The 113,094-nt window shown below is 62.2% G+C and carries 105 protein-coding genes, 1 tRNA gene and 4 pseudogenes (1 of these 110 only partly in view); 49 read left to right on the forward strand and 61 right to left on the reverse strand.

Annotated features, from left to right (window positions below):
• The first annotated feature begins 285 nt into the window (after nt 1–285).
• Nucleotides 286–2,241, forward strand: coding sequence for a M23 family metallopeptidase (locus ACSQ3I_RS07645; RefSeq protein WP_435997595.1), 1,956 nt, complete (start codon nt 286–288; stop codon nt 2,239–2,241).
• Nucleotides 2,242–2,323: 82 nt separating this feature from the next.
• Here the strand turns inward: ACSQ3I_RS07645 and clpB are convergent, their stop codons facing one another.
• From clpB to ACSQ3I_RS07675, 6 genes are all read right to left on the reverse strand, one after another.
• A complete protein-coding gene (clpB, locus tag ACSQ3I_RS07650; RefSeq protein ID WP_435997597.1) occupies nt 2,324–4,924 on the reverse strand; it encodes an ATP-dependent chaperone ClpB in 2,601 nt (866 codons plus the stop codon).
• Nucleotides 4,925–5,161: 237 nt separating this feature from the next.
• The gene (locus ACSQ3I_RS07655) at nt 5,162–5,929 is read right to left on the reverse strand and encodes a DUF4167 domain-containing protein (RefSeq protein ID WP_435997598.1); all 768 of its coding nucleotides are present in this window, start codon (nt 5,927–5,929) and stop codon (nt 5,162–5,164) included.
• 322 nt (nt 5,930–6,251) lie between these two features.
• The gene (gene prmC / locus ACSQ3I_RS07660; RefSeq protein ID WP_435997600.1) at nt 6,252–7,130 is read right to left on the reverse strand and encodes a peptide chain release factor N(5)-glutamine methyltransferase; all 879 of its coding nucleotides are present in this window, start codon (nt 7,128–7,130) and stop codon (nt 6,252–6,254) included.
• Nucleotides 7,127–8,209, reverse strand: a complete 1,083-nt coding sequence (gene prfA, locus ACSQ3I_RS07665) for a peptide chain release factor 1 (protein ID WP_435997602.1) — start codon at nt 8,207–8,209, stop codon at nt 7,127–7,129. The genes prmC and prfA overlap by 4 nt, the downstream gene beginning before the upstream one ends.
• A 31-nt stretch (nt 8,210–8,240) precedes the next feature.
• Entirely contained in the window at nt 8,241–10,508 is a 2,268-nt protein-coding gene (gene ptsP, locus ACSQ3I_RS07670; protein ID WP_435997604.1) for a phosphoenolpyruvate--protein phosphotransferase, read from the reverse strand.
• Nucleotides 10,509–10,595: 87 nt separating this feature from the next.
• A complete protein-coding gene (locus ACSQ3I_RS07675; RefSeq protein WP_435997606.1) occupies nt 10,596–11,870 on the reverse strand; it encodes an aspartate kinase in 1,275 nt (424 codons plus the stop codon).
• Between the two features lie 194 nt (nt 11,871–12,064).
• On the opposite strand from ACSQ3I_RS07675, the gene ACSQ3I_RS07680 reads away from it, so the two are divergent.
• A complete protein-coding gene (locus tag ACSQ3I_RS07680) occupies nt 12,065–12,559 on the forward strand; it encodes a hypothetical protein (RefSeq protein WP_435997608.1) in 495 nt (164 codons plus the stop codon).
• 266 nt (nt 12,560–12,825) lie between these two features.
• On the opposite strand, the gene ACSQ3I_RS07685 is transcribed toward ACSQ3I_RS07680, so the two are convergent.
• Complete coding sequence (locus ACSQ3I_RS07685; protein WP_435997610.1) at nt 12,826–13,611, reverse strand: SH3 domain-containing protein; 786 nt, start codon at nt 13,609–13,611, stop codon at nt 12,826–12,828.
• A gap of 223 nt (nt 13,612–13,834) precedes the next feature.
• Here ACSQ3I_RS07685 and ubiG point away from each other — a divergent pair, with 223 nt between their 5' ends.
• Nucleotides 13,835–14,578 carry a bifunctional 2-polyprenyl-6-hydroxyphenol methylase/3-demethylubiquinol 3-O-methyltransferase UbiG gene (gene ubiG / locus ACSQ3I_RS07690; protein WP_435997612.1) on the forward strand — a complete coding sequence of 248 codons (744 nt, stop codon included), beginning with the start codon at nt 13,835–13,837 and terminating at the stop codon, nt 14,576–14,578.
• 16 nt (nt 14,579–14,594) lie between these two features.
• Here the strand turns inward: ubiG and ACSQ3I_RS07695 are convergent, their stop codons facing one another.
• Genes ACSQ3I_RS07695 through ACSQ3I_RS07715 form a run of 5 tightly spaced genes read right to left on the reverse strand, consistent with a single transcriptional unit; the run spans nt 14,595 to nt 17,553 of the window.
• A complete protein-coding gene (locus ACSQ3I_RS07695) occupies nt 14,595–15,164 on the reverse strand; it encodes a DUF3291 domain-containing protein (RefSeq protein ID WP_435997614.1) in 570 nt (189 codons plus the stop codon).
• Nucleotides 15,165–15,169: 5 nt separating this feature from the next.
• Nucleotides 15,170–15,598, reverse strand: a complete 429-nt coding sequence (locus tag ACSQ3I_RS07700; RefSeq protein ID WP_435997615.1) for a DUF1178 family protein — start codon at nt 15,596–15,598, stop codon at nt 15,170–15,172.
• Nucleotides 15,595–16,449 (reverse strand): carbon-nitrogen hydrolase family protein, encoded by an 855-nt coding sequence (locus tag ACSQ3I_RS07705; RefSeq protein WP_435997617.1) that lies wholly within the window; start codon nt 16,447–16,449, stop codon nt 15,595–15,597. The genes ACSQ3I_RS07700 and ACSQ3I_RS07705 overlap by 4 nt, the downstream gene beginning before the upstream one ends.
• Before the next feature lie 4 nt (nt 16,450–16,453).
• Entirely contained in the window at nt 16,454–16,714 is a 261-nt protein-coding gene (grxC, locus tag ACSQ3I_RS07710; RefSeq protein ID WP_435997619.1) for a glutaredoxin 3, read from the reverse strand.
• A 47-nt stretch (nt 16,715–16,761) separates the two neighbouring features.
• Nucleotides 16,762–17,553 carry a ComF family protein gene (locus ACSQ3I_RS07715; protein ID WP_435997621.1) on the reverse strand — a complete coding sequence of 264 codons (792 nt, stop codon included), beginning with the start codon at nt 17,551–17,553 and terminating at the stop codon, nt 16,762–16,764.
• A 48-nt stretch (nt 17,554–17,601) separates the two neighbouring features.
• Between ACSQ3I_RS07715 and ACSQ3I_RS07720 the strand changes: the two genes are divergently transcribed.
• Entirely contained in the window at nt 17,602–18,483 is an 882-nt protein-coding gene (locus ACSQ3I_RS07720; protein WP_435997623.1) for a methyltransferase domain-containing protein, read from the forward strand.
• 33 nt (nt 18,484–18,516) lie between these two features.
• Here the strand turns inward: ACSQ3I_RS07720 and ACSQ3I_RS07725 are convergent, their stop codons facing one another.
• From ACSQ3I_RS07725 to ACSQ3I_RS07750, 6 genes and pseudogenes are all read right to left on the reverse strand, one after another.
• Nucleotides 18,517–18,687, reverse strand: a complete 171-nt coding sequence (locus ACSQ3I_RS07725) for a Flp family type IVb pilin (protein ID WP_435997625.1) — start codon at nt 18,685–18,687, stop codon at nt 18,517–18,519.
• 109 nt (nt 18,688–18,796) lie between these two features.
• A complete protein-coding gene (locus ACSQ3I_RS07730; protein ID WP_435997626.1) occupies nt 18,797–19,117 on the reverse strand; it encodes a hypothetical protein in 321 nt (106 codons plus the stop codon).
• Nucleotides 19,118–19,214: 97 nt separating this feature from the next.
• On the reverse strand, nt 19,215–19,628 hold the full coding sequence (gene mutT, locus ACSQ3I_RS07735) for an 8-oxo-dGTP diphosphatase MutT (RefSeq protein WP_435998313.1): 414 nt from the start codon (nt 19,626–19,628) through the stop codon (nt 19,215–19,217).
• 11 nt (nt 19,629–19,639) lie between these two features.
• Nucleotides 19,640–20,451 (reverse strand): annotated as a pseudogene (locus ACSQ3I_RS07740) (GNAT family N-acetyltransferase).
• Nucleotides 20,432–21,673 (reverse strand): bifunctional glutamate N-acetyltransferase/amino-acid acetyltransferase ArgJ, encoded by a 1,242-nt coding sequence (argJ, locus tag ACSQ3I_RS07745; RefSeq protein ID WP_435997628.1) that lies wholly within the window; start codon nt 21,671–21,673, stop codon nt 20,432–20,434. The pseudogene ACSQ3I_RS07740 and the gene argJ overlap by 20 nt, the downstream one beginning before the upstream one ends.
• Before the next feature lie 52 nt (nt 21,674–21,725).
• Complete coding sequence (locus ACSQ3I_RS07750; RefSeq protein WP_435997630.1) at nt 21,726–22,565, reverse strand: peptidylprolyl isomerase; 840 nt, start codon at nt 22,563–22,565, stop codon at nt 21,726–21,728.
• A gap of 243 nt (nt 22,566–22,808) precedes the next feature.
• Between ACSQ3I_RS07750 and secA the strand changes: the two genes are divergently transcribed.
• From secA to ACSQ3I_RS07765, 3 genes are all read left to right on the forward strand, one after another.
• The gene (secA, locus tag ACSQ3I_RS07755) at nt 22,809–25,535 is read left to right on the forward strand and encodes a preprotein translocase subunit SecA (RefSeq protein ID WP_435997632.1); all 2,727 of its coding nucleotides are present in this window, start codon (nt 22,809–22,811) and stop codon (nt 25,533–25,535) included.
• Between the two features lie 175 nt (nt 25,536–25,710).
• Complete coding sequence (locus ACSQ3I_RS07760; protein WP_435997634.1) at nt 25,711–27,123, forward strand: lipopolysaccharide biosynthesis protein; 1,413 nt, start codon at nt 25,711–25,713, stop codon at nt 27,121–27,123.
• 53 nt (nt 27,124–27,176) lie between these two features.
• Nucleotides 27,177–28,400 carry a GNAT family N-acetyltransferase gene (locus tag ACSQ3I_RS07765; protein WP_435998315.1) on the forward strand — a complete coding sequence of 408 codons (1,224 nt, stop codon included), beginning with the start codon at nt 27,177–27,179 and terminating at the stop codon, nt 28,398–28,400.
• Nucleotides 28,401–28,421: 21 nt separating this feature from the next.
• On the opposite strand, the gene ACSQ3I_RS07770 is transcribed toward ACSQ3I_RS07765, so the two are convergent.
• Complete coding sequence (locus tag ACSQ3I_RS07770; protein WP_435997636.1) at nt 28,422–30,056, reverse strand: AMP-binding protein; 1,635 nt, start codon at nt 30,054–30,056, stop codon at nt 28,422–28,424.
• 268 nt (nt 30,057–30,324) lie between these two features.
• Nucleotides 30,325–30,409: transfer RNA gene (locus ACSQ3I_RS07775), tRNA-Leu, on the reverse strand.
• Nucleotides 30,410–30,662: 253 nt separating this feature from the next.
• On the opposite strand from ACSQ3I_RS07775, the gene ACSQ3I_RS07780 reads away from it, so the two are divergent.
• Nucleotides 30,663–31,178, forward strand: coding sequence for a disulfide bond formation protein B (locus ACSQ3I_RS07780; RefSeq protein ID WP_435997638.1), 516 nt, complete (start codon nt 30,663–30,665; stop codon nt 31,176–31,178).
• A gap of 6 nt (nt 31,179–31,184) precedes the next feature.
• On the opposite strand, the gene ACSQ3I_RS07785 is transcribed toward ACSQ3I_RS07780, so the two are convergent.
• Nucleotides 31,185–31,742 (reverse strand): HNH endonuclease, encoded by a 558-nt coding sequence (locus tag ACSQ3I_RS07785; protein ID WP_435997640.1) that lies wholly within the window; start codon nt 31,740–31,742, stop codon nt 31,185–31,187.
• A 103-nt stretch (nt 31,743–31,845) separates the two neighbouring features.
• Nucleotides 31,846–32,487 carry a DNA-3-methyladenine glycosylase family protein gene (locus tag ACSQ3I_RS07790; RefSeq protein ID WP_435997642.1) on the reverse strand — a complete coding sequence of 214 codons (642 nt, stop codon included), beginning with the start codon at nt 32,485–32,487 and terminating at the stop codon, nt 31,846–31,848.
• A gap of 55 nt (nt 32,488–32,542) precedes the next feature.
• Here ACSQ3I_RS07790 and gluQRS point away from each other — a divergent pair.
• Nucleotides 32,543–33,424 (forward strand): annotated as a pseudogene (gene gluQRS, locus ACSQ3I_RS07795) (tRNA glutamyl-Q(34) synthetase GluQRS); the annotation flags it as partial.
• On the opposite strand, the gene ACSQ3I_RS07800 reads toward gluQRS, so the two are convergent.
• The gene (locus ACSQ3I_RS07800) at nt 33,392–34,312 is read right to left on the reverse strand and encodes a YihY/virulence factor BrkB family protein (RefSeq protein ID WP_435997643.1); all 921 of its coding nucleotides are present in this window, start codon (nt 34,310–34,312) and stop codon (nt 33,392–33,394) included. The pseudogene gluQRS and the gene ACSQ3I_RS07800 sit on opposite strands and share 33 nt — an antisense overlap.
• 82 nt (nt 34,313–34,394) lie before the next feature.
• On the opposite strand from ACSQ3I_RS07800, the gene ACSQ3I_RS07805 reads away from it, so the two are divergent.
• From ACSQ3I_RS07805 to ACSQ3I_RS07835, 7 genes are all read left to right on the forward strand, one after another.
• Complete coding sequence (locus ACSQ3I_RS07805) at nt 34,395–35,228, forward strand: SDR family oxidoreductase (RefSeq protein WP_435997645.1); 834 nt, start codon at nt 34,395–34,397, stop codon at nt 35,226–35,228.
• Nucleotides 35,229–35,259: 31 nt separating this feature from the next.
• Nucleotides 35,260–35,457, forward strand: a complete 198-nt coding sequence (locus ACSQ3I_RS07810) for a twin transmembrane helix small protein (RefSeq protein WP_435997647.1) — start codon at nt 35,260–35,262, stop codon at nt 35,455–35,457.
• Nucleotides 35,458–35,594: 137 nt separating this feature from the next.
• Nucleotides 35,595–36,173 (forward strand): cob(I)yrinic acid a,c-diamide adenosyltransferase, encoded by a 579-nt coding sequence (locus ACSQ3I_RS07815; protein ID WP_435997652.1) that lies wholly within the window; start codon nt 35,595–35,597, stop codon nt 36,171–36,173.
• Between the two features lie 130 nt (nt 36,174–36,303).
• Entirely contained in the window at nt 36,304–37,092 is a 789-nt protein-coding gene (locus tag ACSQ3I_RS07820; RefSeq protein WP_435997653.1) for a rhomboid family intramembrane serine protease, read from the forward strand.
• A gap of 152 nt (nt 37,093–37,244) precedes the next feature.
• A complete protein-coding gene (locus ACSQ3I_RS07825) occupies nt 37,245–37,994 on the forward strand; it encodes an electron transfer flavoprotein subunit beta/FixA family protein (protein WP_435997655.1) in 750 nt (249 codons plus the stop codon).
• Between the two features lie 27 nt (nt 37,995–38,021).
• Nucleotides 38,022–38,951: an electron transfer flavoprotein subunit alpha/FixB family protein gene (locus ACSQ3I_RS07830; RefSeq protein ID WP_435997657.1), complete on the forward strand. Its 930-nt coding sequence runs from the start codon at nt 38,022–38,024 to the stop codon at nt 38,949–38,951.
• Nucleotides 38,952–39,103: 152 nt separating this feature from the next.
• Complete coding sequence (locus ACSQ3I_RS07835) at nt 39,104–39,976, forward strand: 3-hydroxybutyryl-CoA dehydrogenase (RefSeq protein WP_435997658.1); 873 nt, start codon at nt 39,104–39,106, stop codon at nt 39,974–39,976.
• Nucleotides 39,977–40,182: 206 nt separating this feature from the next.
• Here ACSQ3I_RS07835 and ACSQ3I_RS07840 read toward each other — a convergent pair whose 3' ends face one another.
• Entirely contained in the window at nt 40,183–40,800 is a 618-nt protein-coding gene (locus tag ACSQ3I_RS07840; RefSeq protein ID WP_435997660.1) for a glutathione S-transferase, read from the reverse strand.
• Between the two features lie 29 nt (nt 40,801–40,829).
• A complete protein-coding gene (gene tlpA / locus ACSQ3I_RS07845; RefSeq protein ID WP_435997661.1) occupies nt 40,830–41,492 on the reverse strand; it encodes a thiol:disulfide interchange protein TlpA in 663 nt (220 codons plus the stop codon).
• Nucleotides 41,493–41,516: 24 nt separating this feature from the next.
• Here tlpA and argH point away from each other — a divergent pair, with 24 nt between their 5' ends.
• The 4 genes from argH (at nt 41,517) to ACSQ3I_RS07865 (ending at nt 47,285) form a co-directional block, all read left to right on the forward strand.
• Nucleotides 41,517–42,920 carry an argininosuccinate lyase gene (gene argH, locus ACSQ3I_RS07850; RefSeq protein ID WP_435997663.1) on the forward strand — a complete coding sequence of 468 codons (1,404 nt, stop codon included), beginning with the start codon at nt 41,517–41,519 and terminating at the stop codon, nt 42,918–42,920.
• 78 nt (nt 42,921–42,998) lie between these two features.
• Nucleotides 42,999–43,190: an LPS translocon maturation chaperone LptM gene (gene lptM, locus ACSQ3I_RS07855; protein WP_435997665.1), complete on the forward strand. Its 192-nt coding sequence runs from the start codon at nt 42,999–43,001 to the stop codon at nt 43,188–43,190.
• A 12-nt stretch (nt 43,191–43,202) separates the two neighbouring features.
• Entirely contained in the window at nt 43,203–44,471 is a 1,269-nt protein-coding gene (gene lysA / locus ACSQ3I_RS07860) for a diaminopimelate decarboxylase (protein ID WP_435997667.1), read from the forward strand.
• 159 nt (nt 44,472–44,630) lie between these two features.
• Nucleotides 44,631–47,285: a TIGR02302 family protein gene (locus tag ACSQ3I_RS07865; RefSeq protein WP_435997669.1), complete on the forward strand. Its 2,655-nt coding sequence runs from the start codon at nt 44,631–44,633 to the stop codon at nt 47,283–47,285.
• 157 nt (nt 47,286–47,442) lie between these two features.
• Here ACSQ3I_RS07865 and ACSQ3I_RS07870 read toward each other — a convergent pair whose 3' ends face one another.
• Nucleotides 47,443–47,820 (reverse strand): hypothetical protein, encoded by a 378-nt coding sequence (locus tag ACSQ3I_RS07870; protein ID WP_435997670.1) that lies wholly within the window; start codon nt 47,818–47,820, stop codon nt 47,443–47,445.
• A 185-nt stretch (nt 47,821–48,005) separates the two neighbouring features.
• Between ACSQ3I_RS07870 and ACSQ3I_RS07875 the strand changes: the two genes are divergently transcribed.
• The gene (locus ACSQ3I_RS07875; RefSeq protein ID WP_435997672.1) at nt 48,006–48,410 is read left to right on the forward strand and encodes a hypothetical protein; all 405 of its coding nucleotides are present in this window, start codon (nt 48,006–48,008) and stop codon (nt 48,408–48,410) included.
• Between the two features lie 61 nt (nt 48,411–48,471).
• Here ACSQ3I_RS07875 and ACSQ3I_RS07880 read toward each other — a convergent pair whose 3' ends face one another.
• From ACSQ3I_RS07880 to ACSQ3I_RS07905, 6 genes are all read right to left on the reverse strand, one after another.
• Entirely contained in the window at nt 48,472–48,861 is a 390-nt protein-coding gene (locus ACSQ3I_RS07880; RefSeq protein ID WP_435997674.1) for a hypothetical protein, read from the reverse strand.
• A 180-nt stretch (nt 48,862–49,041) separates the two neighbouring features.
• The gene (locus tag ACSQ3I_RS07885) at nt 49,042–50,034 is read right to left on the reverse strand and encodes an amidoligase family protein (protein WP_435997676.1); all 993 of its coding nucleotides are present in this window, start codon (nt 50,032–50,034) and stop codon (nt 49,042–49,044) included.
• Between the two features lie 18 nt (nt 50,035–50,052).
• Nucleotides 50,053–50,481: a hypothetical protein gene (locus ACSQ3I_RS07890; RefSeq protein ID WP_435997677.1), complete on the reverse strand. Its 429-nt coding sequence runs from the start codon at nt 50,479–50,481 to the stop codon at nt 50,053–50,055.
• Between the two features lie 442 nt (nt 50,482–50,923).
• Nucleotides 50,924–51,283: a response regulator gene (locus tag ACSQ3I_RS07895; protein WP_109459323.1), complete on the reverse strand. Its 360-nt coding sequence runs from the start codon at nt 51,281–51,283 to the stop codon at nt 50,924–50,926.
• 127 nt (nt 51,284–51,410) lie between these two features.
• Entirely contained in the window at nt 51,411–51,953 is a 543-nt protein-coding gene (hpt, locus tag ACSQ3I_RS07900; RefSeq protein ID WP_109459324.1) for a hypoxanthine phosphoribosyltransferase, read from the reverse strand.
• 46 nt (nt 51,954–51,999) lie between these two features.
• Nucleotides 52,000–52,686, reverse strand: coding sequence for a hypothetical protein (locus ACSQ3I_RS07905; RefSeq protein ID WP_435997680.1), 687 nt, complete (start codon nt 52,684–52,686; stop codon nt 52,000–52,002).
• 212 nt (nt 52,687–52,898) lie between these two features.
• On the opposite strand from ACSQ3I_RS07905, the gene ftsE reads away from it, so the two are divergent.
• The 4 genes from ftsE (at nt 52,899) to ACSQ3I_RS07925 (ending at nt 56,225) form a co-directional block, all read left to right on the forward strand.
• The gene (gene ftsE / locus ACSQ3I_RS07910; RefSeq protein ID WP_165823460.1) at nt 52,899–53,558 is read left to right on the forward strand and encodes a cell division ATP-binding protein FtsE; all 660 of its coding nucleotides are present in this window, start codon (nt 52,899–52,901) and stop codon (nt 53,556–53,558) included.
• Nucleotides 53,551–54,579 (forward strand): cell division protein FtsX, encoded by a 1,029-nt coding sequence (locus ACSQ3I_RS07915; RefSeq protein WP_435997683.1) that lies wholly within the window; start codon nt 53,551–53,553, stop codon nt 54,577–54,579. Before ftsE ends, ACSQ3I_RS07915 begins: the two co-directional genes overlap by 8 nt.
• Before the next feature lie 65 nt (nt 54,580–54,644).
• Complete coding sequence (locus ACSQ3I_RS07920) at nt 54,645–55,367, forward strand: YdcF family protein (RefSeq protein WP_435998317.1); 723 nt, start codon at nt 54,645–54,647, stop codon at nt 55,365–55,367.
• Between the two features lie 69 nt (nt 55,368–55,436).
• Entirely contained in the window at nt 55,437–56,225 is a 789-nt protein-coding gene (locus ACSQ3I_RS07925; protein ID WP_435997685.1) for a lysophospholipid acyltransferase family protein, read from the forward strand.
• On the opposite strand, the gene ACSQ3I_RS07930 is transcribed toward ACSQ3I_RS07925, so the two are convergent.
• Complete coding sequence (locus ACSQ3I_RS07930; RefSeq protein ID WP_435997687.1) at nt 56,210–56,746, reverse strand: gamma-glutamylcyclotransferase; 537 nt, start codon at nt 56,744–56,746, stop codon at nt 56,210–56,212. The genes ACSQ3I_RS07925 and ACSQ3I_RS07930 overlap by 16 nt on opposite strands.
• Nucleotides 56,747–56,901: 155 nt before the next feature.
• Between ACSQ3I_RS07930 and ACSQ3I_RS07935 the strand changes: the two genes are divergently transcribed.
• On the forward strand, nt 56,902–57,918 hold the full coding sequence (locus ACSQ3I_RS07935; RefSeq protein WP_435997689.1) for a DUF2125 domain-containing protein: 1,017 nt from the start codon (nt 56,902–56,904) through the stop codon (nt 57,916–57,918).
• 9 nt (nt 57,919–57,927) lie between these two features.
• On the opposite strand, the gene ACSQ3I_RS07940 is transcribed toward ACSQ3I_RS07935, so the two are convergent.
• The 3 genes and pseudogenes from ACSQ3I_RS07940 to ACSQ3I_RS07950 all read right to left on the reverse strand — a co-directional run bounded on the left by ACSQ3I_RS07940 (nt 57,928) and on the right by ACSQ3I_RS07950 (nt 60,855).
• A complete protein-coding gene (locus ACSQ3I_RS07940; RefSeq protein WP_435997691.1) occupies nt 57,928–58,857 on the reverse strand; it encodes a prephenate/arogenate dehydrogenase family protein in 930 nt (309 codons plus the stop codon).
• The gene (gene hisC, locus ACSQ3I_RS07945; RefSeq protein WP_435997693.1) at nt 58,854–59,963 is read right to left on the reverse strand and encodes a histidinol-phosphate transaminase; all 1,110 of its coding nucleotides are present in this window, start codon (nt 59,961–59,963) and stop codon (nt 58,854–58,856) included. Before hisC ends, ACSQ3I_RS07940 begins: the two co-directional genes overlap by 4 nt.
• A gap of 101 nt (nt 59,964–60,064) precedes the next feature.
• Nucleotides 60,065–60,855, reverse strand: a pseudogene (locus tag ACSQ3I_RS07950) (class I SAM-dependent methyltransferase).
• A gap of 148 nt (nt 60,856–61,003) precedes the next feature.
• Here ACSQ3I_RS07950 and gloB point away from each other — a divergent pair.
• Both gloB and ACSQ3I_RS07960 read left to right on the forward strand, forming a co-directional pair.
• Nucleotides 61,004–61,774, forward strand: a complete 771-nt coding sequence (gene gloB, locus ACSQ3I_RS07955) for a hydroxyacylglutathione hydrolase (RefSeq protein ID WP_435997695.1) — start codon at nt 61,004–61,006, stop codon at nt 61,772–61,774.
• The gene (locus ACSQ3I_RS07960) at nt 61,774–62,199 is read left to right on the forward strand and encodes a cupin domain-containing protein (protein WP_435997697.1); all 426 of its coding nucleotides are present in this window, start codon (nt 61,774–61,776) and stop codon (nt 62,197–62,199) included. Before gloB ends, ACSQ3I_RS07960 begins: the two co-directional genes overlap by 1 nt.
• Before the next feature lie 19 nt (nt 62,200–62,218).
• Here the strand turns inward: ACSQ3I_RS07960 and ACSQ3I_RS07965 are convergent, their stop codons facing one another.
• Nucleotides 62,219–62,998, reverse strand: coding sequence for a DUF3108 domain-containing protein (locus ACSQ3I_RS07965; protein WP_435997699.1), 780 nt, complete (start codon nt 62,996–62,998; stop codon nt 62,219–62,221).
• 237 nt (nt 62,999–63,235) lie between these two features.
• Here ACSQ3I_RS07965 and rpmB point away from each other — a divergent pair, with 237 nt between their 5' ends.
• Nucleotides 63,236–63,535: a 50S ribosomal protein L28 gene (gene rpmB / locus ACSQ3I_RS07970; RefSeq protein WP_109459337.1), complete on the forward strand. Its 300-nt coding sequence runs from the start codon at nt 63,236–63,238 to the stop codon at nt 63,533–63,535.
• A gap of 118 nt (nt 63,536–63,653) precedes the next feature.
• On the forward strand, nt 63,654–64,289 hold the full coding sequence (locus tag ACSQ3I_RS07975; protein ID WP_435997701.1) for a queuosine precursor transporter: 636 nt from the start codon (nt 63,654–63,656) through the stop codon (nt 64,287–64,289).
• 10 nt (nt 64,290–64,299) lie between these two features.
• Here the strand turns inward: ACSQ3I_RS07975 and ACSQ3I_RS07980 are convergent, their stop codons facing one another.
• The 4 genes from ACSQ3I_RS07980 to ACSQ3I_RS07995 all read right to left on the reverse strand — a co-directional run bounded on the left by ACSQ3I_RS07980 (nt 64,300) and on the right by ACSQ3I_RS07995 (nt 68,943).
• Entirely contained in the window at nt 64,300–65,295 is a 996-nt protein-coding gene (locus tag ACSQ3I_RS07980) for an esterase-like activity of phytase family protein (RefSeq protein WP_435997703.1), read from the reverse strand.
• Between the two features lie 9 nt (nt 65,296–65,304).
• A complete protein-coding gene (gene cobT / locus ACSQ3I_RS07985) occupies nt 65,305–67,206 on the reverse strand; it encodes a cobaltochelatase subunit CobT (RefSeq protein ID WP_435997704.1) in 1,902 nt (633 codons plus the stop codon).
• Nucleotides 67,207–67,225: 19 nt separating this feature from the next.
• Nucleotides 67,226–68,212: a cobaltochelatase subunit CobS gene (gene cobS, locus ACSQ3I_RS07990; protein WP_109459340.1), complete on the reverse strand. Its 987-nt coding sequence runs from the start codon at nt 68,210–68,212 to the stop codon at nt 67,226–67,228.
• 104 nt (nt 68,213–68,316) lie between these two features.
• Nucleotides 68,317–68,943: a J domain-containing protein gene (locus tag ACSQ3I_RS07995; protein WP_435997706.1), complete on the reverse strand. Its 627-nt coding sequence runs from the start codon at nt 68,941–68,943 to the stop codon at nt 68,317–68,319.
• A 112-nt stretch (nt 68,944–69,055) separates the two neighbouring features.
• On the opposite strand from ACSQ3I_RS07995, the gene ACSQ3I_RS08000 reads away from it, so the two are divergent.
• On the forward strand, nt 69,056–69,337 hold the full coding sequence (locus ACSQ3I_RS08000; RefSeq protein WP_435997708.1) for a BolA family protein: 282 nt from the start codon (nt 69,056–69,058) through the stop codon (nt 69,335–69,337).
• An 88-nt stretch (nt 69,338–69,425) separates the two neighbouring features.
• On the opposite strand, the gene ACSQ3I_RS08005 is transcribed toward ACSQ3I_RS08000, so the two are convergent.
• Genes ACSQ3I_RS08005 through ACSQ3I_RS08015 form a run of 3 tightly spaced genes read right to left on the reverse strand, consistent with a single transcriptional unit; the run spans nt 69,426 to nt 72,449 of the window.
• The gene (locus ACSQ3I_RS08005) at nt 69,426–70,733 is read right to left on the reverse strand and encodes an HlyC/CorC family transporter (protein WP_435997710.1); all 1,308 of its coding nucleotides are present in this window, start codon (nt 70,731–70,733) and stop codon (nt 69,426–69,428) included.
• Entirely contained in the window at nt 70,730–71,863 is a 1,134-nt protein-coding gene (aroB, locus tag ACSQ3I_RS08010) for a 3-dehydroquinate synthase (RefSeq protein ID WP_435997712.1), read from the reverse strand. The genes ACSQ3I_RS08005 and aroB overlap by 4 nt, the downstream gene beginning before the upstream one ends.
• Complete coding sequence (locus tag ACSQ3I_RS08015; RefSeq protein ID WP_435997714.1) at nt 71,853–72,449, reverse strand: shikimate kinase; 597 nt, start codon at nt 72,447–72,449, stop codon at nt 71,853–71,855. Before ACSQ3I_RS08015 ends, aroB begins: the two co-directional genes overlap by 11 nt.
• Before the next feature lie 147 nt (nt 72,450–72,596).
• Here ACSQ3I_RS08015 and ACSQ3I_RS08020 point away from each other — a divergent pair, with 147 nt between their 5' ends.
• The 5 genes from ACSQ3I_RS08020 (at nt 72,597) to ACSQ3I_RS08040 (ending at nt 76,403) form a co-directional block, all read left to right on the forward strand.
• Nucleotides 72,597–72,770: a hypothetical protein gene (locus ACSQ3I_RS08020; RefSeq protein ID WP_435997715.1), complete on the forward strand. Its 174-nt coding sequence runs from the start codon at nt 72,597–72,599 to the stop codon at nt 72,768–72,770.
• Nucleotides 72,770–73,726, forward strand: coding sequence for a site-specific tyrosine recombinase XerD (gene xerD, locus ACSQ3I_RS08025; protein ID WP_435997717.1), 957 nt, complete (start codon nt 72,770–72,772; stop codon nt 73,724–73,726). The genes ACSQ3I_RS08020 and xerD overlap by 1 nt, the downstream gene beginning before the upstream one ends.
• A gap of 62 nt (nt 73,727–73,788) precedes the next feature.
• Nucleotides 73,789–74,742: an acetyl-CoA carboxylase carboxyltransferase subunit alpha gene (locus ACSQ3I_RS08030; RefSeq protein WP_435997719.1), complete on the forward strand. Its 954-nt coding sequence runs from the start codon at nt 73,789–73,791 to the stop codon at nt 74,740–74,742.
• A 183-nt stretch (nt 74,743–74,925) separates the two neighbouring features.
• Nucleotides 74,926–76,173 carry a L,D-transpeptidase family protein gene (locus ACSQ3I_RS08035; protein WP_435997721.1) on the forward strand — a complete coding sequence of 416 codons (1,248 nt, stop codon included), beginning with the start codon at nt 74,926–74,928 and terminating at the stop codon, nt 76,171–76,173.
• The gene (locus tag ACSQ3I_RS08040; protein WP_435997723.1) at nt 76,170–76,403 is read left to right on the forward strand and encodes a sulfurtransferase TusA family protein; all 234 of its coding nucleotides are present in this window, start codon (nt 76,170–76,172) and stop codon (nt 76,401–76,403) included. Before ACSQ3I_RS08035 ends, ACSQ3I_RS08040 begins: the two co-directional genes overlap by 4 nt.
• A gap of 22 nt (nt 76,404–76,425) precedes the next feature.
• Here the strand turns inward: ACSQ3I_RS08040 and ACSQ3I_RS08045 are convergent, their stop codons facing one another.
• Nucleotides 76,426–77,595, reverse strand: a complete 1,170-nt coding sequence (locus ACSQ3I_RS08045) for a CobW family GTP-binding protein (RefSeq protein ID WP_435997725.1) — start codon at nt 77,593–77,595, stop codon at nt 76,426–76,428.
• 16 nt (nt 77,596–77,611) lie between these two features.
• Nucleotides 77,612–78,640 carry a D-alanyl-D-alanine carboxypeptidase family protein gene (locus ACSQ3I_RS08050; RefSeq protein WP_435998319.1) on the reverse strand — a complete coding sequence of 343 codons (1,029 nt, stop codon included), beginning with the start codon at nt 78,638–78,640 and terminating at the stop codon, nt 77,612–77,614.
• Nucleotides 78,641–78,861: 221 nt separating this feature from the next.
• Between ACSQ3I_RS08050 and ACSQ3I_RS08055 the strand changes: the two genes are divergently transcribed.
• Complete coding sequence (locus ACSQ3I_RS08055; protein ID WP_435997726.1) at nt 78,862–80,025, forward strand: M20 aminoacylase family protein; 1,164 nt, start codon at nt 78,862–78,864, stop codon at nt 80,023–80,025.
• Between the two features lie 96 nt (nt 80,026–80,121).
• On the opposite strand, the gene ACSQ3I_RS08060 is transcribed toward ACSQ3I_RS08055, so the two are convergent.
• The 10 genes from ACSQ3I_RS08060 to ACSQ3I_RS08105 form a co-directional block, all read right to left on the reverse strand.
• Entirely contained in the window at nt 80,122–80,325 is a 204-nt protein-coding gene (locus ACSQ3I_RS08060) for a hypothetical protein (protein ID WP_435997728.1), read from the reverse strand.
• Nucleotides 80,326–80,796: 471 nt separating this feature from the next.
• A complete protein-coding gene (locus tag ACSQ3I_RS08065; RefSeq protein WP_435997730.1) occupies nt 80,797–81,000 on the reverse strand; it encodes a hypothetical protein in 204 nt (67 codons plus the stop codon).
• Between the two features lie 200 nt (nt 81,001–81,200).
• The gene (locus ACSQ3I_RS08070; protein WP_435997732.1) at nt 81,201–82,919 is read right to left on the reverse strand and encodes an ABC transporter substrate-binding protein; all 1,719 of its coding nucleotides are present in this window, start codon (nt 82,917–82,919) and stop codon (nt 81,201–81,203) included.
• Between the two features lie 86 nt (nt 82,920–83,005).
• Nucleotides 83,006–83,287: a DUF2160 domain-containing protein gene (locus ACSQ3I_RS08075; RefSeq protein ID WP_435997733.1), complete on the reverse strand. Its 282-nt coding sequence runs from the start codon at nt 83,285–83,287 to the stop codon at nt 83,006–83,008.
• A 15-nt stretch (nt 83,288–83,302) separates the two neighbouring features.
• Nucleotides 83,303–84,121 (reverse strand): carbohydrate ABC transporter permease, encoded by an 819-nt coding sequence (locus ACSQ3I_RS08080; protein WP_435997735.1) that lies wholly within the window; start codon nt 84,119–84,121, stop codon nt 83,303–83,305.
• 15 nt (nt 84,122–84,136) lie between these two features.
• Nucleotides 84,137–85,003, reverse strand: a complete 867-nt coding sequence (locus ACSQ3I_RS08085) for a carbohydrate ABC transporter permease (protein ID WP_435997737.1) — start codon at nt 85,001–85,003, stop codon at nt 84,137–84,139.
• Nucleotides 85,004–85,007: 4 nt separating this feature from the next.
• Nucleotides 85,008–86,078, reverse strand: a complete 1,071-nt coding sequence (locus tag ACSQ3I_RS08090; RefSeq protein WP_435997738.1) for an ABC transporter ATP-binding protein — start codon at nt 86,076–86,078, stop codon at nt 85,008–85,010.
• A 10-nt stretch (nt 86,079–86,088) separates the two neighbouring features.
• On the reverse strand, nt 86,089–87,171 hold the full coding sequence (locus tag ACSQ3I_RS08095; protein ID WP_435997739.1) for an ABC transporter ATP-binding protein: 1,083 nt from the start codon (nt 87,169–87,171) through the stop codon (nt 86,089–86,091).
• 52 nt (nt 87,172–87,223) lie between these two features.
• Nucleotides 87,224–88,744 (reverse strand): glycerol-3-phosphate dehydrogenase, encoded by a 1,521-nt coding sequence (gene glpD, locus ACSQ3I_RS08100; protein WP_435997741.1) that lies wholly within the window; start codon nt 88,742–88,744, stop codon nt 87,224–87,226.
• A gap of 113 nt (nt 88,745–88,857) precedes the next feature.
• On the reverse strand, nt 88,858–89,637 hold the full coding sequence (locus ACSQ3I_RS08105; RefSeq protein WP_435997743.1) for a DeoR/GlpR family DNA-binding transcription regulator: 780 nt from the start codon (nt 89,635–89,637) through the stop codon (nt 88,858–88,860).
• Nucleotides 89,638–89,764: 127 nt separating this feature from the next.
• Here ACSQ3I_RS08105 and ACSQ3I_RS08110 point away from each other — a divergent pair, with 127 nt between their 5' ends.
• The 6 genes from ACSQ3I_RS08110 (at nt 89,765) to fdhF (ending at nt 96,877) form a co-directional block, all read left to right on the forward strand.
• A complete protein-coding gene (locus ACSQ3I_RS08110; protein WP_435997745.1) occupies nt 89,765–90,535 on the forward strand; it encodes an SDR family NAD(P)-dependent oxidoreductase in 771 nt (256 codons plus the stop codon).
• Nucleotides 90,536–90,618: 83 nt separating this feature from the next.
• A complete protein-coding gene (locus tag ACSQ3I_RS08115) occupies nt 90,619–91,512 on the forward strand; it encodes a LysR family transcriptional regulator (RefSeq protein ID WP_435997747.1) in 894 nt (297 codons plus the stop codon).
• Between the two features lie 187 nt (nt 91,513–91,699).
• Entirely contained in the window at nt 91,700–92,179 is a 480-nt protein-coding gene (locus ACSQ3I_RS08120) for a formate dehydrogenase subunit gamma (RefSeq protein ID WP_435997749.1), read from the forward strand.
• Complete coding sequence (locus ACSQ3I_RS08125) at nt 92,176–93,732, forward strand: formate dehydrogenase beta subunit (RefSeq protein WP_435997751.1); 1,557 nt, start codon at nt 92,176–92,178, stop codon at nt 93,730–93,732. The genes ACSQ3I_RS08120 and ACSQ3I_RS08125 overlap by 4 nt, the downstream gene beginning before the upstream one ends.
• A complete protein-coding gene (locus tag ACSQ3I_RS08130) occupies nt 93,729–93,944 on the forward strand; it encodes a DUF4287 domain-containing protein (RefSeq protein WP_435997753.1) in 216 nt (71 codons plus the stop codon). Before ACSQ3I_RS08125 ends, ACSQ3I_RS08130 begins: the two co-directional genes overlap by 4 nt.
• Nucleotides 93,945–93,997: 53 nt before the next feature.
• Nucleotides 93,998–96,877 carry a formate dehydrogenase subunit alpha gene (gene fdhF / locus ACSQ3I_RS08135; RefSeq protein WP_435997755.1) on the forward strand — a complete coding sequence of 960 codons (2,880 nt, stop codon included), beginning with the start codon at nt 93,998–94,000 and terminating at the stop codon, nt 96,875–96,877.
• Between the two features lie 70 nt (nt 96,878–96,947).
• Here the strand turns inward: fdhF and ACSQ3I_RS08140 are convergent.
• A pseudogene (locus tag ACSQ3I_RS08140) lies at nt 96,948–97,097 on the reverse strand (endonuclease domain-containing protein); the annotation flags it as partial.
• A gap of 33 nt (nt 97,098–97,130) precedes the next feature.
• Here ACSQ3I_RS08140 and fdhD point away from each other — a divergent pair.
• The gene (fdhD, locus tag ACSQ3I_RS08145; protein WP_435997757.1) at nt 97,131–97,958 is read left to right on the forward strand and encodes a formate dehydrogenase accessory sulfurtransferase FdhD; all 828 of its coding nucleotides are present in this window, start codon (nt 97,131–97,133) and stop codon (nt 97,956–97,958) included.
• The gene (locus tag ACSQ3I_RS08150; protein ID WP_435997759.1) at nt 97,948–98,202 is read left to right on the forward strand and encodes a formate dehydrogenase subunit delta; all 255 of its coding nucleotides are present in this window, start codon (nt 97,948–97,950) and stop codon (nt 98,200–98,202) included. The genes fdhD and ACSQ3I_RS08150 overlap by 11 nt, the downstream gene beginning before the upstream one ends.
• A gap of 118 nt (nt 98,203–98,320) precedes the next feature.
• Here ACSQ3I_RS08150 and ACSQ3I_RS08155 read toward each other — a convergent pair whose 3' ends face one another.
• From ACSQ3I_RS08155 to ACSQ3I_RS08165, 3 genes are all read right to left on the reverse strand, one after another.
• The gene (locus tag ACSQ3I_RS08155) at nt 98,321–104,047 is read right to left on the reverse strand and encodes a translocation/assembly module TamB domain-containing protein (protein ID WP_435997761.1); all 5,727 of its coding nucleotides are present in this window, start codon (nt 104,045–104,047) and stop codon (nt 98,321–98,323) included.
• A 48-nt stretch (nt 104,048–104,095) separates the two neighbouring features.
• Complete coding sequence (locus ACSQ3I_RS08160) at nt 104,096–106,021, reverse strand: autotransporter assembly complex protein TamA (RefSeq protein WP_435997763.1); 1,926 nt, start codon at nt 106,019–106,021, stop codon at nt 104,096–104,098.
• A gap of 192 nt (nt 106,022–106,213) precedes the next feature.
• A complete protein-coding gene (locus ACSQ3I_RS08165) occupies nt 106,214–106,480 on the reverse strand; it encodes a YMGG-like glycine zipper-containing protein (RefSeq protein WP_435997765.1) in 267 nt (88 codons plus the stop codon).
• A 308-nt stretch (nt 106,481–106,788) separates the two neighbouring features.
• Between ACSQ3I_RS08165 and ACSQ3I_RS08170 the strand changes: the two genes are divergently transcribed.
• From ACSQ3I_RS08170 to hemA, 4 genes are all read left to right on the forward strand, one after another.
• Nucleotides 106,789–107,277: a (2Fe-2S)-binding protein gene (locus ACSQ3I_RS08170; protein WP_109459365.1), complete on the forward strand. Its 489-nt coding sequence runs from the start codon at nt 106,789–106,791 to the stop codon at nt 107,275–107,277.
• Nucleotides 107,278–107,364: 87 nt separating this feature from the next.
• Complete coding sequence (locus tag ACSQ3I_RS08175; protein ID WP_435997768.1) at nt 107,365–109,710, forward strand: xanthine dehydrogenase family protein molybdopterin-binding subunit; 2,346 nt, start codon at nt 107,365–107,367, stop codon at nt 109,708–109,710.
• Nucleotides 109,711–109,722: 12 nt separating this feature from the next.
• Nucleotides 109,723–110,520, forward strand: coding sequence for an FAD binding domain-containing protein (locus ACSQ3I_RS08180; RefSeq protein WP_435997770.1), 798 nt, complete (start codon nt 109,723–109,725; stop codon nt 110,518–110,520).
• Between the two features lie 230 nt (nt 110,521–110,750).
• Nucleotides 110,751–111,965, forward strand: coding sequence for a 5-aminolevulinate synthase (gene hemA / locus ACSQ3I_RS08185; RefSeq protein WP_435997772.1), 1,215 nt, complete (start codon nt 110,751–110,753; stop codon nt 111,963–111,965).
• 87 nt (nt 111,966–112,052) lie between these two features.
• Here hemA and dxr read toward each other — a convergent pair whose 3' ends face one another.
• Nucleotides 112,053–113,094, reverse strand: the 3' portion of a protein-coding gene (gene dxr, locus ACSQ3I_RS08190; protein ID WP_435997774.1) for a 1-deoxy-D-xylulose-5-phosphate reductoisomerase. The gene runs 140 nt beyond the window's last position; only the last 1,042 of its 1,182 coding nucleotides appear in the window; its start codon lies off the right edge, out of view — the gene reads right to left on this strand; the stop codon is at nt 112,053–112,055.

Consider the following 113,094-nt stretch of genomic DNA (forward strand, 5'->3'; position numbering starts at 1 on the left):
GGGCGGGCGCCCCTCTTACCGACATTCCCTTTTTCCGTACCGCAGTCACCCAAAAGGCCAGATCCGGACAAGCATCACATGCACAATGGGGATAAACGGGGATCGCCCTGACAAATTCACAATTCGCTGTTCTACGCAGAAGTCTTGCGCGGCCTTTGGTGATTTGGCCTGCGATCACGCATCGTGACGGGCAGTCGGAGGATTTGACTCGCCCGTTGGAAATATGCACTTCTGGCCGTAACAAAGATACGAACGTGGAATAACGGGGAAAGACACAGGGTCGGCATGGTATCGGACAAGAATATGCTCCGCTCCCTGGGCAACGAGCCGCCAATTCTGGCGGACGGCCGCCGTGTGCCCGATCGGCGCGAGATTTCCCTGCGCTGGCTTTCCGGCACCTTTCTGACAGGCATTACATCCAGCATCCTGATGGGCGTTGCGCTGTTTGCCGCTCTTGACGGCCGCCAGCAACTGGCGATCCCGGCGGAAGCCTTTGCGACCACCGATATCGACAGCGCGGCGGGCACGGCTGAAAACAACGTCAAGCGCGGCAGCCGGCTGTTTGCCACGGCGATCGCCGCCAAGCCCGTCGACCGCCAGATCATGGATGTCTCCACCGTTGTCCACGAGGGTGAAAAAGAAGTCGTGCGCCGGCGTCCTTTCGCGCATGTGAAAATGGCACTGGCTGCCAGCCACATCACCAGCGAGGATTATCCGGCCTTCGACCCGCTGACGATCTTTTCCACCGACGACAAGATACCCGTCGTCGCAGCCCGCGCCGGCGTCATCTACGGATCGGACGTGGAATCCGAAGTCAGCCTGAAGACCATTGCCTTCCCGACCCGCAGCTCACCTTTCACCTACGCGCCTTCGATGTCGCTGGAAGAGGTGGAGGAAAATGTCCGGTCGAACGGTTCGGTCCTGACGGACGGCAATTCGCAGCTTGCGGCCCTCTATTATGTCGACCCCCGGCGTTTTGCCGCCGACGAGAACGATGTCGACCTGACCGAGGGCCTGGCATCCGCCCGTATTCTCGAAGAGAACATGTCGGTTGCAGCACCGCAGTCGATCACGCCGGAAACGCCGGAATTTGCCGACGACATCATTCCGGTCAGCCGCGAGACCAAGATCGCCCAGGCGATGGCCGATTCCGGTTATTCCAAAGCCGAAGCGGAAGATGTGCAGTCCTACGCCGAGCCGCTGCTTGAGGAACCGAAACTTCTGGAAGGCGATGTCCTGCGCATCGGCATCATCCAGAAAGGCGAAAAGGCCAAGATTGTTCGCGCCAGCGTCTATCGCCGCGGCCACCATGTCCTGACCGTTGCCCTCAACGACAAGGGCAGCTTCGTGCGCGGCACCGAACCGCCGATGCTGGATGCGATTGCCACCGCCTTCGATGGCCGGCCGGCGCAGACTGTCGCCAACCGCGACCTGCCGCGTGTTTATGACGGCATCTATCGCGCCGCGCTATCTTACGGCATGAACCAGGACATGACGGCGCTTGTCATCAAGCTGCTCGCCAGCAATGTCGACTTCCAGGCACAGCTGAAGCCGACGGATTCGCTCGAGGCGTTCTTCTCGGTCGCCGATGAAAGCGGACAGGCGACTGCCGATTCCGAACTTCTCTATGTCAACGCCCAATTCGGCGACACGCAGACACGCTTCTACCGTTTCCAGAACCCCGAAGACATGTCGATCGATTACTTCGACGAAAACGGCAAGAGCATCCGCCAATTCCTACTGCGCAACCCGGTGCCGAACGGCGTGTTCAAATCGGGTTTCGGCATGCGCCGGCATCCGATCCTCGGTTATTCGCGCATGCATACCGGCACGGACTGGGCGGCACCGCGCGGCACGCCGATCATCGCCGCCGGCAACGGCGTGGTGGAAAAGGCCGGCTGGGATTCCGGCGGCTACGGCAACCAGACCCTGATCCGGCATGCCAACGGTTATGTTTCTTCCTATAATCACCAGAGCGCCATCGCCAAAAGCGTCCGGGAAGGCGCCAAGGTAACCCAGGGCCAGGTGATCGGCTGGGTGGGTACGACAGGGCTTTCGACCGGCCCGCATCTTCACTACGAACTGATCGTCAACGGCACCAAGGTCGATCCGTTGCGCGTGCGATTGCCCGGCGGCAAATCGCTGGACGGGGAAACGCTGGCGAAATTCGAAGTCGAGCGCAAACGCATCGATACGCTGCTCGGAACCGAAGACAAGGCCAAGCAGGTCGCCAGCCGTTGATCGGACAAACCAGTTGCAAGGCACAACACAAAAATGGCGGCCCGAGAGCCGCCATTCGTTTTTCGTCGCCGGAATTTGTGCCTCAGGCGGCCTTGCTCACGGCCGGCCGGACTGAAAACAGCAGACGGTCGGAGCCAGAGGTGATGTGAACCCGCACACCATCCGGGATTTCCCCGCCAAGAATCTTCTCGGCCAGCGGATCCTGGACGTATTTCTGGATCACCCGCTTCAGCGGACGGGCGCCGTAGACCGGATCGTAGCCCTTGTCGGCGAGCCAGACACGCGCATCCTCATCCAGATCGAGCGTGATCTTGCGCTCGACCAGCAGTTCGGCGAGACGCTTGAGCTGGATTTCGACGATCGCACCCATTTCCTTGCGGCGCAGCCGATGGAACAGGATGATCTCATCGACGCGGTTGAGGAATTCCGGACGGAAGGCGGCCTTCACCACGTTCATCACCGGCTCGCGCACAGCCTCGCTATCCTCGTCCTCGCCGAGATTGGTAAGGTATTCGGCACCGAGGTTCGATGTCATGATGATCATCGTGTTCTTGAAGTCGACCGTGCGACCCTGCCCATCGGTCAGGCGGCCGTCGTCGAGCACCTGCAGCAGCACGTTGAAGACATCCGGATGCGCCTTCTCGATCTCGTCGAACAGCACGACCTGGTAGGGCCGGCGGCGAACGGCTTCCGTCAAGGCACCACCTTCATCATAGCCGACATAACCCGGAGGCGCGCCGATCAGGCGGGATACGGAGTGTTTCTCCATGTATTCCGACATGTCCATACGCACCAGCGCCGTCTCGTCGTCGAAGAGGAAGCGGGCAAGCGCCTTGGTCAGCTCGGTCTTGCCGACGCCGGTCGGGCCGAGGAAGATGAACGAGCCGATCGGCCGGTTCGGATCCTGCAGTCCGGCGCGCGCGCGGCGCACCGCGCGCGACACGGCCTGGACCGCATCGCCCTGACCGACGACGGACTTTGCCAGTTCGTCTTCCATGCGCAACAGCTTTTCGCGTTCGCCCTCGAGCATCTTGTCGACGGGAATGCCGGTCCAGCGCGAGACGATATGGGCGATGTTGTCGGGGGTGACAACCTCCTGCACCATGCCGCCGGTACTGCTATCCTGCTCCTCGGCAGCGGCAAGCTGCTTTTCGAGACCGGGAATGATGCCGTAGGCAAGCTCACCGGCGCGCTGGAACTCACCCTTGCGCTGGGCAATGGCAAGATCGTTGCGCGCTTCGTCGAGACGGCCCTTCAATTCGGCCGCCAGACCGAGCTTCTGCTTTTCCGACTGCCAGCGAGCGGTCAGGGCATCGGCCTGCTCTTCCAGCGAGGCAAGGTCGGTTTCCAATCGGCCGAGACGGTCGACGGATGCCTGGTCGGACTCCTTCTTCAGTGCTTCGCGCTCGATCTTGAGCTGGATGATACGGCGATCGAGTTCGTCGAGTTCTTCCGGCTTGGAATCGACCTGCATGCGCAGGCGGGCCGCCGCTTCGTCCATCAGGTCGATGGCCTTGTCAGGCAGGAAACGGTCGGTGATGTAGCGGTTCGACAAGGTCGCAGCGGCAACCAGGGACGAATCGGCGATCCGCACTTTGTGATGCTGCTCGTATTTTTCCTTGAGGCCGCGGAGAATCGAGATCGTATCCTCGACGGTCGGCTCGTCGACGACCACCGGCTGGAAACGACGAGCGAGTGCCGGATCCTTTTCCACATGCTTGCGATATTCGTCGAGTGTAGTGGCGCCGACGCAATGGAGTTCACCGCGGGCAAGCGCCGGCTTCAGCAGGTTCGAAGCGTCCATGGCGCCATCGGCCTTGCCGGCACCGACCAGCGTGTGCATCTCGTCGATGAACAGGATGATTTCGCCGTTTTCCGCCTGCACTTCGTTGAGAACGGCCTTCAGGCGCTCTTCGAATTCACCGCGGAATTTCGCGCCGGCAATCAAGGCACCCATATCGAGCGCCATCAGCTTCTTGTCCTTCAGCGATTCCGGAACGTCACCGTTGACGATGCGCAGCGCCAGGCCTTCGGCGATCGCCGTCTTGCCAACGCCGGGTTCGCCGATCAGCACCGGGTTGTTCTTGGTGCGGCGGGAAAGAACCTGGATGGTACGACGGATTTCGTCGTCACGGCCGATAACCGGATCGAGCCGGCCTTCGCGGGCTTCGGCCGTGAGGTCGCGGGCATACTTCTTCAGCGCGTCAAAACCCTGTTCGGCATTGGCGCTGTCGGCGGTGCGGCCCTTGCGGATGTCGTTGATCACCTGGTTGAGCGAAGCAGCCGTGACGCCGGCCTTCTTCAGGCTGGCCGACGTCGAAGCGGATGATTCGATTGCCAGCGCCAGAAGCAGCCGCTCGACGGTGACAAAACTGTCGCCGGCCTTTTTGGCCGCATCTTCCGCCGTGGTGAATACCTTGGCGAGCGGCGGCGACAGATAGACGGAACCGTTGCCACCGGAAACTTTCGGCAGCTTGGAAAGGGCGGCATCGTTGGCAAGCCGGGCTTCCTTGGCATTGCCGCCGGCACGTTCGATCAGCGAGGACGCCATGCCCTGGTCGTCATCGAGCAAAACCTTCAGCACATGTTCGGGCGTGAACTGCTGATGGCCTTCGGCAAGCGCATGGGTCTGGGCGGACTGCAGGAAACCGCGCACCCGCTCGGAGTATTTTTCAATGTTCATTCTCTACCTCCATAAGATCGCTCCGCCCGAAAAGGCACGAAGCGACGTGACAGGATAGGTCCCCGTTATGGCGAACCTTCTTGGCGAACCGGTTTGGCCGGCTTGCCTTCAGGGGAGATATGGTCGCGCAAATCGGCAATTTAAAGAGGCCGTTGCAGCAAAAAACCCCGGACGGGCCGGGGTTTTGATTTTGGTCAATTGTAGGCGATGCAGGCTGCCGCACGGTGCGGCACGCCGTCATTCGGAAGCGGCTGCTTCGAGGGCCGGCGCTTCGGAAGCAGCCTCGCCTTCGGCGCCCTCTTCCGCGCCACGGCGCGGCTGACGGCGGGGGCGGGTGGCTGCACCGGTGCGGCGACGCGGGGTCTTTTCACGCGGTGCGGCGGCCTCGGCGGCGGTTTCCGCTTCGATGGCGACTTCCACGGGCGTGCCTTCGATCACCGGCTGCGGACCTGAGCCGCTGATGACCGGCTGCTCTGCAACAGAGGCGACCGGGGCCGGCTGCGCTGCGGGCGGCTGGCGCTCCTGCTGGCGGCGGGGCTGGCGATGCTGCTGCGGCGCGGGCGACTGCTGAACCACGACCGGCTGGCTGGCGGCTTCCTGCTGCACCGGCGCGGGAGCAGCGGCGACCTCGTCCATATCGCCGGCATTGACATCCATGTCGTCGCCATCGCGATCATTGTAATCGCTGCGGTCGTCGCGCTGGAAACGTTCCTGCATCTGCGACTGCGCGGCAGCGATGATCCGGTTGTAGTGTTCGGCGTGCTGCAGATAGTTTTCCGCCATGACGCGGTCGCCGGCGCTCTGCGCGTCACGCGCCAGGGCCGAATATTTTTCGGCGATATGCTGAGCAGTACCGCGGATCTTCACGTCAGGGCCGGAGCTGTCATACGTCCTGGTCAGCGGGTTGGAACCCTTGCGGTTGAAATTGTTGTTGTTACCGCCGCCACCATTGTTGTTGTTATTGCCACGCCCTCGACCGCGCTTGTTCTGCTGTCCTGGCCTCATCGATCGCTCACCTGAATTTCGCTTGTGTGATGGTAAAATGGCATCAGTGCCGGATCCCGCATGGATCAAAGCCATATATGCCGATGGCAGACGACGACCTAGCATCGTTCTGCGCTGGTGAAGTCAAATTAACTGATTCACGCATCAGAAAATCGTCAACCCTCGAACTCTTTTCAAGGAGATAACTTGAGGCCGATCCGCCTGGAACGAATCCACGTTCTTCCCGGCCACCCGATGCGTGAGGGCAAACTAGCCCGCTTCCCGAGGAAATCCAAGCCCTTTCTCTTTGCTCCGCCAAATTTAGCTGTGCTCCTGCAGCATTTTATTTCGTATTGTTGCAAGCAAACACAAGGACACGATCATTATGTCCGTAATCCTGTGCCGATTCGGCAAGCAGGAAACCCTTTTGCGTAAAAAGAGCCGTCACGGCCTGTTTCTGGTCGAAACCGATTTCGACCCCCACAAAACCATCCGGGACGAGGAAGGATCCGGCATCCGCGGCGATGGCACGATAGGCATCCAGCCCATCCTCACCGCCATCCAATGCAGCCAAGGGATCGAAATCCCTGACCTCAGGATCAAGCTCGGTTATGACGCTACTGGCGATATAGGGCGGATTTGAGACGATAACGTCGAATTTTCCGTCGATTTCGGCAAACCAGTCGCTTCTGACTGTCCGGTAGCGCTCTGCCACTCCGTTGAGATGGGCGTTTGCCGCTGCCGTTGCAAGGGCGTCTTCCGAGATATCACTGCCGAGACACACGGCCTGCGGACATTCCTTCAGCAAAGCGAGCCCGATCGCTCCCGTTCCCACGCCAAGGTCGAGGACACGCGCCGCACCCTTTTCCGCGACAATCCGCCGCAGTCGAACAAGCAATTTTTCGACGAGAATCTCGGTGTCGGGGCGCGGTTCCAGCGTTTCGCGGGACAGCCGGAGATCGAGCCCGAAAAACTCCCGATGCCCGAGGATCCGGTGCACCGGTTCCCGCTTCAACCGCCGTTCGATCGCAGCTTCGACAACCTGCCGCTCGGCCTCGCTCAGCAGCCGGTCGCCGCCGATAAAAACCTCGGTGCTCGACAGACCAAGCAGACCACCGAGAAGAAGCCGCGCCTCGATCGCCGCATCCGGCAGGCCCGCCGCGGCAAACCGTGTTTTCGCCGTCGCGACCCATTCTCCCAGTGTCGCGCCTTGCACCGTCACAATTGCTGCTCGCCCAGTTGCGCCAGTTGTCCGGCCTGATAATCGGCCAGCAGCGCATCCACCACCTCCTCGATCTCGCCCATCATCATGCGGTCGAGCTTGTAGAGGGTCAGGTTGATGCGGTGGTCGGTCACGCGGCCCTGCGGGAAATTGTAGGTGCGGATACGCTCCGAGCGATCACCGGAACCGACCTGGCTCTTGCGCTCGGCCGAACGCTCGCTGTCGCTGCGCTGCCGTTCCGCATCGTAGAGCCGGGCGCGCAAGACCTGCATCGCCTTGGCGCGGTTCTGGTGCTGGCTCTTTTCGGAACTCGTGACCACGAGGCCGGTCGGCAAGTGCGTGATTCGCACCGCCGAATCGGTGGTGTTGACGTGCTGGCCACCGGCGCCGGAGGAGCGCATCGTATCGATGCGGATGTCTTCCGGCCGAATTTCGATATCGATCTCTTCGGCCTCAGGTAGGACGGCAACGGTCGCCGCAGAGGTGTGAATCCGCCCGCTTGCTTCCGTTTCCGGAACCCGCTGGACCCGGTGCACGCCCGATTCGAATTTCAGCCGCGAGAAAACGCCCCTGCCGCTGATCGTCGCGATGATTTCCTTGAAACCGCCAGCATCGCCTTCGCTGGCAGACAGCACTTCCACCTTCCAGCTGTGGGTGGCGGCAAAACGCTCGTACATGCGAAAGAGATCGCCGGCAAACAAGGCCGCTTCTGATCCGCCGGTCCCTGCCCGGATTTCCAGGATGGCGCTCTTTTCGTCGGCGGCATCCTTCGGCAGAAGCAGGATCTGCATATCCTTGCCCAGCGCTTCCAGCCGCTCCTTGACGTCGGGCAGCTCCATTTCGGCGAGATCGCGCATCTCCCGGTCCACCGATTTGTCGGCAAGCATCGCCTCGAGGTCCGCAGCTTCCGCCTGCGCCTTCTGGTATTCGCGAATCTTGCCGACCACCGGCTGCAGCTCGGAATATTCCGAAGCGAGCTTCACATAGACGTCGGCAGGAGGTCCCGCTGACATACGCGCCTCGATCTCGCCGAACCGGCGCTCCAGTTCGCGCATCTTTTCAACAGGAAGCTGAGCCAATCTTCACTCCGGATTTTGTTCTTGTCGTCTTTTACAACGGAATATTGTGCGTTTCGGCGAACTGCGCCAGGATTTCCCGGATCGGAGCCCCCGGCTTGCGCTCGTCGAGCGCGGCATTCAGCACGTCGGCAAGCGCCCCCACATCGAGCCCCAGCAGCATTGCCTTCACCGGCCCGATGGCCGTTGGCGACATCGACACGGAACGGAAGCCGATCCCCAGAAGCGCCATCGCCGATAACGGTTTGCCGGCCATCTCGCCGCACAGGGTCACCGGCGTCTCGTTGCGTTCCGCCGCCCGTACGATGTCGCGCAGGATACGCAGGAAGGGTCGACCGAGCACGTCGAAACGATCGGATACGCGCGCATTGCCGCGATCCACCGCCATCGAGAACTGGAAGAGGTCGTTGGAACCGACGGAGACGAAATCGACCTCGTCCATCAATTCGTCGAGTTGCCAGAGCAGCGCCGGCACTTCCAGCATGGCGCCGAACTGCAGTTTACGCGGCAGCTGGTAACCGAATTTCGACAGATGCTGCACTTCCTTCTGGAACAGTTCGCGCACCGCCCGGATCTCCGAGACCTCGGTGACCATCGGGATCATCATTTTCAGCTCGGCACCGCTCGACGCCCGCAGCAGGGCACGAAGCTGGGTGCGTAGCAGGCCCGGCCGGTCGAGTGCGAGCCGGATCGCCCGCCAGCCCAGCGCCGGGTTTTCTTCTTCATGTGCCCGAAAATAGGAGAGCACCTTGTCGCCGCCGATATCCAGCGTGCGGAAGGTCACCGGCCGGCCGGCGGCCTGTTTCAGGACGTTGCGATAGAAATCTTCCTGCTCCTCCGCCTTCGGCATATTGGAGGCAATCATGAACTGCAGTTCGGTGCGGAACAGGCCGATACCGGTTGCGCCTGATTCGAACAGCTGCGGCAGATCGACCAGCAGGCCGGCATTCATCTGAAGATTGATGAGCTTGCCGTCGCGGGTCATCGGCTCGACATCGCGCAAGGCGCGGAACTGTTCCTGCCGGCGGGCGCGCAGCCGCACCTTCTCTTCGTACGCCTTTTGCAGATCGGCGGGCGGGCGCAGATGGGCCGTCCCCTCGTCGCCATCGATGATCAGTGCATCGCCGTTTTCGGCCAGCGCCACGATGCCGGCGGCTTGGCCGACGACCGGAATGCCCATGGCGCGGGCAACGATAACGACATGGCTGGTGACCGCGCCTTCTTCCAGCACGAGGCCGCGCAGGTTCTGCCGCGGATAATCGAGCAGTTCGGCAGCGCCCATGGCGCGCGCAAGAATGATGGCATCCTGCGGAAAACCATTGCCCATCGTTCCCGGGCCAAAACCGGTCAGCTGCCGCAGTAGCCGGTTGGCGAGGTCTTCGAGATCGTGCATCCGTTCCCGCAGATAGGGATCGGTCAGCCGCATCATCCGCGCCTTGGTGTCGCTCTGCACCTTCTCGACCGCCGCTTCCGCCGTCAGGCCGTTGCGGATCGCCTCTTCCAGCTTGCGCACCCAGCCGCGGTCATGCGCGAACATGCGGTAGGTTTCCAGAACCTCGCGGTGCTCGCCTTCCATCGACACTTCACGACGCGACAGCATGTCGTCGATCGAAATGCGCAGCGAGCCGAGCGCATCGGCAAGCCGGTTGATTTCTTTCTCGGTATCGTCGTTCAGCAGGTTGGTGACAACGATGCGCGGCTCGTGCAGCACGACGTAGCCGAGCCCGATGCCTTCGCTGTAGCTGTCGCCCTCGATCGTCACCGGCCGGGTGAGGTCGAGCTCCAGCCCCGGGCGGGTGATCTTCTTCAATTCGCCGGTTGCAATCATTTCCGCCAGCAGCATGGCGGTGGTTTCCATCGCCTCTGCTTCTTCCTCCCGGTAGTTCCGTTGCGCCTTGTTCTGGACGACGAGAACGCCAAGAGTGCGGCCGGCGCGCAAAATCGGCACGCCGAGGAAGGAATGATAAATTTCTTCGCCGGTTTCAGGCAGGTAGCGGAAGGCGGGGTGCGCCTGGGCGTCGGAAAGATTGAGCGGCTGGGCGCTGGCGGCGATGGTGCCGACGAGGCCCTGCCCCATCTTCAGCTGCGCCAGGTGGACGGCATCCTTGTTGAGGCCTTCGGTGGCGTAGAGTTCGAGAACGCCGTCGGCGCGCAACACATAGACGGAGCACACTTCCGCAACCATGTTCTGCGCAATATGGCGAACAATCTGGTCCAGACGCTCCTGAGGCCCAAGCGGTTCCGCCATCAGCTCGCGCAACCGCTTGAGGAGGACGCGTGGACCTGCGGACAGGTCTCTCATCGCGTGCATGCTCCCGAAAACAATGCTTCCAACCCGCCCATGGCAACCGGGTGCAAAAACACCCCGGATGTCAAAACAGGCTTACGATCAACTCTTATCGAGACCGTAGCAGGAATGCAAAGTCCGAACAGCAAGTTCGGCATAGGCGCCGTCGATAAGGATGGAAATCTTGATTTCCGACGTCGTGATCGCCTTGATGTTGATGCCTTTTTCAGCAAGTGCGCGGAAAGCGGTCGCCGCAACGCCGGCGTGCGAACGCATGCCGATGCCGATGACCGAAACCTTCACCAGGCCTGATTCGCTCTGGATGACGTCGTAACCGATCTTCTCCTTGTTTTCGGAGAGAACCTTGCTTGCCTTTTCCAGGTCGCCCGAAGGCACCGTGAACGTCATGTCCGTGCGCGAACCGTCTTCGGAAATGTTCTGCACGATCATGTCGACGTTGATATGGCTTTCGGCCAGCGGGCCGAAGATCGCGGCGGAAACGCCCGGCCGGTCGGCAAGGCGCCGCAGCGAAATCTGGGCCTCATCCTTGGCATAGGCGATGCCGGTGACAACTTCCTGTTCCACGATCTCTTCCTCGTCACAAATCAGCGTACCGGGCGGATTGTCGAAATCACCCATGCCCGGCGCATCGGGGTCTACGAAACTGGAGCGCACGAAGGTGCGGACCTTGAACACCATGGCAAGCTCGACGGAGCGGACCTGCAGCACCTTGGCGCCGAGCGACGCCATTTCGAGCATTTCCTCGAAGGCGATCTTCTTCATGCGGCGCGCCTTCGGCTCGATGCGCGGATCGGTGGTGTAGACGCCGTCGACGTCGGTATAGATGTCGCAACGATCCGCCTTGACGGCGGCGGCAATCGCCACGGCCGAGGTGTCGGAGCCGCCGCGGCCGAGCGTGGCGATGCGGTTGTCCGGGCCTAGCCCCTGGAAGCCGGCAATAACGGCAACCTGGCCTTCACCCATGCGGCGAATGATGTCTTCGCCCTCGATTTCAAGGATGCGCGCGGCGCCATGGGCGTTGTCGGTGCGGATCGGAATCTGCCAGCCCTGCCAGGAGCGGGCGTTGATGCCGATCGACTGCAGCGCGATCGCCAGCAGGCCCGACGTCACCTGCTCGCCGGAAGCGACGATGGCGTCGTATTCGCGCGCATCGTAGAAGGGGGCGTTGCCGCCCGACACCTTCGGCATGTTCTGGACCCAGGCAACCAGTTCGTTGGTCTTGCCTGACATGGCGGAAACCACCACGGCCACCTCGTGGCCAGCATCGACTTCACGTTTCACATGGCGGGCAACGTTGTGAATACGGTCAAGATCCGCGACGGACGTGCCGCCGAATTTCATCACGATGCGTGCCATTCGATCATTCCAGATGCGTGACGGCGCTCGCTGGCGCCCGGCCGAAGAAACCGCCCGGTCCCCCTGAGCGGCATAATGCGGCGTCTCTTAGCGAAAAGCCGGCAGGCGTGCAATGGGCAAGCCGGGCAAAGCGGTACTCCCGGAAACCAAACGGGGGCGATCCGTGTTATGATGGACAAAACGGAGGACGCAAGATGCCTGTCAGTCAGTTCAGGACGAAGGATCGCCCGGCCCAGAGTTTCGATTACGCCGATTTTTTCAAACGGTATGCAAAGGTTTTCGAGCAGTCGCTGGCCGATCGGGCGCACATCCCGACGCTGCGTTCGTTCTTCGCCGAGCACTTCCTCGGCCTCTCCTTCCACGGCACGGTGGAGGCCGGCACCAACGACGACAATTTCGGGCGGATGCTTGATGAGGGATATGCCTTCTACAAGGCGATCGGCACGACGGCGATGCGTGTCGAAAGGGTGACCGTCCAGCCCCTGCACCATGACCACGACCGGATCGAGGTCTTTTACACCGCAGAGTACCGGCGTCCCGGCGGAGAGCAATTGTCCATCCCCTTTTCGGTCGTCTACCTGACGCAGCGCCGCACGGACGGCGCCAAGATTTTTGCATTCATCGCCGGCGACGAGATGGAACTCTATCGCCAGCACGGGCTGGTCGATGAGGATGGCAAACCGAAATAGGAAAGGGCGAGGATCGTTATCCCCGCCCTTCACGCTCGTTCGCAATTTCCGAAGCGAGGCTGGTTAGAGCGTTTCCGCCTTTCTCGGAAACGCGAAAACGCTCTATCCTTTTGTTTCTACGCAATTGCGGACGCAAAACCGCTCCGCACTTTTGCTGGAATTACTCTAAAGCGTGTCGCGATCTTTCAGATTCGCTCTCACGCTTTAGCTCCTTATTTTCGCATGCCGTTTTCGCAAAACCGCTGCACACTTTTGCGCGACACGCTTTAGTTGCAGCCGTCCTGTCCGGGCACGCAATTTCCTTCGATCCTCACCCGCGGCCGGGCTTCACGGCCGCCCATCGCTTCACCGACATTGCCGTCGTCAGCATTTCGAACGCGGTCGGGGTTGCGGAAATTGTTGTTATTGTTGGTCCGGTCACCATTGTCGATGCGCACGTCGCCATTGTCGTCGTTGCGATTTCTGTCGCGATCGCGGTTCCTGTCCCGATCCCTGTTGCGATCGCGATCATTGCGCTCGTTGCCGAACTCGTCGTTGTTGCGCCGGTCCCAGCGGTTGTTGTCACGCCAGCCGCCGTCGTTGTTATCCCAGTCGTTGTCGCGACGACGGTCCCGCCGGGTTTCATTCTCCCAGGGCCGTGTGATCGACGGCCGCTCGTCACGCCAACGGTCGCGCTCGCGATAAAAATCGCGACGGCGGTAGTTGCGGTCCCAATAGGTATCGATGTCGAAGGTGATCGTCGGAATACCGAGCGGACGATAATATTCCGGTTCGACATAGACGCGGTTCTGGCGATAGACGGCCTGGACATAACGGCCGGCGACCCAGCCGCGGACGCGACCATACGAGACATCGCACCACGGCGCTTCCTCAAGGCAGCCGTAGATCGTCACCGGCGCACCGGCCGGGATGACGATGACGGCCGGATACCGCGTGCTCGGGCCGGAACGCATATTGACGTTGGAGGTGGCAAAACCGTCCGCCGCCGCCGCGAGCGCCGGCAAGGCCAGAAGGGCGCAGGCAGCAAGAACGCTTTTTACAAGATATTTCACCGATATTTCTCCCGCTCGACAGCCACGCAACCCGGGAGATTCCGGGGCCTGGGCGTCGCCACTGTTGCCGTTAGCAAATAATGCAGGGTTTGGCTTTTTTAAGATCGCCAACCATTTTCGCATTATCTGGCCGAGCCGGAAAAACGCACAGCGACAACAGCAGACCTTGACTTACGGGAGGGATCGTCCGACTTCACTTCCATCACGCTTCAAGGAGCCGAAGATGACGGACGCTGCACGCACCACGATCGACCAGACGGAAGTCGACCGCTTTTCCGCCATGGCGGCGGAATGGTGGAGCCCCACCGGCAAATTTAAGCCGCTTCACAAGTTCAACCCCGTTCGCCTGGCCTATATCCGTGACCGGGTGGCCGAGAATTTCGGCCGCGACCCGAGAAGCGCAAAGCCGCTCGAAGGCTTGCGGGTGCTGGATATCGGCTGCGGCGGCGGCCTGCTGTCGGAGCCGATCGCCCGCATGGGCGCCTCCGTCGTCGGTGCCGACCCCTCGGAAAAGAACATCGGCATCGCGTCCGCGCATGCAGCGCAGACCGGCGTGGCCGTCGATTACCGCGCCGTCACCGCCGAAGATCTTGCCAATGCCGGAGAGACGTTCGATATCGTGCTGAACATGGAAGTGGTCGAGCATGTCGCCGATGTCGACCTGTTCATGTCGACCTGCGCGCAGATGGTCCGTCCCGGCGGCCTGATGTTCGTCGCCACCATCAACCGCACCATGAAGGCGGCGGCACTCGCCATCTTCGCCGCCGAAAACATCTTGCGCTGGTTGCCCCGCGGCACGCACCAGTATGAGAAGCTGGTTCGGCCGGAAGAGCTGGAAAAGCCGCTTGCCGCATCCGGCATGGAGATCATCCATCGCACCGGCGTGTTCTTCAATCCGCTGCAGAACCAGTGGAACCTGTCGCCCGACATGGATGTGAACTACATGCTGCTGGCAAAGCGCGGCTGATCGCCGACACGCCGCCTCACACCGGCATGGTTTTGACGCTCGCCAGCAGGTCCGCTTGCCCGGCGCCGTTTTTCTCGACGAGAGTGCGGACCACGGCCCGGTCGACAAGATAGGCAGCACCGGCCGGATCATAGGCCTGCTTGAAATGAAACGCCGCGGGCTTCGGCCCGTGATCGTGCAGGTGCTCCAGACGCGCCACCCCATCCGCCCAGTCCGGCAGACGACCGTCTTCCACCCACCAGAGCACCAATGGCGGCCATTGCTGCTTGACGTTCCAGTGGCGGGCGTGTTTCAGCGCGTCGGCGTGAACGCCGCTATAAGAGAACGCCATCAGCGCTTCGATGTCGCGCCACAAGGAAAGGGAGGACGGGCCGGTTTCAAAACCGCTGCCCTCGATAAAACGGGGAAAAACCTGCTGGCCCCAGGACGCCGGACCCGGCTCACCGTCATAACCCGACCGGCCGACAAAACCATCAGCACGCTCCGCCGCGGTAAAATTTACCGCCTCGCGCAGGCGAAAGCCCTCGACTTCGCGGGAGTCGTAAGGGGCAACATGCAGGCCGAAATTGTAGATGGCCAACCGCATCCGGGTCAGTTGACGTCTTCCGGCAAGACCGGCAGCGGCGCGATCTCGATGCCTTCCTCGATCAGCGCCAGAGCCTCCTCCGGGGCCGCCTGACCGATGATGCCGCGCGCATCCGCCTCGCCATAATGGATCTTGCGCGCCTCTTCGGGAAAACGCGTTCCGACATCCTCGGTGTTCGCCTTGATGGTCGCGACCGCCTCACGCATTTTGGTCATCGCCTCCTGATGCATGGCGTCCATCACCAGCGTCCGCGTCGCTTCCTTCTGCCGCGCCGTGCTGACCGACGGCGCCATCAAGAGTTTCGAGATGGACGTCGACTGGCAGACGGGACAGGTCAGGAAGCCGCTTTGCTTCTGCCGGTCGAAGTCTTCGCTCTTCGAAAACCAGCCTTCGAACTCATGGGCGGAATCACAGGTGAGGGAATAGCGGATCAAGCGGCGACGCCCCCCGCCACCGCCTCCACCTTGTCGAGGGAGAACTCGCGGTCATTCTTGAGGTTCGGGATCTTCTGATGCGCCGCCTGCACGGCCGCGACATCGATGTCGGCGAGGATCACCGCCTCGCCGGTGCCGCCTGCGGATGCGAGGATACGGCCCCAGGGATCGATGATCATCGAATGACCGAAGGTTTCGCGACCATCCTCGTGAACGCCGGCTTGCGCGGCAGCGATGATGAAGACGCCGTTTTCGATGGCACGGGCGCGCAGCAGGATTTCCCAATGCGCCTCGCCGGTCTGGCGCGTGAAAGCGGCCGGAACCGAGATCACCTGCGCGCCATTGACCGCCTGGGTGCGGAAGAGGCTCGGGAACCGGACATCGTAGCAGATGGTGAAGCCGAGCTCTGCAAAGGGCAGCGATGCGACGCGCGTCTGCGACCCCGGACGATAGACGGCGCTCTCGCGCCAGCTCTCGCCATTGTCGAGATCGACGTCGAACATGTGGATCTTGTCGTAGGTGCAGATGACGGCGCCATCCGGCCCGAACAGGAAACCGCGATTGGCGATCTTGCCGTCATCGAGGGCAATCGCCGTCGAACCGATATGCAGATGAACCTTCAACTCGCCGGCCAATTCGGATGCCTGGCGGACGATCAGGTCGTTCGCCTCGTCCTTCAGCACGGCGCGCAGTCCGGCACGATCCTTCTGGATGGCGCCGGTCATTTCGGGCGTCTGGATGTAGACGGCGCCATGCCCGGCGGCCTCGCGCACCAGCCGCGCCATGTCGGCGGCGTTCTTTTCCGGATCGACGCCGGAGCACATCTGTATCGCGGCAGCCTTGAAGGTCATCGTCTTATCCCTGTTGCGCCAGCATCGGATCGAGCTTTCCGGCCCGGTCGAGCGCGTGGATATCGTCGCAGCCGCCGACATGCTCCCCATTGATGAAGATCTGCGGGAAGGTCGACCGGCCAGCCTTGTCGATCATCTCCTGGCGCAGGTCCGGAGCGTAGGTGGCATCGTGTTCGACAAAATCCACACCCTTGGACTGAAGCAGGCTTTTCGCCCGGGCGCAATAGCCGCAAAACTGGCGGGTATAAATGATCACTGAAGCCATGCTTGTCTCCGTCTCGCCGTCTTTCGGAACCGGCTTTTACTCCCTTGTCATATAGGACCGGACAAGGCCCTTGCAAAGGTCAAAACCGTGACATCGGCGGCACCGGCCTTCTTCAAGACCTTAGTCGCGGCAGAGACGGTCGCACCCGTCGTATAGACGTCATCAATCAGAACGATGCGCCGTCCGAAGATATCGGATTGCTTGCCCTCGGCGATGCGGAAGGCACTGCGAACGTTTTCCTCGCGAGCCTTCTGCCCCAGCCCGACCTGCTGGCTGGTGCGCTTCACCCGCAAAAGCGTCGCCGGCAGAAGGGGGCGGTCGGCAAGCCGGGCGAGATGACGGGAAAGCTCGGCCGCTTGGTTGAACTTGCGCGACATCATGCGGAAGCGGTGCAGCGGCACCGGCACGATTGCATCGGCCTTTTCGACGAAGCCGTCGCCGGCCCGAAACATCCACCCGGCCATCATCCGGGCGAGATCGGTGCGGTCGCGATATTTCAGGCCGTGCACGAGGTCGCGGGCGATACCTTCATGCAGCGCGACGGAGCGCAGCCGATCGAAGACCGGCGGATTGGCGATCGCCTCGGCACTGAGGATGCCGCTGCCGAGATCGTGCGAGAAAGGCAGGCCCAGCACATCGCAATAGGGCCGCTCGATAAAACGTATCCGCGACCAGCAACCGCCACACAGGCCGCGGTGGTCGCCCGCCACCGCGCCGCAGGCCGAGCAGCTGGGCGGATAGAACACATCGGCGACGGCGCCGAGCGCCCGCAGGAAAATTGCCCCTCCGATCACATCTCTCCCTTTCGGCAATCGGCAGGTTGACAATAGAGCCTTCATGGCGCCTTTGCGACAACAAAACACCTTTCGATCTCGACGGGGCGAAGCATGGATATCTTGTTCGATCAGCAGCTGGTTGCCGCCAACCGCCGCCGGGCCTTGCGGAATTTCGATCCGAAGGCGACCTTCCTTCTCGACATCGCCGCAGAAGAAATCGCCGCACGGCTTTCCGTCGTCGAGCGGCGGTTCGAGGCGGGCGTCGAACTGTTCGGGGCAACCGGTGAAACCGGCCGCGCCGCGCTTGCCACCGGCCGGGTGGATACGGTCAGCCGCATCGAACTCCCCTCGGCCTATGTCGACGACGGACGCACGGTCGTCGAAGCATCGCTGGAGACGCTGCCGCTCGCGCCGGAGAGCACCAATCTGGTCGTCTCGCCGCTGAGCCTGCACCTGACCAACGACACGCCGGGCGTCTTCGTGCAGATCCGCCGGGCGCTGAAGCCGGACGGCCTGTTTCTCGCCGCCATTCCCGGCAGCGGCACGCTGCAGGAGCTGCGCGACGTGCTGCTTTCGACCGAGGCCGAAGGAACGGGCGGCGCCAGCCCGCGCGTCATCCCGTTTGCCGATGTCCGCGATGTCGGCGGCCTGCTGCAGCGGGCAGGTTTTGCCCTGCCGGTCGTCGATGCCGAAAACTACACCGTGCGCTACGACTCGCTGTTTCCGCTGATGCGCGACCTGCACGCCATGGGCATGGCCAATCCGCTCACCGGCCGCAGCCGCAAACCGCTTGGCCGGAATTTCTTCCTGCGGGCGGCCGAACTCTACGCCGAACGCTATTCCGACCCGGATGGGCGTATCCGCGCCACCTTCTCGGTCATCTACGTTTCGGGCTGGGCGCCGCACGACAGCCAGCAGAAGCCTTTGAAGCCGGGTTCGGCCAAGGCACGGCTGGCGGATGCGCTCAAAGTTCAGGAAATCAAGCTGGATTGAGAGAGGCCGCGCAAGCTGCGCGGCGGCGACAGCTTACTTGTCGATGGTGTTGGACAGCATCAGATAGATGTCCTTGAAGCCGTTAGCAAAGCCACCGACGGAGACCAGCAGGGCGATCGAGACGAGCGCGGCAATGAGGCCGTATTCGATCGGCGTCGTGCCCTTTCGGTCTCGAAGCAGCTTGAAAACCCTGCGCAGGAACATCGTCCACTCCCGGAAGCTAAGATGCACGGACCGGAAGATGCCGGATCCGTGCAAGGAATCGATTCATTGGTTCCCGTCCCCGGACGCGCCAGCGCCGGAGGCCGGCTTGTCAACATCCGCTGTCGGAACCATAGCCCTCGACGATGCAGACGGAGCCTGGCGTCTCCTGCAGCACGCTGCGGCGAACGGTATAACGCTTGCCCGTTTCCGACCGCTGGATCGAACCGGTGGTGATGTTGTCGTAGTTGTCAGGCATGCTCGCCAGACGGCGCTGGCTGCCATATTTCGACATCATCGGGGTCAGGATAAGCGTCAGCGCAATCACCGCCGTGCCAAACAGCAGCGCGATGTTCAATGCCCCACTTTTCTGGGATTTAGGCGATTGCCGTTCCTTTGCCTGGACGGTCTTCCAGAAATCCTCGTCGATCATGTCAAGCCTCTTGGCGCAATCTTCATGCTTGATTGAAGATGATAAATGCCAGAGCCTGTTTAACGATCTGTTAAATACAGCACTAAGAGAAGGAGAATTAAAGCAAATCCTGAAGAATGGGGATCAGCGGCTCATCAGCGGGCGGCATCGGGTAGTCGCGAAGCGCGTTCGGACGCACCCATTTGACCACCTGGCCTTCCAGTCCCTGCGGAATGCCTTCGTACCGGCGGCAGACGAAAAGCGGCATCAGCAGGTGGAACGTCTTGTAGGTATGGCTGGCGAAGGTCAGCGGCGCAAGGCAGGCGACCTTGGTCGTGACACCCAGTTCCTCGCGCAATTCGCGGATCAGCGCTTCCTCCGGTGTTTCCCCCGGCTCGACCTTTCCGCCCGGAAATTCCCAGAGCCCGGCCAACGACTTTCCTTCCGGCCGCTGTGCCAGAAGAATACGATTGTCGGCATCGACCAGTGCGCAGGCCACGACCAGAACCAGCTTCTTTCCCGCCTCGCTCACGCCCGCCTCACTCACGATTGCCCGTCCCTGCTCCAGTAGTGATAACGATAGACTTCCGCAAAACCCAGCTTGCCGTAGAGGCCCAGAGCCGCTTCGTTGGTCGTCACCACCTGCATCCATGCGGAGCGGGCGCCGCGCATGCGCGCCCAGCGCAAGGCCGAGGACAGGATTTCGATACCGAGGCCACGGCGGCGCTCGGAGGGAGCGACCGCAAGCATCATCACGCCGGCAAGATCGTTGTCCTGCACGCAGAGCACCGAGGCGACCGCCCCCTTGCCCGGGTCCTCGATGACGAACAGGCCGGACGGCGGCTTGATAGCGCTCAAAATTTCGGCCAACGCCGGCTTGCGAATGGGATCGGCCTCTTCCACCTTCAGGCTGGCATCGACGAAATAACCGATGTCGTGGCTCGGCAGGTGGTCCATGGTGTCGGGCAGTTCGATCGTCGCCAGGTCGGCACTCAGCACACTGACGCTTTCGAAACGCTGCCATCCCTCATTCGCCAGCAGCCCGATCAGCGCCGGCGGCGCCAGCGGCGTTTCCCGCACGACGAGCGGCCGGCCATAGGCCTCGAAACGCTTGCGGGCCTTTTCCAGCCGAATGTCCGCATCGCGGAAATCACCCGGATCGAGCGGCACGACACAATTGAGCCGCAACGAAGGGTGACCCGCCGTCAGGCGCACCTGCCAGCTGCCGTCATACTGCACCGCCGCCGCCGGCCATGCACGAAAACCCACCGCTTCCAGCCGGCGCACCGCCGGCAGGTCTACAGTGTTGGACGATTCTGCGTTCATCAATCCCTGTCAGCTCCGGTAGTCGCCATTGATGACGACATATTCCTTGGTCAGGTCGCAGGTCCAGACGGTCGCCGTGCCGTCGCCGAGGCCAATGTCGACCCTGACGTCTATATCCTCCTGCTTCATGGCCGCCGAGGTCGCCGCTTCCGAATAGGCCGGATCGCGTTCGCCATCGACGGCGACACGAATGCCGCCGAACCAGATCGCCAGCCGGTCGCGGTCGGCCATTTCGCCGGACTTGCCGACAGCCATGACCACGCGGCCCCAGTTGGCATCTTCGCCGGCAACTGCCGTCTTGACCAGCGGCGAATTGGCGATCGACAGCGCGATACGCTTGGCGGCCGCGTCGTTCTCCGCGCCGGTCACGGTGACGGCCACCATCTTGCGAGCGCCTTCGCCATCACGGACAACCTGCAGGGCAAGATCCTTGAGCAGATCGTTGAGGGCTGCACGGAAGCTTGCAAGGCGGACATCGTCGGCCGTTTCCACCCGTGCCTGCCCATCGGCTGCCGCTGCACCCGTAGCAAACAGAAGCAGCGTGTCGGAGGTCGAGGTGTCGCTGTCGACTGTCACCGAGTTGAAGGTCGGGCCGACACCCTCCGACAGCAGCGCCTGAAGCGCGGCCGGCGCGATGTCGGCGTCGGTGGCAACAAAGGACAGCATCGTCGCCATGTCAGGCGCGATCATGCCGGCACCCTTGGCGATGCCGTTGATGGTGACGGCCACGCCGCCGATCTCGGCCGTGCGGGTGGCGACCTTCGGATAGGTATCCGTGGTCATGATCGCCTTCGACGCCTCGAACCAGAAATCGCCTGCGGCATCCTTGGCCATGGCATCGAGCACGCCGGAAAATTTCGTGGCATCGAGCGGTTCGCCAATGACGCCGGTCGAGGCGAGATAGACCTCGTTTTCGCCGCAGCCGACAGCGGCGGCAGCCGACTGCGCCGTCAGCGCCGTGGCCTCGCGGCCCTTCTTGCCGGTAAAGGCATTGGCATTGCCCGAATTGACGACGACGGCGCGTGCCGTGCCGTGCGACAGATTGGCGCGGCAGAAATCCACCGGCGCCGACGGGCATTTCGAGCGGGTGAAGACACCGGCAACCGAGGCCGGCTTGTCGAACACCATCAACAGGACGTCCGTCCGGTTCTTGTATTTGATCCCGGCGGAGGCAGTTGCCATGCGCACGCCGCGCAAGGCCGGAACGGTGGCGAAGGATTTTGGGGCGAGCGGGGAAACGGAACCGGACATCTGACAGACCCTGGAGAAGGAAAGAGCCCGTCTGGCAGACGGGCTCCGGGGATTATTGCTTGTTGGCTTCTTCGTAGCCCTTGCGCAGGGCTTCGTCGGAGATCTCGACCTTGGATTCGGTCTTCGCCTTGTTGAGGAGTTCAAGATACTTGTCGCGGATGACGATGTTGCGAACCTGGTCCTGCACCTGCTCGAACGGCGGCGGCGGGGCGATGCGCTTGTCTTCGACCTTGATGATGTGGAAGCCGAACTGGCTCTTCACCGGGGTCTTGGTGTAGGCACCCTTTTCCAGCGCGAAGGCAGCGTCTTCGAATTCCTTGACCATGCGGCCCTTGGCGAAATAACCGAGGTCGCCACCGTCGGACTTGTTGGAATCCGTGGACTTTTCCTTGGCCAGCTCGATGAAATCCTTGCCGGCGTCGAGGTCGGCGATGATCGCCTTGGCCTCTTCCTCGGTCTTCACCAGGATGTGGCGGGCATGCACTTCTTCTTCCTGCGGCAGGGCTGCGACTTCCTTGTCGTAGCGGGCCTTGACCTCTTCCGGCTTCAGCGCATCGACGACATGCTTGCGGAAATAGGCACTGTGCAGCTCGCGCTCGGAAAGGTACTGCATGCGGGTCTTGAAGTCGTCGGTCTTGTCCAGGCCCTCGGCGGAAGCGCCCTTGGCGAGAAGCTTGACGTCGATGATGCTGGAGAGAGCCGCGATCTTCTTCTGCTCGTCCGGCAGCTGTGCCAGCTGCGGGTCGAGACCGGCAATGGCGATGTCGAGTTCGGACTGGTGGATCGGCAGATCGCCGACCTTGGCCACCACGGCGTCCTCGGCCAGCGCGGGCATCTGAAGGCCGACAAGCGTCGCGAACGCCATCGCAGCCAGTTTATTGTAGCTCAGCATGAATTAACCTTTCGGAATGAAACCGGCTCTCAGCTCTTCGCAATTCCGGTCAAAAACGTCCTCAACACCAGAATGTGGCCATTCTGTATCGGCTTGTCCCGTTGACATCAATCGACCCCCCTCTTATCTGTCACGCAACCTCGCGTCCAGAAAAGTTTCCGGCCGTATTGCGCCTATCTGCCGAAATTCGGCATTTGATCCAGGTCCGATCGCCCGGGACATCATTCAGAAAGGGCCATCGTTATGGTCAGTTTTGGCGGCCTAGCCCGCAAGCTCTTCGGCTCCTCGAACGAGCGCCGTGTGAAGTCGTATCGGCCTCAGGTCCAGGCGATCAATGCGCTGGAAGAGAGCATGAAGGCGCTCTCCGACGAGCAGCTCGCCGGCAAGACCGCGGAGTTCCGCAAGCAGCTGGACGCGGGCAAGAGCCTGGACGATCTTCTGGTGCCGGCCTTCGCCGTGGTTCGCGAGGCCTCCCGCCGCGTCCTCGGCCTGCGTCCCTTCGACGTGCAGCTGATCGGCGGCATGATCCTCAACGACAACGCCATCTCCGAAATGAAGACCGGTGAAGGCAAGACGCTGGTGGCGACCCTGCCGGTCTATCTCAACGCGCTCGCCTCGCGCGGCGTGCACGTCGTGACGGTGAACGATTACCTCGCCAGCCGCGACGCCGCCACCATGGGCCGGCTCTACGGCTTCCTCGGCATGAGCACGGGCGTCATCGTCCACGGCCTGTCCGACGAGGAGCGCCGCGCGGCTTACGCCTGCGACATCACCTACGCCACCAACAACGAACTCGGCTTCGATTACCTGCGCGACAACATGAAGTATGAGCGCGGCCAGATGGTGCAGCGCGGCCATGCCTTCGCCATCGTCGACGAAGTGGACTCGATCCTGGTCGACGAAGCACGCACGCCGCTGATCATCTCCGGTCCGCTCGACGACCGCTCCGACCTCTACAACACCATCGACGCCTTCGTGCCGCTTCTCTCGTCCGAAGACTACGAGATCGACGAGAAGCAGCGTTCGGCCAATTTCTCCGAAGTCGGCACAGAAAAGCTTGAAAACCTGTTGCGCGACGCCGGCCTGCTCAAGGGCAACGCGCTCTACGACGTCGAAAACGTTGCGATCGTCCACCACATCAACAACGCGCTGAAAGCCCACAAGCTGTTCCAGCGTGACAAGGACTACATCGTCCGCAACAACGAAGTGGTGATCATCGACGAATTCACCGGCCGCATGATGCCGGGCCGCCGTTATTCGGAAGGCCAGCACCAGGCACTCGAAGCCAAGGAAAAGGTGCAGATCCAGCCGGAAAACCAGACGCTGGCTTCCGTCACCTTCCAGAACTACTTCCGCATGTACGACAAGCTCGCCGGCATGACCGGCACGGCATCGACGGAAGCGGAAGAATTCGCCAACATCTACCGGCTCGACGTCGTCGAAGTGCCGACCAACCTGCCGATCAAGCGTATCGACGAAGACGACGAGGTCTACCGGACCGGCGAAGAGAAGTTCAAGGCGATCATCACCGAGATCAAGGAAGCCCATTTGCGCGGCCAGCCGGTTCTGGTCGGCACGACCTCGATCGAAAAATCCGAACTGCTCGCCGAATTGCTGAAAAAGACCGGATTCAACAACTTCCAGGTCCTCAACGCCCGCTACCATGAGCAGGAAGCCTACATCGTCAGCCAGGCCGGCGTTCCCGGCGCGGTGACGATCGCCACCAACATGGCCGGCCGTGGTACCGACATCCAGCTCGGCGGCAACGTCGACATGCGCCTGGAGCGCGAGCTGGAAGGTGTCGAGGCAGGTCCGGAACGCGATGCCCGTGAGCAGGCGATCCGTGCCGAAGTGCAGGAACTGAAGCAGAAGGCGCTCGCCGCAGGCGGTCTCTACGTCATCGCCACGGAACGCCACGAAAGCCGCCGTATCGACAACCAGCTGCGCGGTCGTTCCGGCCGCCAGGGCGACCCGGGCCGCTCGAAGTTCTACCTGTCGCTGCAGGACGACCTGATGCGCATCTTCGGCTCCGAGCGCATGGACAGCATGCTGACCAAGCTCGGCCTGAAGGAAGGCGAGGCGATCGTCCATCCCTGGATCAACAAGGCCCTGGAACGCGCGCAGAAGAAGGTCGAAGCCCGCAACTTCGACATCCGCAAGAACCTGCTCAAGTACGACGACGTGCTCAACGACCAGCGCAAGGTGATCTTCGAGCAGCGCATCGAGCTGATGGACGCCGAAAGCGTGACCGAAACCGTCGCCGACATGCGCAACGAGACGATCGAAGCCATGGTTGCCCGCCACATTCCCGAGCGGGCCTATGCCGAACAGTGGGACGGCGAAGGCCTGCAGAACGCCGTGCTGCAGACGCTCAACCTCAACCTGCCCATCCAGGATTGGCTGAAGGAAGAGGGCATCGGCGAAGAAGACGTGCTCGAACGCATCACCGCCGCCGTGGACGCTGCGACCGCCGACAAGGCCGAACGGTTCGGCCCTGAGATCATGACCTACGTCGAACGCTCGATCGTGTTGCAGACGCTGGACCACCTCTGGCGCGAGCACATCGTCAATCTCGATCACCTGCGTTCGGTCGTCGGTTTCCGCGGCTATGCCCAGCGCGACCCGCTGCAGGAATACAAGTCGGAAGCCTTCGAACTCTTCCAGGCCCTGCTCAACAACCTCCGCCAGATGGTCACGACGCAGCTGATGCGCGCCGAACTGGTGCGTGAGGCGGCCGACGCGCCGCCGCCGAGCCTGCCCGCCATGGAAGGCCATCACCTCGACGCCACCACCGGCGAGGACGATTTCGCCGGCCAGGCCGTTCTCGGAGCAGCCGAAATCATCGTGCCGCCGGAACAGCGCGATCCGCAGGATCCGCGCACCTGGGGCAAGATCGGCCGTAACGAGACCTGCCCCTGCGGCTCCGGCAAGAAGTACAAGCACTGCCACGGCGCCTTCGAAGCCGTCTGACGACCGGCCTCACCGCCCTTCACACACATTGCGATGCCGCCTTCGGGCGGCATTTTTGTTTGCCGCGGTGCCACCCGTCAGCCGGATCGAACCCCCGGCCTTGAACCGTTTCTTAATGCTGATCTGACAAGACTCCAGCCGTTGTTTTGCGTCATCAAGGTTCTGCGTGTTGAATATGGCGTTCATCGAAACTGCCGAACGACTGCTGCCATCCGGCCTGCGCGCCGTGGTGACGCCGTTGCTGCGCAAGGTTTCGGCCGCCATCAGCGGTGACGGGGAAAAGGCCGCGGCACAGCGCATGGCGCTTACCGCCTTCGTTATCCGCGTCGTCAGCGCCGCCATCGCCTTCGTTTCCCAGATCATCCAGGCCCGCATCATGGGCGAATTCCAGTACGGCATCTTCGTGTTCGTCTGGGTGATGGTCGTGCTGTTCGGCAATCTCTCCTGCCTCGGCTTCCACTCGACGGTAATCCGCTTCCTGCCGCAATACCGGGCCGTGGGCGCGCTGGACGAGATCCGCGGGCTGACGGTGACCGTGCGCATCTTCGCCATGCTCTCGGCAAGCGCGCTGGCCGTCGTCGGCTATATCGGCATCACGCTGTTCAGCGCCTCGATCGAAACCTATTACGCCGTGCCGCTGTTCCTCGGCCTGTTCACCCTGCCGATGATCGCCCTCGGCGATGTCCTTGACGGCACGGCCCGCGCCAACAGCTGGGCGGTGACGGCGCTGAGCCCGACCTACATCATCCGCCCGACCCTGATCCTCGTCTTCATGCTGCTCGCGGTGCAAGCGGGCGCGGCCCATACAGCCGAGACGGCGATGCTGGCGGCATTGGCGGCCACCTACGTCACGACACTTGGCCAGTTCCTCACCGTCACCTGGCGTCTCGGCAAGCGCTATATCCGCGGCACCATGAAGATCGATTTCTTCGCCTGGCTGCGTTTTGCCGTACCGATCTTCCTGATTGAAGGTTTCGGCTTTCTTCTGACCAATTCCGACGTGATCGTCGTCGGCCTCTATCTCGACCCGGAACACGTCGCCATCTATTTTGCCGCGACGAAGACCATGGCCCTGGTGCAGTTCGTCTATTTCTCGGTGAAGGCGGCCGCCGCACCGCGCTTCTCGGCGATGATCGCCGAAAAGGACATGCGTGCGCTGGCAGGTTTTGCCGGAGAGACGGTTCGCTGGACCTTCTGGCCGTCATTGGCCGTCGGTCTCGCGGTGCTTGCCGTCGGCGAGCCGCTGCTATCACTGTTCGGCCCCGCGTTCACCGCCGGTTACGTGCTGATGGCCATCCTGTTCGCCGGCATTCTCTGCAAGGCGATGATCGGCCCCGGCGAAGTGCTGCTGACGATGGCCGGCCGGCAGAAGCTTTGTGTCGTGCTCTATGCCGGCGCGCTGACGGCAAACATCCTGCTGAACATCACCCTCATTCCGCTCTTCGGCCTGGTCGGGGCGGCATCCGCCGCCGCCGGCGCGATGATGGTCGAGGCGCTTTTGCTGCACATTGCCGTGCGGCGTTCGCTTGGCATCGTCCTCTTCGCCTTTGCCGATCCCCTTGCCCTCTTCAAGACAAAGGTCGCGTGATCGTGGCACAACCTCCTGTCTACAACGAAAGCATGAACAGCAGCGCCAACCGCATGGTCGGCGAGCTCGCGACCTCGCGGCTGGACCGGCCGGTCGCCGACGTGCATCTTCCGGTCGGACGCCCCGGGCGCGAGCTGAGCCTATACCCGGCGAGCATGGGTTATGACCTGCAGCAGGAAATCGACTTCCTGGCCAACCGCGCCATGGAGCCCAACGTTTTCTTCAACGGACGTTTCCTGGCGCCGGCGATGCCCCGTCTCGACGACCGGCAGGTGCGCCTGGCACTCATCCGCGACGAGGATGCCGGCCGCAGCCGCCTGCGGTTGGCAATGCCGTTTTCCGTTGAAAAACCGGGATTTTCGGTCGGCCCCTCGATCATTCGCGTCTGGTCCAACCCTTTCGGCCCGCTCGGCACACCGCTGGTGGACGCCGAAGACGCGGCCGAAAGCATCGACAACCTCTTCGATGTGCTCGGCAGAAAATCCGCCGGCCTGCCGTCGATCCTGGTGATGCCGGACCTGCGCCTGAACGGCAATTTTGCCCAGCTCGCCAAGGCGATTGCCATCAGCCGCAACCTGCCGATCTCGACCATCGGCGCGTTCCGCAGGCCGATGCTGGAAAGCCTGCAGGATGGCGAGACCTATCTGAAACAGTCCATCTCCAAGCAACACCTGCGCGACATTCGCCGGCAATGGCGCGCGCTTTCCGCCCATGGAACGCTGACCTACAACGTCGCACGCCAGCCGGGCGAGATCCGTCACCGGATGGAAGAATTCCTGGCACTGGAGGCCAGCGGCTGGAAAGGCGCCAAGCGAACCGCCATGGTCGTCGATCGCTACCGCGCCGCCTTTGCCCGCGAAGCGATCACCAACCTCGCCGACAACGACGCGGTGCGCATCCACACACTCGACTTCAACGGCGAGGCGATCGCCTCCATGGTGGTGTTCATTACCGCCGGCGAGGCCTATACGTGGAAGACCGCTTTCAACGAGAGCTTCGCCAAATTTTCTCCCGGCAAGCTGCTGGTCGCCGAGCTGACGGAATGGCACCTGGACGATGCCAACATCGTCCGCACCGATTCCTGCGCCGTGCCCGATCACCCGATCATGAGCCGCTTCTGGGAAGAACGCGAGGACATGGGCACGCTGGTCGTCGGCCTGCAGCAGAATGGCGACCGCGACGTTCGTCAGGTCTCGGCGCAATTGCACCTCTATCGCAACACCCGCAACATGGCCCGCCTGCTGCGCGAAAAGATCCTGTCGCTCGCGGGACGTTGATCGCCTGCTATCGATCTCGCTTCAGGCCGCTTCGGCGGCGGCCTTGTCGCGCAGGAGCCGACGGATCACCTTGCCGGTGGTCGTCAGCGGCAGGGCATCGATGAACTCCACCTCGCGCGGATATTCGTGCATGGACAGCCGTGTCTTCACCCAGTCGCGGATCTCGCCCGCCAGCGCCTCGCTTGGCGAAAAACCCGGCACCAGCACGATGTAGGCCTTGACGATCTCGGTTCGCAGCGGATCGGGCTTGCCGATGACGGCCGCAAGCTGCACCGCCGGGTGGCCCACCAGGCAATCCTCGATTTCACCCGGTCCGATACGATATCCCGAAGACGTAATGACGTCGTCGTCGCGACCGAAGAAAGCAACATAGCCGTTTTCATCCTGCCGCCCCTGGTCGCCGGTCAGCATCCAGTCACCGGCAAACTTGGCCTCGGTGGCTTCGTCGTTCTGCCAGTATCCGAGAAACATCGAAGGCGATGTTTTGTGAATGGCGATCTGGCCGATTGATCCTGGCGGCAGGGGTGCGCCCGCTGCGTCGAGGATGGCGACACGATGCCCCGGCACCGCGCGGCCGATCGAACCGGCCTTGGTAATGCCGAGGTTTTCGGCCGAGGACAGGACGAAATTACACTCCGTCTGGCCATAGAATTCGTTGACGGTCAGCCCCAGCGTCCTCTTCGCCCACTCGTAGGTTTCGCAGCCGAGCGACTCGCCGGCGGAACCGATGGTGCGCAGGTCCAGCGCATATTTTTCCAGCGGCCGCTCTACTGCCGCCAGCAGCCTGAGCGCCGTCGGCGGAATGAAGGCGTTGCGCACCTTCATCTCGGCCATGATGCGAAACGCCATGTCCGGATCGAATTTTTGCGCCGGCGACGAGACGACGGGAACACCGAGCATCAATGCCGGCAGCAGCGCATTAAGAAGACCGCCGGCCCAAGCCCAGTCGGACGGCGTCCAGACCTTGTCGCCCGGCTGCGGCAGGAAATGATGCGCCATCTGCATGCCGGGGATGTGGCTGGCAAGCACCCGGTGGCCATGCAGCGCCCCCTTTGGCGGCCCCGTCGTGCCCGAGGTGAAGATCATCAGCGCAGGCTCGTCCGGGCCGCCCGCCGTCACCTCCGCCAGGGGCGGATGCTGGGCCACCAGATCGTGGAAGGAGAAGACGCCCGCTTCTTCTCCATCGATCAGGATGACGTGACGCAGCTCCGGCAACCGGTCGCGGATGTCCTTGAGGCGCGAAAAACCGAAGGCATTGGTGACGATGGCCGCCGCACCGGCGATCCGCAGGCGATGCTCCAGCGCCTCGACGCCGAAAAGCAGCGCCAGCGGCAGGGCAATCGCCCCGAGCTTGTAGATACCGACATGCGAGACGACGGTCTCGAAACTCTGCGGCAACAGCAGCGCCACCCGATCCCCCTTGCCGAGGCCAAGCGCCTGGAGCGCAGCAGCGAAGGAGGACGACTGCGCCGACAATTCGCCATAGGTCATCGAACGATGCCGGCCATCGGGGCTGAAATGTTCGAGGCAAACCTGCTGCGGCGCCCGCGCCGCCCAATCGTCGCTGACGGCAACGCCCATGTTGAAATTTGGCGGAATATCCCAGGAAAAATCGCGGTAAAGCGCCTCGTAGGTGTCGCGGGATGGCAGTTTCATGTCAAAAATCCGGTTTTGCTGCGCTGCAGCTAACATCGCGGACGCCAAAAAGACAATCGAAACCTTTTCGCATTGCAAACGGCGACAAGACCGGACGGCCTTTCCGTTGCATGCGAGGACATTTCAGGAGATGGCGCGCCGAAACCGAAAGACGGCAAACCCGAGCGATGGGTTTGAGGGCGGCAGCGCCAAAAATAGATGGTGCGCCGAAGCGGAGCGAAGGCGAACCAGCGCGATGGGTTGGAAGGCGGCATCGCGCAAGAAAAGATGGTGCGGGTGGTCGGGGTCGAACCGACACTCCTTTCGGAACCGGATTTTGAGTCCGGCGCGTCTACCAATTCCACCACACCCGCGTGTGAGGTCCTACAGTGCGGCGACTATACGAATGAAGGCCTGTCGGTCAACCGACATTTTGAAAATTTTCATGAAGGCAGCCGATCACCCTGCGCCTCACGAAAAGTTTTTCATCAGCAGATGTCCGGCATGGCGGGCAGCCATTTACAGCAGCAGGCGGCAGGCCTAAAAGCGCCGTGATCCCCTGCAAGACAGGGATGATCCTTCTTCAAAAGCGCTGCGGCCATGGCCTCCTCGACTGGAACCACCGACATGAATTCGACCACCGGCAATCGCACCCAGACCATCGCATCCGGGCTTCTGGCGCTAGGAATGGCCGCAACGGTGGTGACGGCGCTTGGCTTCGAACATATCGGCGGCTTTATACCCTGCATGCTCTGCCTGCTGGAGCGCGAACCCTATTATTACGGCATCCCGGTTGCCGCCGCGGCGTTTCTTTCTTCGCTGCTCGGCGCACCGGCCTGGCTAACCCGACTGCTGCTGGCCGTTGCCGGCATCATCATGATCGTCGGTGCGGGGATGGGCGTCTATCATTCCGGCGTCGAGTGGCATTTCTGGGAGGGGCCGACGACCTGCTCCACCACCGTCAATGCTGTGACCACCAACGCAGGCGATCTTCTCGGCGACCTGAACCGTGTCAAAGGACCATCCTGCACCGATGCCGCCGGCCGTTTCCTGGGTCTGTCCTTCGCCGGCTGGAACGTCATCGCCAGCGTCATTCTTGCGGCAATCGCCTTTGTCGGCCTGCGGGCGAAGAAAACGGCCTGACGTCGGTTACGGCTGCAGTTCGGTATCCCAGTAGAGATAGTCCATCCAGCTTTCATGCAGGTAGTTCGGCGGGAAAAGCCGGCCGTTGTTGTGCAGGTCCTGCACCGTCGGCTGGTAGGGTTTCTGCGCCGGGAACATGCCCGCCTGCTTGGTCAGCTTGCTGCCCTTGCGCAGGTTGCACGGCGCGCAGGCGGCCACGACGTTTTCCCACGTCGTCTCGCCGCCATGGGCGCGCGGGATGACGTGATCGAAAGTCAGATCGTCGGGCGAGCCGCAATACTGGCATTCGAAACGGTCGCGAAGGAAGACGTTGAAGCGTGTAAAGGCGGGGAAACGCGACGGCTGGACATAGTTCTTCAGGCAAACAACACTCGGCAGTCTCATCGAAAAACTGGGCGAGGACACCGAATGTTCGTACTCGGCAATGATGTTTACTCTATCAAGAAACACTGCCTTGATCGCGTCCTGCCAGGACCACAACGACAAGGGGTAATAACTCAGTGGCCGGTAGTCAGCGTTCAGAACGAGCGCCGGCAGGGCCTGGGGTGAGACTGCAATCGTCAAGGGGCTCTCCTGAGCGATTCGGCATCTGCTTTCTGTATATTAGGCGCGTTGTTACAGCATTGTGAAGCCCTCTTAAGACAATAGCTTGACTGTTCATTGTGATTCACAAAAGCGGCAGTGCATCGCGTCGCATCCGCGCCGCGTAATAGGCCCAGAACAGCCTCGCCGCGACCGACCGCCACGGCGCCCAGAGAGCCGTCAGACCCGCAAGTTCACGGGCGGACGGGCGCTTTTCCAGCCCGAAGGCATGGGCCACCGCCGCCTGCAGCGCCACGTCGCCGCCTGGAAAAATGTCGGGGTGGCCACCGCAGAACATCAGGTAGACCTCCGCCGTCCAAGGCCCGACACCCTTGATGCCGGTCAGCAGCGCAAATGCCTGTTTCGCCTCGAGCGTCGATGCCGCTTCGAGATCGAGAGTGCCGGCGTGCACGGCGGCGGCAATACGGCCCAGCGTATCCGCCTTGGCGCGCGACAACCCAAAACTGTCTGGGCCTTTGCAGGCTTCGAGATAGGCGGAAGCCGTCGCCGTCCCCCCGACCGCCTCGATGCGGCGCCAGATCGCCGCGGCACTGGCCTTCGACACCATTTGCGAGACGATGATTTGCGCCAGCCCGGCAAATCCCGGCCGGTCGAGCCGCAAGGGAACCGGACCCGAGACGTCGATCACCGCCGACAACCGCGGATCGATCGACCGCAGGGCTTCGAGACCGGCGGCGATATCGTCGAGGCTTTGGATCGTCTGCATTCTTCTCCATCCCCCGACCCTTGGCCGGCGCCGAATTTTCGTGGCAGAAGAAAGCATGATCGACAGTTCGCGTCAAAAACCCGTCTTCCGTTTCGCCCCGAGCCCGAACGGCCTCCTGCATCTCGGCCACGCCCTTTCCGCCTTCATCAACCAGGACATGGCGCAGGCAACCGCAGGGCGGCTGCTGTTGCGGATCGAGGATATCGACCTCAGTCGCTGCACGCCGGCCCTCGAAGCCGCGATCCTGCACGATCTCGACTGGCTCGGCATCGCTTACGAGCAACCGGTACGGCGCCAATCCGAACATTTCGAGGACTATCGCAAGGCGCTCGACGGATTGATCGCGAGAGGCCTTGTCTATCCGTCCTTCATGACTCGCGGCGAGGTGAAAAACCACGTCGCCGCCTTCGAAGCTGCCGAAGGCCGGCCCTGGCCGCGCGATCCGGACGGCTCGCCGCATTACCCGCCGGCCGACAAGGACCTTCCGGCAGAGGAGCGGCAAAAACGGCTCGTCTCCGGCATGAAGCACGCGTGGCGCCTGGACATGGCCACAGCGGTCGCCTGCCTCGACGCACCACTATGCTGGGAAGAAACCGGCGATGGCGACAGGGGAACGATGCTCGCCGATCCCGCCGCCTGGGGCGATGTCGTGCTCTCCCGCTCCGACGCGCCGTCGAGCTATCATCTCTCCGTCACCCTCGATGATGCGCTGCAGGGCGTGACGCATGTGGTGCGCGGCCTCGACCTTTTCCACGCGACATCGGTGCACCGGCTGCTGCAGCAACTGCTTGGCCTGCCCGCACCCGTCTACCACCACCACCGGCTCATCTCTGGACCGGACGGACGAAAGCTGTCGAAGAGTTTTGGCGATACCGGCCTTGCCGCCTTGCGGGAGGCAGGTGCCTCACCCGCCGACATCCGCCGTCTCGTCGGGCTTGGACACCGCCGGTTTTTCCCGTTCCTCGGCAAAAAGCCGGCGCGAAATGCGCTCCAGCACCCGGTATTTCATCAGCGCCGCGTTGACCTCGGCGCCGAGAATGAAGATCACCCCCACCATGTAGAGAAACACGATGACGATCATCACCGAGGCTAGACCGGCATAGGTCGCGGTGTAGTTGGCGAAGGTGGCGATGTAATAGGCGAAGACAAAGGCTCCCGCCGACCAGGCAAGCAGGGTCAGCAGGATGCCCGGAATAACGTCGAGAATACCGCGACGGCCGGCCGGCAGCCAGAGGTGCGAAAAGAACAGCCCGGCGATCAGCACGATGATGGTGCCGTAGACGCTCCAGCTCGACACGGTCTCCAGCACCTCTGTCATCCACGGCAGGCGGCGCTCGGTGAAACGCAGCGCCACCGGGATAGCGACCAGCGTGATGCTGATCGCCGTAAAGATCATCACCGCGATGACGACGTAGCCGAGGCTCGCCAGCCGCGTGACGTACCAGCGGCGCGTCTCGGCCTGGCGATAGGCGCGATTGAGCGAAATGCGCAGCGCCTCGACACCGTTGGAGGCGAAGTAGGCGGCCGCCAGCACGGAGATCGTCAGAAGGCCGCCGCGCGGGATGGTCAGCACCTGCTGCACCTGGTCCGACAGAGGTTTGGCGATTGCCTCCGGCCAGGTGTCGAAGATCAGGTGCACGGCGGTATCCGAAAACTGGTCGGCGCCGAGGAAGGTTGCCAAGGCCGTCCCGAAGATCAGGAAGGGAAACACCGCAAGCAGGATCGACAGCGCCACATGGCTTGCCATCGCCCAGCCGTCATCCTCGCTGAAATGATAGAAGGCGTCGAAGCATACCTTGTACGCCACTCGCAGGAACTTCGGCATCCACCCTCCAGGCTTCGGCATTCGCATTGTCAGTCTGGCGGGAATATGGGAAACCGACTGCGCTTTGTACAGGAATCATTCCATGACGGACCGCCCCGCGATCATCATCACCGGCTGCTCCACCGGCATCGGCGCCCATTGCGCCCGCGCGCTGAAGGCAGATGGCTGGCGGGTGTTCGCCACGGTGCGCCGCGAGGAAGACCGGGCGGGGCTGGAAGCGGACGGCATCGAAGCGCTGATCATGGACTACACCCGGGCCGAAACGATCACGGCGCTGGTCACCACCGTCGCAGAACGGACCGGCGGCCGGATCGACGCGCTGTTCAACAACGGCGCCTATGGCCAGCCGGGCGCCGTCGAGGATCTCTCCACCGACATCCTGCGCGCCCAGTTCGAGACCAACGTCTTCGGCTGGCATGAACTGACCCGCCAGGTCATCCCTTACATGCGCAGGCAGGGGCATGGCCGCATCGTGCAATGCTCGTCGATCCTCGGCCTCGTGCCCTACCGGTTTCGCGGCGCCTATACCGCCTCGAAGTTCGCACTCGAAGGCCTGTCGGTGACGCTGCGCATGGAACTGCAGGGCAGCGGCATCCATGTCAGCCTGATCGAACCCGGCCCGATCACCTCGCGATTCACCGCGACGGCACTGAAACACATCGAGGCCAACATCGATCTCGAAAACTCCGCCCACGCCGTCGAATACAAACGCCAGCTGGCGCGACTTAATGGCACAGGGCCGGTCAATCGCCATAAACTCGGCCCGGAAGCGGTGTATGACGTGCTCAAACACGCCTTGACCGCCAAGCGCCCCCGCCCGCATTATCCGGTGACGACGCCGGCCAAGCAGGGCGTTCTGCTCAAGCGTTTCCTTCCCGCCGATCTGTTCTACCGACTCATGCGCTGGCTCGATTGAAGCGCGCTGAAAGAAAGGTTATTTTGGACCGATGTCCAGTTTTACGATGATCCTTGCCGTGGCCGTCATGGGCCTTGTCGCGCTCGTTCTGATTCGCGGCCTGTTCAACATGATGAAGGGCGGCAGCCCCAACCTCTCCAACAAGCTGATGCAGATGCGCATCGTGCTGCAGGCAGTCGCGATCGCGCTGATCATGCTGACGCTGTGGCTGACGGGCGGCGGCCGCTGATACTACAGCCTAGATCATTTCCGCTTTTCTCCGAAACGCGAAAACGCTCTATCTCTTTGTTCCTACGCAATTCCGGACGCAAAACCGCGACGCACTTTTGCTGGAATTGCTCTAATGCGCGCTAAGGGGGCTCTCGCATGGTCAAGCTGAACAAGATCTACACCAAGACCGGCGACGACGGCACCACCGGCCTTGTTTCCGGTCCGCGCCGCCGCAAGGACGATCTGCGCATCGAAGCCTACGGCACGGTGGACGAGACCAATTCATGGCTCGGCATGGCCCGGCTGCACACGGCCGGCGACGGTGAATTCGACGCCATGCTGGAGCGTATCCAGAACGATCTCTTCGATCTCGGCGCCGATCTGGCCACACCCGATACCGGCAAGCCGCTCGACTACGAGCCCCTGCGTATCGTCGAGGCGCAGGTGGAGCGGCTGGAGGCGGAGATCGACCGCCTCAACACCGACCTGCAGCCGCTGAAATCCTTCATCCTGCCCGGCGGCTCGCCCGCAGCCGCCGCCCTGCACATGGCGCGCACCGTGTCGCGACGCGCCGAAAGGATCATGGTCGCCCTGTCGCGCAGCGAGGGTGAAACAGTCAGCACTGCTGCACTGAAATATATTAATCGCCTCTCCGATTTTCTGTTCGTCGCGGGCCGTCATCATAACGACAAGGGCCAGACGGATATGCTTTGGGTTCCGGGAAAAAACCGCTAAGCTGCGACAGCAGGTCGCAGAAGCATAGCAGCGGTTTTGCTGAAAGGACCTGAGTAATCCAGCATCTAGGGCCTGCAGGCGAATCCGGGGGATTGCTGCGGGCCTCGGAAAAATCTTTAGGGGGACCGGGGTGTTCATACCGCTGCACGACAAGAATTCCCTGAAATACATCAAGCTGCAATATGTGACGATCTCGCTGATAGCGGCCAATTGCCTGATCTGGCTGTTCACCGGCTTTCTTGCGCCGGAATCGGTCAACGACGCGGCGACCATCGGCCTCGGCTACATCCCGGCCGTCGCCTTCAACTATGCCTACCTGCCGCCGGAAATGGCGCTTGTGCCGCACAACACCACCTATCTCACCTACGCCTTCCTGCATCTCGATTTCTGGCATCTTGCCGGCAACATGCTGTTCCTCTGGGTCTTCGGCGACAATGTCGAGGATGCCATGGGGCATGTCCGCTTCCTCGTCTTCTACCTCGCCTGCGCCGTTGCCGGCGCCCTCTTCCACGGTCTCATCGGCCCATCGTCCCAGGCGCCGCTGGTCGGCGCCTCCGGCGCGATCTCCGGCGTCGTTGCCGCCTACATGATGCTGCATCCCAAGGTGCGGGTCTGGGTGCTGGTGCTGTTCCGCTTCCCGCTGCCGCTGCCGGCCTTCATCCCGCTGCTCTTCTGGGTCGGCCAGCAATTCTTCATGCTGCTGACGGATACGGACGGCAGGGTCTCCTGGGGCGCGCATGTCGGCGGCATCATTGCCGGTGCCATCCTCGTGCTGTTCATGCGCCGCAAGGACGTTCCCCTCTTCGACACCAGCATTGTCACGCCCAAGGCCGTGCGCCATGCAGAGGTACCGGCGGACCCGGGCGCCGTCGCAACGGCCGGCGACACCAAGACGCCGCCGCATTGGGGCCGCGGCTAGACCAGCAGCCATTTCGAAACTGCGGAAAATCCGCCCATATGCGACACACAACCGTTGTGTTTGGGGGAAAAACGCGTATCCATGTCGCCAACTGACAATCAGATGACTGTCTGAAAGCGCATTTTCTGCGGAGTTGTTGAAGGAAGGACCAGATGAAGATCTTAGTGCCCGTCAAGCGCGTTGTCGATTACAACGTCAAGATCCGCGTCAAGGCGGATGGTTCCGGCGTCGAGCTTGCGAACGTGAAGATGTCGATGAACCCGTTCGACGAAATCTCGGTCGAAGAAGCCCTGCGACTGAAAGAAGCCGGCAAGGCTTCGGAAGTCGTCGTCGTGTCGATCGGCCCGGCCAAGGCCGAAGAAACCCTGCGCACCGCGCTCGCCATGGGCGCCGACCGCGCCGTGCTGGTCGAGACCGACGATCTGGTCGAGCCGCTCGCCGTTGCCAAGATCCTCAAGGGCGTTACCGAAGCCGAGCAGCCCGGCCTCGTCATCGTCGGCAAGCAGGCGATCGACGACGATTCGAACCAGACCGGCCAGATGCTGTCTGCCCTGCTCGGCTGGGCCCAGGGCACCTTCGCCTCGAAGATCGAACTCGGTTCCGACAAGGCTTCCGTTACCCGCGAAGTCGATGGCGGCCTGCAGACGATCGAGATCAAGCTGCCGGCGGTGGTCACCACCGACCTGCGCCTCAACGAGCCGCGCTACGCCTCGCTGCCGAACATCATGAAGGCCAAGAAGAAGCCGCTCGACAAGAAGACCCCGGCCGATGTCGGCGTCGACACCACGCCGCGCCTGAAGGTGCTGAAGACCGAGGAGCCGTCGGGCCGCAAGGCTGGCGTCAAGGTCAAGTCTGTCGCCGAACTGGTCGACAAGCTGAAGAACGAAGCCGGCGTGCTTTGAGCGGAAAGATCCAGGGAGTTTATTGATATGGCCATTCTTCTTCTCGCCGAACACGACAATGCCCACCTTTCCGACCAGACCGCCAAGGCGCTGACGGCCGCCAGCCAGATCGGCTCGGACGTGCACGTGCTGGTCGCCGGTTCGGGTGCCGCCGCTGCTGCAGATGCAGCCGCCAAGCTTGCCGGCGTTTCCAAGGTCCTGGTTGCCGACGACGCCGCCCTCGGCCACAACCTTGCCGAACCGCTGGCGGCGCTGATTGTCTCGCTGGCCGGCAACTATGACACGATCATCGCGGCCGCCACCTCGGTTGCCAAGAACGTCCTGCCGCGCGTCGCAGCATTGCTCGACGTCATGCAGGTGTCGGAAATCACCGAAGTCGTTTCGGCCGACACGTTCAAGCGGCCGATCTATGCCGGCAACGCCATCCAGACGGTGCAGGCAACCGATGCAAAGAAGGTGATCACGGTACGCACCGCCTCCTTCGCCGCAGCCGGCCAGGGTGGCGCTGCTGCGATCGAAACGGTTGCGGCGGCTGCCGATCCGGGCCTTTCCAGCCATGTCGGCGATGCGCTGTCGTCGTCGGACCGTCCGGAACTGACCTCCGCCAAGATCATCATCTCGGGCGGCCGTGCCCTCGGCTCCTCGGAAAAGTTCCAGGAGGTCATTCTTCCAGTTGCCGACAAGCTCGGTGCAGCCGTCGGCGCCTCGCGCGCTGCCGTCGATGCCGGTTATGCCCCGAACGACTGGCAGGTCGGCCAGACCGGCAAGGTCGTCGCACCGCAGCTCTACATCGCCTGCGGCATTTCCGGCGCCATCCAGCACCTCGCCGGCATGAAGGACTCGAAGGTCATCGTCGCCATCAACAAGGACGAGGAGGCCCCGATCTTCCAGGTGGCCGACTACGGCCTCGTCGGCGATCTCTTCGAGGTTCTGCCGGAACTGCAGAAGGCACTCTGAGGCGATCAAAGCCAGTTTTTTTGCGATTGCGAATAAAAACTGGAAAAATTTTTATCGCCGGACTATCAATTTTGCCGGGCTGGCTTAACAGCCCGGCAATTTTTTTTCGGCGATAAAGCGTGCCGACTGCTTCGGACGACAAGGGAAGGCATATGATCAAGAATATCGGAATTATCGGCGCGGGTCAGATGGGCTGCGGTATTGCCCATGTCTCGGCTGCTGCCGGATACAAGGTCCATATTTACGACGTCGCCCAGGATCGCATCGAAGCCGGCCTCGCCACCATCAACGGCAACCTGGCCCGCCAGGTCACCCACGGCAAGATGACCGACGAGGAGCGCAGGAAGGCGCTGGCGCTGATCGGCGGTTCGAGCGACCTCAACGATCTCGCTCCGATGGACCTCGTCATCGAGGCCGCCACCGAGGACGAAACTGTCAAGCGCAAGATCTACGCCCAGGTTTGCCCGGTCCTGAAGCCGGAGGCGATCCTCGCTACCAATACCTCGTCGCTGTCGATCACCCGCCTCGCTTCGGCCACCGACCGTCCGGAACGCTTCATGGGCATCCACTTCATGAACCCGGTGCCGGTTATGAAGCTGGTGGAACTGGTGCGCGGCATCGCCACCGACGAGCCGACCTTCACTGCCGCCAAGGCCTATGTCAGCGCGCTCGAAAAGACGATCACCGTCGCCGAAGATTTCCCGGCCTTCATCGTCAACCGCATCCTGCTACCGATGATCAACGAGGCGATCTATACGCTTTATGAAGGTGTCGGCACCGTCGAGGCGATCGACACCGCCATGCGGCTCGGCGCCAACCATCCGATGGGCCCGCTGCAGCTTGCCGACTTCATCGGCCTCGACACCTGTCTCTCTATCATGCAGGTGCTGCACGACGGCCTGGCGGACAGCAAGTATCGCCCCTGCCCGCTCTTGGTAAAATACGTCGAAGCCGGCTGGCTCGGCCGCAAGTCCGGCCGCGGTTTCTACGACTATCGCGGCGAAAAGCCGGTCCCGACGCGCTGATCCACCGGAACGGCAATGGCTGGGATCTTTTCTCCCCGCTGGCCGGGCTTTCGCATATGGCGGTCGCTTCTTTCCCCTTCTCCCCCGCGGGGAGAAGGTGGCCCGAAGGGTCGGATGAGGGGGCCAAACGGACAGGTTTTGCCGTGGGGCTCCCCCTCATCCCGCTGCCGCGACCTTCTCCCCGCCGGGGAGAAGGGGAAGCCATCTCACGTCAGCGGAATCATTACCGCCTTGCCATAGGCCGGCCGCTCCGTCAGCCGGTCATACCAGGCCTTGAGCGCCGGCAGGTCGGCGCGCTCGATCGGCATGCCGAACCAGCCATAGGCCAGGACGCCGAGCGGAATGTCGCCGATGCCAAAACTTTCGCCGGAAAGGTAGGGCTGCTTGGCCAGCTGTGCATCGGCGATCGCCAGCACCTGGTTGCAGGCGGCGATACCGGCCGCAATCTTCTCCATGTCCCGCTGCGCCTCGGGCGTGCGCACCATACCCCAGAACACATCGACGAACGGCCTGACGACGGTTCCGAGCGTCCAGTCCATCCATTTTTCCGCCTGCGCCCGCGCCACGGGATCTTCGATCAGCAGTGTGCCGGCGCCATAACGTGCAGCAAGATAACGCACGATCGTGTTCGATTCCCACAGCACCGTCTCGCCATCCTCGATCACCGGCACCAGGCCGTTCGGATTGAGGGCGCGGTAGGCAGGCTCGTTGACGACGCCGAAAACGCCGCCGGCATCGATCCGCTCATAGGCAAGCCCGATCTCCTCGGCGCACCAGAGAACCTTCTTGACGTTGTTGGAATTCGTCCTGCCCCAGATCTTCATCGTCATTGCCTTTTTGAAAATTAGATCGATCAGCCCTGTACACCGCGTACCAGCGCCTTGGCATCTTCACTGTCCCAGGCAGCCGGACCGTTCATCGAACCGATCAGGCAACCCTTGTCGTCGACAAGCAAGGTCACCGGCAGGCCGAAAGCCAGGCCTTCCTTCTTCAGCGCGTTGAAAACGCCCATGCTGCTGTCACGGTAGAAACCGAGCTTGTCGACACCGGTTTCATCAAGGAAGGTTTTCGGCTTTTCATCGTCGCCGGTATCGATATTGACGGCGACGACCTCGAACTTGTCGCTGCCCAGCTCCTTCTGCAGGGTGTTCAACGCCGGCATTTCTTCCCGGCAGGGCACGCACCAGGTGGCCCAGAGATTGAGCAGCACCGTCTTGCCGCCAAAACTGTCGAGCGTCAGGTCCTGACCTTCCACACCCTTGAAAGCAACCGATTGCAGCTTGCGCGGTTCGTTGACACCGACCATCGCCGCCACCTGCCCCTTGGCCAGCGAGGAGAGTGACGCCACCTTGCCCTTGGCGGCTTCGCACTGTGCGGCGGCAGCAGATTGCGCCTCACCATTGCCAGACCCCATGCCCTTCACGTATACCGCTGCCGCACCGGCGATCAGTCCCGCAACCGCGGCGATCGCGATCAATTTGACAGAGGGAAGCCTGAGGGGGTTTTTAGCTGTCATTTCATTCTCCAGGATAGGCATCGCATGGCTGACGGCACCTCGGACACCAAATCCTCCAACCAGATGTGGGGCGGACGCTTCGCCTCCGGTCCGGACGCGATCATGGAGGAGATAAATGCCTCGATCGGTTTCGACAAGAAGCTTTTCGCCCAGGATATCCGCGGCTCAATCGCGCATGCGACAATGCTGGCGCATCAGGGCATCATCGCCGAAGAAGACAAGACAAAAATAGTTGAAGGCCTGCAGGCGATCCAAAAGGAGATCGAAAGCGGCAACTTCGAATTCTCCCGCCGCCTCGAAGACATCCACATGAATGTCGAGGCCAGGCTCGCCGCCCTCATCGGCCCCTCCGCCGGCCGCCTGCACACCGCCCGTTCGCGCAACGACCAGGTGGCGCTCGATTTCCGCCTCTGGGTCAAGGAAGAGCTCGAGAAGACCGAAAAGGCCCTCACCGGCCTGATCGCCGCCTTCCTCGATCGCGCCGAAGAACATGCCGACACCGTCATGCCCGGCTTCACCCACCTGCAGACCGCCCAGCCGGTGACCTTCGGGCACCATTGCATGGCCTATGTCGAAATGTTCGGCCGCGACCGCCAGCGCGTGCGCCACGCCATCGAACATCTCGACGAAAGCCCGATCGGCGCCGCAGCGTTGGCCGGCACCGGCTTCCCGATCGACCGGCACATGACCGCAAAGGCGCTCGGTTTCCGCGAGCCGACCCGCAATTCGATCGACACGGTCTCCGATCGCGATTTCGCGCTGGAATTCCTGGCGATCGCGGCAATCGCCGCCACGCATCTGTCCCGGCTCGCCGAAGAAATCGTCATCTGGTCGACACCGCAATTCGGCTTCATTCGCCTGTCGGACGCCTTCTCCACCGGCTCCTCGATCATGCCGCAGAAGAAGAACCCCGACGCCGCCGAGCTGGTGCGCGCCAAGACCGGCCGCATCAACGGCTCGCTGATCGCGCTCCTGACCGTGATGAAGGGCCTGCCGCTCGCCTATTCCAAGGACATGCAGGAAGACAAGGAGCAGGTCTTCGACGCCGCCGAGAGCCTTGAACTCGCCATCGCGGCGATGACCGGCATGGTGCGCGACATGACCATCCGCACCGACCGCATGAAGGCGGCAGCAGGCTCCGGTTATTCCACCGCCACCGACCTCGCCGATTGGCTGGTGCGCGAGGCAGGCCTGCCCTTCCGCGACGCCCACCATGTTACCGGCCGCGCCGTGGCGCTGGCCGAAAGCAAGGGTTGCGAACTGGCCCAGCTGTCGCTGGGAGAATTGCAGGCGATCCATCCCGCCGTCACCGCTGGCATCTTCGACGTGCTGACGGTGGAGGCTTCGGTCGCCAGCCGTGTGAGCTATGGCGGCACCGCGCCGGATCAGGTTCGCCGGCAGATCGCCTGGTGGCGCCAGAAGAACTGATCCCGCTTTTGTGTCTCAACAAGGCCGGCAAACTTCGCTATGAAGGACCGGCTTTTTCAAGTTTCCGAAGAGGATTTCATGCCGATGACCTTGCGAACTCTCATCCGTGTAGCGGCGGTACTTTCCGTCGTCGGCCTGGTTGCCAGCGGATGTGGCCGTCGCGGCGATCTCGACCCGCCAAGCACGCCGGTCGACAAACAGAACCAGAGGTCGAACACCGAGGCCACCCCGGTCGCGGACAAGCCCTTCATTCTCGATCCTCTTCTCTGACAGGTCATCCCCGTGAACCACTTCGAATATCGCGACGGCATTCTTTACGCCGAGGGCGTGGCCATCCCCGACATCGCCAAGGCTGTCGGCACGCCGTTCTACTGCTATTCCACGGCAACGCTGGAACGGCACTACAAGGTGTTCTCCCAGGCCTTCGCCGATCTCGATTCGCTCGTCTGCTACGCCATGAAGGCCAATTCCAACCAGGCGGTGCTGCGCACGCTCGCCCGGCTCGGCGCCGGCATCGACGTGGTATCGGAAGGTGAATTGCGCCGGGCGCTCGCCGCTGGCGTGCCGGCCAGCCGCATCATGTTCTCCGGCGTCGGCAAGACGCCGCGGGAGATGGATGCCGCGCTTGAAGCCGGCATCTACTGCTTCAACGTCGAATCCGAACCGGAGCTGGAAATCCTCAACCAGCGCGCCCTCAAGGCCGGCAAGAAGGCGCCTGTCTCCTTCCGCATCAACCCCGATGTCGATGCCCGCACCCATGCGAAAATCTCGACCGGCAAGAAGGAAAACAAGTTCGGCATTTCCTGGGAGCGCGCCCGTGCCGTCTATGCGCACGCCGCCACCCTGCCGGGCATCCACGTCACCGGCATCGACATGCACATCGGCAGCCAGATCACCGAACTGCAGCCTTTCGAGGATGCTTTCCGGCTGCTGCGCGAGCTGGTGACGACGCTGCGGGCCGACGGCCATGTGATCGACCACGTCGATATCGGCGGCGGTCTCGGCATTCCCTACCGCGAGGACAACAGCCCGCCGCCGCTGCCGGATGCCTATGCCGACATCGTCAAGAACCAGCTTCGCGACCTCAATTGCAAGGTCATCACCGAACCGGGCCGGCTGATCGTCGGCAATGCCGGCATTCTCGTCACCGAAGTCATCTATGTGAAGGACGGCGGCCAGAAGAGTTTTGTTATCGTCGATGCGGCGATGAACGACCTGATCCGCCCGACGCTCTACGAAGCCTATCACGAGATCCGCCCGGTCAGGCTGACCGCCGCCAGCGCGCCGCGCATCAAGGCCGACGTCGTCGGTCCTGTCTGCGAGACCGGCGACTATCTGGCGCTCGACCGCGAAATGGCGCAGCCCAAGCCCGGCGACCTGATCGCCGTCGGTTCCGCCGGTGCTTACGGCGCCGTGCAGGCCGGCACCTACAACAGTCGCCTGCTCATCCCCGAGGTGCTGGTGAAGGGCAACGATTTCCATGTCGTGCGTCCGCGCACCTCCTACGAGGAGCTGATCGGCCTCGATTCCATGCCCGCCTGGCTCGGCTGAGTTCGAACACGTTCCGGCGGTCAGACACGAAAAAGTGAGGGCATTTTTGCCCTTGCCCTCGCCTTCGCCACAAACAATGTTATCCTGAAAGCGCCGTTACACCGCTTCGACCCGCGCAAATTGCGGACTTTACGAGCGCCGGATCAGGAGACAGGCCGCATGACTACACCCCGCCAGGGATTGACGGGTGCCGTTCCAGAGCATTCCGCCCTTGCGCGCCGCGTCGGCACCAAGCGCTTTCTTGCCCGCCTGGTGCTGCTTACGGAACGGGTTCTGCCGCTGACGATGCTGCCGCTCGGCATTCTGGCGCTGTTTCTCTCCTTTTCCTGGTTTGGCCTGTTCCGCTTCGTGCCGGACTGGCTGCGCTGGGTAATCCTCTTCGGTTTCGTCTTTTCGTTCCTCACCGCGCTGCTGCCGCTTGCCCGCCTGCGCTGGCCGAAACCCGTCGAGGCCGACCGCCTGCTCGAAGAACGCAACAACCTGCCGCACCAGCCCGTTTCGGTGCAGGCCGACCGGCTCGCCTCGGAATCGCCCTTCGCCCGCGCGCTGTGGCAGGAACACCAGACGCGCATGGCCGCCCGCATCGCCGATCTCGATGCCGGCCTGCCGCAGCCGGATATCGCCAGCCATGACCGCTTTGCGCTGCGCATCGTTCCGGCGCTGCTGCTCGTCACCAGCTTCGCCTATTCGTTTTCCAACGGCTCCGGCACGCTCGAAGACGCCGTGACCCAGCACACGACACCCGCCATGCGGCCGGACATGCGCATCGACGCCTGGATCACACCGCCCTCCTATACCGGCCGCGCACCGCTCTACCTGACCGGCAACGATGCGGCGGCGACAAAACTCGACGTGCCGCAATTCTCCGACCTGACCGTGCGCATCACCGGCGGCGACGGTACCGAGAAGGTGTTGTTCAAGGGCGAAAACGCCGCCCCTGTCGAATTGACGCTGCAGGACGGCGACAAGAAGAAGACTGAGGAGCCTGCCGCCGACAAGGCAGCTGAGACCCCTGTCGATACCACCGCCGCCCGCAATCACCTGATGAAGCTTGCTGAAAGCGGCACGCTGGATGTCGGCGGTCGCAACTGGCAGTTCAACGTCATTCCCGACAAGGGGCCTGAGATCGCCTTCGACGGCATGCCGCGCCGCAGCATCAACGGCGCGCTGGAGATCGGCTTCAAGGCCAAGGACGATTACGGCATCCAGTCGGCCCATGCCGAAATCGAACCCGTCGATCAACCCGATGCCGGTGCGCTGCCGCTCTATCCGCTGCCGGAATACAAACTCGATCTGCCGCGGCGCGATTCCCGCGAGATCAAGGGCCTGACCAGCCGCAACCTGACGGAACATCCGCTTTCGGGCAAACGGGTGCGCGTCACGCTGGTCGCCACGGATGCCGCCGGCCAGACCGGCCGCAGCCCGCCGCACGAGATGGTGCTGCCGTCGCGCAATTTCAGCCAGTTGCTGGCCGCCGCCGTCGCCGAGGAGCGGCAGATCTTTTCGCTCGACGTGCGCAAGCTGCCGGAAGCGATCGCGCTCAACGAAGCGCTGACGCTGCGCGCCGACGAGACGATCCCCAACCTGACGCATTACCTGCTGATCGAATCGGCCCGCACCCGCATGCAATTGTCGCGCAACAGCGACATGCTGAAGGAAACCGCCGACTATCTCTGGGAAATCGCCCTCGGCATCGAGGACGGCAATCTGTCGCTTGCCGAACGCAAGCTGCGCGATGCGCAGCAGGCCCTGGCCGATGCGCTCGACCGCAATGCATCCGACGCCGAAATCAAGAAGCTGATGGATGAGCTGCGCAAGGCGATGGACGAATACCTCTCCGCCATGGCCGACCAGATGCGCAACAACAATTCAGCCCAGAACCAGAACGAGACGCCGCGCAACGTGCTGCGCCAGCAGGATCTGCAGGCCATGCTCGACCAGCTGGAAAATCTGGCACGCTCCGGCAATCGCGATGCTGCCAAGCAGATGCTCTCCGAGCTGCAGCGGATGATGAACAACCTGCAGGCCGGCCGCCGGCCGCAGCAGGGCCAGCAAGGCGAACAGAACAGCCAGATGCGCCAGCAGATCGACAAGCTGGGCGAAATCCTGCGCGACCAGCAGCGGCTGATGGACGACACCTTCAAGCTCGACCAGGCCTTGCGCGACCGCATGCAGCGCGGCGATCCCGATAGTGAAGGCGAGGATGGCGAATTCCTCGACCAGATGCAGCCTGACGGCCAGCAGGGCGAACAGCAGCAACAGTCGCAACAGGGCGAGAACGGCCAGCAACAGGACCTCGACCGCATGACGGCCGAACAGTTGCGCGAGGCGCTGAAGCAATTGCGCGCACAGCAGGACGGCCTCGGCAAGAAGCTGGAAGAGCTGCAGAAGGGCCTCAAGGAACTCGGCATGCAGCCCGGCGAAGGATTTGGCGAGGCTGGCCGCGAAATGAAAGGCGCCGGCCAGGCGCTCGGCGAAAGCCAGGGCGAACGCGCCGTCCAGGGCCAGGGCAAGGCGCTGGAAGCGCTGCGCAAGGGCGCCCAGGACATGATGAACCAGATGATGCAGGCCCAGCAGGGTCAGGGCCAAGGCCAGGAACAGGGCAGCGCCGAAGGCGGCCAGAACGGCCGCGATCCGCTGGGACGTCCACGCCGCGCCGAAGGCCCGGATTTCGGCGACCAGGTCAAGGTGCCTGACGAGATCGACATCCAGCGGGCACGTGAAATCCTCGAATCGATCCGCCGCCGGCTGGGCGAAAACCCCGCCGCCGAATTCGAGCGCCGTTACCTGGAACGTTTGCTGGACATCCGCTGACGCGGGTTAATTCAGTTCCAGCAAAGGAGTGTGGAGCTATTTTGCTGGAATCGCGTAGAAGCAAAAAGAGAGCGTTTCGGAGAAGAGCGGTCGTCCTGCAGCCGTTGTGACCGCCGAGCGGACCGCACTGATAAGCCAAACACCCCGGATACGGCACTTATGCCCATGCGACATAGGCAAAAGATGCCACAACCAGCAGGGCAAGAACGCTCATGACTCCGATCAGGACGGTGGATCCCGGTCGCGGAGAAATGCCCACCGGCGCACCCCAACCGACAAAAGCCGCAATGGAAAGACCCAGCCAGGCGAGAAGAAAGGTGATGGCCGCCACAACCACATCCTTGCCCGCTGGTGATGGTAATATAGCGGCAAAAACAAAGACGCCGACGATGGCCCAGACCGTCATGCCGATTATTCCTAACATGTAACGTCTTGCCGAAGCGGGCGCTGCGCGCCTGAGATTTCGCCAGAGCAGCACGGCGGGAAGGGAAAGCGCCGACAATGCCAGCAATCGGGACAGTTCCGGCAGATCCATCACCTGCGTCCGACGATACGGATTGCGCGAAACGGCGTCAAGCACCCCGCTCCTGAAACCAGGTCCGAATCTTCTTTAGGCCAAAACCTCAACAACAGTATCTCCAACAAACACTTGAAATATAAATTTGTTCATATAGCATCAATTGTGAAATGTATAGCGAAACATTACAGGGAGAAAGATGCATGTTCCGGTCATATTTATTTTCTGTATTGATTGTTTCTGCCGGACTTTATTCAACGGCACCGTTGGCTCAGGAAACCTACACCAACGAAGAGCTTGCAGCCTTCGCGCTCGAGCAAGGAAAGCCGGCTGTCGTCGCCAAGTTCCGCGGCAAGGATATTACCGTTTCAGGAACGTTCGATTCCTTTTCCGACACCGGCTACGGCAACACGGTCAGCATCTATCTCGAAGGCCAGAAGTTCAACAGCTGGAAAGCAGTCTGTACCTTTCCGCGCGACGACACGGCAGCCTATGACAAATTTGCGGCCTATACGAAGGGCTCGCCGGTTACCTTCACTGGACGGTTCCAGGAGGCCAACGATTCCTTCATGATCATCACTCTGCAACCCTGTCAGCCAGCCGGTTAACCGTAGGCTGGCCGCTTTCCTCCCCTGCCAGGAGCACGCGGCCAGCAGCACCCGCGAGGGATCAGCCGTCGCGCCAGCAGCCGAGAGCCACGTTTTTGGTGGAATTCAATAACAACGCTTCACCGGAACAACCGGCATCGTTCGTGCCGCAATAGGTACCAACCGCACCATAGATATCGAGAAGCGGACCGGAGGTTGGAGATACGCTGTTGCCTTGGATGTCCAAGCCACCGCTGCCGCTGGAGGAATCGCCGGATTTGAGTGTCCAGTTCGAGTCACTGACAGCCTGCATATCGTAGTTGCTGCCGCTGATCGTCAGCAGTGCAATCGGAATGTTGCCGGATGCCTTGCATCTCCAGACCCCGTCCGGACTCGCATAGGCACAAACAGCAGAAACGGAAAGACTTGCAGCGCATATCAGGATACGAAACGAGGCATATATAGTCATCATTCAATTCCTCCCATTGACTCCATGATCTCATCTCTCAATTGAACGCGATTGTATTGGGTAAATTGAAGTATTCACATATTTTTAAGCACGACAACAATGCCTTTAATTTTTTTATTGCGAAATCCCGCCACTTTTCCAGAGACTTCACTCTGAAATATAGGTTTTTTCGCATCGGCCAGATCAGTCTGGCGCCGAGAGTTCGCGCAGGACCGAGGCGAAAAAAGCGGCAGAAGCAGCGATCTCGCCGCTGTCGAGCGTTGGCGGTAGAATGCGCACTTCGAAGGTGAATTTTTCAGGATCCATATCGACGATGTTCGTTATGTTGAAATCGCAAAACTTCGTGAGACCCGTCTTCGCCATACGGCGCCGCGCTTCCTCCCAGGGCAGTTCGTCGAACCCAGGGCTCTCGACAAGCGCGACCAGATCCTGTGACCATCCACCAAGGCGGCGGCAACGGGGATTCGGCCGAAAGCGTTCCCGCAACGCCTGCCGTTCCCGGTGGAAAAATCGAACAAGCCGTCCCATTGCCGCAGTCGTTGCGAGCTTTGACGCATCGAAATGCATATGAACTGCCCCTTCGGCGGGCAATTCGAACCCGAGCCTGCCTGCGGGTCCGAGCAGTTTTTCAAGCGCCCGCAGGTGATCCGCGACCAACGGCCGGCTTATGATTTCGCAAGCCCTCTCCCGCTCGCCGGGCAATGGCGCAGCAATGGCGACCGGATCGCGACCCGAATCCAGCAATTTGTAAAACCCGTCCTCGTTTACCGCGATGCTGCCTCCGAACAGCGCCAGGGCAGGTTCGAGAACCGTATCGATCGGCGCTGCCGCGTCACAATGCCTGCCGAGCAGCCTCATCAGCCGCAGATCGTCACCGAGTATGCGGTACCACCCCGGCTTCGGCGCGCTGGTTCGATCGAGATCATCCTGAAGCGTCAGGTCGTCCACGAAACGCGCCAGCGGCCGGCCGTCATGGCCGAGAACCTCCCACCCGAGTGTCAATGTTTCGAACACCGGTTTGTTGGTGACGGCACTGATTTCCGCCTGCGGGTAAAACAATCGCCTTACATTTGCCCCCTCGCAGCGCGCGATTTCTTCAGCCAAGTCACGCCGGCTGGAATTCGGGGGAGCCAAAAGCTCGATTTCGAATCCGACGGTCCAGTCGATCGTTTGCATCGACGGTCCCCGACAGACTCAACCCTTGCCCTTCTGCTCGGTAATGGCGTCGTCGATGGACCCCTTGTCCCCTCCGAGAAGCTTTTCCGATATCATCTTCCGGCCTTCGCTCCTTCCGACATCCCAGTAAGCAGCAAAGAGTTCGATGTCGGCGGACGAATAGACATCTTCGGCCGGGCAAATCACCAGATTGCCGCCATTTGCCGTGCGGCCCTCGGCGATGATGTCCTTCACCTGGTTTTCATAACCGTTGATGATTTTCTGGCCCGCCATTTTGGTCATCGCGGCGATATCATTGTCCTTCCAGCTGATCGCGATAAGTCGGGCGTCGCAAACGGTGTAACCCGCCTTGACGAAGGCATCTTCCTCCGCACCGGCAAGAGCGATCTGCGGCGCGACGGTTAACCCCGCTCCCACGAGACTGATGAAGGCTAGTTTTTTGTCCATGTCGAACTCCCAAACGATCCGATGAATGATGATTCCGGGCAACCGCGACAAGCATTGGCGAGCGCGGCCACGATTGAGCGAACCCGCTACACATTTTACCGACGCCGAAGCTATCCAATTGCGTATTGTCAAGTGCATCCGCAATAGAAGAGCTTCGAGGATCTCCTGATGGAAAGGAACTCCGGATTATGAACGTATGCCGCCTTTAAAAAATTCGGAGCTCAGACGGAAATTGTAGGAATATGACTGCAACTTAAAATGTTGCAATTCTTGGAAAAGGTTCCATTTTTCAGGGAACATAATCACAAACAATAAGATAAATTTTATATTTCAATAATTTGATTTTCAAACGTCATAGTCACGAAAGTACTGCGCCTGCGGGAGCAGTCTCCCTGCTCCGGCATATGCGGACCCAAATGGCCGAAACCGGCGGCTCTACCCCTCAGGCCGCAAGCGCCATCGCCACGGCCTTGCGGATATCCGGCAGGGCAAACGGCTTCGAGACGACGTCGACGATCTTTTCCATCAGGTCGTCGGCGCGTTCCCGCTGCTCGGCATAACCGGTCATCAGCAGGATCTTCATGTTGGGATAGGCGGAAGCCGCCTTGTGGGCCAGTTCGATGCCGTCCATGACCGGCATGCGGATGTCGGAGAGAAGCAGGTCGAAAGCGCCGTCCTGCAGCTTCTCGAGCCCTTCGGCGCCGTCGGCGGCCTCATAGGTCTCGTGCCCGTCCAGCCGAAGGGCCCGGGCCACAAAACTGCGCAGGGAATCTTCGTCCTCGGTGATCAGGATTTTCGCCATGGGTTGCATCGCTCCGTCTGTTTTCTTGTCATGCCCCACGAGGGACATCACCAGAGTTTTCTTTGCGATCGGTAAACAGCCCCGGCAAGCGGAGCCCCATGGTTAACAACCGATGTCCGGCTTTCGTTCACGCGTCTCCGGTGACGACGCCGACAAACGGCAATTCGCGGAAGGCATAAGCGACATCCATACCGTAGCCGACGACGAAATAATCCGGGCATTCGAAGCCGACATAGTCCGCCTCCAGCTGCTCCTGGCGCTTGACGCGCTTGTCGAGCAGCACGGCGATGGTGACGTTGCGGGCGCCACGCTCGAACAGCAGTTCCTTGGCGAAACGCAGCGTCCGGCCGGATTCGAGAATGTCGTCGATCAGGAGCACGTCACGGCCGTGCACATCGCTGTCGATGTCCTTGACGATGCGCACGCCCTTGGACACGGTACCTGTGCCATAACTGGACAGCGTGATGAATTCGACCTCGGGCGCCAGACCCGTATCGTGCAGCGCCCGGATCAGGTCGGCGGCGAAAATGAACGACCCCTTGAGGATGGCGATGACCAGCAGGTCGCTCGTCGGACCGGCAGCGATCTGTGCCGCCATCGACAGGTTGCGTTCGGCGATCTGCTCGGCTGTGAAGAGCGGTTCGATGATCTTTCCGCGGACAACAGGCATATGGTCTTTCGCTCCTGATAAAAAGGGGAAGACCGCGATAGCACGTTCAGGGGCGCGACACACCCGGTTCGGTGAAGGAAAGCCGGATGTCGGGAATTTTTCCACCGAGATGCGGCAGCCGGGCCGAAAAACCGCGACTATGGCCGCCATCGATCTCGCCCACCGGCGGCTCGATGATGGTGCTGGCGATCAGCCTGTCGCCGGAAACCAGGTCGGCGCGAATGCCGGGCACCGCCATCGTGCCCTCGGTGCGGTTCTCGACGATGCCGTTGACCAGCAGCACCCGCATGCCGTTGGCATCCTGTGGCGTCAGGCTGACATGGGTGATGTCGAGCGGCTTGACCGAGGCCGGACCGGGCGTGCTGGCGCCGGCAATGCCATAAAAGCCGCCGCTGACACCGAAAACGATGACGAACAACAGCGCGACGAGGCCGGTGAAGGCGCGTTCCGGCACCCGCCGCAGCAAACGCTCGCAACCGACGAGCAATCGCGCCAGCATCGCAAGCCGCGATGCTGGCGGGTTATGCGGCTGCAGCGCGCGGGACGGTTTGTTGTCGTTGTAGCGGAAGGATGAGGTGTTCCTCGGCCGCGGATCGCGAATGACGACGAATTCCGCATCGACGATATCCGTCTTGCGGTTCGTTGAGGCCTTGCGGGCGGAGGTCCCTTTTTCCGGCGGGATAAAATCGTATCGCGCCGCGTTTGAATGCTGCCGGGGCCGGAATGTCGCCATGGTTTGCGTGCCTTCTACCCATGTGAGCCTTGCCGTTCCGACGCGCCGGCGAACCAGGCATTGAAACGAATCCTGCCTAGTCGTAAATTCAAATGGTTAATGCTTCGGAAACGCATGCCGGGTTTGGGCGTTCTGGGAGGGATCTTTACCGGCTGTTAACCCTCTTCGTTAACATATTCCCCTGTTTCACCCTTTGAGGACTGGACTGCCCCTTGATCCACTTCGAGAATGTCGGCTTGCGTTATGGCATGGGACCGGAAATCCTCCGGGACCTGACCTTCGACATTCCGAAGCGTTCCTTCCAGTTTCTCACCGGCCCTTCCGGCGCTGGCAAGACGACGCTGCTGCGCCTGCTGCTGATGTCGCTGAAGCCGACGCGCGGACTGATTCGCATGTTCGAGCGCGACGTCTCGCGCATTCCGCGCAACGAATTGCCGATGCTGCGCCGGCGCGTCGGCATCGTCTTTCAGGATTTTCGCCTACTCGACCATCTGACCACCTATGAAAACGTCGCTCTGCCGCTGCGTGTGCGCGGCAAGGACGAATCGTCCTACAAGACGGATGTGCTGGAACTGTTGAAATGGGTCGGCCTCGGCGAACGCATCAACGTGCTACCGCCGGTGCTTTCGGGCGGAGAAAAGCAGCGCGTCGCCATCGCGAGGGCACTGATCGACCGGCCGGAAGTGCTCTTGGCCGACGAACCCACCGGCAACGTCGATCCGCCCATGGCCAAGCGGCTGCTCAACCTGTTCATGGAGCTCAACCGGCTAGGCACCGCCGTGGTGATCGCCACCCACGACCTCGGCCTGATGGACCAGGTCGATGCCCGGCGCATGATCCTCACCGAGGGACGGCTCGATATTTATGAATAAGCCGACCCCCACGCGGCGCAAGCCGAACGCCGTGACACCGCCACCGGAGGCCCAGCCTGCCCGGCGGCCGCCGATGCGCGTGCGTCCGACAGGCCCGATCGTGCCGCCCTCCAACATCCAGGGCAATGCGCTGATGGTGGTGATCGCCATCATGTCTTTCCTTGCCTGCCTGACGCTTGGAGGCGTCAGCATGGTGCGCGCCACCGCCGCAAGCTGGCAGAGCCAGATTTCCCGCGAGATCACCATCCAGATCAAGCCGGAAGAAAATTTCGACATGGATGCGGCACTGATCAAGGCACGCGACCTCGCCTTGTCATTCGTCGGCACCAGGGACGGCAAGATCATGGACGACCAGGCGACGGCCCGCCTGCTCGAGCCCTGGCTCGGCACCGGCCTCGACCTTGCCGAACTGCCGGTGCCGCGCTTGGTGATCGTCACCATCGACGAAACCAGCCCGCCGGATTTTGCGGCGATGCGGGCGCAGCTGGCGCGCGAAATTCCTCAAGCCTTTCTCGACGATCACCGCACCTGGGTCGACCGGCTGGTTTCCATGGCGCGGACCACGGTGCTGATCGGCACGGCAATCCTGTCTTTGGTCTTCGTCGCCATGGTGCTGACAGTGGTCTTCGCCACCCGCGGCACGCTGTCGGGCAACCGGCATATCGTCGAAGTGCTGCATTTCGTCGGCGCCGAGGCCTCCTTCGTCGCCAAGGAATTCCAGATGCATTTCCTGAAGATCAGCCTGAAGGGGTCCGCGGCCGGCGGCATCCTTGCAGCGCTCGTCTTCGCGGCGGCCAGTTTCTGGCAAGGGCGGACGCTGGCAACGCCACAGACCGATCAGGCGACGGCGCTGTTCGGCACTTTTTCCATCGGCTGGATGGGCTATCTCGGCATCTTCGCCACCATGCTGGTCATCGCCCTTCTGACGACGCTGACGGCCCGCATCACGGTGATGCGTACCATCGATGAAATCGACCTCATCCGCTCCGACCCGGCCCGGAGCGATAATCTTCCGGATTAGATCCTGCTGCGACATGAAAGGGCCTGTTCCTCGCCGCAATCTCCCGATATTCACGAATCACCATGATGAGCCGCATCACGCGCAAGACCGACTTTTTGATTTCGCGTAGCGCCCCGCCCGGACAGAAACCGGCGCGGCGCGGACCGATCCGGCGTGTGGCGCGCATTCTCGGCATCTTCACCATCCTGCTGGCGGCGGCGACCTTTGCCGGGTTCCTGTGGTTTGCCGATCGCGTCACCGCGCTTGCGCCGCCCTCAGAGGCCAAGGCCGACGCCATCGTCGTCCTCACCGGCGGTTCGCAGCGCATCGACCAGGCGGTGGAGCTTCTGCGTTCGGGTGCCGGCGAGCGGCTGCTCATCTCGGGCGTACATCCCGCCACCTCGCGCGCCCAGATCCGCCGGCTGACCAAGAGCTCCGACGACCTGTTTTCCTGCTGCGTCGATATCGGCTACGAAGCACTCGACACCATCGGCAATGCCACCGAGACCGTGCGCTGGATCCATGACCGCGGCTACAAGCGGGTGCTGGTGGTGACCAACAACTACCACATGCCGCGCAGCCTCTTCGAACTGCGCCGGCTCGACCCGCAGACGGAATTCGTTCCTTATCCCGTCGTCCGCTCGGACCTGAAAGCGAAGAACTGGTTTGCCGATCCCGACGTGCTTCGGGCCCTGATCGTCGAATATGTGAAGATCATCGCCGCCTCGGCACGCGATTTCACCGGTTATGGCGACAGGACAGGATTGCGCGCCGACGACCCACCCGCCTCGGCCGGGCTCAAATCTTGAGACGGATGCGCTTTTGATTCGCCGCGATATCGTGTAGGCACACGGCAACCGTGCCAAGGAAGCCGCTTGATGCTCACATTGCGTTCGATCCTCTTCAATACGCTGTTCTACGCCAATCTCATCCTCCGCATGATCATCCTGACGCCGGCCTATTTCCTGCTGCCGCGCAAGAAGGCCTATGCGATCCCGAAAGCCTGGGCACGCTCGAGCAACTGGCTGTTCGAAAAGGTTGCCGGCACCAGCTTCGAAATCGAGGGGCTGGAAAACATCCCGAAAAGCGGCGGCTACATTTTTGCGCCGAAGCACCAGTCCTTCTGGGATACCTTCGGCCTGCTGCCGTGGCTGGACGATCCGGTGTACATCCTCAAGCGCGAACTGATGTGGATTCCGCTGTTCGGCTGGTACGTGCTGAAGCAGCGGATGATCCCGGTCAATCGCGGCGCCAAGGGCAAGGTGATGCTGGAAGTGCTGAAACGTGCCCGCGAAGAGATGGAAAACGGCCGCCAGCTGATCATCTATCCCGAAGGCACCCGCCGCCCGCCCGGTGCGCCACCGGAATACAAGTTCGGCATCGCCCGCATGTACCGCGATCTCGGCGTACCGGTGGTGCCGGTCGCCATGCATCCCGGCCTGTTCTGGCCACGGCGCAAATCCATGCGGTATCCCGGCCATTTCAAGGTGCGCATCCTGCCGCCGATCATGCCGGGCATGGAGACGGATGCCTTCTTCGCCAAGCTGATGGAGGTGACGGAAAAGGCAAGCGACGAGCTTCTGGTCGAAACTGCCCGCAACAATCCGCATATCCCGCTGCCGCCAACCGCGGCAACCCGGCTGGCCGAACTTCAGGCCAAGGGCTGAGCCCGCCGCCTGACTTCTGTCGCCACGGCTTCCAGCCACTGGTCGCGGATGCCCATGTCGTGCATATGGGTAAGCGTGTTAAAGACATAGGCGTCGTTCGGGCCGGAGCGCCCCTCGGCCGTTGAAACGACCTCTGCGGCATCCAGCGCATCGAGGCTGCCAGCATATTGGGTGTGGCCTCGGTCGATCACATAGGCCAGCGCCCTGACCTTGCGACCGCCGGTAAGCAGAACCGGCAGCGTCCGCTCCAGGTAGACATTCGTCACCAGCTCGCGTTCGCGCAGATAGGCGAGCGTCGCTGCCTCCTGCCCCGCCGTCACCTTGAACGCCATACCGCGGCATGAGCCGCCGCGATCGAGGCCGAGAACCAGGCCCGGCTTTTCCTGCGTGCCGCGATGCACCCAGGACCGGACGCAAAGCGAGCGGCGATAGCCGAAAAGCTGCCCCTGGGATCGTTCCGCATAATCGAAGCCGGGGTTCCACATCAGCGAACCGTAGCCAAACACCCAAAATTCGTCCATATCGCACGCCACATCACTGCCAGAGCAATTCCGGCAAAACGGCCTAGCGGTTTTTGCGTCCGGAATTGCGCCAAAACAAAAGGATAGAGAAGTCTCGCGATTCGAAGAATCGCCGGAAATACTCTAGAGATCGTGAATCACCCTTGGAGAACATCATGGCAGCGTCAAGACGCTCAGGACAGACCAACACCAGCAAAAAGGTCAGGATCCTCGGCATCTGCGTCCTCCTGGTGATCGGCATCTATACCGCCGGCTGGTATTTTGCCGCCGACCAGGCCCGTTCGCGGCTGATGGCAGCTCTCGACCGCAGCCAGGGTGCGGCGATTTCGGCCGCATGCCCGGATGCGGAAATACGCGGCTTTCCGTTCCGTTTCGGCCTGTTTTGCTCCGGCGTGAGCATCGATGACAACCGGCGCGGCATTTCTGCCTCCTTCGGCGCGTTGCGTTCCGCAGCCCAGGTCTACGATCCCTTCCACGTGGTCTTCGAGGTGGACGAGCCGGTCGTGGTGCGCGCAGCCCCCGGCCTGACCTTTTCGGCCGAATGGGCCACGCTGCAATCCAGCGCCCAGCTGGCCATGGATGGCGTCGAGCGCAGTTCGCTGGCCGTCGACGGCCTGAAAGCCAATCTGGTTTCGGCACTGGCCGGCGAATTGCTGAACCTCTCCGCCAGCCACGGCGAACTGCATCTGCGCCGCAACGGCCCCGATCTCGATGCCGCCGCAAGCCTGCTAGCGGTCTCCGGCACTGTCGAAGGCAAGAGCCGGCCATTGCCGCCGGTGACTGTCGATATCGACGTGACCATGGCCGACAAGGCGGCGCTTCTCCGTGGAGCAAACCGCGATGCCGCCAATCTTCGCGGCGCTAAGGGAGAGTTGCGGGCGCTGTCGGCCGATCTCGGCGAAGGACGGACGCTGCGGATCAGCGGCCCCTTCTCCTTCAATGACGAAGGCTACGTCTCCGGCAAGCTGAAGCTCGAAATCACTGGAATAGACGGCTGGCGGGATACGCTGAAGGCCGCCTTTCCGGAGGCCGACAAGAACATCGATACCGCCGGCAACATGCTGACGGCACTCGTTTCCGGCGGCAACCGGGTCTCGGTCGACGTGACGCTCAACGATGGCGACGTGATGATCAGCGGTTTCATCAAGGTCGGCGAAATTCCGCCGATCTGAGGCCTGCCGTCAATCCTTCTTGTCCAGCGCGTGCCGGCCGAAGTCCGGCGCATCGACATCCTGGCCGGCCTCGACGATCGACCGGCGGATAGCGCGGGTCCGGGTGAAAAGGTCGAACAGCTTGTCGCCCTCGCCCCAGCGGATCGCCCGCTGCAGATAGGCCAAGTCTTCCGAAAACCGCGCCAGCATTTCAAGGATCGCATCCTTGTTGTGCAGGCAGACATCGCGCCACATGGTCGGGTCGGATGCCGCCAGGCGGGTAAAATCGCGGAAACCCGAGGCGGAATATTTGATGACTTCCGATTCCGTCACCGTCTCCAGATCATCGGCCGTGCCGACAATATTGTAAGCTATGATATGAGGCAGGTGGGAAACGATGGCGAGCACCTTGTCGTGGTGCTGGGCATCCATCTCATCAACGCGCGAACCGAGGCTTTCCCAGAAATGCTTCAGCCGCGCCAGCGCTTCGGCATCCGTTCCGGGCGGCGGCGTCAGGATGCACCAGCGCCCCCGGAACAGGCCGACGAAGCCGGCATCGGGACCGGATTTTTCCGTGCCCGCAATCGGATGGCCGGGAATGAAATGCACATGCGCCGGCATATGCGGCAACATCTGCGCGATCACCGAAGCCTTGGTGGAACCGACATCGGTGACGATCGCGCCCGGCTTCAGATAGCCGGCTATCTGTTCCGCAACCGCGCCCGAAGCACCGACGGGCACGGAAACGATCACCAGATCGGCGTCCTTTACCGCCTCGGCGGCGGAGGCGACATAGGAGGTCCCGAGGCCGAGCTCTTCCGCCCGCTTCAACGTTTCGGCACTGCGGCTCGACACGACGATCTCGCGCGCCAGGCCAAGCGCCGCCAGATCGCGGGCTATGGAACCGCCGATCAGGCCGATGCCGATCAGCGCAACGCGCTCGAACTGCACGCTATTCATGCCGTACGGCCCATGAATTCGCCGAGTGCCTCGATGACGCCGCGATTGGCCTCTTCCGGACCGATGCTCATGCGCAGGGCATTGGCAAAACCGTAACCGCGGACGGCGCGCAGGATATAGCCACGGCTCGTCAGGAAGTCGTCGGCCTCAGCCGCCCGCTTGCCATCGACATCGGGGAAATGGATGAGCACGAAATTGGTGACGGACGGCGTGACCTTCAGGCCGATTGCCTCCAGCGCATGCGTCAGCTTGTCGAGCCACAACGAATTATAGGCGACAGCCGTTTCGACGAAAGCCTGGTCGCGGATGGCGGCGGCACCGGCCGCAATCGCCGGGGCATTCATATTGAAGGGTCCGCGCACCCGGTTCAGCGCGTCGATGATCGCCGCCGGCGCATAGATCCAGCCGATACGCAGGGCGGCAAGGCCGTGCACCTTCGAGAAGGTGCGGGTCATCACCACGTTGCGATTGGCGGAGACCAGCTCGATGCCCGCCTCGTAGTCGTTGCGCTTGACGTATTCGGCGTAGGCCGCATCGAGCACCAGCAGCACGTTCTTCGGCAAGGCCGCATGCAGACGGCGAATCTCGGCGACCGGAACATAGGTGCCGGTCGGATTGCCTGGGTTGGCGATGAACACCATCTTCGTCTTCGGCGTCACCGCCGCCAGGATCGCATCGACATCGACGGTGCAATCCTTTTCCTTGACCGTCACCGGTGTCGCACCGGCGGCCATGATCTGGATCTTGTAGACGAGGAAACCGTGCTCGGTGATGATCGCTTCGTCACCCGTGCCGAGATAGACGTGGCAGAGCAGGCCGAGCAATTCGTCGGAACCGTTGCCGCAGAGAATATTCGCAAAATTGAGCCCGTAGGTAGCGGCAATCGCCTCGCGAAGCTCCACGGCCTGGCCATCCGGATACCGCTCCAGCTGTTCGGCGCCACGGCGGAAGGCCTCGAGCGCCTTCGGGCTGGCGCCGAGCGGCGTCTCGTTGGAGGAGAGCTTGTAGACGCGGGCAACACCCGGCGCATGTTCCTTGCCGGGAACGTAGGCGGCAATATCCAGAATGCCCGGACGCGGAACGGGCTCAATCATCTCAACGCTCATCGGATCGACCTTACGGAAAGCGGGGCACAGCCCGGAAAAAGACTTATCGGGATTAGCCCCGAAATCGGCTTTTGTCGAGTATCGACCGCCGTTCTCGACGCTCAACGCTCCGGCGGCACATGGTCGCGTGTCGTCGGCACGCCGCGCGGGGCAAGCACCGGCACGAAAACCCGCCGCGATGCCCGCGCCGTGACGGGAAGCCCCTGGTAAAGCCGCTTCTGCGCCTCGACGATGATGACGCCGGAAAAGGCCGGCCAGAGTGTGCGCCCCAGCCGTTCGAAAGCATGACGCAACTTCAACACCGCCCGCACCCGCGACGGCGGGAAAAACAGCGCCTCTGCGGTGGTACCGGGGGTAAAATTGGTTTCGCGCAACAATCCGGTCAGCTGTCCCCGCGAATAGGGCCGGCCGGAGCCGAAAGGCGTATGTTCCATGCGCGCCCAGACACCGCGACGATTGGGCACGACAATCACCAGCCGCCCGCCCGGCGCCAGCACGCGCCAAAGCTCCTTCAGCGTTTCGCGCGGGCTTTCGGCGAATTCCAGCGAATGCACCATGAGGATGCGGTCGATGGACGAGTCGGGAAGCGGCAGCTCTTCGTCGAAGACCAGCGCCGTCGAGGACAGCTCCCCCATCGGCCAGTTCACCGCCCCCTGCCCCGCCGGCATGAAGGCGAACGTGCGTTCCGTATCGCTGCGGAACCGGTCGAGAAACGGCACGGTATAACCCAGCCCCACCAGCCGCTCCTGCGGCAGGCGCGCCCACAGAGACGAGAGCGCCATGGTGATCGACTGCTCGGCGCGGCGCCCAAGTTCGGAATGATAGAATTGGCGGAGATCGACGATATCGGCATACATTCGGCAAATGTTATCAGCGGGCGGATGGACTTCAAGGCGCGAGCGACTACATTTTCATGCGATCCCGGAGCATGTCCGTCACATCAGGTGGCGGCCATGCCCCATTTCATATGTTCTGTCGCAATTCCGGGCGCAACCACGGCGCATGTGCCGGAACGGCGCTGAAAAACCGGTGTTTTCATCATGAGACCTTTGCAGATCGAAGTTTTTCCCTGCCGCAGCGACAATTTCGGCGTCCTGCTGCACGATCCGGAATCCCACCTGACCGCCAGCATCGATGCCCCGGAGGAGGCGCCGATCGTTGCTGCCGCCGAACGCAACGGCTGGAAGATCACCCATATCTTCACCACCCACCATCATACCGACCACGTGGAAGCAAACCTGGCGCTGAAGCAGCGTTACGGCCTCGAAATCATCGGCCCGCGCGAAGAGGCCGTCGCCATTCCCGGTCTCGACCGTGCGGTCGGCGACGGCGATACCTTCGAATTCGGCAGCTATCCGGTGAATGTCATCGAGACGCCAGGGCATACGGCCGGCCACGTCTGTTACCACGTGCCCGACGCCAAGCTGCTGTTTGCCGCCGATACTCTGTTTGCACTCGGCTGCGGCCGCCTGTTCGAACGCCCGGCCGCCGACATGTGGCACTCGCTGCAGAAGCTTGCCGCCCTGCCGGACGAGACGGCGGTGTATTTCGGTCACGAATACACGCTGTCCAACGCCCGTTTCGCGCTGACCATCGACCCGGACAATGAGCGGCTGAAAACCCGCGCTGCGGAAATCGAGGAGGCCCGGGCGGCCGGAAACTTCACCATCCCGACGATGCTGGGGCTGGAAAAGGAAACCAACCCCTTCCTGCGCGTCGCCGATCCCTCCATCCGCCGCAACCTTCTGATGGAAAGCCGCACCAACGAAGAGGTCTTCGCCGAAATCCGCAAGCGCAAGGACAATTTCTGATGACGGCAGCGGAGATCATCACGGCGCTGAACATGGAACGCCATCCCGAAGGCGGCTGGTACGTGCAGACCTTTCGCGACGTCACTGGCGGTGAACGCGGCCATTCGACGGCGATCTATTATCTGCTCGAAGCCGGCGAACGCTCGCACTGGCACAAGGTCCACGATGCCGTGGAGGTCTGGCATTATTACGCCGGCGCGCCGCTGACGCTGGAGCGCTCCTCGGACGGCCTGCTGGTCGATGCGCTGGTGCTCGGTCCCGATATTCTGGCCGGCGAGCGACCGCAGGCCATCGTGCCGGCCGGCTGGTGGCAGGCGGCGCAATCACGTGGCGACTACACGCTGGTCGGCTGCACTGTGGCGCCGGGTTTCGAATTTTCCAAGTTCGAGATGGCGCCGCCCGGCTGGATGCCGGGCCTACCGTAAACGGAAAATCCCTGCCCGATCAGGTGTTGCCGCCGAACCTGACGGCGGACACCGTCAGCATGCCGTATTCCGTCGGGATCTTGACGTAGACCGGGGCGTAGACGTTGACCGGATCGGCCTTGGCAAACCAGATCTCCATCGTCTTCAGCTTCTTCAGGTAGTCGATGTCCTTGCGGTTTTTCTTGAAACCCGCCTTCGGCACGAACCGGACGCTGCAGACGATGGCATCGCCTTTGAAACCCTTGGTCGAGAAGGGCTTGCTCGCCTTCGGTGTCAGCACGAGGTCCATGCGTGTCTCGCCGTCGAAGATCGGCAGCCTTGCCGGGCAGGCCTTCTTGCTGGCCGGCAGGATGATGCCGGAAATCGGGTCGAGCACGGCACGCAGGTCCTTGCCGGTCACCGGAACCCAATTGTCCGGGTTGCGGCGCGGCTCGGGCGTGATCGAATTGGAGGTGACGTTGCCGTTGCGGAAATTCACCTCGTAGACACGCGTCTTCTTGCCGCTGGTATAGTTCAGCAGGTAATTGCGGGCCTGGAAGCGGTCAGCCGATACCGTGCCGCTGACGGTGGTCTGCGCCGAGATCCGGGTGATCAGATTGGCAATACCGGCGGAATAGATCGTTCCGTCGATCTTGTAGCGCTTCTTGTCCAGCGACGTGGAGAAACTTGCCCGTGCGATCGGCAATCCCGAGAGCGCGACGCTATACTCCATCTCGTGATGTATCTCGTCTGCCTTTGCCGGCAGGCAGGACATCAGCATAACTGCCATCATGCAGCATCGAACGGCGATCATTGCCATGCTATTACTCCCGCAGCCCACCTGTTGTAAGGCGGCCGAACCCACTCTATAGGGTTTTTGCTAAGCCAAGAAAACAGCAGCTTTTTGTCAGAAATGCTACAAGAGCCAAGGTTTGGCTTGACGCGGGCGGCTTCGCTGACTATAGAACCGCAACTTTCCAATCATGGCCAGTTGGATTGCCTCACCGGTTTTGTCCGGCTTGGTGTTCATTGGCGAAGAAAAACAATAGGTGGTACCATGTCGCGTGTATGCGAATTGACCGGCAAGGGCGTCCAGGTAGGCAACAACGTCAGCCACGCCAACAACAAGACCAAGCGTCGTTTCCTGCCCAACCTGTGCCAGGTAACGCTCATTTCCGACGCCCTCGGCCAGCGTTTCCGTCTGCGCGTTTCCGCTGCAGCTCTGCGTTCGGTTGAACATCGCGGCGGTCTGGATGCTTTCCTTCTCAAGGCCAGCGAAAACGAACTGAGCATGCGCGCCCGCCTGCTGCGTCGTCAGATCGCCAAGAAGTCTGCAGAAGTCGCAGCTGCCGCCTAATCCGGCCTGCTTCTTAAAAAACATACGGACGGCAGAAGGCTTGCACGGATAATCCGGTCAAGCCTTTTGTTTTGTCCGGTTCGTCCCTCCAACTGGTGGCATCACCCAGGATAAAAAAATGCTGAAGACACGCTATTTCATAACCTACACCCTGCTGATGACGCTCGTCGTCGTCGCCTCGAACTTCCTGGTTCAGTTCCCCGTCTCGGGAACGCTGTTCGGCATCGCCCTTGGCGATCTGCTGACTTGGGGTGCCTTCACCTATCCCGTCGCCTTCCTGGTCACCGACCTGACCAACCGCCAGTTCGGCCCCTCCATGGCGCGCAGGGTGGTCCTGGCCGGCTTCGTCGTCGGCGTAGCACTCTCCTTCGTCACCTCCATGCCACGTATCGCCATCGCCTCCGGCTCGGCTTACCTGCTTGGCCAGCTGCTCGATATCGCCGTCTTCAACCGGCTGCGGCGTCAGAGTTGGTGGCGTGCGCCGCTGGTCGGCTCGCTGATCGGCTCGGCACTCGATACGGTGATCTTCTTCTCTTTCGCCTTCGCCGCAATGTTCGTGGTCTTCGGGCCGAACGATCCTTTCGCACTGGAAGCCGCACCGATCCTCGGCGTCTTCGCCGCAGAGGCACCGCGCTGGGTCTCCTGGGCGATCGGCGATTTCTCGGTGAAGATCATCGTCGGCCTGATGATGCTCTTGCCCTACGGCGCACTGATGAGCGTTCTGAAACCGATGCCGGCGGCCAAATCCGCCTGATAGCAGAGCTTTATTCGACCAGCTTGAACTCCAGCATCACATTGCGCTGGAGAATGGAATGGTTGTCGTCGGAGGTGAGGATGATGTGTGTTGCACCATCCTCGCCGGCGATGACGTCGAGACCTTCCATGTTGTCGATCTGATAGTTGAAATCGGCAGTGATCAGCGTCTCGCCGTCGACGACGGCGCCGGGCGCGATATCCGTGCCCTTGAGGCGGCGGATGCGCATGGCGATACCTGTAGCCCAGTTGAAGCGCCGCTCCAGGATCAGGAGATCGCCGTTCGGCAGGAAGGCGCCATCAGTCACATCGAAGGAATCGTGGCGTTTCACCGAAAACAGCCCCTTGGAGGGGCCATCGACGACAGCAGCAAAAAGATTGCCTTTCTTATCGACGCTTTTCTCGGCGATGATCACCGTGCTGCCCCCGAGCGGGCTTTCCGGCGGTGAAGCGGCAATCATCTCGAAACCGCCATTCGCCCGCAATTCGTTCCTGGGAATCAGAAAGGGAATGGATTTTTTCGGCCGCGACGTTTCGAAGCCGGAGAGCGGATAGATGTCGATGCGATGACGCCGCTCGAAACTGACGAGGATCTCGTCACCGCGGATCGTCAGCCCTTCGGCATCCATGTTCCATTTCACCGTCTCGTCGTGACCGTCCTTGTCGATCATCGAAGTGATGGTGAGGTCGGAAATGTCGGAGAGCCGGCCTTCGCCATCACGGTCCACAGTGCCGGTCATCCAGTGGCCGGTATCGAGCACGGCGATGAAATTCCGGCCATCGGGACGAAACCGGATCGAGGACACGGCGCCGAATAGCGATGTCGTCGAGCTCAGCTCAAGCCCCCCGACAAATTCCAACGCGCCAAAACGGGTTTCCGGCGAGCCGACCTTGAAGGCGGAGATCACCCGGCTGGTCATCACAGCCGTTTCGCCGGCGAAAGCGGGCATCGATGTCGAGGCCGCAAAAAGCAGGGCGAGCGCGCCAAGACAGCGGGTGAAACGCATCGGCACCGATCAGCCGGCGCGACGCCGGCGACCGCCACGCGAACCGGCGCTCTGGTCCTCGAACAGCGAAGCCAGCTGCTCGGTCATCGCACCCGCCAGTTCGTCGGCATCGACGATGGTTACGGCGCGGCGGTAATACCGGGTCACGTCGTGGCCGATGCCGATCGCCAGCAGTTCCACCGGGGAACGCGTCTCAATCTGCTCGATGACGGCACGCAGATGCCGCTCCAGATAGTTGCCCGGATTGACCGACAGCGTCGAGTCGTCGACCGGCGCGCCATCCGAGATCATCATCAGGATCTTGCGCTGCTCCGGACGGCCGATCAGGCGGTTATGCGCCCACATCAGCGCCTCGCCGTCGATGTTTTCCTTGAGCAGGCCCTCGCGCATCATCAGGCCGAGGTTGCGGCGGGCGCGGCGCCACGGCGCATCGGCGGACTTGTAGATGATGTGACGCAGGTCGTTGAGGCGACCGGGCGTGGCGGGCTTGCCGCCAGCCAGCCATTTTTCACGCGACTGCCCGCCCTTCCACGCCTTGGTGGTGAACCCCAAAAGCTCGACCTTGACCCCGCACCGCTCCAGCGTGCGTGCCAGAATGTCGGCGCAGGTGGCGGCGACGGTGATCGGCCGGCCGCGCATCGAGCCGGAATTGTCGATCAGCAGGGTGACGACCGTATCTCGGAACTTGGTGTCGCGCTCCATCTTGAAGGAGAGCGGCTGCATCGGGTCGATGATCATGCGCGGCAGGCGCGCCGTATCGAGATAACCTTCTTCCAGGTCGAAATCCCAGGAGCGGTTCTGCTTCGCCATCAGGCGGCGCTGCAGGCGGTTGGCCAGCCGGCCGACGGCACCCTGCAGGTGGGCAAGCTGCTTGTCGAGGAAGGCGCGCAGGCGGTCCAGCTCCGCCTCGTCGCACAGCTCCTCGGCGGTGATCTCCTCGTCGAATTCCTCGGTAAAGACGTGGTAATCGACCTTCTCGTTGAAATCGTCGAAGGGGCTGTTCGGGCGGCGGGTTTCGCCGGGCGTCTCGGAATCGTCGTCGCCGTCGTCGGAGAGTTCCTCTTCGGAAATCTCGGCGCCGTCCATCTCGCCGTCTTCCATCTGCTCCTGCGAGGCTTCGCTTTCCTCGGCAGGCGCGGCGTCGGAGCCGGCCTCCTCATCGACGTTTTCTTCGTTCTGCTCGTCGCTGCGCGGCTGGTCTTCGTCGGTGCTGGTGTCTTCGTTGTCCGGCTCGCTGTCCTCGTTGGCGTATTCCTCCGCCATCTCCATCGAGGTCAGCATGCTGCGCACCAGGCGGGCAAAAGCCGGCTGATCCTCGATCGAGGCCGCCAGCTTTTCGAGATCGCCGGCCGCTTTGTCCTCGATGAAATTGCGCCAGAGGTCGAGCACCTTGCCGGCGCTCGCCGGCGGCTTTTCGCCGGTCAGCCGCTCGCGCACCATCATCGCCAGGGCCTCTTCGATCGGCGCATCCTGCTGCCGCTCGACATTGCCGAAATTGGCCTTGGCGTATTTTTCATGGTGCATGGAGGCGAGGTTGCTCGCCGTGCCGCTCATGCGCAGCGCGCCGATCGATTCCACCCGTGCCTGCTCGACCGCATCGAAGATGATGCGGGCATCGCTGCCCTGCGGCGCCATGGTGGCGTGCACCTTGGCATCGTGGCAGGCAATGCGCAGCGCCATGGAATCGCCGAGCCCGCGAGTAACCGCAAGCTCGTGCGCCGTCGGACGCTTCGACAGCTCCGGCAGGCGGATGCGGTCGCCGGCCATGCCGGGACGCTCGTTGGCGAAAGCGACCTCGACATTGCCGTCACCAGCAATCGAGCGCACGCAGCCGGTGATGGCCCGGCGCAATGGCTCCATGTCCACCGGTCCGCCGGGTTTCGTTCTGGTATTATCGCCTCGACCTGCCATGACCTGTCTTCACATACCCTCAGGCGCTCAGAACGATGTTCGCAGCGCTTTCCTTGAGTTCGACGCCGAAGGCGCGCTGATAATGCTCAGCCACCAGCGCTCGCTCCAGCTCGTCGCACTTGTTGAGGAAGGTGACGCGGAAGGCGAAGGCGACGTCGCCGAAGATCTCGGCGTTTTCCGCCCAGGTGATCACCGTACGCGGGCTCATGACCGTGGAAAGGTCGCCGTTGACGAAAGCTGCGCGGGTCAGGTCGGCAACACGCACCATCTTGGAAACGGTGTCGCGGCCGGCGCCCTCGAAGCTTTTCACCTTGGCGAGCACGATGTCGACTTCCTTGTCGTGCGGCAGGTAGTTCAGCGTCGTGACGATCGACCAGCGGTCCATCTGCGCCTGGTTGATCTGCTGCGTGCCGTGGTAAAGGCCGGTCGTGTCGCCGAGGCCGACGGTGTTGGCCGTCGAGAAGATGCGGAAGGCGGGGTGCGGGCGGATGACGCGGCTCTGGTCGAGCAGCGTCAGGCGGCCGGAGGATTCCAGCACGCGCTGGATGACGAACATCACGTCCGGGCGGCCGGCATCGTATTCGTCGAAGACGAGCGCGACATTGTGCTGGTAGGCCCAGGGCAGGATGCCGTCCTTGAATTCGGTGATCTGCAGGCCGTCCTTGACGACGATGGCATCCTTGCCGACGAGGTCGATACGGCTGACATGGCTATCGAGGTTGACGCGCACGCAAGGCCAGTTGAGGCGGGCTGCGACCTGTTCGATATGGGTGGACTTGCCGGTTCCGTGGAAGCCGGAGACCATGACGCGGCGGTTATGGGCAAAGCCGGCCAGGATGGCGAGCGTCGTCTCACGGTCGAAAAGATAGTCCGGATCGAGATCGGGCACATAGGCATCGCCCTTGCTGTAGGCCGGCACGCGGATATCGGTATCAATGCCGAAGACCTCCCGCACCGAAACGGTGGTATCCGGCAGGTTCGAGTAATCGAGTTCAGTCTTGCTCATCATGTCTCCAAAGCAGGCGCTGCCGCCCGGCCGCATAAATCTCATACATTTCGTAACAGTGTCACTCGGCGGGTATAGGTCGGTGACGGATCAGACGTTGTCCCTTAGCAGAAACCAGCCTGCTTTAACAATTGATATGCTTGGATGACGGCGCGAAAACGCTCTTCCGAACCTCTGTCTCCGCCATTGGCATCCGGGTGGTGTTTTTTGACCAGATCCTTGTAGGCCTGCTTGATATCGGCCGCCGTCGCCGCCGGGCCAAGGCCCAACGTATCGAAGGCTTTCGATTCCAGCGTCTTCAGCTTGCGCTGTTGCGGGGCGAAACGCGACCCTTTGCCACGCGACTGCTGCACAAAACCGAACGGATCCTTCATCCGCGCATGCATGCCGGCCGCCCCGGAGCGCGTATCGGCGTGCAGCGGTGCGGAACGCGCCGCCTTGTTGACGCCGACGGTCCAGGTCGGGCGGTGACCGGTGATCGCTTCCTTCTGGTAGCGGGCGATCTCGGTATCCGACAGGCCTGAGAAATAATTGTATCCCTTGTTGTATTCCCGGACGTGATCGAAACAGAACAGGAAGAACTGCCCCTCGGCATTGCGTCCGACCGGGGCGCGATGAACGCCCTTTTTGTCGCAGCCGTCCCACTGGCAGTTGGGACCGGATGCCTCGGCCTCCTGCTCCCGTTTCCGGCGCGTGCGGATGCGATCGAAGATTTTTGAATCAAGTTTCATGGGGCCTGATTATGGTACGGTGCCGAAGGCACAACAAGAATTGACAAAGCGGAATGTTGCTGGCTTCTTGGGAACCCTTTGCCAACAGGCGGACACGCCGGAAGGAGGCCCGATGTCGCTTCAAGCCCGCATCGAACAGAAGCTCACGGATACCTTCCAGCCGGAGCGGCTGGCGGTGATCAACGAAAGCCATCTGCATGCCGGCCACCATGCCGATATGACGGGCGAAGGTGAGACACATATGCGCGTGCGCATCGTCTCGTCGAAATTCGCCGACATGACGCGGCTTGCGCGCCATCGTGCCATCACGGAACTGTTGAAGCCGGAACTCGATGCGGGTCTGCATGCGCTGGCCGTCGAGCCATCCGCACCCGGTGAACCCACCCGCTGGTAAAAGGGAACTGGACCCCATATAGGCGCCTGACGACCGGAAGCCAATATGCAATTTATGACCGGTCATTCGGCAAGGCGCCGTTTGCCGATCACACCGGCTTGATCTCGTCCTCGACGGGCCGGATGCGCAGCTGGGTAATGCGGTTCTTCTCCCGCTTCATGACGATGAAACGCTTGCCGTGGAAGGTGAAGGCCTGCCGTTCCTCCGGGATCGTCATCGACTCGTGGATGACCAGGCCAGCAATCGTCGTCGCCTCAGCATCCGGCAGGTTCCAGTCGAGCGCCCGATTGAGATCGCGGATCGGCACGGCGCCGTCGACCACGATCGATCCGTCCGCTTCCGGCCGTACGCCGGAAATCTCGACATCGTGCTCATCGGCGATATCACCGACGATTTCTTCGAGAATATCCTCCAGCGTGACGATGCCCTGCACCTCGCCATATTCATCGACGACGACGGCGAAATGCACCTTGCGGCGCAAGAAGGCGTTGAGCTGGTCCTTGAGGCTGGTGCTGTCGGGCACGAACCAGGGTTTCTGGGCGATCCTGACGATATCGATATTGGCCGGCGCCACATCCGGCTCGGCAAGCTCGCGCAACACGTCCTTGGCATGCACGACGCCGATGATGTTGTCGGTCGATTCGCGCCAGACCGGCATGCGCGTATAGGGGCTTTCGAGAATGGCGCGGACCGCCGCCTCCGGCGGATCCTCGGCATTGATGCCGCGCATCGCCATGCGGTGGACCATGATGTCGGAAAGCTCCAGCTCCTCCAGGTCGAGCACACCGCCCAGCCGGTCACGGTCGGCCTTCACCACCGAGCCTTCACGATGCAGCAGGTCGACGGCGCCGCGAAGCTCGTCCTGCGCCGACAGCATCGGCGCCTCGCCCGAGAGGCTGACGCCGCAGGCAACCAGCAATCGGCGCACCACCATGTTGAAGAAGGACGATACCGGGCCAACAATCGCGACGAACAGCCGAACCGGCCACGCGACGGCAAGGGCAAAACGATCCGGCGTCGATATCGCAAAGCTGCGCGGCAGCACCTCGGCAAAGATAACGAGGATGACCGTCATCACCAGCACCGCCACCGCAACGCCAAAACCGCCGCACAAACGGATGAACAGGCTGGTGGCAATCGCCGAAGCGAGGATATTGGCAAGGTTGTTGCCGATCAGCAGCGCACCGATCAGCCGGTCGCGCCGATCGATCAGGCCGCGCACCAGACCGGCGCGCCTGCTGCCATTGCCTTCGAGCGTATGCATGCGGCTGCGCGACACCGCGGTCAACGCAGTCTCGGAGCCGGAAAAGAACGACGACAGAAGAACGAGGACCGCAATCACGACGATTTCCGGCCAATATGCCCCGAAAAATGCCAGCGCGCCCTCAACTGTCATCTTGGATGTTTTTCCTTCAGGAAACTCAGGACTTCGGACGCCGGTACGTCATCGGCAACGAAGGACTGGCCAATACCGCGCGTCAGGATGAAAGTGAGCTTGCCGCTCTTGACCTTCTTGTCCTGGGCGATCGCATCCATCAGCACTTCCGCCGGCGGCAGGTCGCCAGGGATCTCATTCATCGAAATCGGCAGACCGACCGTCTTCAGATGCGCCGCAACGCGCAGACTGTCATCGGGGCTGGCGAGGTTCAGCCGGGCCGAAAACTGGTGCGCCAGCACCATGCCGATCGACACCGCCTCGCCATGTACCAGTCGGGCGCTGTCGTAGTTCGTCGCGGCTTCCAGCGCATGACCGAAGGTATGGCCGAGGTTGAGCAGCGCCCGCTGGCCGTTTTCGCGTTCGTCGGCGGCCACCACGTCGGATTTCGCCTGGCAGCTGACGGCAATCGCTTCCGTCCGCGCCATACCGCCGGAAAATACGTCACGCCAGTTGTTTTCCAGCCAGGAGAAGAAATCCGGCTTGTCGATCAGGCCGTATTTCGCCACCTCGGCATAACCGGCGCGGAATTCCCGCTCGCTCAGCGTGTTGAGCACGTCGGTATCGGCCAGCACCAGATCCGGCTGGTAGAAGACGCCGACGAGGTTCTTGCCGTGACGGGTGTTGATGCCGGTCTTGCCGCCGACGGAGGAATCGACCTGCGCCAGCAGCGAGGTCGGCAGCTGCACGAAACGCAGGCCGCGGCGGACGATGCCGGCGGCAAAACCGGTGAGATCGCCGATCACACCGCCGCCGAGCGCAATGACGGCATCGTTGCGTTCGATGCGCGCATCGAGCAGCGCGTCGCAGGCCGTCATCAGGTGCTCAAAACTCTTGGTCTTTTCGCCGGCGGGAAGCGTCAGCGACACCGCCTGGAAACCGGCATCGGCAAGGCTGCGCATCAAGGCTTCGAGATAAAGCGCACCGACATTGACATCGGTGATGACCGCGGCCTTGCGGCCCTTCAACCGTGCGGCGATCTCGGCGCCGGCGCGGGCGACGAGGCCGGAACCGATCAGGATGTCGTACGACCGGTCGCCGAGCGGCACATGCACGACACGTTCGGCGGAAGAGGACGGATTATTGGTCATTCTCACGGCTTTCGTCTGCGGGATCGACGATCGCGGCCAGGATTTCCTTGGCCATCTGTTCCTTGCGCACGTCACGAGACTGCACGGTCAGATCCGCTTCCGCATAGATCGGATAGCGGGAGATCATCAGGTTTTCGAGGGTTTGGCGCGGGTTTTCGGTCTTGAGCAGCGGCCGGTTGTCGCGCTTGTTGACCCGGTCCCACAAGACATCGAGATCCGCCTTCAGCCAGACGGAAAGGCCGCCCTGCTTCAGATGATGCCGCGTCCGCTCGTTGATGAAGGCGCCGCCGCCGGTCGAAACCACCCTTGGTCCATGCCGCAGAAGCCTGCGGATGACGCGGGTTTCCAGCGCCCGGAATTCTTCCTCGCCGTAAGCGGCGAAAAGCTCGGGAATGGTCATGCGTGAAACGCGTTCGATCTCAAGATCGGTATCGACGAAGGGAATGCCGAGCTGCAGGGCGACAATGCGGCCGACGGAGGATTTGCCGGCCCCCATGAGACCCACGAGAATGAGATTGCGGCTGCCCAGCGCGGCGCGCGCCCTGTCTCTCAGCGTGTCGGCGATCGGTAGGCTAATTTCAGTCATCGTCCGGTCAAACTCTGTTTCCACACCGTATCGACAAATGCGCCGGGAGCGTCAAGGCATGCGCCGGCAAAAGTCGCTTTTCCCGCGCCTTCTTGCACCTTTAGGGCGCCTTCGTCATAAGATGAGGCGATTCTGGCGGAGATCGCGATGCCCACATTGTTCCGGTTTCTTTTCGTTTGCGGCATGATCGCCGGCGTCATCTACGGCGTCATGTTCGCGCTCGTGCTGTTCGTGGAGCCACGCGAGCGTGATGTCACGGTGCGTATTCCTTCCGAACGGCTGAACCCGGCACAGCAGACCCAGAAACAGGCCGAGCAATAATGGCCCGCGATCTCAGCCGGGCGCGGATCGAAGCCTTCCTGGAAATGATGAGCGCCGAGCGCGGCGCAGCCGCCAATACGCTGTCATCCTACGAACGCGACCTCGACGACCTCCATGGCTTCCTGGCCGGCCAACAGGTGCGGCTCGATGCCGCCACGCCCGTCGATCTGCGCGCCTATATCGCCCATCTCGCCGGCCAGGGTTTCAAAGCAACCTCGCAGGCGCGGCGCCTGTCGGCGATGCGGCAGTTCTACAAGTTCCTTTATGCCGAAGGACTGCGCGGCGACGATCCGACCGGCGTGCTCGACACGCCGAAGAAAGCCCGCAGCCTGCCGAAGATCATGAGCGTCGAGGAGGTCACCCGCCTGCTGTCACTGGCGGAAGCCGAGGCGCAACTGCCGGGCGGCGACCGGCTGGGGCGACTCCGGATGCTCGCCCTCCTCGAACTGCTCTACGCCACCGGCATGCGCGTCAGCGAACTGGTGTCGCTTCCCGCCCGCGTGCTCGACCAGGAGGGCCGGTTCCTCAGCGTACGCGGCAAGGGCAACAAGGAACGGCTGGTGCCGCTGTCGAAAGCCGCCATCGCAGCGCTGAAGGTCTATGGAACGGAGAAGGCTGCCGACGCCGCGGCGGCGGGCCAACCCAACGACAGCGCCTTCCTCTTTCCTTCCGCCGGCAAACTCGGCTACCTGCCGCGCCAGGTCTTCGCCCGCGATCTCAAGGATCTTGCCATCCGTGCCGGCTTGACGCCGTCGAAAATATCACCGCATGTGATGCGCCACGCCTTCGCCAGCCACCTGTTGCAGAATGGGGCAGATCTGCGCGTTGTGCAGGAACTTCTCGGACATTCCGACATTTCCACGACACAAATCTATACGCATGTACTGGATGAAAGGCTGCGGCAGCTGGTTCAAACGCACCACCCTCTTGCCAAACAGGCCAAAAAACGGGATTAGACCCGGGCAATGGGGAAAAATCCCCGAAACGCCGCCCGGACGATCAATCGGAAACGGAACACATGCACAATTATCTCGACTTCGAAAAACCTATTTCCGATCTTGAGGGCAAAATCCACGAGCTGAAGAAACTGGCGACGGAAGACGAGAGCATCGACACCTCCGACGAGATCGGGCGGCTGGAAGTGCGCGTCCGTGAAGCGACGGTGGAGATCTACTCGAAGCTGAACCCGTGGCAGAAGACGCAGGTTGCCCGCCATCCGCAGCGCCCGCATTTCATCGACTACGCCAATGCGCTGTTCGACGAGTTCACGCCGCTTGCTGGCGACCGCAAGTTTTCCGAGGACGCGGCGATCCAGGCGGGCCTCGCCCGCTTCAACGGCCAGCCCGTCGCGGTCATCGGCCAGGAAAAAGGCAACGACACCAAGTCGCGCATCAAGCACAATTTCGGCAGCGCCCGGCCGGAAGGTTACCGCAAGGCGATCCGCGTCATGGAAATGGCCGACCGCTTCGGCCTGCCGATCATCACGCTGATCGACACGGCCGGTGCCTATCCGGGCGTCGGCGCCGAAGAACGCGGCCAGGCGGAAGCCATCGCCCGCTCGACGGAAATGTGCCTGAACGTCAAGGTGCCGATCATCTCCGTCGTCGTCGGCGAAGGCGGCTCGGGCGGCGCCATCGCCGTTGCCACCGGCAACCGCGTCTATATGCTCGAACATTCGATCTACAGCGTGATCTCGCCGGAAGGTGCTGCCTCGATCCTCTGGCGCGATTCCACCCGCGCCCGCGAGGCGGCGACGGCGATGAAGATCACCGCGGAAGACCTGAAGCAGCTCGGCATCATCGACGGCATCATTCCCGAGCCGATCGGCGGCGCGCATCGCGATCCCGAAACCGTGATCGCCGCCACCGGCGAGATGATCGACATCGCGCTTGGCGAGCTTTCGTCGCGGTCCGGAGAGCAGCTGCGCAACGAGCGCCGGCAGAAATTCCTCAATATCGGCCGCAACCTCTGAGATTCTTTGCTGCGGCGCGAAAATCAGCCAAATCTTGGCCATAATCATGCCTGTTAGCTGTGGTGCCTTTCAAGGGGCGGTGGCATAGGCAGGTAAGCTTTTGTCAAGTATAAGCACCTATGATTCTGTTTACTTTCCATTAAACAGATCCGGAGATGGATCTGACGGGTCGTGAGCTTTGTAATGCGCATCAGAAATTTCGTGCTTTTCTCCATGATGGCGGCGGCGCTTGCCGGCTGCAACGATACGCTCGACAGCGCCACGACCGACCTGTCCAGCGTCAAGGACAAGGTGCAGCATCCGCTTTCCCAGAAGATCGTTGCGGACATGCGCGCCAAGGGCATGAACCAGAACTCGCCGATCATGATGCGCATCTTCAAGGAAGAAGGCGTCCTGGAGATCTGGAAGGCGAAGACCGACAACCGCTTCGACAAGATCAAGGAATACAAGATCTGCGCCTGGTCCGGCAAACTCGGGCCGAAGGTCAAGGAAGGCGACCGGCAGGCGCCGGAAGGTTTCTACAACCTCACGCCGGCGCACCTCAATCCGAACTCGAAATATTACCTGGCGATCAACACCGGCTTTCCCAACCGGTTCGACCAGGCCAACCGCCGCAACGGCACGAACCTGATGATCCACGGCGCCTGTTCGTCGTCGGGTTGTTATTCGATGACCGACGAGCAGGTTCTGGAAATCTACGCCTTTGCCCGCGACGCCTTCAAGGGCGGCCAGACGAGCGTGCAGCTGCAGGCTTTCCCCTTCCGGATGACCGCCGAAAACATGGCGCGCCATCGCTACAGCGAACATTCCGATTTCTGGAAGATGCTGAAGGTCGGCTACGACAACTTCGAGGTCACCAAGCGGCCGCCCGAGGTCAATGTCTGCGAGAAGAAATACGTCTTCAACCAGCAGGCCGACGGATCGTTCAACCCTGCCGGCGCCTGCCCGCAGATGACGACGCCGGCTGCCCTGCAGGCCGCGCTTTCCAGCTACAACAAGACCTACGACGCCGCCTACGCCAAGGCGCTGCGCAAATATGACGGCATGGTCTGGTACGATCCGACCGAAGCCGAACGCAAGGCGCTGGTCGCCAACCTGCGCAAGGGCCGCGAACTCGCCTATGCGCCGACCGGCTCGGCTCTCGAAGCCGGAAAGCTGATGAAGCTCAACGAATACCAGGAAAAGCTGACCCAGCAGGACGCAAAGACGGCGACGGCGGCGATCAGCAACCAGACCGGCAGCCGCACCCAGACCACGGCCACGACGCAGACCGGCGGCAATGCCACCGCGCAGACGGTCAAGGCGGACGAAACCAAAACCACCGAGACGGCAACCGTACCCATTCCGGTGCAGAATCCCAATACCGTGGCCCAGGAAACCGTGCAGACGCAGGATCAGGCGGTCGGCAAGCCGTTCTGGAAGTTCTGGTGAGCCAGGCCACGGTCGAGACCTACGATCTCAAGGGGCTGAAATGCCCCTTGCCCGTGCTAAAGACGAAACGCCGTATCGGCCGGCTGAAACAGGGCGACGAACTCGTGGTCGAAACCACCGATCCGCTGGCCGTCATCGACATCACGCATTTCTGCAACCAGGACGGCCATGCGCTGCTGGAAACGGTGAAAACCGAAACCGGCCACCGTTTCCATATCCGCAAGGGCTGAGCCGGAGAGGCACAGCTATATTTTAAAATCGCATCCCCGGCACCGCCAGCGGATTGTCTTCGAGCGCTGCCCGGTCGGGCCGGTCGATGCGCACCTTGCCGGTGAAGGCGTCGAAGAGATCCCGGATAAAGTCCTCGGCCAGATCCTTGGTGATCAGTACCATGCGCGTGCGGCGATCCTCCGGGTCCGGCCAGGCGGCCAGGCGCACCGGCGGATGGAAGACGCTCTGGACGCCATGCAGCACTAGCGGCTTCTCCGGCCGGTCGCTCGTCGCCACGATCGCCTTCATCCGCAACAGCCGCTCGCCATGCGCCGAACGCAAGAGGTCGATGAACATCTCCAGCGCCATGGGATCGATCGGCCGGTCGTGGACGATCGAGAAGGATCGGATGTTGTCGCCATGCCGCGTGATGTCATGGTGATGATGGCCGTGATCATGGTGATGTTCATGATCATGATGGTGGTCGTGTCCATGTCCATGATCGTGATGATGATGATGATGATGATCTTCGCTGATCGACTCGTCGCGCAGCCAGCGATCGACATCAGCGATCTTGCCGGAGACGTCATAGAGGCCGTTGATCAGGATTGCCGCCTTGCCGGCGTCCTCGCTGTCGCCGTCCATGATCGGTGCCCGCGGGTTGAGCAGCCGCAGCTGTTCCGCCAGCGAAGAGACGGTGGCCGCATCGGCCAGCGATGCCTTGGCGAGGATCAGCCGGTCGGCCACCGCCGCCTGCTTGCGCGCCTCGATATGGTTGTCGAGCGTCGACAGGCCGTTGGCCGCATCGACGACGGTCACCACGCCATCCAATTCGAAATCCTGGGCGATCACCGGATTGCCCATCACCGACTGCATCACTGGCGCCGGATCGGCCAGCCCGGTGGTTTCGATCACCACCCGCTTCAGCGGCTTGAGGCGGCCGGTCTGCATGCCGTCCATCAGCATCGCCAGCGTATCGACCAGTTCGCCGCGCACGGTGCAGCACAGGCAGCCATCCGACAGTTCGATGATCGAATCGTCGGAGGATTCCACCAGCAGGTGGTCGATACCGACTTCACCGAATTCGTTGATGATGACGGCCGTATCCGTGAGGCCCGGGTCCTTGAGGATCCGGTTTAAAAGCGTCGATTTACCCGCACCGAGAAAACCGGTCAGGATCGACACCGCGATTTTTTCGCGTGGCTGGCTCATGGTTGTTCCTGTTGGCTCAGAAGGTCGGCCGCGGGATCGGGATCGGCACGTTGGCAATCTCACCCTTGCCCGCTTTTGTCGGCTTCGCATCGCTGCCGGGGATGAGGCCGGCAAAGACGAAATTGGGCTGGCGCGTCATCTCATGGATATAGGGCGAATTCATCTTCATCCGCCCCGCCTCGTCGCGCCCTTCGCTGCGAACCTTACCGGCCTTGGCGTTGCAGATCTCCTCGCTGATATCGGCCACCACGTCGCGGTCGGCGCCGTAGGGCTGCAGCGTCCGCAGCGTGAGGTTGCCCTTCGAAGGCGTCGTCAGCGCCCGCTGCAGCAGGTCGGCGGAAACGTCGGCGCGGGCGCCGAGGCTCTCCGTACCGAGCACGACCGAAACCACCGAGCGGCCGTTGCGTGTCGCCGAGGATACCTGGTTGAAGCCGGAGGCGCAGATGAAGCCGGTCTTCATGCCGTCGGCGCCATCGAAACGGCCGATCAGCAGGTTATAGTTCGGATAGTTCTTCTTGCCCGTGGTAAAACCTTCGATCGAGAAGAAGCCGGCATATTCCGGAAACTCGCGCTTGATCGCCACCGTCAGCACGGCAAGGTCGCGGGCCGTGGTATATTGCCCCTTGCCCGGCAGGCCGTTGGGATTGATGAAGCGGGTCGACGACATGCCGAGCTCGCGGGCATTCTGGTTCATTCGATCGACAAAAGCCTCCTGCGAGCCGCCGACGCTTTCGGCAATCGCCACGGCGACGTCGTTGGCCGACTTGATCAGCAGGATCTTTAGCGCGCTGTCGAGCGTCATCTGCTGGCCGGGCTTGTAATACATCTTGCTCGCCGGCTGGGCGGCGGCACGCTTGCTCATCGTCACCAGGCTTTCCATCGTCATCTGCCCGGAACGCACGGCCTCGAAGGCCGTGTAGGCGGTCATCAGCTTGGTCAGCGAGGCGGGATACCAGCGGCGGAAGGCATCTTCATGATCCAGCACCCGGCCGGTCTCGACATCGACGACGATGCGCGGATTGGCAACGACGGGTTGCGCTGCCATCAGCAGTGCGGCGGATACCGCAAGAATGGCGGCAGGCAAACGAACGGTGGTCGTGGTCACGGCAAATCCTCGAATTGTCCGGAATGATCTCGTCACTGCCGGTTATTTACCTTATATGGCTAAGCAATGGCAAAGGTCATTGATTACGTCAATTATCGCGGCCACATTCCACACCGGCCCTCGCCCGCACCTTACGCATTCGCAGTCACAGGAACAGCCTCATGCCCATTTTGAACCGTGCCGCAGACCTCCAGGACGAAGTGACGGAATGGCGGCGCCACATCCACACCCGGCCGGAACTGATGTTCGACGTCGAGAATACCGCAGCTTTTGTCGCGGAAAAACTCAAGGAATTCGGTGTTGACGAGATCGTGACCGGCATCGGCCGTACCGGCGTCGTCGGCCTCATCCGCGGCCGCGGCGACAGCAAGCGCGCCATCGGCCTGCGCGCCGACATGGACGCGCTGCCGCTGACGGAGATTTCCGGCAAACCCTGGGCCTCGACGACACCCGGCAAGATGCATGCCTGCGGCCATGACGGTCACACCGCCATGCTTCTGGGCGCGGCAAAATATCTCGCCGAATCGCGCAATTTCACCGGCAATGTCGCCGTCATCTTCCAGCCCGCCGAAGAAGGCGGCGGCGGCGGCCGGCTGATGGTCGAAGACGGCATGATGGAGCGCTTCGGCATCGAGGAAGTCTATGGCATGCACAACATGCCCGGCCTGCCGGTCGGCGCCTTCGCGATCCGCAAAGGCCCGATCATGGCATCGACGGACGAGTTCACCATCACCGTGAAAGGCCGCGGCGGCCACGCGGCGCAGCCGCACGGCACCATCGATCCGATCGCCATCGGCGCGCAGATCGTCACCAACCTGCAGCAGATCGTCTCGCGCACCGCCAATCCGTTGCGGTCGATGGTCGTCTCGGTGACGAAGTTCAACGCCGGTTTCGCCTACAACGTCATTCCCAACGATGCGACGATCGGCGGCACCGTGCGGACCCTGACACCCGAGGACCGCGAACTTGCCGAACGTCGCATCGGTGAGATCGTCGCCGGTGTTTCCGCCGCGCATGGCGCCGAAGGATCTGTCGCCTATCACCGCAACTATCCGGTCACGTTCAATCATGCGCGCGAGACCGACTATGCAGCCGACAGTGCTCGCGCCATCGGCGGCGATGACAATGTCAATGTCGAGGTGGACCCGATGATGGGCGGCGAGGATTTTTCCTACATGCTGAACGCCCGGCCCGGCGCATTCATCTTCATCGGCAACGGCGACAGCGCCGGCCTGCACAATCCGGCCTACGACTTCAACGACGAGGCAATCGCCCACGGCATCTCCTACTGGGTCAAGCTCGCCGAACAGCGCCTGACGGCCTGACCGCACCGGCTCCGCGACAGTGCAAACACACCTCGACCCGGATGCAGGGGACATCCGGGCCGGGCGTGGGAGGTCTATGGGATCAGCTGCCGTGGATCAGTGGCAGACGCGGATCTTCTTGATGTAGAGATTGCCGTAATAATCGTACTTGCGGATCTTCTTGATGAAGCAGCTCGGACGGTAGTCGTAGCTGTCGTAGGACTGCTCATAGCCACCATAGTAGCCGCCGGCGAAGGACGGTGCGGCAAACGAAACGACGAGGGTGGCGGCAGCAGCGGCGGAGAGAAGGAAGTTGCGCATGTTCGGCTCCTATTGTTCGGTTGTTGGCTTCGGTGGATCGGTTTGTTTGTCTCTGTGGATGTGTTCGTCTCATCCAGTGACCCGACTATGCCACCGCTTCCCGAACCGCGCTGTTCCGGCCGGAACAGGGTGTTTGCGATGAGGATCCGGTGAGACGGCAATGACGTCCCGTGCAGGTTGAAATGCACCATGCGTCCCGTTCTCATCGACAATGCGATGTCGCCGGCCTTCAAAACCCGGCCTGAAATTTGGTGTCTTCTGCTTTCCCTCGAAAGGGAAAATTCTCTCCCGTTTTGACACGATTGCACACTTCAAGCTGCTGCGCCCTCTTCGGGTGCATTCGCCGAGTTGCGCCTGCTGGCTCGGTCACCTGATCCACTGTTAGCCCGACCGGCACGCAAAAACACCTCGACCCGGATGCAGGGAACATCCGGGCCGAGGGTGGAGGTCTATGGGATCAGCTGCCGTGGATCAGTGGCAGACGCGGATCTTCTTGATGTAGAGATTGCCGTAATAATCGTACTTGCGGATCTTCTTGATGAAGCAGCTCGGACGGTAGTCGTAGCTGTCGTAGGACTGGTGATACCCACCATAGTAGCCGCCGGCAAAGGACGGTGCGGCAAACGAAACGACGAGGGTGGCGGCAGCAGCGGCGGAGAGAAGGAAGTTGCGCATGTTCGGCTCCTATTGGTTCGGGTTGTTGATTTCGGTGGATCGGTTTGTCTGTCTCTGTGGATGTGTTCGTCTCATCCAGTGACCCGACTATGCCACCGCTTCCCGAACCGCGCTGTTCCGGCCGGAACAGGCTGCCGCTGCAAACAAAAACGCCCGGAAGCCAAGGCTCCCGGGCGAGTTCATTTCGATGTGGCTGAGGCTTACTGCCAGCTCTTCACCAGCTCGTCGTAGTTGACGGTGAGCGGCTTTTCTTTTTCGTTCTCGATCTTCAGCTGCGGTGCAAGGTTGCCCTTGGCGACGGCATCCTTGTTCCAGTATTCGAGGTCATGCTCTTCGGCGAGCTTCGGACCAATATCGCCCTGGACGCCGGCACGTTCGAGGCGCTGCAGCACCTTTTCCTGCTCGGCGCACAGCGAGTCCATCGCTTCCTGCGCGGTCTTGGCACCCGACGACGCATCGCCGATCGCCTGCCACCACAGCTGTGCCAGCTTCGGATAGTCCGGGATGTTCGTACCGGTCGGCGACCACTGAACGCGGGCCGGCGAACGGTAGAACTCGATCAGACCGCCGAGTTTCGGCGCACGATCGGTGAAGGACTGATGGCGGATCGACGATTCGCGGATCAGCGTCAGACCGACGTGGCTCTTCTTGACGTCAATCGTCTTGGAAACGACGAACTGGGCGTAAAGCCATGCAGCCTTGGCGCGGTCATCCGGCGTCGACTTCAAGAGCGTCCAGGACCCGACGTCCTGGTAACCGAGCTTCATGCCGTCTTTCCAATAGACGCCATGCGGCGACGGAGCGAAACGCCACTTCGGCGTGCCATCGGCATTGACCACCGGCAAGCCTTCCTTCACGAACGCGGCGGTAAACGCCGTGTACGTGAACATCTGCTGGGCGACTTCGCCCTGTCCCGGTACCGGACCGGATTCACCGAAGGTCATGCCCTGAGCGGCAGCCGGAGCATAGGCCTTCAACCAGTCGAGATATTTCTGGATGGCGTAGACGGAAGCCGGACCGTTGGTATCGCCGCCGCGAGCGACGCACGAACCGACGGGACGCGACTTCTCATCGACCTTGATGCCCCATTCATCGACCGGCAGACCGTTCGGAATGCCTTTGTCGCCGTTGCCGGCCATCGACAGCCAGGCGTCGGTGAAGCGCCAGCCGAGCGACGGGTCCTTCTTGCCGTAGTCCATGTGACCATAGACCTTCTTGCCGTCGATCTCGCGGCCGGTGAAGAACTCGGCGATATCTTCGTAAGCCGACCAGTTGACCGGAACGCCGAGGTCGTAACCATACTTCGCCTTGAAGTCGGCCTTGTTCTTTTCGTCGTTGAACCAGTCGTAACGGAACCAGTAGAGGTTGGCGAACTGCTGGTCGGGCAGCTGGTAGAGATCGCCGTCCGGCGCGGTGGTGAATTTCAGGCCGATGAAGTCGTTGAGGTCGAGGCCGGGATTTGTCACGTCCTTGCCTTCGTTGGCCATCCACTTGGTCAGCGAGCGGGCCTGCTGGTAACGCCAATGGGTGCCGATCAGGTCCGAGTCGTTGACATAGGCGTCGTAGACGTTTTCGCCCGACTGCATCTGGGTCTGCAGCTTTTCGACGACGTCGCCTTCGCCGATCAGGTCGTGGGTGATCTTGATGCCGGTGATCGCGGTAAAGGCAGGCGCCAGGACCTTCGATTCATATTCATGGGTGGCGATCGTTTCCGAAACCACCTTGATTTCCATGCCGGCAAAAGGTTTTGCCGCATCGACGAACCATTGCATTTCCTTTTCCTGGTCGGCACGCGACAGGCTGGATGTCTCGCCGATTTCCTTATCCAGGAATGTCTTTGCCTCGTCCATGCCGGCGTATGCCGAACCGGTCAGAGCCAGCAGCATCGCTGCCGTCGTTGTCAAAAGATGCCGTCGCATGATCTTCCTCCCTAAGGTTGTTGCGATTGCAGTTTCCGTCCTCCAAAGGCAGCCGGAGGATACCGGCCACCCCTTATTCGCTTGCCTCAGACGGTCTTGAATACGCCGACGGCGTAGAGGACGCTGAGGGCAAGAGCCCACCACAGGTTGGGTCCGACAAGACCCAGCCATGCGAGATGAATGAATGCCGATCCGAGCAGCGAAATGAACAGCCGGTCGCCGCGCGTCGTCTCGAAGCGCAGGATGCCGATGCGCGGATGCCCGCCCGGTGAAAAATATTCCCACACCGCCATGCCGATCAGCAGGGCAAGAATGGTGATGAAAAACAGCGCCGTCGGCAGCGTCCAGGCCATCCAGGAAAAATTCATGGGATCAACCTCCTCTTAGACGCGACCGAGCGCGAAGCCCTTGGCGATGTAGTTTCGAACGAAATAGATGACCAAGGCGCCGGGAATGATGGTCAGGACACCGGCCGCCGCCAGCACGCCCCAATCCATGCCCGAGGCCGACACCGTGCGCGTCATGATCGCCGAGATCGGCTTGGCGGCCGTCGTCGTCAGCGTCCGGGCGAGCAGCAGTTCCACCCACGAGAACATGAAGCAGAAGAAGGCGGCGACACCGATGCCCGAGGCGATCAGCGGCATGAAGATCTTGACGAAGAAACGCGGGAACGAATAGCCGTCGATGTAAGCCGTTTCGTCGATCTCCTTCGGCACGCCGGACATGAAACCTTCGAGGATCCAGACCGCCAGCGGCACGTTGAAGAGGCAGTGGGCGATGGCGACGGCAATATGCGTGTCGATCAGGCCAAAGGCCGAATAGAGCTGGAAGAACGGCAGGGCGAAAACGGCCGGCGGCGCCATGCGGTTGGTCAAGAGCCAGAAGAACAGGTGCTTGTCGCCGAGGAAGCGATACCGCGAGAAGGCGTAGGCTGCCGGCAGCGCTGCTGCCACGGAGATCACCGTGTTCAAGCAGACATAGATGATCGAGTTGATGTAGCCGCTGTACCAGGAAGGGTCGGTGAAGATCACCGCGTAGTTCCGCAGCGTCGGGTTCATCGGCCACAGCGAGAAGGCGCCGGTGATTTCGGCGTTTTCCTTAAAGCTCATGTTGACCAGCCAGTAGATCGGCAGGAGCAGGAACAGGATGTAGATGGTCGGCACCAGGAAGGAGAGCTTTTCGCCGGTTGTCTTGTGGCTCATATTTGGTCTCCTTTCTTACTTGGCCGCGTCGCTGGAGGTCATGACGGTGTAGAACACCCATGACAGCAGCAGGATGATGAGGAAGTAGATGATCGACATGGCGGCCGCAGGACCGAGGTCGAACTGCCCGACCGCCATCTTGACGAGGTCGATCGACAGGAAGGTGGTGGAGTTGCCCGGACCGCCGCCGGTGACGACGAAGGGTTCGGTGTAGATCATGAAGCTGTCCATGAAGCGCAGCAGCACGGCGATCAACAGCACGCGATTCATCTTCGGCAATTGAATGTAGCGGAAGACGGACCAGCGCGAGGCACCATCGATCTTGGCGGCCTGGTAATAGGCATCCGGGATCGACACGAGGCCGGCATAGCAGAGCAGCACGACGAGGCTGGTCCAGTGCCAGACGTCCATGACGATGATGGTGATCCAGGCGGCAACAGGGCTCTGGACGTAATTGTAGTCGATGCCGATCGCTTCGAGCGTGTGACCCAAAAGGCCGATGTCGACGCGGCCGAAAATCTGCCAGATGGTGCCGACGACGTTCCACGGGATCAAGAGCGGGAGCGCCATCAGCACGAGGCACACCGGCACGCCCAGACCCTTCTTCGGCATGTTGAGCGCAATCAGGATGCCGAGCGGGATTTCGATCGCCAGGATGACCAGCGAGAAGATCAGGTTGCGCAGCAGCGCATCCCAGAACCGGTCGGAAGAGAGTATTTCGGAGAACCAGTCGGTGCCGGCCCAGAAGAACTCATTGTTGCCAAAGGTATCCTGCACCGAATAGTTGACGACCGTCATCAGCGGGATGACGGCGGAGAAGGCGACGAGCACCAGCACCGGCAGGACGAGAAACCAGGCCTTGTTGTTCCAGGTCTTTTCCATGATCTCAGGCCTCCCGACCGACACGCCAGCTGTCGGCGTAGATGCTGATGGCGGATGGATCGAAGCTGACGCGGGCGTCGGCCGGAATTTCGCCGTCCTCCGGCACGACGATGGCAACCGGATGTCCGGAGAAACGGGCGCGGACGATTTTCTGCCGGCCGATATCCTCGACCTTGGTCACTTCGATCGGCATGCCGTCGCGGCCGAGGCGGATGAATTCCGGGCGAATGCCGAGTTCGGTCTTCTTGGCCGTGCCGATTTTCGGCGCATAATCCAGGTGAAGGGTTTCGGCACCGATGGTAACAGCGCTGCCGTTGACGGCGGCCGGCAGCACGTTCATGCCGGGCGAGCCGATGAAATAGCCGACGAAGGTGTGGCTCGGCTTTTCGAACAATTCCGCCGGCGTGCCGATCTGCACGATTTGGCCGTCATACATGACGACGACCTTGTCGGCGAAGGTCAGGGCTTCCGTCTGGTCGTGCGTGACATAGACCATGGTGAAACCGAACTGGCGATGCAGCCGCTTCAACTGCGAGCGCAGCACCCATTTCATATGCGGGTCGATGACCGTCAGCGGCTCGTCGAACAGGATGGCGCTGACGTCGTTGCGCACCAGGCCGCGGCCGAGCGAAATCTTCTGCTTCTGGTCGGCCGTCAGGCCACGCGCCTTGCGGTTCGCCCAGCTCGTGAGGTCGATCATGTCGAGCGTGTCGCGAACACGTCGGTCGACCTCGGCTTCCGGCACATGGCGGTTGCGCAGCGGGAAGGCCAGGTTGTCGTAAACGGTCATGGTGTCGTAGATGACCGGGAACTGGAAGACCTGGGCGATGTTGCGCCGTTCCGTCGGCAGTTGCGTGACGTCCGTGCCGTCGAACAGGATGCGACCTTCCGATGGCGTCACCAGTCCGGAGATGATGTTGAGAAGCGTGGTCTTGCCGCAGCCGGAGGGACCCAGCAGCGCATAAGCGCCGCCGTCGTTCCATTCGTGATGCACTTCCTTCAGCGCATAATCGTTCGGCGAGGTGGGCTTTGGGCCGTAGGCGTGGCGGATATGGTCGAGTGTGATGCGTGCCATGGTTTTCTCCTCACGCCGCCTTGGCCGGCGCAGCGGCAATCGCCCTGCCATCGGTCGAAAAGGCCATCAGGTGACGGGTGTCGAGATAAACGTCGATTGCCTTGTCCGGCTCGATGTCGTGGATGCCATGTTCCAGCATCACCCAGCGGGCGCCGGCGAAATCCACGTGCACGAAACTTTCCGAGCCGGTGATTTCCGAAACCAGCGTGCGGACGCTGAGCCGCGCATTGCCGCTGTCGGTCGGCGCAAGCGCGAGGTGGTGCGGGTGAAACGCGACCGTCACCGGCCCGTCCGCCATGCCGGCGAGATGGGCAGGAACGGCAAAAGCCTCGGCATCATGCTTGAGGAAATGACCGTTCGATTTGACGACCTCGAGAATGTTCAGCGGCGGGTCGGCAAAAGTCTTGGCGGTGATCAGGTCGGTCGGCCGGCGATAGACGTCGATGGTCTTGTCGAACTGGGTGATCCGGCCCTCGCTGAGCGTCGCAGTGTGGCCGCCAAGCAGCAGCGCCTCGGATGGTTCGGTCGTGGCATAAACGAAGATGGCGCCTGAGGCGGCGAAGATGCGCGGCAATTCTTCGCGCAGTTCCTCGCGCAGCTTATAGTCGAGATTGGCGAGCGGCTCGTCGAGCAGCACGAGGCTGGCATTCTTGACGATGGCGCGTGCCAGTGCGGTGCGCTGCTGCTGGCCACCGGAAAGATTGAGCGGGGTACGATCGAGATAGGGCGTCAGCCGCAGCAATTCGGCCGCCTTGCGCACCTCGCGGTCGATGGTCGCCGCGTCCTTGCCGGAAATCCGCATCGGCGAGGCGATGTTTTCATAGACCGTCAGGGCCGGATAATTAATGAACTGCTGGTAGACCATGGCGACGTTGCGATCCTGCACACGCACACCGGTGACGTCCTTGCCATCGAAATGGATCGAGCCGCCGGTCGGCTTGTCCAGCCCGGCCATCAGCCGCATCAGCGAAGTTTTGCCGGACAGGGTCGGGCCGAGCAGGACGTTCAACGTCCCCCGTTCGAGAACGAGATCGCTCGGGCGAATGTGATATTCACCGCCGACCGTCTTCGACACATTGCGCAATTCGAGCATGAGCTCCTCAGGCCTCCTCCAAACCCAAAAATGACGTACCGACCTCTATCGGTCAGGCCGCAGACGATGCGGCCGCTCCCGTCATGTAATCCTCCAAAGCCGCCGCTTCCTCACGGGACAGATACAGTCCGCGCTTGGTGCGGCGCCACAACACGTCCTCGGCGTGCCGTGCCCATTCCTTCTCCATCAGCCAGCGGACCTCCACCTCATAGAGGTCGCTGCCGAAATGCCGGCCAAGATCGCCGGTCGCCTTGGCATTGCCAAGCAGCGCGGGAGCTTTCGTGCCGTAGAGCCGGACCAGCCGGCGTGCATGTTTTTCCGCCAGGAAAGGATAGGCGGACGACAGCTTGCGCACTTCCGCCTCGTATCCCGTCGCTGCAAAATCGCCGCCCGGCAGCGACGATTTCGCCGTCCAGGCCGGACCTTTTCCGCCGATCGCCTCGCCGATCTTTTCCAGCGCATGTTCGGCCAGCCGGCGATAGGTGGTAAGCTTGCCGCCGAAGACGTTGAGCAGCGGCGCTTCGCCCGAACCACCCTCGACCTTGAGCACGTAATCGCGCGTCGCTTCCTGCGCCTTCGACGCACCGTCGTCGAACAGCGGACGAACACCGGAATAGCTCCAGACGATGTCTTCGGGCCGCACCGGCTCGGCAAAATACTCGCTGGCGGCGCGGCAGAGATAGGCCGTTTCTTCTTCCGAGATCTTCACGTTGCGCGGATCGTCGGTGTAATCGCGATCCGTCGTGCCGATCAGGGTGAAATCGTTCTCGTAGGGAATGGCGAAGATGATGCGGTTGTCGGGGTTCTGGAAGAAGTAGGCGCGCGGATCGTCAAACTTGCGGCGCACGACGATGTGGCTGCCCTGCACCAGCCGGACATTGTGAACGTTGTTCTTGCCGACAGCGCCGGCGAGAACCTGGTCCACCCAGGGACCGGCGGCATTGACCAGCATGCGGGCGCGAACCCGGCGCGTGGCGCCGCTCTCGATGTCATTGACCTCGATGGTCCACGCACCCTGTTCGCGGCGGGCCGAGGTGACCTTGCTGCGGTTGAGGATCGTCGCGCCGCGATCGGCCGCGTCGCGGGCATTCAGCACCACCATGCGCGCATCGTCGACCCAGCCGTCGGAATATTCGAAGGCGCGGGTGAACAGCGGCTTCAGCGGCTTGCCGGCCGGGTCGCGGCGCATGTCGAGCGAGCGCGTCGCCGGCAAAAGCTTGCGGCCGCCGAGATGATCATAGAGGAAAAGGCCGAGCCGGATGAGCCAGGCCGGACGGATGCCGCCCTTGTGGAACGGCAGCACGAAACGCATCGGCCAGATGATGTGCGGCGCCATGGCCCACAAGATCTCGCGCTCCATCAGCGCCTCGCGCACCAGCCGGAATTCGTAATGTTCGAGATAACGCAATCCGCCATGGATCAGCTTGGTGGCGGCAGAAGAGGTGCCCGACGCAAAATCCTTCATTTCGGCCAGCGCGACCGAATAACCACGGCCGACGGCATCGCGGGCAATGCCGCAGCCGTTGATCCCGCCACCGATGACGAAAATATCGTACACCGCTTCTTCGGACAATTCCGTCTCCCCCCACTCCTATTTCGCACTGCACAATTTTGCGCATTTGCGAAAGTGAAATCAGTTAAAACGAAAACAACTCGAATGTCAAACGAATGAAAGAGAATCGAAAATTATTCTTCCGCGATATCTCGCGCCGTTTCGATCAACCGGACGTCGTGTTCGGCGCAGATGGCGTGAATGGACGTCAACGGACAACGGTCGGTAATGAATGTATCGACCTGCGAAAGGTGGCCGATCCGCACCGGCGCATTGCGATCGAACTTCGTCGAATCGGAAACAAGAATGACGTTTCGGGCATTGGCCATGATCGCCTGGGCGACTTTCACCTCGCGAAAATCATAGTCAAGCAACGCGCCGTCATGATCGATGGCGGAAGCGCCGATCACGGCATAGTCCACCTTGAACTGCTTGATGAAATCCACCGCCGCCTCGCCGACGATACCGCCATCGGAACCGCGCACCACGCCGCCGGCGATGACCACCTCGATGGAGGGAAAGATCCGTAAGCGGTTGGCAACATTTATATTATTGGTGATGACCATCAGTTCATGATGATCGAGAAGGGCCTCGCCCACAGCTTCGGTGGTGGTGCCTATATTGATGAAGAGCGAGGTATTGTTCGGAATCAGCGCCGCCGCCGCGCGGCCGATCGCCTGCTTTTCGGGAGCGGCGATGGAGCGGCGCGCTTCGTATTTGACGTTTTCGGTGCCGCTCGGGAAAATCGCCCCGCCGTGCACGCGCGTCAACGCGCGTCCTTCGCAGAGATCGTTCAGGTCCTTGCGGATGGTTTGCGGCGTCACCGAAAAGCGCACTGCCAGTTCTTCCACCAGCACTCGGCCCTCGACCTTGGCGATCTCCAGAATCTCCGACTGGCGTCCCGTCAGAAACATCGCTTCTCCCCCTTTTCATTTTCGTTTTTCTTCATAATAGGACAAAGCGAAAATAGCGCAATCCACGACTTTCATATTGCCGGGCGGCACGATGCCGGGCAATCTAGGGCAAGACAAGGAGGAGACCATGTTTCACCCAAAACTGTTCGAAGGCCGCAACGTCGTGGTCACCGGCGCCGGTCGTGGCATCGGGCTTGAAGTGGCGCGCCTGTTTCTCGATTGCGGTGCCCATGTGCTCGTCCATGTCGGCCGCACCCCCGGCGAGGCGCTACCCGATTTCCTTCTGGAAGCCCAGGCCGATCGCCGCGCCTTTCTGGTGGCGTCGGATTTTCTGGCGGAAGACGGTGTGGCGCAGTTTGCCTCCGCGGTGCAGGATCGTTTCGACGCGGTCCATGTGCTGGTCAACAATGCCGGGACGATGGTGGGCCGTTTTCCGGCCGACGAACTGACCGACGACCAGTACCAGACGGTGGTGCAGCTCAACCAGAACTCCGTCGTCGAACTGACGAGGGATCTCCTGCCGATGATGAAAAAGAACGGCGACGCCGCGATCGTCAACACCGTGTCGATCTCTGCGCTCACCGGCGGCAGTCCCGGCTCGGCGATCTATTCGGCGTCGAAAGCCTTCGTGTCCACCTATTCGAAGGCTTTGGCGCGGGAGCTGGCGCCTTCGGGCATCCGCGTCAACTGCGTCTCTCCCGGCACCATCGCCACGGACTTCCACGACCGCTACTCCTCGGCAGAAAAGCTGGAGGCGACCCGCAAGACGATACCCCTGCAGCGCCTCGGCACCCCGGAAGATTGTGCTCCGGCCTATCTGTTCCTCGCCGCCGGCAGCCTTTCCGGTTACATCACCGGGCAAGTGATCGAAATCAACGGCGGCCAGCTGATCTGCTGAAGTCTCCAGCGTTTATGTCCCCGCCCGGTTGGTCCGGCCTGCGAACTTTTGTATGAGGCGCCACGGGGAAGGCGAGGAAAGCGATGATCGACAAGCTGGAATATTTCATCGCGCTCGCCCGGGAACGGCATTTTGCCAGGGCGGCGGAAGAGCTCGGCATTTCGCAGCCGACGCTGTCGGCGGCAATCCGCCAGCTGGAGGGGCAGCTGGGCGTCATGCTGGTCATCCGCGGTTCGCGGTTCCAGGGCTTGACGCCGGAAGGCCAGCGCGTGCTGGAATGGGCGCGCCGCATCGTCGGCGATGCCCGCACCATGCGCGAGGAAATGCGCACGGCGCGAAAAGGTCTGTCCGGCCACATCCGGCTCGCCGCCATTCCGACGACGCTGTCCATGGTGCCGCGCCTGACGGCGCCGTTTCAGGAAAAACACCCTGATGTCACCTTCTCCGTCTTCTCCACCAATTCGCTGCAGATCCTCAGCCTGCTGGAAAACCTGGAGATCGATGCCGGCCTCACCTATCTCGAAAACGAACCGCTCGGCCGCGTCACCAGCGTGCCGCTTTATGCCGAACGCTATTGCCTGATCACCTCCAAGGGCGGGCCGTTTGCCGACCAGACCGAGGTGACTTGGACGCAGGCCGGCGATCTTCGGCTTTGCCTATTGACTGCGGACATGCAAAACCGCCGCATCATCAACCGCCATTTCGCCGAAGCGGGTGTGGATGTGAAGCCGACACTCGAATCCAACTCGATGATCGTGATCATTTCGCACGTGCGAACAGGACGCTGGTGCAGCATCATGCCACGAAATGTCGCCAAATCCTTCGGTTTTCCTGAGGAAATTAGTATAGTTTCCCTCATCGAACCGGAGCCGCATCACAGCATCGGCCTGGTCGCCACACATCGCGAACCCTTCACGCCACTCGTCTCCGCGCTGCTTCACGAGGCCAGAAACCTCGCAGAAACAGGCGTCGATTGATAGGAATTTTCTATCAATCGACGGAACTGGCTTATTGACGGTTTTTTTATTCCCTGAGACACTTTGAAGATGATGGTGCGGGGGCTGACAGGGTTCCGGTCCTCGCCATAATTTCAAGCATTTAGAGGCTCGTGCGTTTCTGCCGCATGTCGGCGGGAGGCCTTGCGCCTTTGGGAGGAGGTCAGGCATGAACGTTCATGTGGCCGGTGGCGACGTGGAAAAACGGACGCTGGCGATTGTCGGGGAGTTGAAGGGGCTGGAAGGTCCGCTCCTGCCGATCCTGCATGAAATCCAGGCCGAGTTCGGCTATGTGCCGCAGGACTGTCTGCCGGTGTTGGCGCGCGAACTCAATCTTTCCCGCGCCGAGGTGCATGGCGTCGTCACTTTCTATCACGATTACCGCGATCATCCGACCGGCCGGCACGTTCTAAAACTTTGTCGCGCCGAGGCCTGTCAGTCGATGGGCGGAGACCGTCTGGCCGAGCGCGTCAAGGCACTGCTCGGCATCGATTTCCACCAGACGACGCTCGATGGTGCCGTGACGCTGGAGCCGATCTTCTGTCTCGGGCTCTGTGCCTGCGCGCCTGCTGCGATGCTGGATGGTGAGCTGCACGGCCGCCTCGACGAGAGCTCCGTTCGCGAACTGGTGGCGGAGGCGCGCCGATGACCGTGACGATCTTCGTTCCCCGCGATGCCGCTTCCCTGGCGCTCGGCGCCGAGAAGGTCGCCAAGGCGATCACCGCGGGAATCGCCAAGCGTGGCCTCGATGCCAAGGTCGTCCGCAACGGATCGCATGGCATGTTCTGGCTGGAGCCGCTGGTCGAGGTGCGCACCGAGCATGGCCGCATCGCCTACGGTCCGGTGACGGTGAAGGATGTCGAAAGCCTCTTCGATGCCGGTTTCCTGACGGGTGGCGCCCATCCGCTGCACCTTGGCCCGACCGCGGATATCCCCTTCCTGCGCCAGCAGACGCGGTTGACCTTTGCCCGCTGCGGCATCACCGATCCCCTGTCATTGGACGACTACCGCCAGCATGCCGGCCTCGCCGGCCTGGAAAAGGCGATTGCCATGGCGCCGGCCGATATCGTCAAGCAAGTCACCGACAGCGGCCTGCGCGGTCGCGGCGGAGCGGGCTTTCCGACCGGCATCAAATGGAAAACCGTGGCGGATGCGCCGGGCGACAAGAAATACATCGTCTGCAATGCCGATGAAGGCGACAGCGGCACCTTTGCCGACCGGATGATCATGGAAGGCGATCCCTTCGTGCTGATCGAGGGCATGGCGATCGCCGGCATCGCCACCGGCGCCACCAAGGGCTACATCTATACGCGTTCGGAATATCCGCATGCCATCGCCGCCATGCAGGAAGCGATTGAGATCGCCCGCAAGGCCGGCATCCTTGGCCCTTCGGTTCTGGGTTCCCAGCATGCTTTCGACCTCGAAGTCAGGAGCGGCGCCGGCGCTTATGTCTGCGGCGAAGAAACCTCGCTGCTGAACAGCCTGGAAGGCAAGCGCGGCATCGTCCGCGCCAAGCCGCCGCTGCCGGCGCTCCAAGGTTTCATGGGCCGGCCGACAGTCGTCAACAACGTCATGTCGCTGGCCTCGGTGCCGGTCATTTTCGACCGGGGTGCGACCTTCTACCGCGATTTCGGCATGGGTCGGTCGCGCGGCACGATCCCGATCCAGATCGCCGGCAACGTCAAGCATGGTGGCCTGTTCGAAACCGCCTTCGGCCTGTCGCTGGGTGAAATCATCGATCGCATCGGCGGCGGCACTGCGAGCGGCCGGCCGGTCAAGGCGGTGCAGGTGGGCGGCCCGCTTGGCGCCTATTTCCCGCGCGCCTTGTTCGATACGCCGTTCGACTACGAATCCTTCGCGGCCAAGGACGGGCTGATCGGTCATGCCGGCATTGTCGTGTTTGACGATACCGTCGACATGCTGAAGCAGGCGCGTTTCGCCATGGAATTCTGCGCCATCGAAAGCTGCGGCAAGTGCACACCCTGTCGTATCGGCTCGACGCGCGGCGTCGAGACCGCTGACAAGATCGCCCGGGGCATTGAGCCGGAGAAGAACCGTGTGTTGCTCGCCGACCTCTGCAACACGATGAAATTCGGTTCGCTCTGCGCGCTCGGCGGGTTCACGCCCTATCCGGTGCTCAGCGCCATGACGCATTTCCCGGAGGACTTTTCGCCGGCTCCTGTGGTGGAGGCGGCGGAATGAGCGAGAGCGAAAAAGTCAAAGGCCCGGCATCCTACTTCCCGTCGATCGAGAAGAAGTACGGCCAGCCGATCGAGCACTGGAAGCAGATTGTCCGCACACAGGACGGCAAGCCGCACATGCAGATCGTGGCGTTTCTGAAAGAAACACATGGTCTTGGCCACGGTCATGCCAATGCGCTTGTCGCGGCGACGCTTGCCGAAACGAAATCGTAAAACAACCCAAGTCGCCGCTCGCTGCGGCGCAACGCATTGAACTGGAGGTTCCCATGTCCCTCGTTCCTGAAATCGACTACGGCACGCCGGCATCCCGCTCGGAAAAGATGGTGACACTGACCATCGACGGTCGCGAGATCACGGTTCCGGAAGGCACCTCGATCATGCGCGCCTCGATGGAGGCCGGCATCCAGGTGCCGAAACTCTGCGCCACGGATATGGTCGATGCCTTCGGCTCCTGCCGTCTCTGTCTGATCGAGATCGAGGGCCGCAACGGCACGCCGGCCTCCTGCACCACGCCGGTGGCGCCCGGCATCAAGGTGCACACCCAGACGAGCCGGCTGAAGGACATCCGCAAGGGCGTGATGGAGCTTTATATCTCCGACCACCCGCTCGACTGTCTGACCTGCGCCGCCAACGGCGATTGTGAGTTGCAGGACATGGCCGGCGCCGTCGGCCTGCGCGACGTTCGTTACGGTTATGAAGGCGACAACCATGTCCGCGCCCGCAACAATGGCGATATCAACGCCAAGTGGATGCCGAAGGACGAGTCCAATCCTTATTTCACCTATGACCCCTCGAAGTGCATCGTCTGCTCGCGTTGCGTGCGCGCCTGTGAGGAAGTGCAGGGCACCTTTGCGCTGACCATCGAAGGTCGCGGTTTCGGCAGCCGCGTCTCGCCCGGCATGCATGAGGATTTCGTCTCTTCCGAATGCGTTTCCTGCGGCGCCTGCGTGCAGGCCTGCCCGACGGCGACGCTGACGGAAAAATCCGTCATCGAGATCGGCCAGCCGGAGCACTCCGCCGTCACCACCTGCGCCTATTGCGGTGTCGGCTGCTCCTTCAAGGCCGAAATGCGCGGCGAAGAACTGGTGCGCATGGTGCCGTGGAAGGACGGCCAGGCCAATCGCGGCCATTCCTGCGTCAAGGGACGCTTCGCCTACGGCTATTCGACCCACAAGGACCGTATCCTCAACCCGATGATCCGTGAAAAGGTCTCCGATCCCTGGCGCGAAGTCACCTGGGAAGAGGCTTATGCGCATGCCGCCTCCGAGTTCCGCCGCATCCAGTATCAGTACGGCCGGGAATCGGTCGGCGGCATCACCTCCTCGCGCTGCACCAATGAAGAAACCTTCCTGGTACAGAAGCTGATCCGCGCCGGCTTCGGCAACAACAACGTCGATACCTGCGCCCGCGTCTGCCATTCGCCGACCGGCTACGGTCTCGGCCAGGCCTTCGGCACCTCAGCCGGCACGCAGGATTTCGATTCGGTCGAACATACCGATGTCGTCATCGTCATCGGCGCTAACCCGACCGACGGTCACCCCGTCTTCGGCTCGCGCCTGAAGAAGCGGCTGCGACAGGGCGCCAAGCTGATCGTCATCGATCCGCGCCGCACCGACCTCGTCAAGTCGCCGCATATCGAGGCGGCCTTCCATCTGCCGCTGAAGCCTGGCACCAACGTCGCCGTCATGACGGCGCTGGCGCATGTCATCGTCACCGAAGGCCTCGCCAATGAAGCCTTCATCCGCGAGCGTTGCGACTGGTCGGAATTCGAGGATTGGGCTGCATTCGTTGCCGAAGAGCAGCATAGCCCGGAAGCAATCGAAGAATTTACCGGCGTACCGGCGCATCTGGTGCGCGGCGCAGCGCGGCTGTTTGCCACCGGTGGCAACGGCGCGATCTATTACGGTCTCGGCGTCACCGAGCACAGCCAGGGTTCGACGACGGTCATGGCGATCGCCAACCTTGCCATGGTCACCGGCAATATCGGCCGGCCGGGCGTCGGCGTGAACCCGCTGCGTGGCCAGAACAACGTGCAGGGTTCGTGCGACATGGGCTCCTTCCCGCACGAGCTGCCGGGTTATCGCCATGTCTCCGACGATGCCACCCGCGAAATCTTCGAAAAGCTGTGGGGCGTCGCTCTCTCCAACGAGCCGGGGCTGCGCATCCCCAACATGCTGGATGCCGCCGTCGACGGTTCGTTCAAGGGCATCTACATCCAGGGCGAGGATATTCTCCAATCCGACCCGGACACCAAGCATGTCGCAGCCGGCCTTGCCGCCATGGAATGCGTCGTCGTCCAGGATCTGTTCCTCAACGAAACGGCAAACTATGCCCACGTCTTCCTGCCGGGCTCGACCTTCCTGGAAAAGGACGGCACCTTCACCAATGCCGAGCGCCGCATCAACCGCGTCCGTCGCGTCATGACGCCGAAGAACGGTTATGCCGACTGGGAGATAACACAGAAACTGGCCCAGACGATGGGCCTGGCCTGGAACTACAGCCATCCATCCGAAATCATGGACGAAATCGCCGCGACGACGCCGAGTTTTGCCCTCGTTTCCTATGACTATCTGGACAAGATGGGTTCGGTGCAGTGGCCGTGCAACGAAAAGGCGCCACTGGGTTCGCCGATCATGCATATCGACGGCTTCGTGCGTGGCAAGGGCAAGTTCATCCGCACCGAATATGTCGCCACCGACGAACGCGCCGGTCCGCGCTTCCCGCTCCTGCTGACCACCGGCCGCATCCTCAGCCAGTACAATGTCGGCGCCCAGACGCGGCGCACCGACAACGTCGTCTGGCACGCCGAGGACCGGCTGGAGGTGCATCCGCACGATGCAGAACTGCGCGGCATCCGTGACGGTGACTGGGTCCGGCTCGCCAGCCGTTCCGGCGATACGACGCTTCGGGCGCTGATCACCGATCGCGTCGCGCCGGGCGTCGTCTACACCACCTTCCACCACCCGACGACGCAGGCGAACGTCATCACCACCGACTTCTCCGACTGGGCGACCAATTGCCCGGAATACAAGGTGACGGCGGTACAGATTTCGCCCTCCAACGGCCCGTCCGGATGGCAGGTGGAGTATGACGAGCAGGCCCGCCAGTCCCGCCGCATCGCCGGCAAGCTGGAGGCAGCGGAGTGAGGATGGGCTCCGGAGGCGGGGTGCGGTTGTCTCGCGGGACGCCGCGTGACTATGGTTGCTCGGCTCTTTCGCGGCTTGCGCCGCTCACCCCCTCATCCGCCCTTCGGGCACCTTCTCCCCGCGGGGGAGAAGGGGGTGGAAACGGTGCCGCAGGTATCCCCTTCTCCCCCGCGGGGAGAAGGTCCCGGCAGGGGGATGAGGGGGGCGCCGCCAACCGCAACCCCGGCCGTCCCGAAAACCGGCAGGCCGCCGCATGAGCACGTTCAGGACCACCGCCTCCGCCGCTGAAACCGTCCGCCGCAACGGCGTCGTGCGAAGCGGCGCGCGCATCGTTCCGGAAGAAGTGCCGATCGCCTTCTCCTACGGCGGCTCGACGCATGCGGTGATGATGGGAACGCCGGCGGATCTGGAGGATTTTGCCCTTGGCTTCAGCCTGACCGAGGGCATCATTGCCTCCGCCTCGGAAGTTGCCGGCATCGAAGTCGTGGCGGAAGGGCCGGGCATCGATGTGCAGATCACGCTTGCCGACGATGCCGCCGACGCCTTGCGTACCCGCCGCCGGCATATGGCCGGGCCGGTTGGCTGCGGCCTGTGCGGCATCGAATCGATCGAGCAGGCCATGCGACCGGTGCCGGATGTCGGCAATGTCGCGCTCAACTTCGATGAACGGCAGATCGTCGAGGCGATTGCCCTGCTCAACGGCGCCCAGCCGTTGCATCGCGAAACCCATGCCGTGCATGGTGCCGGGTTTTATATTCCCGGTCGCGGACTGATCGCCGTGCGCGAAGATGTCGGGCGTCACAACGCGCTTGACAAGCTGTGCGGCGCCGTCATCGCCGCCGGGCATGCCGGCGCGCAAGGGGCGGTGGTCGTCACCAGCCGGCTGTCGGTCGAGATGGTGCAGAAGGCGGCGATCCTCGGCAGCGCCGTCCTGATTGCCATTTCCGCCCCGACGGCCCTGGCGCTGCGCACGGCCGAGGAGGCCGGCATGACCCTCATCGCGCTGGTGCGCGGCGAGGATTTCGAGATCTTTACCCATTCGACCCGCATTTTTTCCGGAGTTTCCGCCGATGTCGCATGATGGAACGCAGCAGAAGCTGGTGCGTATGGCCAATCAGATCGCCACTTTCTTCCATTCGCAGCCGGAAGCGGAGCGGGTACAGGGCGTTGCCACCCACATCAACAAATTTTGGGAATCACGCATGCGCCGGCAGTTTTTCGAGATGATCGAGGAAGGCGGCGAGGGTTTCGATCCGCTGGTGCTGGAAGCCGCCGCGCACATCCGCAAGCCGGCGCCGCCTGCCCCGCCGCAGGCCAGCGCCTGATCTGACGAACGGTGTTCGCAGGTTGGTATCGATGTCAGCCCGGCCGACATACGGCCGGTGCGTGGAGCATTCCTGCCCTTCCTGACGCAATTCAGCCGCGCGTCCTTGCCGCAACGACTCAATATTCCTTTTCATAGAAGATACCGGCCGCACCTTCGCCGTTGCCGCCCGCTTCTCCGCGCAGTTTCACGCCGCGGCCGACATCGAGGTTGATGATCGCCTTGCCGCCGCTTTCGCCGCCGCCCTGCAGCTCGATATAGGTGCGGCTGTTCAGGTATTTGCCGGCAGAAACACGCGCTTCACCTTTTTCATCGGTCGAGATGTCGAGGTCGTCGACGCCGAGATTGGAGCGCAGCGCCTGGAACAGCGAGGTCGAGCGGCCGCCGGCCAGCTGGCTTGCGGCATCGGCCAGCTGGGCGATCTGCAGCGCCGAAAGCTTTGACATCGACTGGCCGAAGATCAGCTGCGCCAGGATTTCGTCCTGCGGCAGCGCCGGCGACGACGAGAAGGTGATCGACGGATCGTTGGCGACACCGGCGACGGTGATGGTGATCGCCGTCGAACCGGTGGTGTTGGTCGCCTCGAGGTTCAGCGTCGGGGTCAGCGAGCCGCCGAAGCTGATCTCGCCCGACGTGAAGTCCAGCCGCTTGTTGAGGATGTTCAGCCGGCCACGGCGCATCTCGAAGCCGCCGGAAACCACGGGATCCGTCGCCGTGCCGCGCACGGTCAGCGAACCGCCAAGCTCGGCATCGATGCCGCGTCCGCGCACGAAAATGCGCGAGGGGGCGCTGATCGTCAGGTCGAGGCCGATGGTCGATTGCGTACCGCTGCCGCCTTCGTCCTTCTTGATGGTCTGGGCCTGTTTTTGCACGTCGCGCGGCGCGTTCTTGTGCTTGACGTTGATTTCCGACAGCGAGGCCGGCAGCTTTTCCGGCACGGTGATCGAGGTTTTGCCGAGCCTCAGTTCGCCGCCGAGCACAGGCGCAGTCAGGACCGGCCCCTTCAGCGTCAGGTTGCCGTCGATGACGGTCGCCAGCAGCGTGCCATCGACATAGGCCGCCTTGTCGAGTTTGATGGCGAGGTCGGCGGGAAAACCGCTGCCGCCGGCAAAACCGATCGTGCCGGTTGCCGACACCGTGCCGCCCTGCGCCAGCTGGCCGGACAGCCGGTTGATGGTGGCCCGGTCACGGTCGAGCGAAACGTTCAGGGCAAGGTTGTTGAGGGCGATGTTGCGGCGAACGTCGACCAACGTTGCGCCAGCGGCCGTAATCGTGCCGGCAATATCGGGTGATGCCGCCGTGCCGGCGATGCGTAGGTTCACCTTGGCCTGGCCTTCGAGGCTGAGCCCCTGGCTGGCAAGCTGGGCGGCGGCCACGGAGAAGGGCAAGGTTCCCTCGAAAGCCAGCGCCAGCGGCTGGTTGCCGGTCACGCCCACCGTGCCGCCGCCGCTGAGCGACAGGCCACCGCCGCTGAGGCTGGTATCGATGCGCAGCGTGTTGTCGGCGAAGCGGCCATTGGCTTTGATATCGAAGGCGCCGACACCGGCCGATTTCGTCTGTGCTACTGCGGCATTCGCCCAGGCAAGCTGGTAATCAACGGCAGGTGCCGCCGTCGAACCTCGCACGGCAACCGTGCCCGATATCGTGCCTTCCGCTGCGATGCTGGGCACGAAGGTATTGGCAAGGCTTGCCGGCAGATTGCTGATCTTTGCGTCGATCTGTAATTGTTCGCCGGCACCGCCATTGACGGTGATCGTGCCGTTGCCGGCCCGGATGCCGAGTTTCGACAGGGTGACGTTGCCGCCGGCAATGCGGATGGTCGTCGGGCTTTCGAGCTTGAGGGGCAGCCGTTTCGGTGCGGCCTCGAAACGGTTGAGCGCAACCGTCATGGCACCGCCGGCGCTTTGAATGGAACCGGATGTCAGAAGCGGCGCGCCGTCATATTGCGCCTTCAGGTCGAAGCCGGTTTTGCCACCGCTCTGGGTGATCGCCAATGCCAGCGCCTGGATGCGGTTGGCTCCGGAGCGGATTTCTTCCGCCCGCACCGTGCCATTCGCCGACAGCGCGGCGAGATCGTCGACGGTGAGATCGACCACCGGCTTGACGATGCTGAGATCGTCGCGGCGGATGCCGCTGCCGGAGGCGGAAATCTTTGCCTGCATGATACCGGCATTGGTGGAAAGCGTGATGGCGCCCTTGAGATCGCCCTCGGCGCGCTGGCCGGCGAGCGCCGCAAACAGGCTGAGGTCCGGAATATCGAAGGTCAGTTGCCCGCTGGGCGCAAAGGACGGCGAGAAGGCGAGCGCGCCTTCCAGCCGGTTGCGACCCACCGTCGCCAGCAGTTTTGGCAGGCGTGTGATGCCGTTTTCGGAGATCAGGTCGGCGTCGACGGCGAGTTTTTGCCCGTCGAGCGTGCCGGTCGCCTTGAGTACTGCCTGCGGCGCGCTTCTGTCGGCGACGCCTTTCGCATTCAGCGACAGATCGGTCAGCGTGCGGCCGGCGAGTTCGGCCTTGGCGGCCTCCATCGTCGCGTCGATCGCCAGCGCCGAAGGCTCGCCCTGGATGGTGGCGCGGAATTGAGCCGCACCTTTGGCATCGGCAAGCAGCTTGCCGATCTCGGGCAGCGCGCCCTTCAGGTCGACCGCCAGCAGGCCTTTTTCGAATGTCACCGCGCCATCGGCCTGCAGCGTGCCGCTGGAGGCGATCTTGAGGTTGCTGAGCTCGGTCTTGCCGCCGATGATCGACGAAAGGTCGCTCTCAAGGGTGATCGGCGCGTCGAATTTCGTCGCGGCAGCCTCGGGCAGGGCTGCCGGTTGGATGGTGAATGCCAGGTGCGAGAGAACAGTTTGGGTGGCAAGCGCATAACCGCCATCCAGCCTGCCAGAGATGACCGGGCTTTCGATGGTTGATCCGTCGAAGCCGATCGAGCCGGCCGAAACGACGATCGGTGCGGCGATCGCCAGCGGTCCCTGGACGGCACGGTTGAGATCGGTGCTGACAAATTCCAGGCCCGCGACATCGAGCCTCGTCTCCACCGTACCGGAAAGGGTAGCGATGTCGAACTCCGTGGTTTTGGCGGTGAATTGCAGGTCGGAGAACCGGCCCTCGCTCATCTCGACGCTCTGCAGCGCCGCTCTGAGGTCTGCCGACACCACGGGCGTTGCCGCAAGGCCTGAAATGTTTGCCGTTCCCGACAGCGCGCCCTTGGCGACGATGGCCGGTACGAAGGTGTTGGCCAGGGTGGCGGGGATGTTGGCGATATCCGCCGTCAGCGCCAGCCGCTCGCCGACTGTGCCCGACAGGGTCACGAGACCGTCGCCGACGCGAATAGCGAGGCCTGGCAGGGTAACGGTGCCGTTGGCGATGGTGATGGCCGCCGTACGGTCGAGTTCGAGCGGTACCTTCCTCGGCGCGGCGGACAGGGCGTCGATGGCGATGGTGATGGCGCCGTCGACGCTTTGCAGGCTGCCGGCGGCCAGAAGCGGCGCTTCGTCGTAATTTGCCTTGAGGTCGAAACCGGTCTTGCCGGCTTGCTGTGTGAAGGCAAGCTGCGGCTGGGCCACCGTGTGGCCGCCGGAGGCGATCTCATCGGCGCGGACAGTGCCGCGGGCCGACAGCGCCTTCACGTCGTCGATGGTGAGATCGATGACGGGATTGGCGATCCGCAGGTCGTCGCGGGAAATACCGCTGCCCGACGCGTTGACCACGGCCTGGATACGACCGTCCTGCGTCGTGATCATCGCCGATCCCTTGAGGTCGCCCTGCGCTTCCTGTCCGGCCAGCGCTGCCAGCAGGCCGATATCGGGAAGATCGAGCGTCAGCCGGCCGTCCGGCTCGAACGTCGGCGACAGGACGAGCGCGCCTTCGATCCTGTTGGCGCCGACCTGCGCCAGAAGCTTCGGTATGCGGGTCGCGCCGTTTTCGGACAAAAGATCGGCATCGACATTGATCGTCTGGCCGCCGAGTGCGCCGGATGCCTTGACGGTTACCTGCGGCGAAGCCGGGTCGGCCTTGCCTTCCGCGGAAACCGAAAGATCCGTCAGCGCACGTTCGCCGAGCGCCGCCTCGCTGGCGCTCAGGTTGGCCTTGAAGGCCATGGCGGAGAGCGGGCCGTCGGCCGAAACGGAAAAATCGACGATGCCGCGGGCATCGGCGACGAGCTTGCCGAGATCCGGCAACCGGCCGGTGAGATCGGCAGTCAGCGTTTCGCCGTCCAGCGCAACATTGCCGGAGGCTTCGATGGTGCCGGATTTCAGCGTCAGGCCGCTCACCTCAGTGCGGCCGCCGATCGTGGCGCTCACATTGCCCTCGGCGGCAATCGTCGTTTCGAACTTGGCGGCCAGGGCATCCGGCAGGACGGATGGAACGGCAAACAGGCGGAAGGCCGTCGCCAACGTCTTGTCTGCAAGCGTATAGCGGCCGGTCAGCGTTCCGCCGATGCTCGGGCTTTCCAGGGCAATCGCGTCGAAGGCGATGGCATCCGGCGAAACGGTGAGCGGTGCGGTGATCGTCAGCGGCCCTTCTACGGCGCGATCGATATCGGGGCTGACAAACGCCGTCTCTGCGACGGAAAAGCGTGTCTGGATGGTGCCGGAACGTTCCGTCAGGTTCAGCGCATTACTTTTGGCGTCGAGCCGGAGTTGGCCCAACCGGCCTTGCGGCAGGTCCACCTGCTCCACCGCTGCCGACAGGTCGAGTTTTGCGGCTGCAGCCTGCCCCGTCAGCGACAGGTCGATACCGCTGATCAGTAACCGCGCCTCGCCATCGGCAAGCGGCCAGCGGAAATCGATCGGGCCGGCGGCGCCGATCAGATTGGCCTTCAGGCTGTTGTCGCCGTTGGGGTTGAGTTCGCCGGAGGCTGCCAGCAGGAGATTGCCGGTGGCGATGTTGCCGCTTTCGATGCTGAGGCGGCCGGTATCGTCGAAGCTTGCGGCGACGTCGATTTCCGTGCTGCCGGCAAACAGCGGCCGGAAGCTTGGCGGCAGCAGCGAATCGAAGGTTCCGCCGCCCTTGACCGCGATGCGATGCGCTCCCCCGGTCGATTGCTGGTGTCGAGCATCGACATTCAATACCGGCTGCCCATCGAGAGAAGCCGCCAGCTTGCCGGCCCAATCGGACAGCGGTCCCGTGCCGTTGACCTTCAAGGCGATAGCCGGACTGTTCGGCAGGCGCAGCAGGCCGGCAATCAGCCCACCCTGCGGTTCGGCAATGTCCGCATCCAGCGCCAGGCGGTTTTCGGACGGAACGAAGGCTATTTCGGCACGCGCCTTGGCTTCCGGCAGGTCCTTGCGGTTGGCAGAAAACTGCGTGGTGATCCCCGCGCCGTCGGCGTGCAGCGAACCGTCGGCGGCAAGCGCAAAATCGCGGCCGGCAAGTGCGGAACCCAGGGTGATATCGGGCAGCGAGAGACGGGTGATGTCGATGGCGACCGGCAAGGACGATCCGCCGCCGTCTTCAGCCGGCGGCGGCGTCTGCGTGACGATGGGTGCGCGGACGATGCTGACCGAACCGGCCGAAACGAGGTCGACCTTGAAGGTGCCGCCAAGCAGGGAGAGCGGCGACCAGTCTACGGCGATATCACGGACCTCGGCAAAGGTGCCCTGGCTATCGGCTACGGTGACCTGATCGAGCCGCAGGCGGCCGGTCAACAGGCCGGAGGGCGTGCCAAGCGTGATCACCCGATCCGGCGTCGAGGCAAGCTGCGACACCTGATCGGCGGCAAAACGGGCGCCGAACGGCGTCAGGCCGACCACGAGCACGCCGATCACCAGAAGAACGACGGCAGCCAGAACCGCGTAGGCGGTAAGGCGCAGGAGCCGTTTCACGATGCGAATCAGAATAGCCATTGGACGCGATCTTATCCGAAGTTTGCGCTTGCTTTGAGGTCGGGCGGATCAGAAAGCCTGGCCGATGCCGGCATAGATCCCGTAACTGCTGCCCCCCTCGTATCGATTGAGAGGCACGGCGACATCGAGCCGTATCGGCCCGAACGGTGTGGCGTAACGGATACCGAGGCCGGCGCCGATGCGTACGTCCGAAAAATCCGGAAACATCTTTTCCGAAACGGTGCCGGCATCGACGAAAGGAACCAGGCCGATCGAATCGGTGATTTTCACCCGCGCCTCGGCAGAGACCACGGCGTAAGACCGGCCGCCCGTCGCATCGCCCTTGGCGTCGTAGGGGCTGATCTCCTGATAGGCGTAACCGCGCACCGAGCCGCCGCCGCCGGCATAAAAACGCCGCGTCGCCGGGATGTCTTCGAGGTTGCCTGCCCCCACCAGCGTGCCGAGCGACGCCTTGCCGGCGAAGACGACACGATCTTCGGCGCCGAGCGATTGATAGCCGGATACCGAACCTTCGAAAGACGAGAAGAACGTGCTGCCGAAGATTTCGTAGCTGGGTTTTGCCGCCAGCGTTGCGCGATAGCCTTCGGTCGGATCGAGCTTGTTGTCGCGGGCGTCGCGCGCATATTCGAGCGGCAGCGAGAAGGTCAGGTATTCATTGTTGCCGAAGGCATCCTCGGTATCGGAATAGCTGAGTTCGACGCCGGCGGACGCCGTGTCCTGGTCGGAAAGCTCGTATGCGATGCCGGTTGCCGCCGTCACCGTGTTGGCGAGATAGGAATCGGGATGTTCCGTCTTCGCCTTGATGCTGGCGTTCAGCGTCGCCGAAGGCAGGATGAAACCCGGCTTGGAGAAGATGATGCCGGCGGAATAGTCCAGGTCCTGGTAGCCGGTGGCTTCGCCGAGGCGCGACACGGCGGCCTCCAGGCGCAGCGATTCCGCCCGGCCGAACAGGTTGCGATGGCCCCAATATCCCTGCAGGCCGAAACCGTCGATGGTCGAATATTGTGCGCCGACCCCGAAATAACGATGCTTGCCTTCGGCAACGGTGATGTTGACCGGGATCGTGCCATCCGGCGACAGCGTATCGCCCTCTCGCACGGTGACGCTGGAGAAGACGCCGAGCTGGCGCAGCCGCTCGCCGGCCTTCTTCAGGTTTTCCGGATTGTAGGGCCGGCCTTCGTTGATGCGCGAATAGGTGCGGATGAACTCCGGATCGACGCTCTTCTGGCCGTTGACGCCGACATTGCCGACCGGTGCGACGGGACCACCGCTTGCCGTCAGCACGACATCGACCTGGGCCGTCTCGTGGTCGGCGACGACGCTGCGATTGTCGAGCTTTGCGAGCGGTCGACCCTCGTTCTTCAGATCCTCGACGATGCGGTCACCCGCCTTCAGGATGATCAGCGAACTGGCGTCGCCACCCTGCACCAGGCCGTAGTCGGCGGGGTTGCGGCCGAGCGCGTCGCCCTCGAAACGGATGTCGCCGAGCGTGAAGGCGGGGCCGGGCTTGATCTCCACCGTCACCGGCACCGGCCGCGACGGGTCGAAGACCGGCGTCGGCGGTAGCTGGTCGATGTCGGTACCATCGACGAGAACGGTGACAACGCCGCCATAACGGGATTTTTCGTAGAGCGTGGCGATCAGCCGGTCGCGATCGTCGCGCGCCTTGATCACCAGGCCGAGATCGCCAGATACCGGCTTGTCCTTGTCCTGGATGAGATGGGAGGCGTTTTCCAACGCGGCTTTCAGGTCGTCGTCGGCAGCTTCGGCATTCAGTGTGACGGAATAATTGACCGGATCGATAACGTCGACCGTCTGCTCTTCCTCACCCCAGAGCGTGATACCGAACAGCTTGAAAGCATGGGCTTCCGTTGCAAAAACCGGGCACAAGAGGGCGCTTGCTGCAACCGTGACGACGGTGCCCGCTCTCCGATACGCAATACTCTCTTTCGGCTTACACAGGGTTTTCGGCATACGCGGTTTTTTGTTTCAAGCCCATTATGACAGCCAAAGCCTTGATCCGTCGTTAACGCGGACATTAACCTTAAAAATCCGCAACGTGTACCTCTTTTAGCCGCACCCGACCCAAAACGTCATTGCAAAAGAAAAGTCCCGGGAAAGACCCGGGACTTCGAAAGTCGATCTGCAACCGAAAGTCGGCAGGTATCAGTAGCCACCGCGCGGGCAATCGTCGATGTAGCGACGGCCGTAACGGTCACGATAGTAGCACTGGCCGGGCTGGTCGGCGACGCTGCCGATGACCGCACCGGAAACACCGCCGATGGCTGCGCCAACAGCTGCGCCACGAACGTCGCCGGTGATGGCACCGCCGATGATCGCACCCGAAACAGCACCGATGCCGGCGCCCTTTTCAGTCTGGGTGCAGCTTGCAGCCGACAGACCAACCAACAGAAGCACGATGGCCTTCTTCATGAAACTCTCTCCACAGTTAATGACCGGCGTCCCCAATCCGCGTCGTCCGGGTTCCCGGTACACGCAGATCTGCCGATATACGGCAACGCTTACCGGCGAAGATAGACTTGAAAATAGGGAAGTCTACTAGGCACAAGGGATTTTTTTGCTGTTCCTTTCCAGCTTGTGCGTCGTATCACGCCGGCTGCTCAGTATTGCGACAGTTGCAGCCGGAAAAAAGTGCCCTGTGCGAAAACTAGCGATTGATCGCACTGGAAAAAAGACAAATGATGCTTTCCGTGTCCGGGAGAGGCACGAGGAGGAACAAGATGGCGAAAGTGACATTGACGGTGAATGGCCGGACAGTGAGCGGAGAGTGTGAGGAGCGCACGCTTCTCGTGCATTTCATCCGCGAAAAGCTGGGGCTGACGGGAACACATGTGGGATGCGACACCTCGCAGTGTGGCGCCTGCGTGGTGCATATGGACGGTCATTCGGTGAAGAGCTGTTCCATCCTGGCGGTGCAGGCTTCCGGCTCCACCGTCACGACCATCGAGGGGCTGGCCGGCCAGGGCGAGCTGCATCCGGTGCAGGCTGCCTTCAAGGAACATCACGGCCTGCAATGCGGCTTCTGTACCCCCGGAATGGTGATGACGGCGGTCGACATGATCAACCGCCACGGCGGCAATCTCGATGAAGCCACCGTTCGCGCCGAGCTGGAAGGCAATATCTGTCGTTGCACCGGCTACCACAACATCGTCAAGGCCGTATTGGCTGCCGACGCGGAGATGTCCGCCGGCCGTCAGGCTGCCGAATAATTCGCGAGACGACTGGCTGACGCATAGCCTCGGTCCGATTTTGCACATCCGTGGCATGCCAAGCCTGACCACCCTGGAGGATATTCAATGGGTATTGAGGGAATTGGTGCGCGCGTTACGCGCAAGGAAGACAAACGCTTCCTGACCGGCAAGGGCCGGTATACGGACGACATGGTCGTCCCCGGCATGAAATACGCCTACTTCATCCGCAGTCCGCATGCGCATGCCAAGATCCAGTCCATCGACACGACGGCTGCCCAGGGCATGTCCGGTGTCATCGGCATTCTCGACGGCAAGCAGCTTCTGGCCGATGGCATCGGTAATCTGATCTGCGGCTGGATGATCCACTCCAAGGATGGATCGCCGATGAAGATGGGCGCCTGGCGTCCGCTCGCCGCCGAAACCGTACGTTACGTCGGCGATGCCGTCGCCATCGTCGTTGCCGATACGCTCGGTGAAGCGCGTGATGCGGCGGAAGCCGTGGTCGTCGAATACGCGCCGCTGGACGCCGTGGTCGAAGCCGTCGACGCGTTGAAGGACGGCGCGCCGCAGCTTCACCCGGAAGCCGCAAACAACCTTATCTTCGACTGGCAGATCGGTGATGCCTCGGCGGCCGACAAGGCGATTGCCGAAGCCGCACACGTCACCTCGATCGAGATCCACAACAACCGCCTCTCCCCCAATCCGATGGAGCCGCGCGCGACGCTCGGCATCTATGACGGGGCGGAAGACCATTACACCTGCTACACGACGAGCCAGAACCCGCACGTCGCCCGCCTGGTCATGAGCGCCTTCTACAATGTCGCGCCGGAAAACAAGCTGCGCGTCATCGCCCCCGATGTCGGCGGCGGCTTCGGCTCGAAGATCTACATCTACCCGGAAGAGATCGTCTGTCTCTGGGCTTCGAAGAAAACCGGCGTGCCGGTGAAATGGACTTCGGACCGCACCGAAGCCTTCCTGACCGATGCGCATGGCCGCGACCATGTCTCGCAGGTGAAGATGGCCTTCGATGCCAACAACCGCATCACGGCGCTGAAGGTCGATACCATCGCCAATCTCGGCGCCTACATGTCGCTGTTCTCTTCGGCAGTACCGACCTACCTCTATGCGACGCTGCTTTCCGGGCAATACGCCATCCCGGCGATCCACGCCAATGTGCGCACCGTCTATACCAACACGGTGCCGGTCGATGCCTATCGCGGCGCCGGGCGGCCGGAAGCGACCTACCTGCTGGAACGGACCATCGAGACCGCGGCCCGCGAACTCGGTGTTTCCCCGGCGGAATTGCGACGCACCAACTTCATCCGCTCCTTCCCCTACCAGACGCCGGTCATCATGAATTATGACGCCGGCGACTACGAGGCGTCCCTGAACGCTGCCATGTCCGCTGCCGACTGGAACGGTTTTGCCGCCCGCAAGGCGGAAGCCGCTGGCCGCGGCAAGAGGCGCGGCATCGGCATGAGCTGCTATATCGAAGCCTGCGGCATCGCGCCGTCGGCGGCGGTCGGTTCGCTCGGCGCCGGTGTCGGCCTGTGGGAATCGGCAGAGGTGCGTGTCAACGCGGTTGGCACGGTCGAAGTGCTCACCGGCTCGCACAGCCACGGCCAGGGCCACGAAACCACCTTCGCGCAGCTGGTCGCCGACCGGCTCGGCGTGCCGATCGACAACGTCAACATCGTCCATGGCGATACCGATAAAGTGCAGATGGGCATGGGCACCTACGGCTCACGCTCCGGCGCCGTCGGCATGTCGGCGATCGTCAAGGCACTCGACAAGGTCGAGGCCAAGGCGAAAAAGATCGCCGCGCATCTGATGGAGGCCGACGAAAGCGACATCGTCATCGAAAACGGCGAGTTGAAGGTCGCCGGCACCGACAAGACGCTGCCGTGGTTCCAGGTGGCGCTTGCCGCCTACACCGCCCACAACCTGCCGGCCGGCATGGAACCGGGCCTGAAGGAGGGCGCCTTCTACGATCCGTCGAACTTTACCTTCCCCGCCGGCTGCTACATTGCCGAAGTGGAAATCGATCCGGATACGGGCACGACGGACATCGTGCAATTCGTCGCCGCCGATGACTTCGGCAACATCATCAACCCGATGATCGTCGAAGGGCAGGTGCATGGCGGTATCGCCCAGGGCATCGGCCAGGCACTTCTGGAAGGCGTGCACTACGACGAAAACGGCCAGCTTCTGACCGCGAGCTTCATGGACTACGCCATGCCGCGCGCCGACGACCTGCCGTCGTTCACGCTGTCGCACCAGAACACTCCATGCCCGGGCAATCCGCTCGGCATCAAGGGTTGCGGCGAGGCCGGCGCCATCGGTTCGCCGCCGGCGTTGATGAACGCGATCACCGATGCCATCGGCACCAACACACTGACGATGCCCGCCACGCCGCAAAAGGTGTGGAAGGCATTGCAGGCGGCTCATTGAGGGAGGAAGACCATGTACGCGACCAGTTACCATCGTGCCTCCTCGGTCAGTGAAGCGGCTTCGCTGCTTGCCGCCACCGACGAAGCGAAATACGTCTCCGGTGGGATGACGCTCATCCCCACCATGAAACAACGGCTTGCCGCGCCGACCGCCCTGGTCGATGTTCGGCGCATCGCCGACATGAAGGGCATCCACATCGACGGCAACCGCGTGCGGATTGGCGCGGCGACACCGCATGCCGAAGTGGCGGCGTCCAGTGCGCTAAAGTCGGCCTGCCCGGCCGTCACCGTGCTCGCCGGCCTGATCGGCGACCCGCATGTGCGCCATATGGGCACGATCGGCGGTTCAATCGCCAACAACGACCCGGCGGCGGATTATCCGGCGCTGGCACTGGCCCTTGGCGCGACGATCGTTACGGACCGGCGGGAGATTGCGGCCGACGATTTCTTCACCGGCCTGTTCGAAACGGCGCTGCAAGCGGGCGAACTGGTGACGGCCATCTCCTTCGAGCTGCCTGAGAAGGCGGGCTACGCCAAGTTCCGCAATCCGGCCTCGCGTTACGCCATGACCGGCGTCTTCGTCGCCAAGCGCGGCGGCAGCGTCCGGGTCGCGGTGACGGGGGCCGGTGCCGACGGCGTGTTCCGCCAGGCAGACATGGAAGCGGCCCTTTCCGGGAACTGGTCGGCCGATGCGCTTTCCGGTGTCGCGGTGTCCTCGTCCGGCCTGCTGTCCGATATCCATGGTGATTCGGAATACCGCGCCAACCTGGTCAAGGTCATGGCCAAACGGGCGGTCCAGGCCGCCGGTTGAGGCTGATCGGGCACTTTGATCATCCGAATGAATAGAAGGACGGCTGCGGCCGTCCTTTTTCATGGAAACTTGACGTGCATCAAACTGCCGGAAGCGACAATCGGTTAGGGGTTCTCTGGAATAATTCAAAAAAGTGGGCCTTTTGCCGCAGACAATGCCTATTGCCGGCCAAAGGGGTTGACGCTAGAGCCGGCAGAAATAAAACGGTTCTAAAGTTCTGGAGCAGACACATGGATTTCGAGGCGTTTTTCAAGGGCGAGTTGGACGAACTTCACAAGGAAGGTCGTTACCGCGTGTTCGCCGATCTCGAGCGGCACCGCGGCAATTTTCCGCGCGCGACCCGTCATGCCGGCGGCGAGCAGAAAGACGTGACGGTCTGGTGTTCCAACGACTACCTCGGCATGGGACAGCACCCCAAGGTGATCCAGGCGATGAAAGATGCCATCGATCACTGTGGCGCGGGTGCGGGAGGCACCCGGAATATCTCGGGTACCAGCCACTACCATGTTCTGCTTGAGCGCGAGCTTGCCGATCTGCACGGCAAGGAAGCAGCTTTGATCTTCACCTCCGGTTATGTCTCCAACTGGGCGGCGCTGGGCACGCTCGGCCAGAAGATCCCCGGCCTGATCATCTTTTCCGATGCGCTGAACCATGCCTCGATGATCGAGGGCATTCGTTACGCAAAATGCGAACGCGTCATCTGGAAACACAACGATCTCAACGACCTCGAAGCCAAGCTGGCCGCGGCCGATCCGAACGCGCCAAAAATGATTGCCTTCGAATCGGTCTATTCGATGGATGGCGACATCGCCCCAATCAAGGAAATCTGCGATCTCGCCGACAAATACGGTGCGATGACCTACCTCGACGAAGTCCATGCCGTCGGCATGTACGGCCCGCGCGGTGGTGGCATTGCCGAGCGCGAAGGCCTGATGGACCGGCTGACGGTGATCGAAGGCACGCTCGGCAAGGCATTCGGCGTCATGGGCGGTTACATCGCCGCTTCCGCAGCGCTTTGCGATTTCGTTCGGTCCTTCGCTTCGGGTTTCATCTTCACCACGGCGTTGCCGCCGACGCTCGCCGCCGGTGCCATCGCTTCGATCCGCCACCTCAAGGTAAGCCCTTTCGAACGCGCCCGCCATCAGGACCGCGTCCGGCGCCTGCGGGCACTGCTCGACAAGAACGGCATTCCGCACATGGACAATCCGAGCCATATCGTGCCGGTCATGGTCGGCGATGCCGCCAAGTGCAAGTGGATCTCGGATATCCTGCTCGACAGTTTTGATGTCTACGTCCAGCCGATCAACTATCCGACGGTGCCGCGCAAGACCGAACGCCTGCGCATCACCCCGACGCCGCTGCATTCCGATGCCGATCTCGAACATCTCGTCGGCTCTTTGCATCAGCTCTGGGCGCGTTGCGCGCTGGCCCGCGCCGTCGCCTGATCAAACTGAAGTTTTCGCAACATGTGTGTGCGGGTCGTGAGGTCACGGCCCGCATCTTTTATTTGGCGGGCTGCAGCGAAATCCCGGTCAGCGGGCAGCAATAACTTCGGCGGCGCGGGCACGCGCTTCGGCATCGGCGGCGAACACATCGTCGATGACCTTGGCCGGTGCAACGTCCACCATCCGGTCCATCACCGTCTCGACCACCTCTGCCATGTCGAGGAAACCGATGCGGCTGCCGACGTAAGCATGGAACGCCGTCTCTTCGGCGGCATTCATGATGGCGCCCTGCAGGCCGTCCCGCTCGAGCGCCAGTCGTGCCAGCCGCAGCGCCGGGAAGCGGACCTCGTCCGGCGCCTCGAAATCGAGCCGCGCCAGCTTGGCGAAGTCGAGCCGTTCGACATCCAGGGGCGACCGCGACGGATAGGTGAGCGCATAACCGATGGCGGTGCGCATGTCCGGGCAGCCCAACTGGGCGAGCACCGATCCGTCCGTATAACCCACCATGGAATGGATGATCGACTGCGGATGGACAATCACCTCGATCTGGTCCGGCCGGACGTTGAAGAGGTGTTTCGCCTCGATCATCTCCAGCGCCTTGTTGAACATCGAGGCGCTGCCGATGGAGATCTTCAGTCCCATCGACCAGTTGGGGTGGGCACGCGCCTTTTCGGCGGTGACATCGGCCATCTGCTCGCGTGTAAAGGTCCGGAAAGGGCCGCCGGATGCGGTGAGCACGATCCGCTCGATCGCATGGCGCTGGTCTTCCTCCAGCACCTGGAAGATGGCACTGTGTTCGCTGTCGACCGGGATCAGCCGGCCGCCGGCCTTGCCGATGGTATCGACGAACAGCGAACCGGCCGAAACCAGGCATTCCTTGTTGGCAAGCGCAATGTCGGCCCCGCGCCGTGCCGCAGTCAGCGTCGGCGCAAGGCCGGCAGTGCCGACGATGGCGGCCATCACCCATCCGGCATCCATCGCCGCGGCTTCCAGAAGTCCGGAGGGACCAGCCGCAACGGTAATGCCGCTGCCCGCCAGCGCATCCTTCAGCGCGGCATACTGGCTCTCGTCGGCGGTGACCGCGAGTTTTGCCCCGAAAGCGATGGCCTGTTCGGCCAGAAGCGCAATA

The organism is Rhizobium sp. LjRoot30, from assembly GCF_964253915.1.
Classification (GTDB): domain Bacteria; phylum Pseudomonadota; class Alphaproteobacteria; order Rhizobiales; family Rhizobiaceae; genus Metarhizobium.

Bases quoted from the DNA above. Each gene is read 5' to 3' on its own strand.
- ACSQ3I_RS07695 (WP_435997614.1), bottom strand. From the start codon at position 15,164: ATGCGGTTGGCCATCTACAATTTCGGCCTGCATGTTGCCCCTTACGAC.
- ACSQ3I_RS07880 (WP_435997674.1), bottom strand. From the start codon at position 48,861: ATGATGACTATATATGCCTCGTTTCGTATCCTGATATGCGCTGCAAGT.
- ACSQ3I_RS07830 (WP_435997657.1), top strand. From the start codon at position 38,022: ATGGCCATTCTTCTTCTCGCCGAACACGACAATGCCCACCTTTCCGAC.
- ACSQ3I_RS07975 (WP_435997701.1), top strand. From the start codon at position 63,654: ATGCTGAAGACACGCTATTTCATAACCTACACCCTGCTGATGACGCTC.
- ACSQ3I_RS08115 (WP_435997747.1), top strand. From the start codon at position 90,619: ATGATCGACAAGCTGGAATATTTCATCGCGCTCGCCCGGGAACGGCAT.
- hemA (WP_435997772.1), top strand. From the start codon at position 110,751: ATGGATTTCGAGGCGTTTTTCAAGGGCGAGTTGGACGAACTTCACAAG.
- ACSQ3I_RS08090 (WP_435997738.1), bottom strand. From the start codon at position 86,078: ATGGCACGCATCACACTCGACCATATCCGCCACGCCTACGGCCCAAAG.
- ACSQ3I_RS07895 (WP_109459323.1), bottom strand. From the start codon at position 51,283: ATGGCGAAAATCCTGATCACCGAGGACGAAGATTCCCTGCGCAGTTTT.
- secA (WP_435997632.1), top strand. From the start codon at position 22,809: ATGGTCAGTTTTGGCGGCCTAGCCCGCAAGCTCTTCGGCTCCTCGAAC.
- ACSQ3I_RS08175 (WP_435997768.1), top strand. From the start codon at position 107,365: ATGGGTATTGAGGGAATTGGTGCGCGCGTTACGCGCAAGGAAGACAAA.
- ACSQ3I_RS08050 (WP_435998319.1), bottom strand. From the start codon at position 78,640: ATGGCAGCGCAACCCGTCGTTGCCAATCCGCGCATCGTCGTCGATGTC.
- ACSQ3I_RS07890 (WP_435997677.1), bottom strand. From the start codon at position 50,481: ATGGACAAAAAACTAGCCTTCATCAGTCTCGTGGGAGCGGGGTTAACC.
- ACSQ3I_RS07870 (WP_435997670.1), bottom strand. From the start codon at position 47,820: ATGGATCTGCCGGAACTGTCCCGATTGCTGGCATTGTCGGCGCTTTCC.
- ACSQ3I_RS08005 (WP_435997710.1), bottom strand. From the start codon at position 70,733: ATGACAGTTGAGGGCGCGCTGGCATTTTTCGGGGCATATTGGCCGGAA.
- ACSQ3I_RS07925 (WP_435997685.1), top strand. From the start codon at position 55,437: ATGCTCACATTGCGTTCGATCCTCTTCAATACGCTGTTCTACGCCAAT.
- ACSQ3I_RS07800 (WP_435997643.1), bottom strand. From the start codon at position 34,312: ATGCCGAAGTTCCTGCGAGTGGCGTACAAGGTATGCTTCGACGCCTTC.
- ACSQ3I_RS08150 (WP_435997759.1), top strand. From the start codon at position 97,948: ATGTCGCATGATGGAACGCAGCAGAAGCTGGTGCGTATGGCCAATCAG.
- ptsP (WP_435997604.1), bottom strand. From the start codon at position 10,508: ATGAGAGACCTGTCCGCAGGTCCACGCGTCCTCCTCAAGCGGTTGCGC.
- argH (WP_435997663.1), top strand. From the start codon at position 41,517: ATGGCTGACGGCACCTCGGACACCAAATCCTCCAACCAGATGTGGGGC.
- ACSQ3I_RS08035 (WP_435997721.1), top strand. From the start codon at position 74,926: ATGCGCATCAGAAATTTCGTGCTTTTCTCCATGATGGCGGCGGCGCTT.
- ACSQ3I_RS07920 (WP_435998317.1), top strand. From the start codon at position 54,645: ATGAGCCGCATCACGCGCAAGACCGACTTTTTGATTTCGCGTAGCGCC.
- ACSQ3I_RS07715 (WP_435997621.1), bottom strand. From the start codon at position 17,553: ATGAAGGCTCTATTGTCAACCTGCCGATTGCCGAAAGGGAGAGATGTG.
- grxC (WP_435997619.1), bottom strand. From the start codon at position 16,714: ATGGCTTCAGTGATCATTTATACCCGCCAGTTTTGCGGCTATTGCGCC.
- ACSQ3I_RS07960 (WP_435997697.1), top strand. From the start codon at position 61,774: ATGACGGCAGCGGAGATCATCACGGCGCTGAACATGGAACGCCATCCC.
- hisC (WP_435997693.1), bottom strand. From the start codon at position 59,963: ATGAGCGTTGAGATGATTGAGCCCGTTCCGCGTCCGGGCATTCTGGAT.
- ACSQ3I_RS07980 (WP_435997703.1), bottom strand. From the start codon at position 65,295: ATGCGTTTCACCCGCTGTCTTGGCGCGCTCGCCCTGCTTTTTGCGGCC.
- ACSQ3I_RS07940 (WP_435997691.1), bottom strand. From the start codon at position 58,857: ATGAATAGCGTGCAGTTCGAGCGCGTTGCGCTGATCGGCATCGGCCTG.
- ACSQ3I_RS08165 (WP_435997765.1), bottom strand. From the start codon at position 106,480: ATGAAGAAGGCCATCGTGCTTCTGTTGGTTGGTCTGTCGGCTGCAAGC.
- ACSQ3I_RS07705 (WP_435997617.1), bottom strand. From the start codon at position 16,449: ATGACCTTCAAGGCTGCCGCGATACAGATGTGCTCCGGCGTCGATCCG.
- hpt (WP_109459324.1), bottom strand. From the start codon at position 51,953: ATGCCTGTTGTCCGCGGAAAGATCATCGAACCGCTCTTCACAGCCGAG.
- ACSQ3I_RS07875 (WP_435997672.1), top strand. From the start codon at position 48,006: ATGTTCCGGTCATATTTATTTTCTGTATTGATTGTTTCTGCCGGACTT.
- ACSQ3I_RS07780 (WP_435997638.1), top strand. From the start codon at position 30,663: ATGAATTCGACCACCGGCAATCGCACCCAGACCATCGCATCCGGGCTT.
- ACSQ3I_RS08055 (WP_435997726.1), top strand. From the start codon at position 78,862: ATGCCCATTTTGAACCGTGCCGCAGACCTCCAGGACGAAGTGACGGAA.
- ACSQ3I_RS08105 (WP_435997743.1), bottom strand. From the start codon at position 89,637: ATGTTTCTGACGGGACGCCAGTCGGAGATTCTGGAGATCGCCAAGGTC.
- ACSQ3I_RS08155 (WP_435997761.1), bottom strand. From the start codon at position 104,047: ATGGCTATTCTGATTCGCATCGTGAAACGGCTCCTGCGCCTTACCGCC.
- ACSQ3I_RS08160 (WP_435997763.1), bottom strand. From the start codon at position 106,021: ATGCCGAAAACCCTGTGTAAGCCGAAAGAGAGTATTGCGTATCGGAGA.
- ACSQ3I_RS08015 (WP_435997714.1), bottom strand. From the start codon at position 72,449: ATGACTGAAATTAGCCTACCGATCGCCGACACGCTGAGAGACAGGGCG.
- ACSQ3I_RS07865 (WP_435997669.1), top strand. From the start codon at position 44,631: ATGACTACACCCCGCCAGGGATTGACGGGTGCCGTTCCAGAGCATTCC.
- ACSQ3I_RS07790 (WP_435997642.1), bottom strand. From the start codon at position 32,487: ATGCAGACGATCCAAAGCCTCGACGATATCGCCGCCGGTCTCGAAGCC.
- ACSQ3I_RS08180 (WP_435997770.1), top strand. From the start codon at position 109,723: ATGTACGCGACCAGTTACCATCGTGCCTCCTCGGTCAGTGAAGCGGCT.
- ACSQ3I_RS07675 (WP_435997606.1), bottom strand. From the start codon at position 11,870: ATGGCACGCATCGTGATGAAATTCGGCGGCACGTCCGTCGCGGATCTT.
- ACSQ3I_RS07965 (WP_435997699.1), bottom strand. From the start codon at position 62,998: ATGGCAATGATCGCCGTTCGATGCTGCATGATGGCAGTTATGCTGATG.
- lptM (WP_435997665.1), top strand. From the start codon at position 42,999: ATGCCGATGACCTTGCGAACTCTCATCCGTGTAGCGGCGGTACTTTCC.
- ACSQ3I_RS08075 (WP_435997733.1), bottom strand. From the start codon at position 83,287: ATGAATTTTTCCTGGATGGCCTGGACGCTGCCGACGGCGCTGTTTTTC.
- ACSQ3I_RS07680 (WP_435997608.1), top strand. From the start codon at position 12,065: ATGCCTGTCAGTCAGTTCAGGACGAAGGATCGCCCGGCCCAGAGTTTC.
- ACSQ3I_RS07770 (WP_435997636.1), bottom strand. From the start codon at position 30,056: ATGAAACTGCCATCCCGCGACACCTACGAGGCGCTTTACCGCGATTTT.
- ACSQ3I_RS07760 (WP_435997634.1), top strand. From the start codon at position 25,711: ATGGCGTTCATCGAAACTGCCGAACGACTGCTGCCATCCGGCCTGCGC.
- ACSQ3I_RS07810 (WP_435997647.1), top strand. From the start codon at position 35,260: ATGTCCAGTTTTACGATGATCCTTGCCGTGGCCGTCATGGGCCTTGTC.
- rpmB (WP_109459337.1), top strand. From the start codon at position 63,236: ATGTCGCGTGTATGCGAATTGACCGGCAAGGGCGTCCAGGTAGGCAAC.
- ACSQ3I_RS07815 (WP_435997652.1), top strand. From the start codon at position 35,595: ATGGTCAAGCTGAACAAGATCTACACCAAGACCGGCGACGACGGCACC.
- ACSQ3I_RS08125 (WP_435997751.1), top strand. From the start codon at position 92,176: ATGACCGTGACGATCTTCGTTCCCCGCGATGCCGCTTCCCTGGCGCTC.
- ACSQ3I_RS08080 (WP_435997735.1), bottom strand. From the start codon at position 84,121: ATGAGCCACAAGACAACCGGCGAAAAGCTCTCCTTCCTGGTGCCGACC.
- ACSQ3I_RS07750 (WP_435997630.1), bottom strand. From the start codon at position 22,565: ATGCTGAGCTACAATAAACTGGCTGCGATGGCGTTCGCGACGCTTGTC.
- xerD (WP_435997717.1), top strand. From the start codon at position 72,770: ATGGCCCGCGATCTCAGCCGGGCGCGGATCGAAGCCTTCCTGGAAATG.
- ACSQ3I_RS08170 (WP_109459365.1), top strand. From the start codon at position 106,789: ATGGCGAAAGTGACATTGACGGTGAATGGCCGGACAGTGAGCGGAGAG.
- ACSQ3I_RS08065 (WP_435997730.1), bottom strand. From the start codon at position 81,000: ATGCGCAACTTCCTTCTCTCCGCCGCTGCTGCCGCCACCCTCGTCGTT.
- ACSQ3I_RS07655 (WP_435997598.1), bottom strand. From the start codon at position 5,929: ATGAGGCCAGGACAGCAGAACAAGCGCGGTCGAGGGCGTGGCAATAAC.
- ACSQ3I_RS08060 (WP_435997728.1), bottom strand. From the start codon at position 80,325: ATGCGCAACTTCCTTCTCTCCGCCGCTGCTGCCGCCACCCTCGTCGTT.
- ACSQ3I_RS07835 (WP_435997658.1), top strand. From the start codon at position 39,104: ATGATCAAGAATATCGGAATTATCGGCGCGGGTCAGATGGGCTGCGGT.
- fdhD (WP_435997757.1), top strand. From the start codon at position 97,131: ATGAGCACGTTCAGGACCACCGCCTCCGCCGCTGAAACCGTCCGCCGC.
- ACSQ3I_RS07905 (WP_435997680.1), bottom strand. From the start codon at position 52,686: ATGGCGACATTCCGGCCCCGGCAGCATTCAAACGCGGCGCGATACGAT.
- ACSQ3I_RS07730 (WP_435997626.1), bottom strand. From the start codon at position 19,117: ATGATCGACGAGGATTTCTGGAAGACCGTCCAGGCAAAGGAACGGCAA.
- ACSQ3I_RS07915 (WP_435997683.1), top strand. From the start codon at position 53,551: ATGAATAAGCCGACCCCCACGCGGCGCAAGCCGAACGCCGTGACACCG.
- ACSQ3I_RS07930 (WP_435997687.1), bottom strand. From the start codon at position 56,746: ATGGACGAATTTTGGGTGTTTGGCTACGGTTCGCTGATGTGGAACCCC.
- ACSQ3I_RS08120 (WP_435997749.1), top strand. From the start codon at position 91,700: ATGAACGTTCATGTGGCCGGTGGCGACGTGGAAAAACGGACGCTGGCG.
- ACSQ3I_RS08020 (WP_435997715.1), top strand. From the start codon at position 72,597: ATGCCCACATTGTTCCGGTTTCTTTTCGTTTGCGGCATGATCGCCGGC.
- ACSQ3I_RS08070 (WP_435997732.1), bottom strand. From the start codon at position 82,919: ATGCGACGGCATCTTTTGACAACGACGGCAGCGATGCTGCTGGCTCTG.
- ACSQ3I_RS08095 (WP_435997739.1), bottom strand. From the start codon at position 87,171: ATGCTCGAATTGCGCAATGTGTCGAAGACGGTCGGCGGTGAATATCAC.
- tlpA (WP_435997661.1), bottom strand. From the start codon at position 41,492: ATGACAGCTAAAAACCCCCTCAGGCTTCCCTCTGTCAAATTGATCGCG.
- ubiG (WP_435997612.1), top strand. From the start codon at position 13,835: ATGACGGACGCTGCACGCACCACGATCGACCAGACGGAAGTCGACCGC.
- aroB (WP_435997712.1), bottom strand. From the start codon at position 71,863: ATGACCAATAATCCGTCCTCTTCCGCCGAACGTGTCGTGCATGTGCCG.
- ACSQ3I_RS07885 (WP_435997676.1), bottom strand. From the start codon at position 50,034: ATGCAAACGATCGACTGGACCGTCGGATTCGAAATCGAGCTTTTGGCT.
- ACSQ3I_RS07765 (WP_435998315.1), top strand. From the start codon at position 27,177: ATGGTCGGCGAGCTCGCGACCTCGCGGCTGGACCGGCCGGTCGCCGAC.
- ACSQ3I_RS07805 (WP_435997645.1), top strand. From the start codon at position 34,395: ATGACGGACCGCCCCGCGATCATCATCACCGGCTGCTCCACCGGCATC.
- ACSQ3I_RS08030 (WP_435997719.1), top strand. From the start codon at position 73,789: ATGCACAATTATCTCGACTTCGAAAAACCTATTTCCGATCTTGAGGGC.
- ACSQ3I_RS07720 (WP_435997623.1), top strand. From the start codon at position 17,602: ATGGATATCTTGTTCGATCAGCAGCTGGTTGCCGCCAACCGCCGCCGG.
- ACSQ3I_RS07825 (WP_435997655.1), top strand. From the start codon at position 37,245: ATGAAGATCTTAGTGCCCGTCAAGCGCGTTGTCGATTACAACGTCAAG.
- gloB (WP_435997695.1), top strand. From the start codon at position 61,004: ATGAGACCTTTGCAGATCGAAGTTTTTCCCTGCCGCAGCGACAATTTC.
- clpB (WP_435997597.1), bottom strand. From the start codon at position 4,924: ATGAACATTGAAAAATACTCCGAGCGGGTGCGCGGTTTCCTGCAGTCC.
- ACSQ3I_RS07725 (WP_435997625.1), bottom strand. From the start codon at position 18,687: ATGTTCCTGCGCAGGGTTTTCAAGCTGCTTCGAGACCGAAAGGGCACG.
- cobS (WP_109459340.1), bottom strand. From the start codon at position 68,212: ATGAGCAAGACTGAACTCGATTACTCGAACCTGCCGGATACCACCGTT.
- ACSQ3I_RS07840 (WP_435997660.1), bottom strand. From the start codon at position 40,800: ATGAAGATCTGGGGCAGGACGAATTCCAACAACGTCAAGAAGGTTCTC.
- ACSQ3I_RS07995 (WP_435997706.1), bottom strand. From the start codon at position 68,943: ATGAAACTTGATTCAAAAATCTTCGATCGCATCCGCACGCGCCGGAAA.
- ACSQ3I_RS08000 (WP_435997708.1), top strand. From the start codon at position 69,056: ATGTCGCTTCAAGCCCGCATCGAACAGAAGCTCACGGATACCTTCCAG.
- ACSQ3I_RS08045 (WP_435997725.1), bottom strand. From the start codon at position 77,595: ATGAGCCAGCCACGCGAAAAAATCGCGGTGTCGATCCTGACCGGTTTT.
- argJ (WP_435997628.1), bottom strand. From the start codon at position 21,673: ATGTCCGGTTCCGTTTCCCCGCTCGCCCCAAAATCCTTCGCCACCGTT.
- ACSQ3I_RS08085 (WP_435997737.1), bottom strand. From the start codon at position 85,003: ATGGAAAAGACCTGGAACAACAAGGCCTGGTTTCTCGTCCTGCCGGTG.
- cobT (WP_435997704.1), bottom strand. From the start codon at position 67,206: ATGGCAGGTCGAGGCGATAATACCAGAACGAAACCCGGCGGACCGGTG.
- fdhF (WP_435997755.1), top strand. From the start codon at position 93,998: ATGTCCCTCGTTCCTGAAATCGACTACGGCACGCCGGCATCCCGCTCG.
- ACSQ3I_RS08110 (WP_435997745.1), top strand. From the start codon at position 89,765: ATGTTTCACCCAAAACTGTTCGAAGGCCGCAACGTCGTGGTCACCGGC.
- ACSQ3I_RS08130 (WP_435997753.1), top strand. From the start codon at position 93,729: ATGAGCGAGAGCGAAAAAGTCAAAGGCCCGGCATCCTACTTCCCGTCG.
- ACSQ3I_RS07645 (WP_435997595.1), top strand. From the start codon at position 286: ATGGTATCGGACAAGAATATGCTCCGCTCCCTGGGCAACGAGCCGCCA.
- ACSQ3I_RS07935 (WP_435997689.1), top strand. From the start codon at position 56,902: ATGGCAGCGTCAAGACGCTCAGGACAGACCAACACCAGCAAAAAGGTC.